This window comes from Streptomyces spongiicola (genome assembly GCF_003122365.1).
Classification (GTDB): Bacteria; Actinomycetota; Actinomycetes; order Streptomycetales; family Streptomycetaceae; genus Streptomyces; species Streptomyces spongiicola.
Genome location: NZ_CP029254.1, coordinates 2,781,923 through 2,895,288 on the forward strand (window position 1 = coordinate 2,781,923; position 113,366 = coordinate 2,895,288).

The window sequence follows — 113,366 nt, forward strand, 5'->3', positions numbered from 1 at the left end:
GCCGACCGAGAGCTGACCGAAAGCTGACCGAGAGCTGATCGCAGGTATCGTTCACACTGCGCCGACGCAATCCGAGGCGACGCGCTGGCAAGGGCCTGTAACATGAAGGCGCACTGATCGACCAACTCTGCCTGAAGCAGAGCTGGCGCGACCGTATGGCGGCCGAGTGATCCCCCGCAGAGGGGCCCGGTATCTACCGCAGTTCCGCGCAAGAGGACAGCTCTCGGCGAACCCGGCACCCCGGGAAGGCGCTACCAGGCGGCAGAAAGGCAAGGGCCGTGGAGTCCACGGTCGCTCCTGGCACGTCTACCGGCACGCCCCCGAGCACTCCCCCGGCGCCGTCCTCGCCCTCGTCATCGTCCCCTTCCTCGTCCCCTTCCCCGGCAACGGCAACGGCTCCTTCCAAGCGTAGGCCCGCATCCTCCGGCCCATCGACCGGCGGCCGGCGCCCCGGCTACGGGCAGCTGCTCCGTACCCCCGGCGCGTGGACCTTCCTGCTCCCCGGGTTCGCCGCCCGGCAGCCGTTCGCCATGCTGACGATCGGCATCGTCCTCCTCGTACAGCACACCACCGGTTCGTACGGAGACGCCGGAGCCGTCGCCGCCGTCACCGGCGTCTCCATGGCGCTCTTCGCCCCGCAGAGCGGCCGTCTGGCCGACCGCTTCGGACAACGGGCCGTGCTGGTTCCCGGTGTCCTGGTGCACACCGCGGCCGTCGGAGCGCTGACCGCGCTGGCGCTCGCGGGCGCCCCCCTCTGGGCGCTCTTCGCCGCCGCGGTGCCGACCGGCGCCTCGGTGCCGCAGGTCGGCCCGATGGTGCGGGCCCGCTGGGCGGCACGGCTCGGCGGGTCCCGGCTGATGCCGACGGCCGCGGCGTTCGAGTCCGTCACCGACGAGTTCACCTTCGTGGTCGGACCGGTACTGGCCACCGCCCTGTGCACCGGCGTCCACCCGGCCGCCGGGCTGATCGCCGAGGCCGGGCTGACCCTGGCCGGCGGTCTGCTGTTCGCCGCCCAGCGCCGCACGCAGCCGGCCGTCGGCGGTCCCGGGTCCGGCGGGCGGGCCAGGCGCACTTCGGCACTGTCGATACCCGGCGTCCGGGTCCTCGCGGTCGCCTTCCTCGGGATCGGTTCCGTCTTCGGCGGCATGCAGGTCTCGCTCACCGCGTTCACCCAGGAAATCGGCCAGCCCGGTATGAACGGTCTGCTCTACGGCCTGTTCGCCGCCGGCAACATGCTCGCGGGCATCGCCGTCGGCGCGATCGCGTGGAAGTCCGGACCGCGGCGGCGCATGGTGGTGGGCTACACGGGCCTGGCACTGGCCGCGGCACTGCTGTGGACGGCGCACTCCGCGGTGCTGCTGGGCGGTCTCGGACTCGTCGTCGGGGTGTTCATCGCGCCTGCGCTGATCAGCGGTTTCACACTGGTCGAGCCGCTGGTGCCGGCGTCGGCCCGGACGGAGGCCTTCACCTGGCTGACCGGATCCGTGGCGCTCGGCCAGGCGGCAGCGGTGACCGTCGCCGGCCGACTCGCCGACGCCCACGGTTCGACCGCCGGATTCCTGGTACCGCTGGCCGGCACCGTGCTCGCCCTGGCAACCCTGGTGGCGCTGCGTTCGCGCCTGGCGCCGCGCCCGCACAGCCGTACGGTCGCACGTGGTGTCGGTCACCGAGTGCCCGTGGCAGTGGACTGAGACGAGGGAATACGTCAATATGGACCATCGTTAGCACTCATCGAGTGAGAGTGCCAGGAGGAAGACCAGTGCCGACGTACCAGTACCAGTGCACCGAGTGCGGCGAGGGCCTCGAGGCGGTGCAGAAGTTCACCGACGACGCCCTGACCGAGTGTCCAGGCTGTCACGGACGCCTCAAGAAGGTGTTCTCGGCCGTCGGTATCGTCTTCAAGGGCTCCGGCTTCTACCGCAACGACAGCCGCGGCTCCTCCTCGGGCAGCACGCCGTCGACCTCGTCGGCCAAGTCCTCGGCGTCCGAGTCCGCCTCCTCTTCCTCTTCCTCGTCGTCTGCGTCCTCCGGGTCGTCTGCGTCGTCAGCATCGTCGGACTCGAAGTCCTCCGCGGGCTCCTCCAACCCGTCGTCCGCCACGTCTGGCAGCACGACGGCCGCCTGAGTCCGGAACTCTCGCAGGGTCCCCGCAGCCTCCGGGCGGCGGGGACCCTCCGTATTTCGTACGGCACTCCCGCAGTCCCCGTAGGCCGGGTAGCCCGGTGCGTCTCAGCCCCGGGCTACCCGACCAGCCCCGTATCGCACGGTGGCGGTCGGCAGGCGGGGTGATCCGGGCACGGTGGGCAGCGCATGGGAGGGATACCGGCCGGTGTTCGGGCACGGCTACTGTGGCAGGCATGGCCCACGCAGAGAGCGCGCAGCGCGCGGAGATCGGCGTCATCGGCGGCTCGGGGTTCTACTCCTTCCTGGAGAACGTGACCGAGGCCGAGATCGCCACGCCCTACGGCAGCCCGAGTGATTCCCTTTTCCTCGGTGAGATCGCGGGCCGGAGGGTCGCCTTCCTGCCCCGGCACGGCCGCGGCCACCGCCTGCCGCCGCACCGGATCAACTACCGCGCCAATCTGTGGGCCCTGCGGTCGGTGGGCGTACGCCAGGTGCTCGGGCCGTGTGCAGTCGGCGGCCTGCGGCCGGAGTACGGTCCCGGAACCCTGCTCGTGCCCGACCAGTTGGTGGACCGGACCAAGTCCCGGGCCGACACCTACTTCGACGGCGAACCGCTCACGACCGGCGAGGTGCCGAAGGTCGTCCATGTGTCCCTCGCGGACCCCTACTGCCCGGCGGGGCGGGCAGCCGCGCTGGCTGCCGCGCGCGGACGCGGCTGGGAACCGGTCGACGGCGGGACTCTCGTCGTGGTCGAGGGTCCGCGCTTCGGCACCCGCGCCGAGTCCCGCTGGCACAACGCCATGGGCTGGTCGGTGGTGGGCATGACCGGGCACCCCGAGGCCGCGCTCGCCCGTGAGCTGGAACTCTGCTACACGTCCATGAACCTGGTGACGGACCTCGACGCCGGGGCGGAGAGCGGCGAGGGCGTCTCTCACGAGGAAGTGCTGACCGTCTTCGCCGCGAACGTGGACAGGCTGAGAGACGTGCTGTTCGACGCGGTGGCGGGGCTGCCTGCGGACGGGGAACGCGACTGCCACTGCGGAAACGCGCTCAACGGCTTGAAGACGGGCATCACCCTGCCGTAGCGCGGGGTGGGCCGATGGGGGCCGGGGCCGGGGCCGACGCCGAGCGGCGCTTCTGCGTCGCGCAGGGCCTCGGACCGCAAGGGAGCCCCGGGCCGGGCAGAGGGACCCGGGTGATGGGGAAGCCCCCCGGCCGTACGGAGGGACCCGGGTGATGGGGAAGCCCCCCGGCCGTACGGAGGGACCCGGCCGTCAAGGACTCTCGCATCTCGGGGACAACCCCGCTCTGTGCGGGCCGCGCCTTGGTGCGAGGAGCGTGATCACGGCCGCCCGGTGAAGCCCGGTCCCTCGTGCGAGTGAGGAGTTTTTCCACACCCCGTACGCCGTCCACAGGCCGGAGCAGGACACCGCGAGAACGGGGATCGTGAGGGGCACCGGGCGTAGCCGCCCGCTTCACGCTCCCTCGCACACGACAGGCGGTCACCACCATGGCGCTGCTCTCCCCTCCCTCGTACACCGGGCATGTGGCTTCCGGGCCCTCGGGCTTCCGGAGGCCGCCTCGGTCCTCGGGCGCCGGCGGCCCTTCGGAGGTCCGGGGGCAGGGTCTGCCCCCGGCACCCGTCCCGGAGCCCTGCGGAGTGCCCGCCTTCGCTCCACTGCGGATGACGGACCGACGGCGATGGCCGGGCACTCGGGTCAGAAGAGTGCTGCGGCGCAGACGCCGGGCACTCGCCGCGGGACTGGCCGTCACCGCCGCCGCTCTCGCGGCCTGGTTGCCGCGAGCGCAGCCGCCGGACACGCCTCGCGAGCCGACCGCGCCGCCTAGGCACGCTGCGCCCTCTCAGGGCTCGCCGCTACCGCCCTCAGGGCCCACAGGCTTGTCGGAAGGCGGCTCGGACGTGTCGGAAGGCGCCTCGCAAAGGGACGTCGCCTCGGAAGGAGCATCGGCGGGAAGCCCTTCCGTGGGCAGTGCGTCGGGGCGGCGCGCGACCGTCGTGTCCGCTCCGGTGCGCATCGCGGACGCCGAGACGGTCCGGCTGCTGGAGCCGGGCGACCGTGTGGATGTGATCGCGGCTCCGGTGGCACCCGCAGGCGAGGAGGCCGGTCGAGATACGGGCATCGGCCGCCGGACACGCACAGGGCCCGACGCCCGGATCATCGTGACGGGCGCCCGGGTGACGGAGGTGCCACGGGCCTCGGAGGGGTTCCAGGACGGTGGCGCGCTGATCGTCCTGGCCGTACCGCGCAGCGTCGCCACGGCGCTGGCCGGAGCGGGAGCCACCGCACGCCTGGCGGTGACCCTGTGCTGAGCCCCACCGGCGCGCCGGGGGCGTTGCCGGTCGGCGCAAGGGGCCGGCCTGCCCGGGGCAGCACCGAGCAGCGCCGGTGCGCCGGGGCGTTGCCGGGCCGCGCCGATGCGTCCGGGTGGCTCACGGCACGGGCCCCGCCGTCAGAGGTGGTGCGGGGGCTTCTCGTCGAGGAAGCGCGCGAGGTCCGCTGCGCTGTCACCGCTTGCGGGAGGCCGCTCGCCCCACCCTCGGTCCGTGTCGTCGGCGGACTGCCGGTCCAGCGGATCGTCGAAGACCAGCCCGGGCCTGGGGAGGGGCTGCGGCCGGGGCTCCTCCGCATCGCGAGGTCCGGTGGCGGAGGCGGTGCTCATGCAGCAAGCGTACGCCGGGCCGGCACGCGCGTCGGTGGCACGGTCCGGGCCTGGTCGGCCAGGGGCGGGGGCACAGCGGCCTCGTGATACCCAGAAGCCATGGCACTCAATGACGCATTGACCGATGTGCGCGGCATCCGGGTCGGCCACGCCCGCCTCAGCGGAGAGGGCGCGCTCAGCGGCACCACGGTCGTCCTCGCACCGGAGGGCGGTGCCGTGGCGGCGGTGGACGTCCGCGGCGGTGGTCCGGGCACCCGTGAGACCGATGCCCTCGATCCCCGCAATCTCGTCCAGCGCATCGATGCGGTCGTCCTGACCGGGGGCAGCGCTTTCGGCCTGGACTCGGCATCAGGTGTGATGGCGTGGCTGGAGGAACAGGGCCGCGGGGTGCCGGCGGGCCGGGAGCCGGGGCAGGTCGTGCCGGTCGTTCCCGCGGCATGTGTCTTCGACCTCGGCCGCGGCGGAGACTGGAAGGCCAGGCCGGGTGCGTCGACGGGGCGTGCGGCGGTGGAGGCGGCCGCGCGCACCAAAGCCGGCGCACCGGTCGAGGAGGGTTCGGTGGGCGCGGGCACCGGTGCGGTGGTGGGCCTGATCAAGGGGGGCGTGGGTACCGCCTGCGAGGTGCTGCGGGACGGGACCATGGTCGCCGCGCTGGTCGTGGCGAACGCGGCGGGCTCCGCGCTCGACCCGGACACCGGCGTGCTCTACGGGCGGCACTTCTTCGGCCCGGCGCCGGTTCCGCCGGCGCCCGAAGTGCACACGGCGGCCCTGAACCGGCTGGCCGAGGCGTCCGGCCGCAACGGTGCGCCCCCGCTGAACACGACCCTCGCCGTCGTGGCCACCGATGCCGAACTCACCCGCGCCCAGGCGCAGAAGCTGGCCGGCACCGCCCACGACGGCATCGCACGTGCCGTGCGGCCGGTCCATCTCCTCAACGACGGGGACACCGTCTTCGCGCTCGCCACCGGCACGCGTCCGCTCGACGGCCACCCGCTCGCACTCAACGCGGTCCTCACGGCTGGGGCGGACGTCGTCACCCGCGCGATCGTCCGGGCCGTGCTGGCAGCGGAAAGCGTGCGTGGTCCGGGTGGCGACTTCCCTTCGTACACCGAGTTGTACGGAGACCGGCACGGGAATCGGCACGGAGACCGGCACGGGGGGAGGGGAGGCTCCGGACGCGCCTCCGGGAACGCTGACTGACGCCCGGCGCAACCGAGTTGAGGGGGCGCGAAGGTGTAGCGGAACTTCGCCGTGTGCACCGTTCGTTTTCCCGAACGCGGGACGCGATGTCAGCCCCAGGGGCTACGTTAAGCAGTCATCAAGTGACGTGTGGCGACGGCCTGGAGATCCGGGAGATCCACCTTGAACGATCCGTACGAGACAACCGAGACTCACCTCGAGCGACTCCTGGGTCGGGCTCTCAATTCCTTCGACCTTCCCGACGACGTGATGGAGCGGCTCGACTCGGCGCTGGCCCATGACAGTTCGCTGCACTCCTCGCATCACAGTGCGGCCCTGCACCGTTCGACCTACCGGCACGCGTACCTGCTGGCCGACGGTTCCTCCCTCACCCTGTGGGAGCTGGTGCACAACACCGGCCGCGACGGCGCCCGGCGGCACGAGCTGTACGCGGACGAGGCGGAGGCCCGGCTGACGGCCTCCCGACTGCGTCCGGCACGCGCGGTGCGTCCGGACGGCGGGGACGGCGCGCGGCACGCCGACGGCGCGGGTCGCATGGAGGGCCCGGGCCGCACGGACGGCGAACCGGTCGGCGGATTCGCCGCGGTGTTCGGTGCGGCACCCGAGGACACCTGCTTCGGCAGCCCGGACGGGGTGCCGTACGACGACCTCGACGCCGACCTCGAGTTGCTGGGTCAGCTGCTGGCGCCCCCGTCGGCCTCGCCCTCCCGTTCCTACGTCCCCGAGGAATCCGCGGACCACGCCCGGCGGCTGCTGCGCCGGGCCGAGAACCCTGACCGGCCGGGTGAGACGACCGCCGGACTGCTGCGGTCGGCGTTCGCGCACCACATCGGCCAGGCGTTCGGCCGGCGCTGCCCGGTCGACGCGCGGGACGCAGCCTTCACGCTCTACGAGCACGCTTTCCTGCTCTTCGACGGCACCGAGCTGAGTCTGTGGGAGGTGGAACACACGGCCACCCCCGACGGACGCCATATGTGCGAGGTCTACGAGGACGAGCGCACCGCCCGCGAGGCCATGGAACTCCGCGCCCGGGTGCGCTGACCGACCTCGTCACAAACCGGTCGCGCCGCCCCGGACCGGTCATGACGCTACGGACCGCGCATGACGCTACGGACCGGTCATGACGCTACGGCGGATACGGTCGGCCTCCGGGGCAGGCACTGACGCGGGCTGTCCCGGGCGGACACGGCGCTCGTCGGGCTCGCCGAGTGGTACGCGCCGGCGCGGCGGCGCCAGTACCGCAGGCACCCCGGCCTTCTGGATGGCCAGCAGGACGGACCCGGCCCCGGCCCCGGCCCCGGCGAGGAGTGCGGCGGCCAGGCCGCCGAGGACCGGCCTTGATCGTGATGACGATCGCGCCGCCCACGAAGCCGGGGGACGAGCCCGGGGCGGTCGGCCGTACCGTAGGCGATGTATCCGGCGAGGACGGGAATCGGGAAGCTGAACGCCGGCCCGCCGATCCCGAAGAGGAGCGCGGCCCAGCTGGACTGGTCTCCAGACGAAGGCGTCGGCGACGGACTTCGCACCGCTGGGTCGAGCCCGCCGATGGCGAGCCCGAGGGCGGTGAGGAGTCCAGCGGCAGCGATGAACGGAGTCGTGTAGCCGACACCGGGCATCAACCGCTTGCGGAGCCTCGTCCCACAGCCCTCGACGGGGTCACCCGCTTCCTCGGCGGGAACACCGCGCCGCCGACGGCCGGGGTGAGTGCCGCGGACACCGGCCCGGCCACCCCTCGGCGTGAGCCCGCCGGACCGCCACCGGACCGCCAACGGACCGCCAACGGATCCTCACCGGGCATTCGTCGGACACTCAACGGACGCTCACCGGGCACTCAGCGGGCACGACGAGGCCCCGCTCGACGCCCGCGGTCCTCGCGACTCCCGCAGACCGCGGGTGTCGCGAGGACCGGTAGAGCCCGAGGGGAGAGTCTCCCAGTACCGGGCCTCGGGCAGCAGGTCGCCGAGGCTTCGGGGAGCAGCTCGCCGAGCGGTCGCTCAGTGCGACAGCGCCGGCTGCCGGTCCCCCTCCGCCCCCTCGTCCCCGTCCGTCTCCCGATCAGCCGGAGTGCCGGAGTCCACGCCGGTGCCGCTCTCCACCAGCGCGCTCGCGCCCATGCCGGCGCCCGCACCGGCGCCCGTGCCCGCGTCGCCGGCACCCGCACCCTCGATGTGCCGTCCGGGACGCGTCGGCAGAGCGAACATCATCAGGAGAATCACGGCGAGTACGCCCACGACCCACCACAGCGAGTTCCGGAACGCGTCCGCGAAGACCCCGGCCACCGCGTACCGCGAGGTCGGCTGTGCCTCGTCGACCACGCTGAAGAAGACGACCGAGACCAGCCCGAGTCCCAGGGCGTTGCCCATCTGCGCGGTGGTGTTGATCAGCCCGGACGCCGAACCGGCGTGCTCGCGCGGAACGTCCGACAGCACCGCGTCCGTCAGCGGCGCCACGATCAGCCCCATCCCGAGCCCCATGACGACCAGCGGGGCCGCCATCTGCCAGGGTTCGATGCCCGCGCCGTACCGTCCGACCGTCCAGATGTACAGCAGCAGCCCGGACGCCATGGCCAGCGCCCCCGCCTGCAGCACCTTCCGCCCGAAACGCGGCACAAGCCTCTGCACGGAGATCCCGGCGGCCAGCGAGACCGCTATGGAGAACGGCACTCCGGTCAGTCCTGCCTTGATCGGGCTCCAGCCGAGGCCGATCTGCATGTACAGCGTCCAGACCAGGAAGAAGATGCCCAAGACCACTCCGAAGGTCAGCTGCACGGCGACACCGGCGGCGAAGCTCTTCACCCGGAACAGCGACAGCTCCACCAGCGGGGAACCGTCCTTGCGCGTCTTGTGGCGCTCGTAGGCCACGAAGGCGGCGAACACGAGCGGGCTCGCCGCCATGCACAGATGGCCCCACAGCGGCCAGCCGAGCTCGCGCCCGCGAGTGAGCGGGTAGACCAGCATGAGCAGTCCGGTGGTCACCAGCGCGACGCCGACGAGGTCGAGGCGGAGTGCCCTCTCGGCACGGGACTCGGTGATGTACTTCAGGCCGAGGACGAGCCCCGCGACGCCGACCGGCAGGTTGATGAGGAAGATGGGCCGCCACTCCAGGCCCAGAAGGTTCCACTGGGTCAGCAGGGCGCCGAGCAGCGGACCGGAGACCGCGCCGAGCCCGACGACCGCGCCGAACATCCCGAAGACCTTGCCGCGTTCGTGGGCGGGGAAGGTCACATGGACGATCGCGAGGACCTGCGGCACCATCATCGCGGCCATCGCCCCCTGCAGGAGCCGCGAGGCGACCAGCATCTCTGGATCGGCAGCCAGCCCGCAGAGCGCCGAGGCGACCGTGAAGCCGCTGATTCCGATCAGGAAGAGCCTCTTTCGACCGTAGATGTCGCCGAGTCGGCCACCCGTGATCAGACCGGCGGCGAAGGCCAGGGCGTAGCCGGCGGTGATCCACTGGATCGCACCGAACGACGCACCGAGGTCTCGCTCGATCGACGGGATCGCGATGTTGACGATGGTCACGTCGACCAGGTCCATGAAGGCCGCGGTCATGACGATGGCGAGGGCGGTCCATCGGCGCCGGTCGGGAGGCGTGTCCGGTGGGGCGGTGCGGTCGGAGGCCGTATCCGGTACGGCGGCGTGGGAACTCATGCCGGAGAAAGTAGGACCCGTATAGGACAGAACACGACCTAGAAGTCTGTCAGGCTGATTCCCATGACGGACACACCGGCACGGCTGCTGAATCTGCTGTCCCTCTTGCAGACGCCGCGCGAGTGGCCGGGCAGCGAACTCGCCGAACGGCTCCGGGTGAGCCCCCGCACGATCCGCCGGGACATCGGACGGCTGCGCGATCTCGGCTATCCGGTGCAGGCGACGAAGGGCGCGGTGGGCGGGTACCGGCTCGTCGCAGGCGCCGCGATGCCGCCACTCCTGCTCGACGACGAGGAGGCCGTCGCCATCGCCGTGGGGCTGCGGGCCGGCGCGGGCCACGCCATCGAAGGGGTGGACGAGGCTTCCGTACGGGCCCTGGCCAAGCTCGAGCAGGTGCTGCCCACGCGGCTGCGCCGGCGGGTGTCCACCCTCCAGAACGCGACGATCCCACTCACCCGCGGCGACGGAGCGACCGTCGACCCGCACACCCTCACCGCCCTCGCGGCGACCGTGACCGGGCGGGAGCGGCTGCGCTTCGGCTACCGGTCCGGCGCGGGCGCGGAGTCGAAGCGGCTGGTGGAACCGCAACGGCTGGTCTCGACCGGCCGGCGGTGGTACCTGGTGGCGTACGACCTCGGGCGCGAAGACTGGCGGACGTTCAGGGTCGACCGGGTCAGTGACCCGTTCCCGACCGGCACCCGCTTCACACCGCGCGAGCTTCCGGCAGGGGGCGACGCGGCCGAGTTCCTCCATGCCTCCATGGCGCGCAACCAGCCCGGGCTGACGCTGGACATCACCTTCGCGGCACCGGCGGAACGCGTCTCCGCCCGCCTTCCCGGCTACCTCGGCAGGCCGGAGCCGACGGGGCCGGACAGCTGCCGTCTGCGCAGCCGCTGCCAGGACTCGCTGGAATGGATCGCGCTGCGGCTGGCTCTGGTCGACTGCGAGTTCACCGTCCACGGCCCCCCCGCGCTCGGTGAGCATCTCGGACGGCTGGGCGCACGCCTCACGCGGGCGAGCGGCTGAGCGGCGGCGTCCGGACGGCACGCGCCTGAGTGCCCGGCGGACGCGGCCCACGGACCGGGACCGGAGTTCACGGTTCACGGTTCACGAACCGGCATTCACCGCCGAGGCTTCGTGGGCAAGGCTTCGTGGGCGAGTGGGGCGGCCGAAGCGAGGCAGCGTCTGAAGGCAGGCGAGCGACCGAGGCCGACCGACAGCCCAAGCGATTCGGCGGCCGAAGCAGTCCGGCCGTTGCAGTCAGGCGGTTGCAGTGAGGCGAACGGCAGGCGCGGAGACGCCGTTCACCGCGTACGCGCAAGGAAGACCCCGGCACCGGGGGGGAAGGGTGCCGGGGTCGCTCATCGGGCGGGAGTTGCCCCGCCGTCGTCACGCCGCCGCGTCGAAGCCCGTGTCACGGGCCATCCTCTTCAGCTCCAGCAGCGCATGCTTCTCGATCTGCCGAATGCGCTCACGCGTGAGGCCGTGCTCCTTGCCGACCTCGGTCAGCGTGCGCTCACGGCCGTCCTCGATGCCGTACCGCATCCGGATGATCGACGCCGTGCGCTGGTCGAGCCGGTCGATGAGATCGTCGAGTTCCTCGCTCCGCAGCAGCGTCAGCACGGACTGCTCAGGTGACACAGCGGAGGTGTCTTCCAACAGGTCGCCGAACTGCGTCTCGCCCTCGTCGTCCACGGACATGTTGAGCGAGACCGGGTCGCGGGCCCAGTCCAGCACGTCCGCCACCCGCTCAGGCGTCGAACCCAGCTCCCGCGCCACTTCGGACGGCTCGGGCTCGCGGCCGTGCTCCCGGTTGTACTCGCGCTGTACCCGCCGGATCCGGCCCAGCTCCTCCACCAGGTGGACGGGAAGCCGGATCGTGCGGGACTGGTCGGCTATCGAGCGGGTGATGGCCTGGCGGATCCACCACGTCGCATAGGTGGAGAACTTGAAGCCCTTGGTGTAGTCGAACTTCTCCACCGCGCGCACCAGGCCCGCGTTGCCCTCCTGGATCAGGTCGAGCAGTGGGAGGCCACTGCGCGGATAGCGGCGCGCGACGGCCACCACCAGCCGGAGGTTCGACTTGATGAAGACGTCCTTGGCATGCTCGCCCGCGGCGACGAGTGCCTCGAGTTCCTCGCGGGTGGCACCGGCCGCGTCGCTCTCCGCCTCTCCGTCGAGGATCTGCCGGGCGTAGACACCCGCCTCGATCGTCTGGGAGAGCTCGACCTCCTTGGCGGCATCCAGCAGCGGTGTGCGCGCGATCTCGTCGAGGTACATGCCGACCAGATCGCGGTCTGCGATCTCCCCGCTCGTGGAACGAACGCTGTCTGCTCCACCGGCCCCGGTCCCCTTGGCGGACTTACGACGGGCGACGGCACGGGTTGCCATGCGTGCTCCCTTGCTGAGTAGGTCGCGACACCCTTCCGGGTGCCCTGCATCCGACGGAAACAACGACTGGAATCCGGACAGAATTCCCACGGGTGCATAGATTTTTGTGATCTTGCAGTACCCTGCCCTCGCCAAGGCGCGGACCCGAGTGGTCGGCACCATGACGCACACAGCCCGCGGCGCAGGTCAAAGGCTCCTCCCGCCACCGCGTCCCCACCCGTCAGGACGACACGGGCCCGGCTCCTGGTTGCTCCGTATACCCGGAAGGCCCGGAGCATGCCGTCACACGGCCGCCCCCGCGCTCACCACCCCTCGCGCTCACCACCCCTCGCGCTCACCACCCCCGCACCGCCCCGTGTCCGGGACCCGCCGCGGCACAAGGGACCCGTCTGTCATGAGCCCACCGAAACCCCGGAGCACCCCACCCCGGCAAACCACCGAGGCGCGGGCGGACCACGAGGCGACGGCCGCCCCGAGGCGACGGCCGCCCCGAGGCGCCGACCAGCCCACGGCACCGACGCGGCAACCTGGCGACAGGCGCGCCCGGGCCACCCCAGCCGCTCCGCCCGCCCGGCCCACTCAGGCCGTTCAGCCGAACTGGACCGAACGCTTGGCCAAGCCCATCCAGAACCCGTCGATGACGCTCCGCCCCCGCGAGAGATCACCCTCGGAGGCCCCCAGCGTCACGAACAGCGGCGCGAAGTGCTCCGTTCGCGGATGGGCGAGCCGGCCGGCCGGCGCCTTGCGCTCGAAGTCCAGCAGTGCGTCCACGTCCCCGGTGGCGAGCGCCCGCCGCCCCCAGTCGTCGAACTCCGCCGACCAGCCGGGCACGCCCGCGTGCCGCAGTGCCGCCAGGTTGTGGGTGAAGAACCCGCTGCCGACGATCAGCACGCCCTCGTCGCGCAGCGGCGCCAGTCTGCGCCCGATCCCGAGGAGCCGCCGCGGGTCGAGGGTCGGCATGGAGACCTGGAGCACGGGGACGTCGGCGCCGGGGAACATCTCCACAAGCGGGACGTAGGCGCCGTGGTCGAGACCGCGGTCGGGGACGTCCCGCACGGGCCTGCCGGGGGCGCGCAGCAGCTTGCGTACGGAATCAGCGAGTTCCGGCGCGCCGGGCGCCTCGTACCGCACCTCGTGGTAGCGGCGCGGGAAGCCCCGGAAGTCGTACACGAGCGGCACGGTCCGCGTCGCACCGATCGCGAGAGGCGCCTCCTCCCAGTGGGCCGAGATCACGAGGATCGCCGCGGGCCTGGGCAGTGTCGCCGACCAGGCGGCGAGTTCCCCGGGCCAGACCGGGTCGTCGGCCAGGGGCGGTGCGCCGTGGGAGAGGTAGACGGCGGGCATCCGCCCCGCGGGAGCCGCGGCGTCGGCGGCACCCGCCCTGTCGTCGGCGTTCACGCGCAGACCCCCGTAACGACCCATGCAACTTGAAGGTTCAAGCTCTTGGGTCATCACCGTACGCCAGAGTGGTTCAAACTTCAAGGATTGCCCGTACGATGACCGCATGGCGACGGCACCGAACTCGGGCGAACCCCGCTGGCTCACCGCAGAGGAGCAGCGGGTGTGGCGCTCGTACCTGCATGCCACCACCCTCCTCGAGGACAGCCTCGACCGGCAGATGCAACGCGATGCCGGCATGCCGCACGTCTACTACGGACTACTCGTCCAACTCGCCGAGGCCCCGTGCCGCCGTCTGCGCATGACCGAACTCGCCAAGCACGCCAAGATCACCCGATCCCGGCTGTCCCACGCGATCGCCCGGCTGGAGAAGAACGGCTGGGTGCGCCGCGAGGACTGCCCGAACGACAGACGCGGACAGAACGCCTGCCTGACGGACGAGGGCTTCGAGGTACTGGGGAAGGCGGCAGCCGGACATGTATCGGCAGTACGGCAGGCGCTCTTCGACCGGCTGAGCGCCGAGCAGGTGCGCCAGCTCGGTGAGATCACCCGCATCGTGGCCGAAGGCCTCCAGCCGGACGGCACCGGCGCCGACCTCCCCTGGCTGCGGTGACCGACTCCGGGACCCGCCTGCACGGTGGTCGCGACCCCTGCCCGCATACGGACGCACGCGGCCCCCTCCCCGGTGACCGTCGCGACATGTCCCCGGCCACCGGCGCCCCCTCGGCCTGCCCGGTCGCGGACGGCCCCCGGATGCCTTGACGCCTTCCCGGCCGCGTCCGAGTGCGGGGCTCCCGGCCCCGGAACGCGGCGTACGCGGGTCCCCGCCGGTGCCGCGACGGACACCCTCGGGGACCCGGCCCACCGCCCCTCCCCTGCTCTCCTCTGCTCCCCCTGCTCCTCCTACTCCCTCCGCTTCCCTCTACTCTCCTCCGCTTCCCCCTGCCCTCTTCTGTTCCCCTTTGCTCCCCTGCCCCCTGCTCCTTAGCGCTGCCCCACCACCGCCCGCCGTCACCACCCCCCGGCCACCGTCAGTGCCCCCGGCCGCCGTCAGTGCGGGGCCGCCATCGCTGCCTGTCGCCACCGATGGCGGCTGCCGAGCGTCACCGCCCGCGCCTCCCGCACGGCGTCAGTGCGCGATGACCGGAACCCTCGTCTCCTCCTCGGCGGCCGAACCGGACGACGCCGCGGTCGTGGCCCCCGGGCGCCCGGAGTTGATCAGCGTGAAGGCGATGACCGCCGAGGCCGCCAGGATGCCGACCGCCCACCAGATGGCGCTCGCGTATCCGTGCACCATGCCTTCCAGCCGGAGGATCCGGAGCGCCTCGGGCCCCGTCGCCCCGGCCGCATGGGCAGCGAGGTACGAGGTGGTCGCGGAGGCCGCGACGGTGTTGAGCAGGGCCGTACCGATCGCGCCGCCGACCTGCTGCGAGGTGTTCACCATCGCGGAGGCGACACCGGCGTCACGCGCCTCGACTCCGTACGTCGACAGCGACATCGCCGGCATGAAGGCGGTGCCCATGCCGAGGCCGAGCAGCAACTGCGCGGGGAGGATGAGCCCCACGTAGGAGGAGTCGACCTCCAGTTGCGTGAGCAGCAGCATTCCCGCCGCGGCGACCAGGAAACCGGGACCCATGAGCAGCCTGGGCGGCACCCGGGTCATCAGGCGGGCGCCGATCTGCGTGGAGCCGGTGATCATGCCCGCGATCATCGGCAGGAACGCGAATCCCGTCCGAACGGGCGAGTAGCCCTTCACGATCTGCAGGTAGTAGGTGAGGAAGAGGAACAGGCCGAACATGGCGATGACGGCGAGCCCCAGCGAGAGATACACCCCGCCGCGGTTGCGTTCGGTCAGTACACGCAGCGGCAGCAGCGGCGACGGCACCCGGGCCTCGACCGCGACGAAAGCGGCCAGCAGCGCGACGGAGGCGGCGAACATGCCGAGGGTTGTCAGGTCGGTCCAGCCGTGCGACTCGGCGCGGGTGAATCCGTAGACCAGGGCCACCAGGCCGAGGGTGGACAGGAGGACGCCGGGGACGTCGAGCGGCGAGCGGTTGCGCCCCCCGGCCGGCTCCCGGATGACGAGCCAGGCACCCACGGCGGCGGCGACGGCGAAGGGGATGTTGACGTAGAACGTCCAGCGCCAGTCCAGGTACTCGGTGAGGACGCCGCCGAGGATCAGACCGACCGCGCCGCCACCACCGGCGATCGCACCGTAGACGCCGAAGGCCTTGGCCCGCTCCCTGGCGTCGGTGAACATCACGGCGAGCAGCGACAGGGCCGCCGGGGCGAGCAGCGCACCGAAGGCGCCCTGCAGAGCCCGCGATGCCAGCAGCGTCGCCTCCCCGGCTGCGGCACCGCCGAGCGCGGACGCGGCGGCGAAGCCCACCAGGCCCACGACGAAGGCGCGCTTGCGCCCCCACTGGTCGGCTATGCGGCCGCCGAAGAGCAGCAGCCCGCCGAACGCCAGGGCGTAGGCGGTGATGACCCACTGCCGGTTGCCGTCGGAGATGCCCAGGTCCTGCTGGGCGGAAGGAAGCGCGATGTTCACGATCGTCGCGTCGAGCACGACCATCAGCTGGGCGAGTGCGATGAAGACCAGCGCTTTCCAGCGGCTGGGATCAGCCCCGGCCGGCCCAGCGGGTCGGTCGGGACTGTCGAGGCCGTCGACGGCGTCGAGGCCGTCGAGGCCGTCGGAAAGGCGCTTAGGGGCCGTTCTTGACATGGAGATGGCTACCTAGGTGTGCGAAGGGGATTACGGAGCGAGGTACGAGGATCGCCGATGATCGGGTAGATCCGAGTGGGTAGCGGACGACAGTGGATGACATGAAAGAACGGGACCGCGGTCGTCCGCTCTTGCGCACGGACGGTCGCGGGGCCCCCGCCCGAACACCATCGGAGCGGCGGTACGGCCGGAACCAGACTCCGGCCGGCGGAGCCGGGCCCACCCGCACCCGGGGCCGCGCGGCCGGTCGGTCGCGGACGGGGCCCGAGGGTCCACCCGGCCGGCCGTCAAGCCATGCGGCCGCCAGGCCAATGGTCTACGGGTCTACGGGTCTACGGGTTCACGGGTTCACGGGTTCACGGGTTCACGGGTTCACGGGTTCACGGGTTCACGGGTTCACGGGTTCATCGGCGAGCGACCGTGCGGCCACACAGCATCGGAGTCACACTGCCGCGCGGCCACCGGTCTGCGAGATCAGCGGTCGTTCAGGTCACGGTGAATACCTCAGCTCCTCCAAGGTCACTGCCGAACCCGGCAGTTCGGAGCGCGCCGGCGCTTTGAGGCCGTCGAGGAACAGTTGCAGATGTCGGTGCGTGAACCGGTCGATGTCCAGGCAGGCGACCCCCGGGAGCGGCCGGGTGAGCTGGGAGAGCATCATCATCAGATCTCCCGTCGCGACATCGGCGCGCAGCCGGCCCGCCTCGTGGGCGCGGTCGACGAGCGCCTTGACGGCCCCCTCCAGCCGGTCGCGCTGGGCGACCAGATCGGGATGGTCCTTGTCGAAGTCGCCGCTGAGCAGCGGGCAGAGGGCCGCGACCCGCTCGTCCGCGGCCGCGTGGGTGAAGCGGCTGAGCGCGGCGAAGGGATCCGCCTCTTCCGCGCCCGCCTCCTCCGCGCGCTCGGCGATGCGCCTGAGAACCGACACCACCACCTCGCGGACGAGGGACGTGCGGTCCGGGAAGTTCCGGTACAGCGTCGCATTGCCGACACCGGCACGCCGGGCGACCTCGTCGAACGGCGCTTCGGGGCCCGACTCGACGAACATCTCCCGGGCAGCGGTCACGATGCGCTCGCGGTTGCGCAGGGCATCCGCCCGCGGCCGGGCGGCGCGGCGCGACTCGGTGCCGGTGGCGGGGCTCACGGCTCCACATCCTCTCGATCGGCCGGGGGATCGGGATCCGGCACTGCGGCCGGGTCCGGTGCCCGCCGAGAACCGGGGACGAGTTCCCCGTTTCGCGCGGACATCAATGGCAAACGGGGAATCGATCCCCGGTTATTTCCCCTCCCCCCGAGAACCTCATGTGATCTGACTCACATCAAAGCTCCGGCGTGTCCCACGATCGGCCCTCCCGGCGCGCGCCCCGCCACACCTCCGAACAGGCTGAACGCACCAGCGCAGCCCGGACCCGGCCGGCTGCCGCCGAGCCGAAGGCGGACGACCGCATGCAGCAGACCCGCCGACGGATACGCAGACCGGGCGCCCTCGGCGCCGTCGCCGCCATCATGCTCGCCGCCCTCACCTCTGCGAGTTCGCTGCTCCCCGGCAGTTCGAGCACGACGGCGGGCCCGATCGCCACGGCCGAGGAGTCGGCGCTCGAACCGTGCCGCCTCACCTCCACGACCGGCGTGCAGATGTCCGAGGGCGTCCCGACCCCGTCAGGGTACGTGCGCTCCACGGGCGAGATCCGAGCCCTGAACCTGATGGTCGACTTCCCGGACGCCGAGGGGGCCGGCTCCGCGCTGGACCGGTACGCGGAGTTCTTCCCGCAGACCGAGCAGTGGTTCGCCACCAGTTCGTACGGACGGCTCGTCTACCGGCCCGAGACGCCGTTCCCGGACTGGCTGCGGATGCCCATGGCGTTCACCGCCTACGGAATCGACCGCGGGGCGCCGTACGAGCCGGGCTACCGCCAGCTCGTACAGGACATCGTGACCGCCACCGACGACCAGGTGGACTTCAGCTCGTACGACCTGCTCAACGTGCTGGTCACACCCAATGCCGGGCCGTCCGCCCTGGACACCGTGCTGTCGGTGACCTTCTCGGGGAACCACGAGGCGCCGTACGCGGACGGCGTGCCGCTCGCCAACACCAGCTTCGTCTACAGCCGTCAGGACGACGGCTCCGGTACGTATTCCGAGACGGGCTACCGGGTACTCCCGCACGAGAACGGCCACGTCTTCGGCCTGCCCGACCTCTACACGGCGGAGGGCGGCGGCGCGGTCGGCCACTGGGACATCATGTCCGAGGACTGGGGTGCGAACAACGATCTCCTGGGCTGGCACAAGTGGAAGCTCGGCTGGCTCGACAACGACCAGATCCAGTGCGCCGCCGCGACCGGCAGCAGCGAGTACGAGCTGACCCCGCTGGCCCTCAAGGGCGGCCGCAAACTGGCCGTCGTCCCGCTGGACTCCGAGTCCGGATATGCCGTCGAGGTGCGCACCCGAGCGGGCAACGACGAGGCCGTCTGCAAACCGGGCGTGCTCGTCTACCACGTCAGGACGGACGTGGACACGGGGCAGGGGCCCGTCACCGTCGCCGACAGCGCCAAGAACAGCGGCGGCTGCACCCGCCGGCCCAATGTGCACGCGGAGCTGTCGGACGCCCCGCACCGGCCGGGCGAGGCGTTCACCGACGAGGAGAACAAGATCCGGATCACGGTGCTCTCGGAGAAGGCGAACGGGGCCTACCGGGTACGCATCACCCGCACCTGACCCCGCAACCGGCACCGCCCCGCCAGTCTCAACCCCCCTCCACCCTCACCCCACCCTCATCAGTCCCCATCCAGCCCCTGCCAGCCCCTGCCAGCCCCTGCCAGCCGGGCAGCTCACCGCCCCCGATCCCCGTCCGGGCTGTGGGCGACCCGACAGAGCAGTGCCTCCGGGCGAGCGGAGGCGGATGCACCGGTACGAGGCCTGGCCCAGGCAGGCCGATGAAGCGGGTGCCATAGGTGACCGCGGGTGCGAGGCAAGCCGCACCCCGAAAGGAGAACGGTCCGAACGAACCGGCCACTCGATCCTTCCACCGCGTCCACCGCGTCCACTGCACCGATCCCACTCCCCAGACGAGCCAGCACCTCCCCTGAACAGGCGAAACACGAATCTTGCCGGGCGGCCGCCGGGATCCGCTAGGCTAGACGCCGGATCTCGCGGAGATCCACACCTTTGCCTTCGTAGCTCAGGGGATAGAGCACCGCTCTCCTAAAGCGGGTGTCGCAGGTTCGAATCCTGCCGGGGGCACAGTGCCTGACCAGGCACGGAGCATCGAACACCCCCTTCGGAATGATCTCCGAAGGGGGTGTTTTCATGTGTGCGGGGACAGATCGGGGACACGGCGCATCCGGCGGGGACGCCAGCCCGCTGCCGCTACGCCGCTGCCTCACCCGGCTCGATGGGGCGGATCAGCGGGCGGACGGGCGCCTGCTCGTCGGAACCGGAGTCCGGCTCGACAGCGGTCTCGACGTCGCCGGAGGCCGCGGGCTCGCTCTGCGGGACCGGCTGCGGCCCCTGCGGCTGCTCGTCGTCCGCCGCCCCCTCCTCGCCGTCCTGTTGGTTGGCCTTGCGCGGTACGAGCGCCACGGGCGCGTCGGCGGCCTCGAGTTCGAGCTGCGGGAGGACGCTGGTGTAGGTGTCGGCGGTGAGCTTGTAGGAGGAGTGGCCGAGCAGGACCTGGATGGTCTTCATGTGGACGCCGGCCGCGAGGGACAGCGTCGCCGCGCAGTGCCGAAGATCGTGCAGCCGGATCGGCGGAAGGCCGAGCTTCTGGACGAGCCGGTTGAAGACCTGGGAGAGGTACTCCGGGTGGTACGGGCGGCCGTCCTCCCAGGTGAAGACGCGGCCGGAGTCGACGTACGGGTCGTACTTCTTCGGCTCCTTGCGGTGCTTCTCCTCCCACTCCGCTCGTTCGGTCTGCTGGCGTCGCCGCCAGAACAGCATGAGTTGGTGGGTCTGGCTGTCGAGCCGGATGGTGCGGGCGCCGCTGTCGCTCTTGGGGGTGTCCTCCCAGACGTCGTAGGAGGCCGCGACGAGCTGTTCGCTGATGTGGACGGTGCCGGCGGTCATGTCGGTCTCGCGCCAAGGCAGACCGCAGGACTCGCCTCGGCGGGTGCCCCGGAAGACCATGAGGTGGAACATCGGGTAGAGCCGGTGCTCCGCCACCGTGTCGAGGAATGCTCCGGTCTGCTCGGCCGTCCAGACCATGACCGGCCCGGGCTTCTGGCCAGTCTCCTGCCAGTGGGCGACGCGTTCGTCGGTCCAGACGAGCGGCTTGGGCGGGGTGTACTTGGGCAGGACGAGGTCTTCGGTCCAGTTCTGGCTGATGAGCTTCTCAGTGTTCTTGGCGTAGTCGAGCGCGGCGCTGAGCTCGTTCTTCATCTTGAGCTGGACGCCGGGGCCGGTGATGTACCGCGGCTTCCTGCGGGCCTGGCGCAGCTTCTCCCTGGCCTCGTTCCAGCGCTGGCGCAGCTCGGGCGGACGCGGCCTGGCCGCCTGCTTCCAGGCCCGGTGGGCCGCTTCGCACTCGGCCTTCGCCAGGTCGGCAGCATCCTGGTTGGCGGCGTGCTGCTCGTTGTCGCGCCAGATCTGCTCGAACATCTCCTGGAGGTGCCGCGTGCGCAGGTCGCGCATCTTGAGGTGGCCGAGGTGCGGGACGAAGACCCGGTTGATGTGGTCTTCGTAGGTGCTCCGGGTGGACCTCTTGAGGTCGACTCTCTTGCTGAACCAGCGCAGCAGGAACTGCTCGACGGTCTCGTCCGAGAGGACGTCGACGCCGTCCTGCGCCTGGTCCCAGATCTTCTGCGCCGCCTCCTCGGCCTTCTTCTTGGTGAGGAAGCCGCCCTTGCGAGGCCGGCGCCGCTTGCCCCGGGGCCCCGGCGGCAGCTCCACGTAGTAGTACCAGCTGCCGTGGTCACGCTTCCCGAGATCAGGGCAGGCGGAACCCAGCTCCCTCAACTTCGGCTTGCCGTTGGTGTCGAGGACCGGTTCCCCGTCCTCGTTGGCCATCGGCGCCCTGCAGGTGCAGCGCCTGTAGACCGAGCCCTTGAACACATCCCCTCCTGTACGTCGTGCAACCAGCCACGCAGGCGCAATCATATGTGGAGACAGACACACTGTTGCCCGATGACCTGGGCTGACATGCGCTCCAGATAAGCCGGGTTGAGCCGGATACAACCGCAAGGCTTCGCGGCTGACGATTCAGCGACCGACCGAGCAAGCGCTACTACATGTGTGGCAACAGAGCTGGGCGATCACACCGGATGGCGTCGAGCGCAATCTTGTTCGGTCACCTGGGGAGACCTTAGACTGCGTCGGGACTTCCTGGGAGGCGCGGGGGCGGAACAGGAGAGTCTGACCATGCGAGATCGAAACGATCCGGCCACCTCGAACGCCACGATGGCGGTGCGCTCATGACGCGGGACGAGGTACTGGCCCTGCCCGTCACGGTCGACGTACTGACGGCCGGCAAGGCGTTCGGCTTCAGCAGGAACACCACGTACGAGCTGATCAAGTCCGGAGAGTTCCCCGTGCCCGTGCACCCGTACGGAAGGGGCAAGCGTCGGGTGCTGACGTCGGAGCTGTGGGGCGCGCTGGGCGTGCGTCCGGACTAAGGAAGGCCAAGGCATGCGAAGCCGAGGCCGCTCGACGGCGTCCACCACGCACCCGCACACGATCCGACCGCAGCCTACTCAAAGGCTGCGGTGATTTAAGTGAGATAAGTTCTCTCGATCTGCCCATACATAGCCCTACGGTCTGGACCTGTTCCGTGTAAGGTCCGCAGGGATATCCAAAACCCACAACCCCGGCACCTCACATGTCGGGGTGACAGTGGTGGGTTTGGTCATACCCTGTGTTGGGGGATACAGGGGGATATGGGCTGGAGAGAGAATGAGGGCGTACGGCCACGAAACGGACGGAGTGACCGCTGTCCCCGAGGAGGCCGCCCACTTGGTGGCGGCCGCCAAGCGTCTCCTCGACGATGAGCAGACGCTTGCGAGTACCGCTGACTGGATGACCGAGGTAGCAGGGCCGACCGTGTCTGGGCGCCCTTGGTCGCCGACCACGCTGCGTCGCAGACTCCGGAACCCGGCCATCGCCGGACTGCGGGAAAACGCCGACGGTGAGCTGGTCAAGGGGCCGGCCGAGCCGCTGATCGACCGTGCCACGTTCGACGCGCTTCAGGAGTTGTTCAGGCGCAACGAACGAGGTCAGGGCACCAAGCCTAAGCATGTGCACTACCTTTCGGGAGGCGCGGGGACCTGTGCCTTGTGCACGCGCCCGCTGGTGCCCCGGTCTACAGCGAACGGCGGGCGGGGGTACGTCTGCGAAGCCGAGGGTTGCGGCAAGGTGCGAATCTCCGCGGAGCCGTTGGACGAGTACATCGGTGAGCGCGTGATCGCCCGCCTGTCGCGCCCGGCCAACCTCAAGCGCCTGGCGGCGGTCCGGGACCGGTTGACGGCGGACGCGGAGAAGGCCGCGAGATTCCTGGACGGCCTCCAGGGGCACAAGGAGGAGCTGGCCCGAGCGTACGGGAAGCGGGACCTGACCCTGGCGGAGTTCAAGCAGGCGAAGGCCGCCCTCGATGAGGAGCGCAGGGCAGCCATGGCGTGGGCCCGGCGGGGCAAGGCTCTGGAGGAGCTGCCGGAGCTCACGGCCGAGGGCCTGGAGGCGTGGTGGCAGGACACCGCCGGCCGCGAGCAACGCCGCACGTTGGTTCAGCTGGTGGTGAAGGAAGTACGTGTCGGCCCGGCAACCGTGCGCGGATCGCGGCGGTTCGACGAGGGCAGGTTCGACATCCACTGGCGGTAGTGCGGCGTACTCCAGCCGCTGGAGCATGCAGCACCCGCGAGCGGTCCGGCTTTCATGACGCTCAGTCGAGTTTGCGTTCCTCCGTGGAGGCCCACCACTCGCCGAGTGCGAACTGGTTGCCGGGTTCGATGTCGAGTGCGCGATAGAGCCGCGTCAGGTGGTTCGACACCGTGCGCACACTGACCTGCAGCTCCTTGGCGATCTGGCTGGCCTTCTTGCCCGCGCTCATCCCACGCAGAATCGCCCGAGTCGTGGTGGTCGTGACGGTGTCCTTCGGGGGCCGTCTGCGTCCCCCCATCCAGGGGTCCGCGCGCTGCCACTGGTCTTCGTAGAGCTCGCGCAGGTGCGCGATCAGTGCTGGATGGGTGATCTTGTAGGCGCCGTTGGCGGGCATCGGCCGCCCGATGCTGTTCGCGACGAGGGCGAGGCAGCGGTCCACGATGACGAGCCTCTGGAAGCCGCCGGCCAGGGTGCGCACTTCGGCGCCGTGCGCGGTCACCGCCGCCGCCCAGGCGTTCTCGGGTCCGCGTGAACGCGCACTCTCCGGGTAGATGGTACGAAGCTTCTTGCCTTCACTGAGTAGTTGAAGGTCACGAGGCAGGGAGAGCTTCAGAGCATGTTCAGGTCTTTCCAGAGGATGCGCGGTGAGGACCTCGTCGGTCATCTCATCGAGGGCGGTGGCGATCGCGGCACTGGCCTCTTGGACGGAGGCAAGGAACTCGACGCCTCCCTCGCCCGGCTGGGCTTGCCTGCGCGGTAGCCCGCTGAAGAAGGAGTGGACCTGCTCCATGCGGTCCAGAGCTGACGCGATGACCTGGCGTTGATGCTCGATGTGCGTGCGCTCCGCGCGGTGCAGATCGCTCTCCACGTAGCGCCCGGGCTTTATGGGATCGCGAACGATCAGGCCGAGCTCCAGCAGCTCGTCGAGGCCCGGTTCGCCGTCCGGAATCGCCTCTCCGTACTGGATGCGTTCGTGGACTGTGCGGGCTTCGCGCGAGAGCCGTAGCGGCGCGCGACCTGTGGTGGCAATGTCCGCTTCAGTCATGATTCCGACCTGCGTCCCCCCGCAATGCGTGCATATGCACCCGGCATCCGCTTGCCCTCGCCGGATCAACCGTAGAGCCTACACAGAGTGACGCGGGTGGGCGCGTAACTGCACGGCCACTGACCAGCGTTGGCCTCCGGTCTGTCGCCCTCTGCATCCGCGTCGTCCGCTGTCGATGGACGACGGCGACCGGCTGACAGAAGCCCCGGATCACAGAGGTGGAAAATCCGTTGAGGAAGATACGTTGGACCCGAAGCACGGCGATATTCCTTCTGGTTGTCGCCGGAGTGCTCGGCACTTCCACGGGGGTCGACGCGGGTATCGAGGCGTCGTCGACGAGTATCCAGGCAGACCCGAACTGGGACGTGGCTCCTGCGGGCAGCGGATCCGCTGCTGCGGTCGACGGGGAACACGGCATGGCCGCCCCGGCTGATACGCGCTGGGAATAGACGGATCATCTGCGGCCGGGCTCGCTGGACGGGAGCGGCCCGGCCGCGCAGGTCAGCCCTGATGGCAGGGCGAATGAAGGCACAGGTGGGAGCGCTTGTGTCATGGTTCGGGGGGAGAAGTACGTGAACCGGCGCGTCTCGCCGAAGGCGGTCGGGCGGATCGGTGAGGCTGACAGATGTCGGCCGCTGGGCGACGATCCGTCAAGCGACGGTGGCTGGCTTGAGGAGGAGATCCTTAAGGTCTTGATGGGTGCGGACGTCGAGTTCGGCTCTGAAAATTTCGGATCGACATGTGTGGAGGAAGAGTAGAGCTACCCAATCACCTCTGACCACGAGCCCCGATCGCCCCTCGGTGGACGGTCGGGCTCACGGCCATTCGTCACCGAAGCCTCCGTCAAGCTTGCTCCCGCTGACCCATCCAGGAAATAACACTTGACGATCAAGATCGATTGATCATAGTATTTAGTCATCACCTCACAGGAACCCAACCTGCGAGACCGAGAGTGCGAGGAGTCAGCGACATGAACGTCAGCGAGGCGAACATCGAGGTCATCGCGATCCCGCTCGCGGACATCGAGCCCAACCCTGGATATTCAGCGGAATTGGGGGATCTGACGCCCCGGTAGCAGAAAGGTGCCGCTGACCTGCAAGGATGCGAGTGTCGAGGTCGTATCCGCTGCGAGAGTCAGGGCACCAATCTGGTGAGCGAGCCTACAGGGTGGGACCGGCGGTTGTCCGTGGTCGCCGACGGCAAGGGGCTGATCGGGCATGCCGGAGCGGTGCTGCTGCGCCGGCTGGCCGACCGTACGGGGTTGACGAGTGCGCTGGCGCCTGTGCTGCCCGCCGGGACGGGGGCCGGCTGGCGGGATCGGGCGGTGGTGGTCGTGCAGCTCGCCGTGGCGATCGTGCTGGGGGCGGCGAACCTGTCGGACGCCGAGCAGTTGCAGGCACACCACCAGGGCTTGTTCGGGGCGACGGTGTCCGACTCGACGACCCGGCGGACGCTGGCGGCGATGGACGCCGAGGTCCTCGCGAAGATCGCTCGGGTGCGGGCCCGGGTGCGTCGGCACGTCTGGAGCCTGCTGCACCTGCGGCCGGGCGGGTTTCCGTGGCTGACGATCGCGGGTAAGCACCTGCACCGCTGGGTGGTGATCGACATGGACGCCACGATCATCACGGCGGCCTCGAAGAAGCAGGGCGCCGCGGCGACCTGGAAGAAGTCGTTCGGGTTCCATCCCCTGGCCGCGTGGTGTGCGAACACCGGCGAGTGCCTGGCGATGCTGCTGCGCGCGGGCAACGCCGGCTCGAACACGGTGGCCGACCACATCCGCGTGCTGCGCGAGGCACTCGCCCAGGTCCCCGGAGCCTCGACGGCGAAGATCCTGGTGCGCGCGGACGGCGCCGGGGCCACCCACGGCCTGCACGAACACCTGCGGGATCTGAACACGATGCGGCGCACGGTCCGCTTCACCACCGGCTGGACCATCACCGACGAGGACGAGAAGGCCATCGCCCGCCTGCCCGAGAGAGCCTGGGAGACCTCCATCAAGCAGGACGGCAGCCTCCAGGAAGGCTACTTCGTGGCCGAGTTGAGCGGGCTGAACCGCCGGGAGGGCTGGATCAAGGGGATGCGGCTGATCGTCCGCCGGGTCAAGCCGTCCGGCCGCCACACGAAGGACCTCACCGCCTTCGAGAAGAAGACCGGCTGGAAGTACTCGATCACCGCCACCAACATCTCCAGGATGGCCCGGATCCCCGGCTCCCACCAGATCCAGTGGCTGGATGTCCTGCACCGCCACCACGCGGTGGTCGAGGACCAGGTGAAAGCGAACAAGGCGATGGGCCTGCACAACCTGCCCTCCAAGTCCTGGCAGATCAACCAGGCATGGATGCTGAGCACGAACCTCGCCGCCGACCTCGACGCCTGGCTCCGCCTGCTCACCCTGCACGATCACCCCGACCTGGCCCACGCAGAACCGGACACCATCCGCTTCCGGCTCTACCACCTCCCGGCCCGCCTCGCGAAACACGCCCGCCGCCGATGGCTACGGATCGAGCACACCTGGCCCTGGGCGAACGCGTTCACCACCGCCTGGCGGCGGCTGACCGACCTCCCGGCCGCCACCTGACCCACCAGCAACCACCCCAACGAGAACCGGAGAGGAGAGGACCGCACCACCCCGGGAGACGTGGAACCCCGGCGCACCCCGCAGCGTCACGCGACGGCCCACCCTCGAACGGCAGAGGACATTACGGGCGAACCGCCAAGCCGATCAACGACCAACCCCAGCTGACGGATCGAGGCCAACCCGGACCAGCCCCGCAAGTTCTTCGACGAGACCAAGCTGGAGGAGCTGGCAGCCCAGTTCCGCTCGGTCGGCCAGCTCCAGCCGATCGTGGTCCGCCCGGCCGGCGACACGTTCCAGATCGTGATGGGCGAGCGCCGCTGGCGGGCCATGCACCTGGTGCAGGGCGCCACCACCATCGAGGCCAAGGTCGTCTCGAGCGTCGACGACGAGAACGCGTTCATCATGGGCACCTCCGAGAACGTCGGCCGCGCGGACATGACCCTCATGGAGGAGGCCCAGGCGTACGCGGACCTGGTCGGCTTCGGATACCAGGCAGAGCGCATCGCGGAGATGTTCGGCAAGACCACCGACTACGTGAAGTGGCGGATGGACCTGCTCAACCTCACCACCGACATCGCGGAACTCGTCGCCGAGGGCAAGATCAAGGCCGACTTCGCCTGGTACCTGTCGAAGCTCACGCCGGCGAACCAGAAGGTGGCCGTCACCCGGTACATGAAGGGCGACTTCAGGACGGAGACCGACGCCTCCACCTTCGCGCAGGCCCTGCGGATGAAGGAGAACCAGGAGGGCTTCTTCTCCGAGAAGGAGCTGTCGGACAAGGAGAAGGAGAACAAGGCCAAGGAGCGAAAGCAGGCCAAGTCCAAGGTGGACCAGGTCGAGCGCGCCGGGACACTCCTGGAGGAGCTGGCGAAGCTCACGCCGACGGAGCTAGCCGAGTTGTTCGAGGGCGAGGTGGGCAAGCAGTTGGACACGGTGGAGCGGGTGCGGAAGGCGTCGGCCGAGGCGGTGAAGAAGCTGCGGAAGGCGAAGGCGATGTCTGAGGCGAAGCAGCTGACGGTCCGACCGGAGCTGGAGGTCGAGCCGGAGGCGGAGGACGCCGAGGCCGAGCAGGAGCCGAGCGAGACCGAGATCGCCGAGGTCGCCGCCGAGGAGCCCTCGGAGACGGAGCTTGCGGCCGCGGCCTGAGCTGACGTTCGACCGTGCGCGACAGCCGGGATCCCGAGGAGGGTCCCGGCTGTTTCGCGTCTCTGGGAGGCTCGGGCGACGCGTGGGCGGCATGGGGTGGTGGTGGGGTGCGAGTGGGGCGGACCCCTAACACCCGATTATAAAATAATAATGGCGAGCGAAATCGATTGACTATAGAATAGTATTTGACGATCACCCGCTTCGAATCAGGAGCGAGGAAGGACAGGGAATGTTTTTGATCAGGAACGAGGGCGACACACTGTCGCCCGATCAAGCGGCGGCACTGCTGTGTTCTGGGGTGGTGGCACCCGGCAGCGAATGGGTCGCGCCCGGCCTCGCCACGAAGATCCTGTGCCGGGTGCGCGGGCGGCGACTGCGGGTGGTCCCGGTGCGCGGCACGGACGGCAGCGTCGCAGTGGACGGCGAGGGCTGCCTCGTGTTCGGCTCCGGCAGCGTCTCGCGGGACGCGCTCGGTGTGCGGCTGTGCGACGGCTGCTGCGAGCTGACCGGGTGGGAGAACGTCCACAGCGACGAGGGCCACGAGGAAAAGCCGGACCCGAACTGCCCGCTCCACGGCTGCGCCACGGACCCGGCGTGAGGGAGGAACATGTTCGAGCTGTTCACGCACAGGTACCAGGGCTTCGAGCCGTCGATGGGCGTGCCGGTGCGCATCACCCTGGGCGCGCCAAGGTGGACGTTGCCGTACGCGCTGGAGCACCAGGTGCGGGAGGCCGCGCCGAGCCGCGACTACTTCGGAGCGGCACGGCCGGCGTACGAGATGGCGTACGTATCCCAACTGGACCGGCGTGGGGTGGACTTCTTCGCGTTGCGGTTCCAGGAGATCGCGGTCGCGGCCGGGGATCTGCGGCTGGTGCTGCTGTGCTTCGAGGACCTGGCGAAGCCGTATCAGTGGTGCCATCGACGGATGTTCGCCGCGTGGTGGCAGGAGAAGACCGGGGCAAAGGTAAGGGAACTCGGGCCGCTGGGACCCGGGTACGAGCAAGGGACGTTGCTGTGAGCGATGAACGCACGCCCAACTGGGCCGAGATGAGACGGGAGGACTTCGAGGCAACGCCGCGGCCGAAGCCGGCGTCGCCGGGCCAGATGGAGCTGTTCGAGCCCGGGCCTGGAAGAGCGAAGGCGAAGCCGCGGCTTCCGGAGGAGTGCCCGATCGGGACGATGAGTCTGCTGGACCTGCTCCAGCCGGACCGGTGACAGTCACCGCGCGGGCCTGACCGCAACTCCATGCATGTGGCGGATGCGTGATCGCATCCGCCACATGTGTTGTGACAATACTTCGTCTGATACGGTTCAATTGTTGGCGGGTGATCTTCCCCGATCGGCTTCGCCACGCGTCGGTGGTGCACCTGGCAGCACGCCCCGCCCCCGGTGGGGAGGAGCCCGTTCGAGTCGGGCCCGGCGCTCGAGGACGCGTCCGCACAGGCATGTGGTGCGGAGCTGACCAGCCAAGGAACCACCCCCTCCAGGCGTCCCCCGCGCCTCCTGGTTCCCCGGCGGCCCGGCACGGCAGGACCAGCCCCCTGCCCCTCCGGACCCGCGTCCTTCTCAACCAGATCCGCGCAGGGGAGGCAGCGTTGTTCCACGGCTCGATCCCCGCGGACCTCCGCGCGATCATCCACGAGCACGCCACGACCTGGCGCGGCCAGGCCGAGGACATCTACGCCGGCTGCTCGGGCAACTTCACCATCGAACGCGTCCTGCACGACTCCGGGTTCCGGCTCCACAGCTGCGACGTGCAGCTGTACTCGTCGGCGATCGGCTGGTACTTCGCCGGGCAGGAGCTACCCATCACGATCCGTCCCGAGTCGGCGGACGAACTCGGCTGGCTGGCCCCGTACATGGACGGCCGGGCCGGCACGCTCGCGGTAGTGCTGCTTGGCTCCCGCTTCTTCCAGTGGCTCGGACGCGGGGACCATCCGTACTACGGCCGGATGCTGGCCGCGTACCGGCAACAGTTCCCGCAGCTGCACGCGAAGACGGTCGCGAAGATCGAGACGCTGCCGCTGCGGCTCGCCTCGTACGCGCCGATGGACGTGAACCAGTGGCTCGCCGAACAGGTCCCGGCCGAGGCCCCGGTGGTCGCCTTCCCGCCGTTCTATGCGGGGGACTACGAGGGCCAGTTCGCGGCCCTGGACAAGCACTTGGACTGGCCGGCGCCGGAATACCCGACGCTGGACGACGCCGCGAAACAGACCCTGGTCGAACGCATCACCGACCGGCCGCACTGGGTGCTCGGCCTCCACTTCGACGTCGAGGAGCTGCGTGAGCACCTGCGCGGTCAGGTGCAGACGGCCAACCGCGGGCTGCCGATCAACGTCTACGCGTCGGTCCCACGCTCGCGGATCGTGCGCCCGAACCAGCGGCTGGAGTCGGTACGCGCACCGCGGCTCGTACCGGGCCAGGAGCTCGGTGGGACGCTGAGCCTCGCGCCGCTGTCGATGGGGCAGTTCGCGACGCTGCGGTCGCAGTACATGAACCACAACATCCGCCCGGGCACGCCGACTATGGCGCTCGCTGTCCTTGTCGACGGGGTCGTGGTGGGCGCGTTCGCGTTCTCGACGCCTAAGTACGACCCGCACAACGTGTACCTGCTGTCGGACTTCCCCGTCACGCCGACGTCGTACAGGCGGCTGGCCAAGCTCGTCCTGTACGCGGCGCTGTCGACCGAGGCGCAGTTCCTCGCGCAGCGCGCCATGAACACCCGCCTGACCCGGCTGAACACGACGGCGTTCACGCAGCGGCCGGTGTCGATGAAGTACCGCGGGCTGCTGCGGCTGAACTCGCGCAAGGACTCCACCGATCCCGCCTACCGCTACCAGCTCGACTACGGCTCCGAGCTGGGGCGTTGGTCGCTGGCCGAAGGACTCGCTCAGTGGAGGAGCAAGCACGGACAGAAAGAGGGGGAACCCCGTTGAGCGATCCACTCAAGCCCCGCATGGTCGAGGGCGACCCACGCGAGCTGACGCTGCTGGACATCAACGCACGCTTCATGCGGCACGAACAGTTCCAGCGCCTGGTCGCCAACATCCGGGACGACGGCGCGCTGACCTCGACGCCGCTGGTGTGGAACGACACGGAGACCGGCCGCCGCATCGTCCTGTCGGGCAACCACCGCACCAAGGCGGCGATCGAGGCCGGCCTGGAGCGCATCTGGTGGATGGAGATCGTCGAGCCGCTTCCCCGGCAGCGGCAGATCGCGCTGCAGCTCGCCCACAACGCGATCACCGGCGAGGACGACCCGGCCACCCTCAAGGCCCTGTACGAGGAGCTGGAGGACGTCTCCATGCGCCTGTACTCCGGGCTTGACGACAAGACCCTCGAACTCCTCGACGAGATCACCGTGCCAAGCCTCGCGGAGGCGAACCTGGACTTCGCGACCGTGCAGATCGTCTTCCTGCCGGACGAGAAGGAGACCGCGGAGAAGGCCCTGGAGGCCGCTCGGAAGGCGGCGTCCGCCGACGCCCGCTGGCTGGCCCACATCGCGCAGTACGAGGGCGTGCTGGACACCCTCGACACGACGAAGGGTGCGCACAACATCGGCAACGTCGCCGCCGCGTTCGCGATCACCCTCGCGATCGTGGAGCGGCACCTCGGCGAACTCGCTGAGGGCTGGTACGACCCGGACGAGCAGACCGCCACCCGCAAGGGCACCGCTCCCATCGAGACGGTGCTCGCCACCCGCACCATGCCGGCCGACGCCGCAGCCGTCGTGCAGCGCGCCATCGACCGGATGGAGCGGGACGGCGACATCGAGACGGGGCAGCGGTGGCGGGCCCTGGAGCTGTGGGCCGCCGACTACCTGGCAGGTGCGGCGTGACCCAGCCCGACGTGCGAGTCGGCCAGGTGTGGGCCGACAACGACAAGCGCAGCGAAGGTCGCACCGTACGCGTCGACGAGGTCGACGTCCGCTACACGTACTGCACGGTCCTCACTTCCGCTACGCCCGGCGGCCGGACCGGGCAGCGGACCCGGATCGCGCTGGAGCGGATGCGTCCGACGAGCACCGGCTACCGGCTGCTGGACGGTGCCCCGTGAACGGGGAGCTGTACCGCAAGCTGCTCACCGAACGGTACGGGCCACTCGACCGGCTGGAAGCCGAGCGCTTCCCGGTGGCCGTCGACCGGGCGGAGCCAGTGAGCGGTGCGAGTGAGGAGCAGTGGCGACGCAAGGTCCGTGAGATCGCCGCTCGGTACGGCTGGCGGCTGCAGTACCACACGGCGGACTCCCGACGCTCCGACCCGGGCTGGCCGGACGAGGTCTTCGGGCACCTCGGCCAGCGCCGCACGCTGTTAGTCGAGTTCAAGACCGACACCGGGCGGCTCCGCCCGGCCCAGCGCGAGTGGCTCTCCCACCTGGCCGACAGCGGCTTCGAGGTCGCCGTCTGGCGGCCTCGCGATCTACACACCGTGCTGCGCGTCCTCGGCCCTGAGCGGCAGCGCGCCACCCTCCCGCCGAACTTCCGGAGGCCACCCCATGAACGGCTCACTCGCCGACGAGCTGAACCGGCTCCATGCCGAGATCGACCACCTGACCACGGTCCACCGCACCGCCGCCGGCATGGCCCGGGCCCTGACCGATCATCTCGCGGACGAGCCGTTCCGCCTCGCCGACCAGCTCGCCCGCCTCCTCGACGGCGACCTCGAACCCGACGACGTGATTGAAGGGACCGCATAGTGAACTTGGCCAAGGACTCCTCGTCGTGGGAGCGCACGGTCTCCGTCACCCCGCTGCCCGACTCGGTACGCCGCAAGGCCGCCCTCCAGGTCGCTGCCCGCGCATCCGGTCGGAACGAATGTCGCGACCTCCTGGAACACCTGGGGCTCCGTGATCCGACGCTCCGCAGAATGACGGGATGACCGACATCGTGGAAGCGCAGTGGCAGAGACTTCTCACGACCGCGGGTGAGCCCGAACTGCCCGCGGGAACACCTCCCCTTGAGCCGTTCCTGACGCTGGTGCGTGCGGCGTACGCGGAGCCGCTGCTCAGGCAGCTGTATCCCTGGACGAGCCATTGGCGTCTCGGCTTCAGCCGGTGCACGGCCTTCCCCTTCACCATGGACATTCCCCTGGTCTACGGGTGCAGCGTCGGCGGGTATCGGGTCGAGCAACCGAAGTCTGGCCCGTACGACACGGAGTGGATCGGGGACACGAGCACCGCGCAGGAGGCCGTGGCCATGGTCGTCGAGCGGCTGCCTCCGGGCTGCGGCCCAGCCTTCATTGGCACTACAGAGGACCTCGCCGCGTACGAGAGGACGCAAGACACCAGGTAGGAGCACGACGATCGGATGGCGGAGAGCGCCGAGGCATGGGAGCGGCGGTCGGGTGAATCGTCCGCCGCGTGGGAGGCGTTTGCCTGCTACCGAGACCTCGGCCTGTCCCGCAGCATCGGCAAGGTCGCCGAGCGGTTGGCGAAGTCCCGCACCCTGATCGAGCGCTGGTCGACGGCCCACCGCTGGGTACTGCGCGCCGAGGCATGGGACCGGGAGCAGGACCGGCTCTGGCGCGCCGAGCGGCACCAGGCCGCCCGGGAGGTAGCGCGCCGGCACGCCCGCCTCGCGTCCGCCGCGCAGTCGAAGATTGTCGCCCAGCTCCAGCAGCTCGACCCCGCGCGGCTGAGCCCTTCGGATGTGATCCGCTGGCTGGAGATCACGATCCGTATCGAGCGCCAGGCGTACGGCATGGACCTGGCCGACACCACTGCGAACTCCGCGGGCCCGGAGGCGACGGACGTCTCCGGCCTGACGGACGAGGAGCGCCGCGCTCGCATGGAGCAGCTCCGCCGCGAACTGGAATCTCGCATCGGCACCCTCGGCGGTGAGCAGTCTTGACTCCCGATCCGTTCGGCGCGCTGCCGAACCCGGCCGGCATGTCCGACGCCGAGCTGCACGCCGAGATCACCGCACTGATCGAGGCCGACGCCGCCTCGTCGCGCCGCTGGGCCTGCGACCGCCCCGGCTGCGGCGGCCTGCCCCACGAGGGCTGGCTGCACCACCACGCCCGCGCCGCCCAACGCCTCCCGCAGGGGGCCTGGGCGGCCTGGATGATGCTGACGGGCCGAGGCTGGGGGAAGACGAAATCCGCTGCTGAGGCCGTACGCGAGTGGACGAGCACGCCGGGCACGATGATCGCGGTCGTCGCGAAGAACGCCACGCTCGTGAAGGAGATCTGCTTCGAGTCCCCCAAGTCCGGCCTCCTCGCGGTCATCCCGCCCGAGGACATCCGCCGCTACAGCCCCGGCAACGGCCTGACCACCCTCCGCCTGACCAACGGCTCCGCGATCTACGGCTTCGGCGCCGAGACCCCCGACAACCTCCGCGGCTTCGCCTTCGACAAGGGCTGGCTCGACGAGTACGCCGCCTGGAACCGCCACACCGCCCAGTCGGTGTACGACATGCTGTGGTTCTGCCTGCGTGAGGCCCCGACCCCGCAGGTCGTCATCTCCACCACCCCCAAGCCGCTCCCCCACGTCAAGCGCCTCGTCGAGCGCGGCCGCCACCCCGGCTCCACCGTGGTCCTGACCACCGGCCGCACCGAGGACAACCGCGCCAACCTCTCTCCAGCCGCCCTCGCCGAACTCGACTCCGAGTACGGCGGCACCCGCCTGGGCCGCCAGGAGCTGGACGGCGTCCTCCTGGAGGACGTGGAGGGCGCGCTGTGGAAGCAGTGGATGTTCGAGGTGGAGGGCTTCCGCATCACCCGTACCGCAGTCCCGCCGCTCGACCGCCTGGTCGTCGCCGTCGACCCCGCAGTCACAACCACCGACTCCGCCGACCTGACCGCCTTCACGGTGGCCGGCCGCTCCTACCCGCTGGAGCAGATGTACGGCGACCGCCGCCCCCGCGGATACGTCCTCCACGCCGAACAGGACCGCCACACCCCAACCGCCGCGATGCGCCGTGCCGCCGCCCTTTACCACGAGCACCAGGCCGACTGCGTGGTCATCGAAGCCAACAACGGCGGCGACTACCTCCCCGCCCTCCTCGCCGAGATCGACCCGACCGTCCCCTGCCGCGTCGTCCACGCCACCCGCGGCAAACGCGCCCGCGCCGCCCCGGTCGCGATGCTCTACGAGCAGTCCCGCATCACCCACGCCGGCCCGCCCCGCACGCTCGCCGTGCTGGAGGAGCAGATGACGACGTACGTCGGCGCCTCGGAGGCCGAGGAGAAGTCCCCGGACCTCCTCGACTCCTGCGTCTGGGCGCTCACCGACCTGTTCCTTGCCGGAGACACGGGACGTCCGGCCGCACCATCAGATCACCGGCTCACGGGACGACGGTAAGAGGTTGACGGCGGACGAAAAACACATTGGCCGACCGCCGCCCGGGCTGCGAGCATGCCCCTGTTTCCCCAGCGGAGGACATTTGTTCGTTTTCGTGTGTGCGGGGTGCGGTGCCGAGCTGACCGCCCCGCTGTCCCAGGTCGCCCTGCCGGCACATGCCCATCAGCAGTACGGGAACGGGCTTCAGCTCCCTGTGCTCATGGAGTCGGGCACGTTCGCCGTGGACCCGGAGCCCTGGGGGCCGCCGTGGCGGACGTGGGAGGAGATCGATCCGGACGAGGCGGCGGCCCGCGGCGTCTACGCGCCGGTCCACGCCCTGTCCGACGGCGCGCCCGGCGCGATCGTCATCGCCCCCGGGGATACCCGCGGCACCCTGCTGATCCCGGAGAAGGGAGGCGGCTACTGTTGCGGCCTCGACGGGGCCGACGGCCCCAACATGGCCTGCGAGGCGTGCGGCCTGCCCGTGGCGAGCCGGATCGACGACTGCTCGCTCTGGCAGGCGGTGTGGCTCGCCCCGAACGCCGTGCGCCGCCTCCCCGTCGACGACGCCGACGCCGCACCGCTGTCCTGGGAGGAGTTGATGGTGGAGGGGAAGGGTACGCCCCCATTCGAGCCGATCGCCGCGTGGGGAGCACGGATGAGGGCGGGCTACTGGTCGAACCACTGGTGGTCCTGGAGCCCGCAATGGGAGGCGGCAGCCGGGCGGGCACTCGCCCACCTACTGGCGGCCTCGGAAGGCCAGCGGGTGACCGTCCCGGACGGCCTGATCGCGGAAATGTTCCAGCGCGCCCTCGACGCCCTGTTGCCCGCGGGTGGGCAGGCGCGGCGGGCCGTCCTGGCCGGACCGGGACGGCCCGCCCCTGGCGCGGGCGCCGGCATCCTCCTCGTGCCGGTCCATCCGCAGACGGGCGAGATCTGGACCCCGGCCGACCCGGCCACCTCGGCGTACGCGGTGCCGCTGCCGTTCGGGGTATGGCTGTGGCTGGCCTTCCCCGAACCGTGCCTGCCCGTCCCCGCGTCGGGCAGCATGCCCGACGGCGTCCTCCGAGACGACCCGCCCGCATCACTCCCCCGTCACCTGTTCCGGGCCGATCCGGAAGTGTTCCGGCACACCCTGGTCCGGCTGCCGGCCGTCCGCAGCCCGCACCTGCGCGAGATCCTCGAGAACCTCACGCAGTACATGCACTCCCGGCTCTTCTAGTCGGCCGGCAGGAGGCACCGGCACCCGATCTCCGGCCTGTCCGGTGCCCGTGCTGCCGCAATCAATCAGTGCCGGCCAGTGGCGCCTCCCGAAGTGGGCGGGCATCTGCTGTCCGTCCGTTCTCATGGACATAACCAGAGCGATACGGCGGCGCACGACATCAAGCCCTCGTGGATACACCCTCACGCGAGGTGTGTGGTGAAGACGTCCGCGTCAGAGTTCTGGGGCGAGGATGGTCAGTCGTAGAAGCGCAGCCAGGGCCGTCACCATCGGCACGACGAACCACCATCGTCGCAGCCACTGTGCCTTCACGAACAGCACGGTCAGCAGTGCCACGACGACGGTCACCCCCAGCGCCGTGCCCGCAGCGAAGCCCGAGTGGGAGGCCGTCTCCGTGTCCCAGGGACCCGCCGGCTCGGCCGCGTAGGCAAGGAGGAGCAGGTACGCCGTGACGAAGTGCGCCACCAGGAGCACCACGGCGCACACGGCGGAACCGATCCGGCCGGGGGGCCTCCCCGAAGCATCGCGGCGCCCTGGTGCAGCAGGGCTCGTGACGTCGTTCACCGCAGCGCCTCCTTGGCCTGATCCAGCCTGTTGTCGAAGCCACGACCGTAAGCCTGGGCTGCGTCGGTCTCGTAATAGGGGCCCCCGTTGTAGCGGGCGGCCAGCTCCTGCATCTGCGCGCGTGTCATCTGCTCCGGTGGTACGTCGGCGAAGCTGCTCTCGGCTTTCAACTGGGCAAGGTACTCGGAGGCGATGAAGATGTTCGTGCCGGGATCCTTGATCGCGTTCACCACGGTGCTCCGCTGGAGATCCGTGAGACTGTGCGGATCGTAGCCGAGTACCTCGGCGGCGCGCCGCACCTGGATGGCCATGGGCCCCATGGAGGTCCGGTCAGGATCCTCACTGCCCGGAATGATCTGTCGGCCCTCGTAGGCCAGGTCGTCCAGCAGGCCGGGGTCCCCTTCGACCTCCTGCCAGGCGATGCCTGCGACCATCACCGGCGGAAGCCCTGAATCCTCGGCGGCTGCCCTGATGAGCTCCTTGTTCGCGGAGATGTACGAGCGGCGCCCCTCGTCGTCGTTCGACGGGAGCCAGTAGTTGTTGCCCTGTCCTTCGGGCAGGCTGTCCACGCGCGTCCGGATGCGGTAGAGCGTTTCGGAGACGACCACGTCACGGCCCATGGTGGGGATCGTGTCGACCTTGGGTCCGGAGCCCGGCAGTTGTGTGTTCGGGTCGTCGCTCGCCTCGCGGGCCTCCCTCTGCAGGGGCCCGAGGTTCTTCAGGAACTCGGCCGCGTCGGGCAGAGTCCCCTGGTAGTCGGGTATCGACTTGTACGCCGCCCTGAGGTCGGCAACGCACAGCTCCCGCGCGGCGGACTCGACGCGGAGCGCGTCACCGTAGTGGTCCTTGGTCTGGTTGTAGTAGCGCTCGGCGTCTTCCCGGATCGCGTCGACGTCCACGGTCACTTCGGCGAGCCAGTCCAGCACCCCCGTGCTTGCACGCAGATCCTCCCACTGCCGCAAGGGCTCTGCTGCCCGCGCGGTGGGAGTGATGGCCTGAGCTTCACGGGCCATGAGCTCGGAGAGTCTGCCCTCGGTGTGCTGTCCGTTCTTGTAGTGCACCTTGGCGGTGGTGACCGCGTCGGCGTACCTGGCCAGCGCGGAGCCGGCCTTGCGGAAGGCTTCCGAGAGCGCATCGGCCAGGCTCTTGCTCTCACCGAGCCTCCTGACGTAGAGGTCGCGGGCCTCGCTCACCCAGTCGACCTTTCCGGCCTTGCGGAAGGCGTCGTCCGTCGACTCGATGAGTGTATGGAGGCGCCGGAACTCGGCGGCGTTGCGATCGATGAGCGTCGGGTTCGCGTCCTCGAGGAACTGGACGTCGTCACGGTATGCCACAGCGGATCACCTGTTCTCCGGCGGCACGAAGCGGCCGCAGTCCAGCATGGCGTTCATCTGGCCCTGTACGCCCTTGTCCACGGTCGTGTAGTCGTTGCCGGCGGACTTCAGCTTCGTCGACAGGGATGCGAGCAGCGCGACCATGTCGTTGTACTGGTCCTTGGCAAACCGGGCGAGCGTGTCCACCTGCGCGGCGACCTCCGTGTGCGCGCGGGGCGCGCGGGCCTGGGTCGCGTTCTCGCCGTCCATGCGGCCCTCGTAGAGGAGTCCGGCGATCTCCATGAGCAGGTGTGAACTGCCATCGAGTGACGCCGCATTGACCGAGTACCCGTCGCCCCTGCCAGCCGGACCCCCTGGGTGGTCGCCACCTGTCGGCGCCTGGTTGAGTTGCATCTGCGCAGCAGCTTGCCGTCGGGCGAGCGCAGCCTCCTTGAGGCCGGCCCATTCCTCTTCGAACGACATCGCTCTCGCCCCCGTGAGTCTGACCATGTACTTACATGCGAACATGAGTGCGCACCCGGTCAGGGTGCCACATCGGTTTCTGCGCGTCATGGGCGACATCACGCCTTCGAACTGTGCTGGCTGATACGACGTTTGGCTGGGGAATCCGACCTGACAGGTTGTCGGGCCTCTGCAGGCGGAGCAATGGCGAGCGGCCGTCGTCCTGCGAGGCCAGCAAGACGCTGGACGCGGTACGGGCCGCAGTGCTCCGCCAGCCCCACGCCGAACGCCCGGTCAACTCCTCGACCGGCTGGTGGATTACCGATCGAGGTGAGAAGCCTCGGGGTGCGCGCATTAGGCTCCGCCGACTTCTGACGACCGGCAGGGAGCGGTGTATGCGACGGTTGCGCGACTTGATCATCGATACCTGGGGGGCGTTGTCCTACAAGCCGGCGTTTCGACAGGCCGCAGACTGCCGTCTTGGACACCTGCCCGGCCATGTCGGCGCATCCTGGGTGCCGGAGGCCGATATTCGTCGCCTCACCGCATACACGGTGCTCGCCGCGTACGACACCAACCAGGCCGCCGCCCTGCTCGGCGAGGACGGTACAGACCGGCGCGAGTACGGGGATCCGACGCTGGTTGTCGACCAGACCTTGACGCACCTCATCGGCGAGACGCAGCAGATCGTCGTTGGCGGGGCGGACGACAGCGAGGTGGCACGTGCGGCCGAGTCCCTGCTGCGGGAGTGGGCAGAGCACGAGCATCTGTGGATGCGGATGCAGCACGCCGAGCGCAATGCCGTCCTGCTCGGCGACACCGTGTACCTGTTGGCGTGGTCGCGGGCGAAGGGACGCCCGACCCTGAAGACGATCGACCCGGGCTTCTACTTCCCCGTGCTGCCCGACGACGCCGTCGACGCGGACGAGTACCCGACGCGAGTCCACCTGGCGTGGGAGACACCGGCCGATCCGGCATCGGGCCGGAAGGCCACGCTGCGCCGTGTCACGTACGAGCTCGGGCCGGTCGATGCCGACTCCAACGCGGCCCGCACGTATCCGTGGTCCGCGCGGCCCGCCGACATCACCTGCTACCTGACGGATGCCGAATGGGACCTGGAGCAGGTCGACCGCGCGGGCGCCATCGACGCGCTCTCGTTGCGCCGAGCCCGGTTCCGTACCAACGCGGACGGGGAGCTGCTCGACCGGCTCGACCTGCACATCGACTTCATCCCGATCGTCCATGTACCGAACACCATCAACGGCGCCGAGCACTTCGGCCAGTCGACCTTGCTGAAGGCCACTCAGCTCCTCGACGATCTGGGCGCTGCCGACACGGACAGCCAGCGTGCCTCGGCGACCACCGGTTCACCGATCATCGGCCTCTCCGGCGCCCGGCTGCCGGTCGACCGTGCTTCGGGCCGACCACTGCCGGTACAGGTGGAGCCGGGAATGGTCTGGCCACTCGGCGAGACCGGCCAGCTCACCACGGTGGACACCTCGGCCCAGCTCTCCGAACTCCGCGCCTATGTGGAGGCACTACGCGACCGGCTGTCAGTGGTCACCCGGCTTCCGGCCAGCGTGCTCGGCACCATGGATGCCGCGCAGGCGGCCTCCGGCTACGCGATGCAGCTGAGCTTCGGTCCGCTGGACGCCATGGTCCGCTCCATGCGGCTCGCGCGGGCGGCCAAGTATCCGCTGCTGCTGAAGATGGTGCTCCGCCTCTACCAGGCCGCCGGTGTGCTGCCGCCGGGGCAGCAGCCGCACGCGTCCATCACCTTCGGCTCCTATCTGCCGACCGATCAGGCCAGCGTCCTCGACCTGGTGGTCAAAGGTGTCACGGCCGGTGTCCTCTCCCTTGAGACGGGAGTGCGCATGCTCGTGGACGCCGGCTTCCCCATCGAGGACGCGGCAGAGGAGGTCGCCCGTATCTGGGAGCAGCGCGAGACGGAGCTCGGGACTGGCGGGACCGTCAACGAGATGTAGTCGGCCATGGCCTCGTCCCGATCCACGGCGAGCATCGCAGCACAAGGCACTCACTCACGCCGACGGTGCAGTGAAGGTTAGACTCCGCCCGACGCGGGGGCGTCTGGGCAAGGAGTCTGCCCATGACCGTACGAACACGACCGCCGCTGCCGCTCGCACCGCTCGGCTACCGTCGCGACGGCCGCCCCATCTTCCCGATCCTCGGCGCTTCCCCCGACGACCCTGGGAACTCGCCGACCGGGGAGACGGCACTGGACGGCGCCGACACCACAGCGGTGACCATCCCGCAGGAGGAGCTGTCCCGCCGCTTCGCCCGCGAGAAGGACCAGGGCCGCCGCGCCGGCGTACGTGACCTGCTCAGCCAGCTCGGTTTCGAGTCGGCGAAGGCCCTGACGGAGTACGTGCAGGCCCAGCGCGAGGCTGACCAGCAGCAGAAGGACGCTGAGCAGGCCCGTCTCTCGGAGGCGGAGCGCCGGGAGCAGACCGCCGCGGAACGCGAGCGGCAGGCGCAGGAACGCGAGGCCGTGGCCGTCGCCCGGGAACGAGACGCCGCACGCCGCGCCGTGCTGGTCGGCCTGGGCGCCACCGGCACCGAACTGGAGGACGCCGTCGTCCTGCTCGGCCGCCTCGTCGACCCGGATGCGGACGACACCGCACTGGCCCGGGCCGCCGACGAGCTGAAGGAGCGCCGCCCGGAACTCTTCGGCCAGCCGGCTCCGCAGCCACCCGCGGCCCCGCCCTCGGGCAGCCCCTCCAACATCCCCGGTCGCTCGGGCGGAACTCCGCCCCGCCCGGGCCAGTTTGGCCTGGACATCGCCCGCCGCCGCGGCCACCTCAAGAGCTCCTGACTGCGGCACGCCTTCGGGGACCGCGCCCCGCCCCCATCCCCGCGGACGACGGCACCGCCCGGTGTCCGTACAGACTCGCCGCCGCATGGCCTGCCCGGAGGAACCTGGCGTGGATCTTCAGCTGACCACCTACTCCGAGTCCGCCACCGCCGACCGCCCCTGGCTGGCATCCCGGCATGGACTCGACACCCCACTCACCATCACCCTCGACACCACGCTCTTCACCGAGGGCACCCACTACACCCCACCCGCCCCCGGACAGCCCCGCAACGTCATGAGGTCCGGCGTCCCGCTGGGCCGCCTGACCGCGACCGGCCTGTACGGGCCGTGGGACGCAGCTGCCACCGACGGCCGCGCCGCCTTCACCGGCGTCCTCCTCGCGGACGTCGCCTTCGCCCCGGGCAGCGGACATGCCGGCGCGGCCCTGCTCTGGCACGGCGTGATCGCCGCCGCCCACGTACCCGGCGGACTCGACCCGGCCACCATCACCGCCTCTGCCGCGCAGATCCACTTCGTCTGACGCCCGCGACCTGCTGAGGAGCCCCGCCCACCATGCTCGACACCCTGCTGCGCGACATCGACGCGGCCGACCTCAACGCCTTCGCCCGCACTATGACCACCCCGGCCGACTTCGAGCTGACCCGCGCCGTCATGCCCGAACGACGCCTGAACTCAGTCAAGTTCCGCATCAAGAGCAGCAAGCGGCGCGTGAACGCCGCGAAGTTCCGCGCGTATGACGCCGAGACTGCCGTCGCCCGCCGTCAGGCCGAGAAGATCATCACTGAGGGCATGCTGCCGCCCCTCGGTCAGAAGCTGATCGTCGGCGAGCTGGAGCAGATCCTCCTGGACACGTCCCGCGGCGCCGACGCTTCGGAGTTCGTCGAGCTGCTCTACGACGACATCGAGCGGCACGTCGAGTCCATCCACAACCGCATGGAACTCGCCGCCGGTGACCTCCTCATCGACGGCAAGTTCAGCCTCAACGGCGAGAACGGGCTCACCCTGGAGGCCGACTTCGGCGTCCCCGCCGCCAACATGCCCACTGCCGCAAAGCCCTGGTCCGACCCGACCAGCGACCCCATCGCCGACGAACTGCGCTGGATCGAGTACCTCCGTTCCATCGGCGCCCCGCTCCCGGCCCGCGTCATCACCTCATACAAGGCCCGCGCGACCCTGGCGGCGAACGACGCGTACCGCGCGGCGTACTACGGCAGCGTCAACGGCTCCACCACCCCGACCGCGGTCCTCGCCCCCAACGAGGTCGAGGTCGTCCGCGCCCGCTACAACCTCCCGCCGATCACCGTCTACGACGTGCAGATCTCCGTCGACGACACCTACCAGCGCGTGATCCCGGAAGACCGCTGGATCCTGCTGCCGCCGAACCCGGAGTCCTGGGCGGAGACCCAGTACGGCATCACCGCCGAGTCCCTGGTGCTCACCTCCGGCACCAACCCGGCCATCACCCGCGAGGACGCCCCCGGCATCGTCATCACCGCCGGCCACCAGGACGACCCGGTCCAGGTCTGGACGAAGGGCTCCGCCGTCGCCATGCCCGTCCTCTACGTCCCCGACATCCACATCACCGCGAAGGTCCTGTGATGCCCGCCGCCACCCGCACGCTCACCGCTGCGGTCTTCGTCACCGACCCGAAGACCCACGAGACGCTGCTCCTCCAGCCCGGAGCACAGGTCAGCGAACCGGCGATCGCCGAGCAGATCACCCACCCCGATGCCTGGGCACCGGGGGAACCACCCCGCCGATCCAGCGCGACCAAGGCTGGAGCATCGTGAGCCTGGCCGATGCCGAGTACGCCTACCTCCGATCCGAGCTCGGTGAAGCGGACCGCGCCGACCTCGCTGCCCGCTACCAGCGCCTCGGTTCGCTCCGGGCCGTCGCTGTCGAGGTCCTCCGTGAGCGCAAGGCGGCGCTCGTCTCCGACCCCTTGGCAGTGACGGTGCAAGGCATCGCCACCGTGAACAACGCGGAGAACGTCAGAGCGCTGGAACGGCAGATCACAGCGCTGGAAGACGCCAAGCTGGAGGAGAGCGCGTTCGCCACCCCGGCCCCACTTCTGCGCCGCCGCAGCCGCTGAAGTGCTCGGCCTGGGCACCGGACTGCTTGAAGCCCCTGCCGCTTGCGCCGACGTACCCGTACGGAGCTGATCACACGGTGCGGTCAGCCGAGTTCGCCGGTATCCAGCAGCTCATCCATGGCATCCTGCTCACGTCGGAGGACGATGCAGCCGTCGCCCCGGCTGTACGCAAGGATGCGGCTTCCCGGGGACAGACCTGCCTCGGCAAGGAGCCCGAGGGGCAGGGAGACGGTTCCGTCCTCACCGATGGTGACCTCGGCTGGTTCCCGCAGCGTGCCGCCCACCCTCTCACAGGGCGAGCGCTGCCGGACCAGCGGGCGCCGGTCTGCCCCGCCACGTCGCGGTCGCAGCGAAACCAGGAAGCCCGTCGGGCATGGGCCTAGACTTTCGGAGCAATGACCAAGCAGCTCCCTCAGCCGGACCCTGCGCCCTGGACACCCCCCGAGGGCTCCTGGGCGTCCTCCGCTGCGAACCGCCGAAGCATGCTCGGCAACCGCAATCGCGACACCTCACCTGAACGCGCCTTGCGGTCTCTCGTCCACGCTGCCGGCCTGCGCTACCGCGTCGCAGCCAAGCCTCTGCCATGCATGCGACGCACCGCCGACATGGTGTTCCGCCCGGTACGCGTCGCCGTTTTCGTCGACGGGTGCTTCTGGCACGGGTGCCCCGAGCACTTTGTGCTGCCGAAGACGAATCCTGACTACTGGCGCGACAAGATCGGGCGCAACGTCCAACGCGATCGCGACACAGACGCCCGCCTCGATGAAGCAGGCTGGCTGGTCCTGAGGTTCTGGGAGCACGAATCGGCAGAGGCGTGTTCGCGGGCCGTCTACGAAGCAGTCGCGGCCCGGCGGGCGGCTTTGGCCAGCGGCAGGTCTTGATGACGGCTGATCGCCAGTAGCGCTGCGGCTTGGAGCCAGGGCCCGGCGATCTGCACGGAAGTCCCGGACTCACCGGCCCCAGCGTCCCCTACGCTGTTGCAGGGGATTACAGCGGCGGGCGCTGCTCGATTAGAAGATAGACACTGCTGGTACTGAAGCAGTCACGATGGGCGAGACATGCAGTCACTAGCTGTTTCTCAACCGTCGGGCGTTCGATGACGTCCCGTACGGTGTCCTGGATCAGGTGACGGAGTCCGGGAGTGGGCATGGGAACGGGGCCCTGTTCATAGCGTGTCGGTTGTCTAAGCCAGCCACGCGAGGAACAAAGCCCCGTCATGCAGAACGCTACCGTCGTCCTGTCCGATCGTCCGTTGCCCGACCTGCGGTTCGCCGCGGAGTGTGACTGTCTCGCTCACTTGTACGGCAATGCCGGTGACCGGCCGCTGCGGGCCCGCGTCTACGCGACCGATCTGACGGACGAGGAATGGCAGATCGTCCGGCGGGTGATGCCTGTGCCGGGCTGGCTGTGTGGCCGCGGGGGCAACCCGGAGGGTTTCTGCCACCGCGAAATGATCGATGCGGTGCGGTACTTCGTCGACAACGGCATCGAGTGGAGGGCGATGCCGCCCGACTTCCCGCCCTGGTCGGCCGTCTACGCATTCCAGCATCGCTGGCACACGGACGAGCTCCTGGACGTGCTGCACGAGAGGCTGCGGGAGCAGGTACGCATCGTGGAAGGGCGGGACGATCCCGAGCCGAGTGCGGCGATCGTCGATTCCCAGTCCCTGCGCGGCGCCTCCACCCTGACCGGGGAGCGGCGCGGGTACGACGGGGCGAAGAATGTGTCGGGTTCCAAGCGTCACATCGCCGTGGACTGTCTGGGTCTGCTGCTGGTGGTGATGGTCACCGCCGCGGACCTGCAGGACCGCGACGCGGGTGTGGCCCTCCTGGAACGGGTGCGTTCCCTGTTCACGCGGGTGCGTCTGGTGTGGGCCGACAGCGGCTATGCGGGCGCCCTGGTGGATTGGGCCCTGCACGCCCTCGGCATGAAGGTCGAGGTGTCCCGCCGCGGCGACGACAGAGCCGGCTTCGTGGTGATCCCGAGACGTTGGGTGGTCGAGCGCACGTTCGCCTGGCTGGTGAACTGCCGTCGCCTGGTGCGTGATTACGAGCGCACCGCCGCCGCCCACGAGAGCTACGTGAAGTGGGCCATGGTCACCCTCATGACCCGCCGCCTGGCCGCCGCGGACCACGAGGCGGCCGCCGGACGGGCCCGGCGGGTGTGAGCGCCCGTCATCCTGCCGCGGTGAACTCCCGGCCGTCGGCGCTGGTCAGCCAGTCCCGCTGGACGAGCCGCTTGAGCTGACAGCGCACACCCTCCTGCCGACTGCGACCGGCCCCCTCACCGAACAATGCCTGGGCCACCTCCCGAGCCCGCACCGGTTCCTGCGCTTCCCTCACGAACTCGACGATCTTCGAGTAGAGGCCGGGCAGCCTGCTGGGATCGGAGTCCTCCTGCCGTTGCGGCACATACCGCGACTCACCTCCGGCTCCGGTTCCAGCGCCGGCACCTGCGCCGGCAGGGCTCCCTACCTCCGCGTCGGCCGGCGCCTCCCTGTTGTCGGACGGGCTGCAGGAAACAGCAGCCACACCGGCATCACCGCGCAGTTCCTGTTCGACCTCGTCCCAGATCTCGCTGCCGATACGCCAGCGGGCGATCTCCCTGTTCACCTGGGCCGCTTCCTCCTCCAGAGCGGTGATCCGCTGCCGGAGCTCGACGGCACGGGCTTCGAAGGCGCGCAGTCGGCGCGTCATGACAGCGGCGGGCGTGGGCACAGCAGAACCTCCGGGCTCGGCAACGAAGACACCACCACCCTGCACACCCGCCCACGAAGATCACAAACCGCAAACATGCAGCTCAGACACCTGATCGGTTGAGAAACAGCTAGTCAGGCCCCGTGCGAGATGTGGGGGGCGCCGAGGCATGGCGGTTGAACGTACGAACAGGGATGTCCGGACGCTCATCACGCAGATCGCAGCCGGGGAGATCATGCTCCCCGAGATCCAGCGCGGCTACGTGTGGAAAGCGTCGCAGGTCGCCAGGCTCGTCGAGTCGCTGTACCGCGGATACCCTGCGGGCTCGCTCCTCTTCTGGAAGACCGGTCAGCTCGCAGAGACCCGCGAGGCGGCCATCGGCGCCCCGCAAGCGCTGCCCAGCGTGATGCCGCTCTACCTGCTGGACGGGCAGCAGCGCCTCACCTCGCTCTACCGGGTCCTCACCGATCACCCGGAAGCCCAAGTCGTGTTCAACATCGAGACCGAGGTCTTTCAGAACCAGAGCGCGGCCACCCGGCGCGACAAGAAGTGGATCAAGGTCTACGACGTCGTCGGAGAAGGGGCCGACGTGTTCGCTGTACACGGCGAGCTCAAGGCGGCCGGGCTCGGCCTTCCGGACGCCGAGATAGGCCGCCGCCTCAATGCGCTGCAGAAGATCACACAGCGCGACTTCCACATGGAAGTGCTCCACGACTTCGAGTACGAGGAAGTCGCGCAGATCTTCGTGCGGGTGAACAGCGGTGGACGTGCGCTCAAGACCACGGACCTCGCCCTTGCGACGCTGTCTGCCCGCTCTCCGGGCTTCCTGGGCCAGTTGGAGGCGGAGTCCGCTCGCTGGGCCGAGCGGGGATACGCCCTCGACGTCAATTTCCTCATCAAGGCCCTCACGCTGAGCTTGTCGATCTCCGGCAAGCGGTCGTCTTCTGTTGCCAGGCTGACGGCGGCGAGCAAGGAATCGGTCGAGGCCGGGTGGGACAAGGTTCGCCGCGGGCTCACCCGTGTCGTGCCCCTGCTCCAGGAGAAGCTCCTCATCCCGACCACCGCTCTCATCCCGTCGCTAGCCGCCCTGCACCCCTTGGTGGTCTACTACGGCCGCCGACCAGTGGGAGCGGACGTCGCGCCTGATGTTGAGGACGGGATGCTCTACTGGTTCATGGCCGCCACGGCCCGCAGCCGCTACGGCGGTGTGACGGACACGCTGGTGACACAAGACATCAGGGCGCTCGATGCCGAAGATCCGGTGCGGGCCCTGCTCGCCAATCTCGGCGTCCGTGAAAGCGGCATCACCGTGAGCGCTGACGATCTCACGGGGCGCAACCACCAGAGTCCGTACCTCATGTTCTGCTATCTGGCTGCGGCCCATGCCAGTGCGAGTGACTGGTGGGACGGCAGTCCCGTCTCGGTTGCTGCTGACGGGTCCGGTAAGCCCCAATACAGCCTGGTACATCCCGCATCGACGCTGAGGGGCCATCGCAACAAGTATTCGACTGCGGAGATCAACGAGCTCGCCAACATCGTCTTCGTCTCGCAGGAGACAGCGAAGAACATCATCGGGAACCGTTCGCCGGAGGCATACGTCCGGGATGTGCCTGCGAGCGATCTCGCCGCTCACTCCGTTCCCGAGGCCCAAGAGGTCTTGGGCGCGGCAAGGTACCGCGACTTCCTCGGCGCCCGCAGGGCGCTGCTCGCTGCACGGATCACCACGCTGCTCAACGGCTTCCGCCCGGCCTTCCTCGCCGGAGGCGCCTCCCGGACAGGAGACGCCTCCCCGGACCGCTCCTTGGTTCTCAGCGGGTACTCAACCGCCGGACGGGCCGTGCTGGCCGCCCGGGCGGAAGCCGCGGGGCAGAGCTGGGTGTGCTGGATCAACACCGCCGAATTCGATGCCGCGTTGGATGCCGCTGCTGCTGGCCTCGCCAGCGATGTGTCCATCGGCGGCGACACAGCCCCCATGCGGGTCGATGACGAAGGCGGCGTGACTCTCGCCCTCGGTCCGTTCCTTGTCCGCGGTTCGCTCGACCAATGGCGTTCCGCAGTCAAGGACGCATTCGACGATGCGCAGCCTCTGACGGCGTGCCCTGAACCTACTGACGAGCAATGGCCGGGAGAACCTGAGGAGTTCCTGCTCTCGGAGGCCGCAGTCCGCAGTGCCTGAGTGCCGGGACCGGTCGGCCCGGCCGCCGCGGACTGCACGCGCAGCGCGAACCGCGCTAACCGGGCCAATCAGCGGCGCCACCAAGGAGTTTCGAGGCGCCTTCTGCCAGTACAGGGGTTACGCGAGGTATCCCCGGCACTGGTACGTCGGGCGGCACATCGAACCGGCACGACTCCCAGCGCCCCTGCGCACTCTGGTCTGCGGGAACCCGGGCGGCGATCCAGTCCTTCGGCACCGTCGCAACCGCCTGCAGATGCAGATCGGGGGTCAGCCGGACCGCTACCAGTTCCCAATCCGGGTCGCGCAGCATGGTCTCGTACTCGTTCCGCGAGACGTAGACCGTCAGGCGGCTGCGGCGCAGGGTGGTCTTCACTTCCAGGTGCGCACGGTGCCGGGAAGCGCGGATTGCGATGTCATAGCCGTAGCCGTCGGACCAGGCCGCTACATGCTCCACACGGGCTTCGACTGAGGCGGTCAGCAGATCAACGAGGGCCAGCTCGCCTGCTGCTCCGATGCGCGCGCGCTCGCCCGCGTCCACTTTTCCCCAAACGGCGGCAAGTTGGGCGTATGCCTCGCTCTCGCTGAGGCCGAGGGCCTCAGCCGCGCGCAGTGCGTCGTCGGGCAGTTCGTCCGGCCCGCGGACCAGAAGGTCAGCATCCGGAAGCCATGGCGCACCGCTGTGCGCGATGGCGGCGTCGAAGACCCGGCGGTGCGCGGGGACGCTGCTGTGCGGTTCATCGAGCAGCCCGGTTTCACGGAGCCACGCGTACGCCGCGTCGTACTGGGTCGGGGTGAGGTCGCTGAAGTCGCTGTGCGCGGTGAACAGGGCGCGCACGCGCGGGGCGCCGCTGGCCTGGAGCCTCTCCAGCCAGCGGACCGCCGCGCGCAGGACCGGCTCAGGCTGCCCTGGCACGGAGGTGGCCCATCAGTGCTTGGAGGTCCTTCAGATCCAGACCGCTGCCGACCGGGTCCTCCTCCTCGAGATCGGCCAGCTGCTGCACGGCCGGGTCGGCGAGGATGCGGCCCATGAACTGAAGTTTGTCGCTCAGACGCTGCTCTACGACCTCGTCGATCGTTCCCTCCGAGGACAGCACCGTGATCCGGGTCTCCGTCTCGGGGGCGAGGCCGAGGCGGTGGATGCGGTCAAGGCTTTGGAGAAAGCGTCCGGCGGCGAAGTCCCGGTCGACGTAGACAGCGTCATGGCACTGGTGGTGCAGGCTGATGCCCTCGCCGAGAGTGGCGGGATTGGACAGCAGCACCATGCAGTCGGGGTCTCTGCGGAACCGCTCGATCTGAGCCTCGCGGTCCTCCGTACCGCCGTGGACCATGACCGGCGAGAACTCGCTGAGTATCCGCTCCAGCGTGTTCAGGCTCCGGATGAACGTCGACCAGACGAGCGTCTTGCGGCCGTGGGCGGCGTTCTCCGCGACGATCGCCAGGACCTCCTGGTACTTCGGCGACATCTCGTAGCTCGGTAGGTCTCGCATGAGCTCGAACAGCGGGGTGCCCTCCGGCACCGAGAAAGGAGGCACTTGGTACGCGAGCGGCTCGTGCCGCGTCGTGCCCACGGACAGCAGAGCCGGGCTGGTCGCGGCCATGAGCATGTAGACAATGATCTTCCCGAGAGTCTGGAAGTCGCCCTCGTGGCCAGCAGCGCGGGCAGAAAAGCGCCCGATGAGCGCCTCATAGACCTCTTGGTGCAGAGGCGGCATCGGCACCGGGCGCAGCGTCGTGGTCACCGGCGGCAGCCCGAGTTCGCCCTTGGTGGTGCGGGTGAACAAGGGACGCAGGACCTGGCTCGCCTTCGCCAAGTCGCCGCCGGCAACCGCCTGGACGACCTTCTGGCGTCCGTGCCCAGGCCAGACGAAACCGAAGAGGTTCTCCAAGTCCTTGACGCCGTTCGGAGCCGGGGTACCCGTCAGGATGAGCCGGTGCCGGGCTCGGGGGCCGAGGGCGAGGCAAGCTGCACCGTATGTGCCCTGGGCCCCGAGCTTCATGCGGTGCGCCTCGTCGAGCAGCAGCATGGACGGCCGGGCCGCCAGCCATTGGCCGAGCTCGTTCACAGCGCCGTCGAGCCGCTCGTAGTTAACGATGAGCGAATCCGCGGCGGGGTAGGTGTTCCGCGAGAACACGTCCATGCTCAGCGGCTCATCCAGGCACTCCTGGTTCTCGTACTGCCAGGACTCGTAGCAGGACTTCGGGCCGACGATCAGCAGCCGCTCGACGCCCTTGGCCTGGCGGAGGGCGTGGAAGACCGCCAGGCCGACACGGGTCTTGCCGGCACCGGGAACGGAGAAGTTGGCACCATGCCGCAGCGACAGGAGCTTGGCGATGTCCCTGCGCTGGAACGAAGTCAGATCAGCCGTCCAGGCCGGACCGAGCACGCTGTCGATCTGCGCCGGGTCCATCTCCCCGGCGCCGTCGGTCGCCGGGTCGAGGCGGCGTGCCACGGTCTGAGCGTCCTTGGCCGAATCCGTGGCCAGGGCCGCCAGCTGCGGATCCCACGCCACGCTGCTCGGCTGAGGCCAGGTAGCGAGTACGACCAGGTTCGTCAGGAGTTCGTCGATCTCGATCTCGACCGTTCCAGGCGACCGCTGCACGCTGCTCCCGAACCTCAGAGCGAGCCGCCGGAGGGCTTCCTCGTAGCCGCTGCCGGCCCTGAGCCGGGCCTTCGTCACGCTGTCGCCGAATTCGATCGACAGGCTCGGTCCAGCCGCTCCCGCCGCCATCAGCCCTCCCTGGTCGCGCCGAGCAGCCAGGCCACGCCGTCGCCGGGGGATTCGAACGTGCGACCTGCCTGCTTCGCCAACCGGACGAGGCTGGCGCGGAGGGTGAGCAGGGCGTCGTCGAAGGCGTCTTCGTCCAGGGCGCGCTTGGACTTGGCGTCAGCGAACTCTGCGGCGCACTGGTTCACGTAGTCGGCGGCGTCCGTGAGGCGTTCGGGAACGGCGATCTGCCGCTTCTGCAGCTGCGCGTTCTGCCCGGCCATCTTGACCGCCACGTCGAACGTCTTGCGCGCCGTCTTGATCAGGCGGTCTGCTTCGGCGGCTTCAGCGGTGCCCAGCCTGTCCCCGGCCTGCGAGGCGGCTTTCGCCTGAAGCAGGGCATCGGTGAGCGCTCGGGTGGTCTTGACCGCAGCCGTGGCATCGGGGACGGCGACATCAAGTCCGGGAATCGCTACGGCAGCAGACTCCTGGACCGCCGGGCGGAGCTCTTCGGGCAGGCGCTCGTCGAGGTAGCGGCTGTGGAAGTCGGCCTCGGCGAGGCGGACGGACGTCTTGGGGTAGTTCAGCACGACCATCGCCAGACGTGACTCCTTCAGCTGCTCGGCGGCATCCGGATCAGTCTTGGCCAGGGTCGTGTGGTCGCGGTGCAGCTCGCGGAGCTTCTCCTGGTGGTCTTCGAAGTCCACCAGGCGCAGCCTGACCCCGTCCCCAGAACTGCTGCGCTCGATCGCCTCCTTGATCAGCTGGTGGACCCAGCGGTCCTGGCGGAGCGTGCGGACCTTGATGTTGAAGTCGCGCGCCACATCCTCCTCGCGGCGCCCGTCGGCGAGTTCGTCCTCAACGGCGATAAGCCTGTTGATGTACGAGTACTCGCGCCGCTTGTCGCGTCGGAGCTGGAGGGACAACTCGACGCTGTTGATGTCGCGGCGGGAGGTGTCGGCAGGGAGCACACCGACACGGATGTCCTTGATCCCCAGGTCCCTCATCGCTGCACAGCGCGTGTTGCCGTCGACCAGGATGCCGTGGGGGCTGATGATCCCTGGCTCCTTCTGCCCGAAATCATCCAATTCATCCTGCAATGTAGTGAAATCGGGGTCCGTCTGAGAGGGGTTCGACGGCTTGCAGCGGAGAAGATGGCGGAGGTACTCCTGCGCCGCCTCGCTCCACGGCTCCTCTTCGAGGGTGCGGTTGCGATCCGCGTCCAGAGTGCGCTGCGCGCGGATCCGGTGCGTGTCCGGGTTGAAGTAGAGCATGTCCACCGGCATGGAGATCACGTAGAGGTGCTTCTGCTCGCCGCGCCAGTCCACGGTGACCTTGGCCCCGTCCTCCATCACGGCTTGCTTCAGCCGCTCCTCCACCAGGGAGCGAATCTTTTCTCCCTCGGGCGGGACACCGAACTTGGCGGCCATAACAGGAGCCTCCTAGCAGAACATCGCAACCAGACGTCCATGCATCATGACAGGAGCCGCTGACAGCGGACCGCCCGCTGATCCAGAATCGATTCTCGAAGCCGCGACGAACGGAGCCGAAGTGCCACTGCCCGCCTGGAACGACCCGGAACTCAAGGCCGGCACCATGATCCGCGGAGCCTTGTGGCTCGTCCAGGCGATCGGCGAGGGGAACACCTTCACGAAAGAGCAGCTCCGCGAGGCGTTCCCTGGCGTCTCGCAGGCTGATCGCCGCCTCCGCGACCTCCGCGACTTCGGATGGGTCATCCTCACCAGCACCGAGGACGCAACGCTGCTGTCTGAGGACCAGCGGTTCGTCAAGGCCGGTGTACCGGTGTGGGATCCCGCAGCCCGCCGCGCTGCGGCACCGCAGAAGCCGGTCTCGGCAAAGGAAAAGCAGTCGATCTTCACCCGCGACGACTACATGTGCACGATATGCGGCATTTCTGGCGGCGAGTCCTACCCGGAGGACTCCAACCAGACAGCCGTCCTGTCCGTGACTCGCCGCACCACCGTCCTCCCTGACGGGCGGGAGGACGTCCTCCTAGTCACTGAATGCAAGCGCTGCCGTGCGGGAAATGACGGGAGTCCCGCCCGCGCGGATGAAGTCCTGGAGGACATCAGGGCCCTCGACGCGTCCGAACGCCGCCGACTCGCCCGCTGGATCGAGCGCGGCCGCCGCGGTTCCACGCCCCTGGACCGCGCTTGGAACGCCTACCGGCGGCTGCCGGCAGCCGCGCGGGACGAGGTCCGGTCGGCGCTCGAAGGCTAATCAGCGACGGACCCGGCGGATCGCTCCGTCCCAGCACCGCAACGAACCGGGGCCTGTCCCGGCCGGGGGCGAATGTGTCAGCGGAGCCATTTAGACTTCACTGACTTGTCCGGCTCGCCGTACCGATTGCACCGCACGCCCCAGCGACCTGTGGCTATGGTGCACCGTGGTGCCTATGCGCAGCCGGACCCTTGTCTTGGTTGCACGCGGCCGGGGGTGCCGCGATCGGTTGCGCGCTGGCGTATTCGGCGCCTGGAGGGAGATGGCATGTCGGCATCAGAGCAACTCGAGGTCGTCGAGATCTGCGCTGGCGCGGGCGGACAAACCCTCGGCTTGGAGAGAGCCGGCTTCCGCCACCGCCTCGCAGTAGAGCTGGACCGCAACGCTGCCACGACTCTGCGCCACAATCTGCACGCCGTTCTCGGTTACTCGGAGGCCGAGGCCGAGGAGGCTGTCAAGGTCGGCGATGTCGCTGACCCGGGGGTCTGGGATCCGGCCGACCACCCCAACATCGACTTGCTCGCTGGTGGAGTGCCGTGTCCACCCTTCAGCATCGCCGGCAAGCAACTGGGCGCCAGTGACGAGCGCGACCTCTTCGCCTGGGCCGTCGAGCTATGCGGCAAGATCAAACCGAAGGCCCTGCTCCTCGAGAACGTGCGCGGGCTCAGCGCCAACCGGTTCGCCGCCTATCGGCAGCACGTCCTCGACCGGCTCCGGGAATACGGCTACATCGCCGAGTGGAAGCTGCTGCACGCCAACGAGTTCGGCGTCTCCCAGCTCCGGCCCCGCTTCGTCCTCGTTGCCCTCCGGCCGGAGTATGCGGAGTACTTCGCCTGGCCCGAGCAGCACCCCAAGGAACCGCTTACGGTCGGCGAACTCCTCAAGGACCTCATGGGGAGCCGCGGCTGGGAACCGGAGCAGGTAGACAGCTGGGTCCGGAAGGCAAATGACATCGCGCCGACGATCGTCGGCGGCTCGAAGAAGCACGGCGGAGCGGATCTCGGCCCCACCCGCGCCAAGCGGGCCTGGGCGGAGCTGGGCGTGGATGCCATGGGAGTCGCGGACGATCCGCCCGTAGAGGGATGGCGGCCGCTGGACGGCGCTCCCGGGCCCAAGCTCACTGCGGCTATGGTGGCGCGCATCCAGGGCTGGGACGACATCAAGGCCGAGGGCGGAGTCGAAGCCCTCGCGCGCATGGAGTTCGGGTGGGACTTCCAGGGCCGCAAGACTTCGGTCTACCGGCAGATCGGCAATGCCTTCCCGCCACCTGTCGCCAAGGCTCTGGGAGAGTCCATCAGGAACGCCCTTCAGCAGGTCGGCGAACCGCGGACCCTCCTGGAAGCCACGGATGGCGTGCTGGACCCCGTATACAAACTGCTCCGGGACCAGCCCCGTCCTTTGACGGTGGACCAGATCATCGTCCGGCTGGCTAAGACCGGAACCGTCATGGAGCAGCCGGACGTAGAACGCCATCTGAGCCACCTGAGCCACGACTTCGCTGTGACGACCATGGTACGGTCCAACGGCGCGGTAGCGTACAGCCTCGGTGAATTCAAGGCGTTCATCGGCCAGGACGACCACCAGAGGCACGATCTCTTCACTCTGCACCGGGCCAAGATCAGCTGAAGGGCCGCGAGAGCTTCGGTGTCCGCCACGGCGCCAGGCGGGCGGCTCCCCGTCGCAGAGGCGGCAGAGGGCATGCCGTCTGCTACGGGAGCCGTGCAACCAGCTCATCCTTCTGCGGCTTCGACAGCGCCTTCGAATTGCGGATCGCCTTGACGACGAGGTCGCGGATCCTGGCGCTGTCGAGTTCGAGCGAGTCCAATATGTAGTACTGGTGGCCATTCACCTTGGCCGAGGTGACGTCCAGCCCGAGTTCTCTAAGCTCTCGGATGCGACGCTCCGTGTGGATGTCGTCGGCGTTGACGGTGCGGAGGCGGGCGCTGTCGACAGGTGAGCCGATCTCCTGGTGGAGGACCGCGAAGAGCTCTTCGTTGGCCGTTGTCCCATACGGGACCCTGAGGAACTGATCCGGCACCCGTCCCGAGAAGCGCGAGTGCAACTCGTCCTGGATACGCGCCCGCACCTCATGGAACGCCGCGCGGGAGGCCGCAGGCAACTGCGAACGCAGCAGGAACTGCATGGACTGGGCCAGAGCGCGTTTCGCGAACAGATATGCATCAAGAACCGCCGCAGGAGACTCGTTCGGCTCTTCCAAAGTCGAACTCAGCTCCTTGACCGCGAATTGGGTGTCCGGCTTGAGCCGCTGCCACACCTCGAACGCGCTCTGATCCTCTATCGCCACGCTATGCCTCCTCTGTCCAATGGCAGTCCGACACAGGGCGGCTCACCGCCCGAGGGCACCCTAACCGTCAGCTGCCAGAGCGCCGGTTGTCCTCAGCCTGCTGTGCTGCCAGCCGACGCAGCACAGCCCGGTCCTTCTGCGGAGCAGACTCCAGCAGATCCATAAACCACGGCGCGATCCACGACGAGTCCCGGTGCAGCCATTCGCCCGGTGACATGGCGGTTCCGGGTATCCAGTCCTGCGACGGCGGTTCACTGCTTCTCGCGGCCGCAGCGATGTCGACGGAAGGCTCCGAGTCCCGCGGCGCCCGCCGCCCGAGTTGGGCAGTCACACCGACCAGCCACCACTGGAACATCCGGTGGGACGGCGAAGCCGACTCGGCAGCCGCGCGGAGGGTCGAAGACGCGAGCCCTACCGATTCAAATGCAGTGAGAGCCAGCCCCTCCGGGGGGTCGAAGTGAGGCGCCGTCTCCTCAGTAACCACCAACCGCGGGTCATGCACCCTCGTTTGGAATGCTTCGGACACTCGCTCGATCTCTGCGTATGTGTCCTCGGCAAGCTCGGCGTCTAGGAATTCTTTGACCCCGCCATAGAAGTCCACCGGAGTCTCAATCCTCAGATCCGCCCCAGCTCGCCGCTTCAGCTCATCGAAAAGGCTCGGCCACGGGCGGGAACTGCTCGTGCGGGATTCAGGCTCGTACCAATCCTCCTTGGTGTCATTCGATACGAAGAGAACGCGGCGACCCGCCTGCGGAATTTGACTGGCGTGCTCGATCAACTCTTCCCAGAGAAGGAAGTCTCCAGCTGATTTCAGCGGCGTTTCCTTGTCGGCGTCCGAGAATCCAGGAGGGATCTTGTTCGGGAACCGGAAGGCGGTTGCTTCTTCAAGGCGCCTACGGAGGGTCACGTCGTCCGGCTGCTGACCGATGCCTTCTGCATAGAGTTCGGCGATACGGGCGAGAATAGGATCCTCGGCGTCGGACAAATTGAGCGCCAGCCCGTGATTAGTCTTCAGCATGTCCAGATGGCGCTTGAATTCCTGCCGGTACATATTCAGATGTGCATCGACCGCTGAATCGGCAGCGAATGCTTCAAGCTCGGCTATCTCCTTGTGAGCTTGTCCATACTTGTCCAGCTGGAAGCAGACGAGATTCTTGGCTTCCGCGATAGCTCTGCGTGCCGCCATCAGCTTCTTGTTGACCTCTGAAGCAGCGTCTGCAAGTGCCCGTTTCCGCGACTCAAGCGTGCTGCGGCGGCCTCGGACGAACTCAAGGCCGACCTGGTACGGCATCCACAGCCGCCCCGCGGTCCGCTCGAGCGCCGACAGCACAGCCTCTCGGGACGTCTCCGTGTACTCGTACAGGCTGAGGAGCACGTTCGTGTCCAGCACGATGATCCCGTCCTGGAAGAATGCGCTGCGTTCCGCATCTTCCGCCGATGGCTGCGGCTGGAGCCATGCCGCGAACCGCTTGAGCAGTGCGGGGTCGCTCATCTCCGCCTCCAACTCCCACGACGATTCCCCAGTGATCATCCTGTCACAGGGTGTCGGCAACCAGTTTCCCTTGTCCGGTCGCAGACGCCCGTGGCCCGCCCGCCCGAAGCGTCCTCGTCCAGTCGGCTATCCGGCGTCGAAGTCGGCGAGCAGTGCAGTGACGCGTCCAGGCGCCTTGTCGAGCACGAACTCGTCGACAAAGACCACATTCGCAACCCCGCTGCCGTCCGCTTCGGCTGCGGCGCGCACGTCCTTGATCCGCTGCGGCTGCAGTGACTCGTCAGCCGCCTCAAACGGGCTCTTGGCCGCCACCCACAGGCGCTCATCGAAGAGGACCGCGGGTCCCGTCCCCCCGAGGTCCTCAACGAACTGGGCTCCTCCGGAGGGGAAGTCTGACGCCCAGTTCCGCAGCAGCCCTGCCGCCTGCCTGAGCGGTCGGCCCTGGTAGTCCGCCCCTGCCTCGAGGATGGCGAGGAGGTCGGAGGCCAGCCGCCAGTCGAGCAGGCTGTGGTAAGCCATGTTGGTGTAGTCGCGCAGGCACTCGTAGCACGAGCCACGGCAATCGCGGTTGTGCGTGCCGGAGGAGAACGCGTCCAGCATCTTCTTCGCAGCCGACATGAGCTCGCGGAAGACGTCGGGGTCGGCAAGATGCGTGCAGTAGCCGGCGCCGTTGTCCAGAGTGTCGGACAGGAACGCGAAGGTGCGCGCTTCCCTCGTTGCCGAGCCTGCTCCGTGGATGCCAGCTGCGATCTCGTTGGGCTGGACTTGGAGGAGGGAGCCCGCAGCAGTGCGCAGCAGCGCTGCCAGTGAGTACCACGCGGCCCGTCGGCCGGAGCGGTCGTCCGGGAAGCCGGTGCTCTGCGGCACGGAAGCAAGGTTGAGGCGTAGTCCGGGCTTGAGGAGTTCTCCGCTGCTAGGACCGAGCAGGAACAAGTCGGTGTGCTGTGTGGCGCCGAGGGCGGTGGTCACCATCGCCTCGTCCGCCGCGGCGCCTGCAGTGAGCCACGGGGCCAGTTCCGCGGCTCCCTTCTCCAGATACGCTCCCGCCCAGCGTTCGGTCGGCCGGACCTTGGCGAACTCGAAGAGTCGACCACCGTTGTCGTTGACCGCGTAGCGCCGCCCCTTCCCGGCGTGGACGACCAGGCCCGGCTCCGAGATCCGCAGCCGCGCGGCACTCTCGAGGTCGGTTGCCGTGCGCGGTGCCAGAGAGCGGGCGCGCCAGGCGAAGTTGCCGTCGAAGTCGCGTGGTGTGCCACCGCAGAAGAACCCTGCCGGTTCCCGGAGCTCGATCTCGCGGTACGAGCCATCGGCAGCTCCGCACGCTCGGCAGGGCAGTGGCGTGCTGTCCTCCTCCTGGGCCTGCGGTGCCTGCACGTCGTCGGCCAGATGGCCGCAGGCCCGGCAGATGCCGATGAAGTTGGCAGACCCGAGCGGTTCCTCGACGGCGCGCGGCTGCCTGCCCGTCGGTTCGAAGGCGACCACTCCGGTGGCCGTGTGGACTTGCCCGTCCTTCACCGTCTCCGCGCCGGGTGCGAACTGCGAGATGGCGATGTCGAGCGACCGGTCGACCACGCCGCCGGGCGGCCATGGGTACGAGTCCCTGGGGCGCTTCGTGTACAGGTACCGGACCGACGTGGGGAAGCCGAACATTGGGAGCAGGCCGGCCTCGGCCAGTCTCTGGCTGAGTTCGTGATGGCCCCGATCCTGCTGTGCGATCTGCGTGACGCGCTTCACGAGTTCCTCAGTGACCCAAGCCGCCGCTTCCCCTGCAGGCCACTCGCTGCGAGTCCTCTGCGCGAGCGCTTCTGCAAGGCTCCTGATCTCGCCATCACGCGAGGTGATCCACGCGCCCACCGCATCGCTCACAGCGGGCCAGTCGGCGCAGCGCCCGAACTGGCCGTGGACGTTGCGGGTGGGGTCGAGTTCGCTGTCGTCGCCCGTTTCCTTTCCGACGGCGCCGAAGGCCCTGCGCAGGACCTCGGCCGCCAGCACCCGCTGGTAGATGTCCCTCATGTCCGTGGACAGGTAGGGCCTCGGGGTGGGGTCGTTGGTGATGCGCTGGGGGTCCTGGAAGTAGTGCTCGTCGTGGCTGCGGCCCCGGCAGACGGTAAGCGCGAGGGCAACGGGCGACTCCCGGCGGCCCGCGCGGCCGACCCGCTGCTGGTAGTTGAACCGGGTCGGCGGCATGTTCGCCATGAGAACAGCCGAGAGCGGACCGATATCGACGCCGGCTTCCATCGTCGTGGTGACGGAGAGGACATCGAGAGTGTTCGGAAGCGCGTGCTCCTCGCCGTCGAGGAAGATGCCCTGGAAGCGTGCCTGGCGGGCCTGTGCGTCGAGCCTGTCCGTCTGCCCGGTCAATTCGGCGGCGTTGAGCCGGAAGTTGCCCAGCTGCTCTCGGGCCATCCAGGTGTAGTAGTCGCTCTCGACGCCCTTGAACTCCTCCGGCTGCTCCGGCAGGGGGCGGAAGCACTTCGTGCACACGCCGACTCCGGGGTGGAGGTGTCGGCGACTGCAGTGGCTGCATGTCCAGGACTCGTCGCGACCACGGCGCAATGCGACGTGCTCAGGCTGGATGAGGTACTTGGTGACCGCCGGTTCCCAGATGCGCTCCACGGTCATCTTGAGTTCGTCCGGATCTTGGTTCAGCTGCTTAGCGGCACTAGCCCAGAACTCACGGAGCTTCTTGGGCGGTTCGTCGAGTGGACTGCGCAGTCCTGCGAACCGGCGCATGTGGCCGAGGATGCGCAGGCTGGCGCGGACAAGCGCCTGGTCGGAGGCCCGCTCGGCTACCAGTGGCACCTGGTCTGTCACCAGGGTGAGCCAGCCCAGTCCCAGGGACTCGAAGTCCCGTCCGGCACTGCCGAAGAGGCCGCCGAGCAGTTCGGTGCTGAGGGACTCCCGGATGTCCTTGCGCAGGTGCTGGTGGCGCTCGCTCAGACGGATGCCTGATTCTGGCTGCACCGTGCCTTGGCCGCCATCAGGCCAGCGGTACAGGGATGTCCACGACGGCTGAGAGGCCCCGTTCTGGTAGACCACGCGCTGGAGGGACGGCTTCGGCCCTCCAGGGTTGACCCCCTGCCGCGCGAGGCGTTCCGCGACCTCAGCGGAGTGGCTATCCAGGCTGGGAATGCGGCTGAGGAGGCCATAGAGCTCTTCTTCCTCGGAGGGATCAGGCCGAGCAGCAAGGCTCCGAAGAGGCGGAGGTGCCTGAAGTCTCTCCCACCTGTCGTACGTCTCAGAATCCCGTGCCCGAAGCCGTTCGCTTGCAGCCAGGGCCGCGGCTTCGTCCACGGGCTCACCCGGTGCCTGCCGGTAGAAGCCGGCTACGGCGGCAAGATCGGCTGCCGGATCCCCTTGGCCATCGACCTCCTCCGCGAGCATAAGGCGCAGCAGGTCCTGATAGTGACGGAGCCCGAGACCGGCGGAGAGCTTCGCGGCGTCCTGTCGGCTGTCGGAGAAGACCACGGCCTGGCGGTTCGGGAGGAGCGACAGGAGTCCGGTGGTCAGGACCTGGTTCACCTTCTCGAAACCGGTCCGCATGGACCGCACGGGGGTACGCATACGGCGGCTGTCAATCAGGCTCAGGGACGTCCCGGCAAGCTTTGGGACCTCCCAGTCATCGCCGCACCGGGGGCACTGGGTCGGTGCGGCCGGCAGGTGGTCGGCTCGAAGGCGGGACTTCGCCTTCTTGGAGCGTGGAACGGTGACGTGGAACGACCATCCGGTGTGGTTCCGGTGGTTGCGGAGGATCCCCGTGCGCGGGTCGTACTTGCTGCGCTTGAACTCGAAGCTCGCGCTGAGCACGCCCTTGTCGGAGGAGGAGTTCCAAGCCGGTTTGTTCACGGCCGGTTCGTCTTTCCGCGGCCAGTAGACGATGTAGTTGGCGGCGTTAGGCTCGAGGGACGCGGCATCGGGGAGCGAGTCGAGGTCGGGGAGATCCGCGAGCAGTCCTGCATCGAACCCGGCGCGCTCAGCTTTCTCGAAGGCCGATTTGGGGGCATAGCCGCCGAGGAAGACGTCTCCGCAATTCTGGCAGTAGAGGAGTTCGAGAACGCGGGCAGTGCAGCTGCACCGGGGGGTGGGCCGGGAGTAGAGCTTTCCGACGGTCCGCTCAACCCCCTCCGGGCGAGGGGCGTGCGGGCAGTCGGGGTCTGAGCAGGCCCATACACCGGGGATGTTCCGGAAGAAGAGGTGGCCGCGGAGTCTGGGGGCCTTCGGGTCCGTGGTGCGCCGCAGCGCCGCGAGGACGCCGCGCAACGCGGCCTCCTGCACCGCCGGTTGGACCTGGGGGAAGAGCCGAGCGGCAACCTGGTGGTGGAAGCCCGTAATGAGCCGGTCGCCGTCCCGGAGTGCGTTGACGAACGCATCGGACGCGCCGGTCTCCTCCAGCAGCTTGTCGGCCTCGGCCGTCTCGGGGGCATCCCCGAGGGCTGCGAAGCGGTCGGCGTGCGCTGAGATGTCCCGGCGTGTGCGCGCCGGGAGTTCGAGCCTGCCACCGAGGACCTCGAAGCAGTCGCCGTCGACTCCGAAGAACTCCTGGAGGAAATCCAGGTCCCGGGGGGCCTCCAGCGATGCGGATGCCGCGAGAACGCGGAACTTCTCCGGCTTGTCGGTCAGACCCAGCCGGTGGCGCAGGTTCCGCAAGAGGTACGCGATCTCCGTGCCGGCGGTGCCGCGGTACATGTGGAGCTCGTCGACGACCAGAGTGAAGCGGGCGTCCGGGACCTCCTCCAGCCAGCGCCGCGTCTTGTCGAAGATGCCCGCCTCGCGCGAGCGCATCAGCATGACGTTGAGCATGCTGTAGTTCGTGATCAGGATGTCTGGCGGCGCATGGATCATGTCCCAGCGGCAGCGCATCTCCGCGCCGTCGAGCCTGGGGAGGAAGAACTGGCCCTCCCCGCCGACCTTGTGTGCCTGGAGCGATCGCTTCTCGGTCGCCTCAAACTCCTGGCGCAGCCTTTTCACACCGGCAGCCGAGCCGATGTCGCCAGCTACCGGCGTCGCCCCGGTGTAGCGGCCGAAGTAGAAGCGGTGCCCTGGCCGGGACCGCTCCAGCCACCCGCGTACCGCGTCGCTGTCCAGAGCCTTGCGCAGGCGCATCATCTGATCGTCGACGAGGGCGTTCATGGGGTAGAGGACCATGGCACGAACGGCAGCATGCCGACCGCTCTCCCCCGCCCGCTGCGGCTGGTACGCGCGGCCAGGGGACGTCCACCAGCGGTTCGGCGGTAGTGCGGCCGCCGACCAGGCCGCGGACTCGCGCACCAGGTCGGCCAGGATGGGCAGCATGAACGACTCCGTCTTACCGGAGCCCGTGCCCGCCGTGACGACCACGTTGCGGCCGTCGCGCACGGCTGCGACTAGTGCCTGGTGCTGGTGCTCGAATAGCGACAGAAAACCGTCCAGGAGTCCGAGCTGCACCAGATCGGCAAGTTCCGGGTGAGCGCCAGCCTCGCGCACCGAGTCGGCGATGCCGCAGTCCATTGACACGTACCGGGGGCGGACCTCGATCAGAGGGTTGCGCCAGGCCCCACCGTCAACATCGAAGAGTCGCTGCCGCTCTTGCTCGAGGTACTCGTCGGCGAGCCCGAAAGGCGTGTTGTAGTAGCGGAACAGCGCGTCCTTCAGATGCTCGAACGTCCCCAGGATGTCGGCCTCCCGGCCGGTGCTGCCGTGCTGCACTTCGGCGGTGTCACTCATTGCTCTCCGTAAGATGCTGGCCGAGCGAGTCGGCGATCTTCTCAGCCACGTCCTTGGGGACGTTGTCGTACGCGAGGTTCTCGGCGTGCTCATTGATGCGCGGGGCAAGCCCAGAGCACAGGGCGGCCACACGCCGGTGCAGGTCAGGCAGCGGATAGCCCCAGTCGACGAAGAGGGTGCCAGTCAGCTCGCACCCGGGCTCCTTGTCGGGGAGCCAGCGGAGTACGTCCGCATCCGAGCCCTGCTGCTGCCCCAGCACGGAATAGACCCCCTCTTCGTGGACTGTCTCGTACCATGTACCGTCGCGCAGTACCTGGCACACGCGCTTGCCGTCGCCCTGCTTGATCCGGTACAGGCCGTCCTCTTGGGGCCCCCTCACCCACCCGTAGGCGCGGCGTTCCAGGTCGTACCGCTCGAGCGGCTTCCCGAATTCTGGTGCGGATGCGCGTGTTTCGAGGCTCACCGGCGGGAGCAGTGCGGCGCCCTGGAGTGCGAAGCACGGCGTGTATGCGACGCCAAGGCCGCCTGCCCACTCCTTCAGTTCCGCTTCGCCGTCAAACTGGACGAGCAGCGAGACGGGTAGCGGGATGTCCCGCGCCGGTCGGACGCTCGGCACCCGGAAGACCTCGACGGGGCCTTCCTGCATGGCCAGTTCCAGACGCTCCTCAAAGGCCGCCGTCCTGCTGCCGGTCAGCACGGCGAGTCCTCTCGCCTGCGGCAGGCGGGTGAGCGCGGGCGGCGTCGCGCACCACCGCCTGTTGCGCCAATCGATGTCCAGATAGGCAAGCGAGAGGGCATCACGCAGCCAGCGGCCGGGAGCACCAGGTTCGACGTCCGGGCAGCGGGCTCCCGCCAGCCACCACATACCCCGCTTGACGTCAGGGAGCTCTCCCTCACCCAGCTCGCTCACCCAGCGCAGCAGCAGGTCACCGGGATCGATCACAGCACCTCCCGTGTCCCAGCAATCTCGCCCGCTGCTGCTACGTAGTCGCGCCAGGCAGAGGTGCGGAGTCGATCAGCCGCGCTGAGTACGGCGTAGGCCCAGCCGAAGTCGCTGGCCCCGGGCGCGGGCTTGGGGATATCCGGTTCCGCGGCAAGAGCCCTTACCGACCACCGCGCTGCGGTCCGGTAGACCAACCAGACGTAGCCGTCGGGTACTTCAACCTCCAGGCAGGGGGTGAGGACATCTTCCGGCAGTCGGCGCTGCCGCATCCATGTCGGCACCGACCGCTGCCGCACCTTGAGCACACGACCGCTGGGATCGATCAGCGCGGCCTCGCGCACGGCGCACCGCACCAGCTCGGTGCGCGGCAACGCACCCGGGTCCGGTAGGCACGCACCGCGGATCGCCGGTTCCACCGCGTCCACCTCGGCGAGCCGCTGGACTGCCGTACCGCGGACGCAGCGGTACCCGAGCGATCCTGTGCCGTCCGGGAGCCCTTCATTCAGCCCGTCGTTGAGCGTGAAGAGCTCACTGCTCTGGGCGGTACCGACGCGGTACTCGCGGCCCTCGTCCAGCGGGACGCACCAGAGCGGAAACGGGATGCGGGGGTCGGCGCGCAGTTTCTCCGCATGGCCATTGAGGATGACTTCCACCCGCCCGTCTGGTGACTCCCATGCAGGCAGCCGCAGGTCCGGGGCGCCGCCACGGAGGTAGTGGCCTGCTACGCCCGCGCCGGCCCGATACTCGCGGGCGATACGGAGCCCGCCGGACAGCTCCACTTGCTGCCGCATCTCGGGTTCCAGGACGTGCACGTGCGCCCCGCCGCTGTCCAAGGTCTGCGTAAGACCCACGCTGCTGAATGCACGTACGCCCTTGAACAGCTTCCACCCCACCACGGGGCCGGCCGTCTCCCGGACTGTGCGCGCACCAAGCGCGCCGACCATGGTCCTTACGTCATGGACGGCTGTGTCCGCAGCAAGGATCCAGTGCTCCTCGCCTGGTTCGAAGGGTTCGGTGCTAGCCCACTCGCCGAGGTACGGGTGCATCCGAAGCAGCGCGACGTCCTGGGGCACCCATTCCAAGACGAGTTCTTCGCCCTCGAGGCGCACGCCCTGCTCCAGCTGCTGCGGGGTGGGGTGGAGTGTCTCCAGCCCGTCGTAGACGTCGCCGTACCCCTTGCGGAGCGTGAACGTGCGACCGCCTGACAGGCCAACCTCAGTCTCGGAGACCCCCGGGACAGCCTCAGCAAGCCATTCGAGACGCCTTCCGCGGTCCGCGGCCATGAGCCGGAGTCCAACGGCTCGGCGTCGGTGCGCACGCTCCGGCTCGTGGAGGGTTCCATCCCAGTCGTCGGCAAGTCGCTTGAGAAGACTGGTGATGAGTGTCTCGCCCGTTCCAGCAGTGCTTGCAAGCTCCTCGGTGAGCCGTGGGGACAGGTGCCGGTCTCGCCCTGCTGTCCAGACGCGGAGCCGCCGCAAAAGCTCCCGGCCGGAGACGTTGCGCGGATTGTGCGGCCGCAGACGGGTTGAGGCGAAGAAGCGGGTGAGGATCTGCCGGTCCGAGCTGCGGACAAGCGCCTGGGAGATAGGGAAGCCGATCTTCCAGTTGTAGTCGGTGCTGATCGTGCTGGCGCCGTACTGCCCGCCCGTCTCCGTCAGCCAGTTGTGGAGTTGTTCCCACATGTCGGCGACATCCTCGAAGGCGTGCACCAGCTTCTTCGCACGGCCAGTGTCCGGCTGCTCCCCGAACAGCCGGATCCACCGCCCGTAGAAGTTGTGCTTCAGCATCCCGTCGGAGGAAGCCATCCGGGTGGCAGCAAGCACAGACAGGGCGAGCACGGGGAGACTCGGCGGTGGTTCCGTGCGCCCGCTGCCCGCCCATATCGCGCACCGGACCTTGATGCGGCCGAACAGCACCCTTTCCGGATCATCCCAGTTCAGTTCGTCCGCGACGGTCTGAGCCAGGCTCGTTCCGATGCCGTAGCACTCCGCGAGATCCCGTTCGACCTCACCATCGACGTACAGGACCGCACTCCTGTACTTGTGGTCCTGACCGAAGAACTCTGCAGAGAGCACCTCGTGCCAATCGTTGTACGCGGCTCTCATCGCCCTTCCAGCCCCCGCCCCGCATCCGCTTGCCCCGCGGCAGAGAGAGTAAGCCTGGTGGGAGCTCCCCTTCCCCACCCGCACGCCAGCGATTACGCAGAGTCCCTGTCCGCGAAGCGGGCAAGCGGAAGGAGCCCACTTTGTACGTTTACGGCTCAATCACACTACTACGGCTGCCACTTGCGTAGAAGGCACACGCCCGGATACCGGGGCACTCAGGAACAGCAGATCGTGAGCCGGTGTGTGCCTTGCGGAGCACTTCGCGCAGGGCTGACCGCGCTCCCATGGAGCTCCGCTCTCGCTTGCGCGACCGCCCCTATCGGAGGCCCGCGCCCCGGCCTACTTCGTGGCGATGACGTAGACGCTGCCCCACTGGCGCTTCGGGTTGGCGAGCGTGGCGTCGAAGTTCCACGGCTCCACGGTCCGGAAGCCGGCCTCGGTGAACAGGTGCGTCAGCTTGTCGTGGTCGTACGCCCAGAGGTGCGGCGTGTACGTGGGGTCGTCGTCCTGGTCGCGGAAGACGTAGTTGATCAGGTCGAGGAAGGTGTTGATGTCGTCGAGGCAGTCCCGCTTGGCGTACCAGCGCTCGACCATCTCCTCCGAGAGGATCGGGTTGTCCGGGTAATGGCGGAGGACGAACGCGGCGTCGGGCGCGCCGGTGACGAGCTGGCCGCCCGGTGCGAGGACGCGGTGGGCCTCGCGGGCGTAGTGCTTGGCGGAGCGGGGGTAGTCGATGTGCTCCAGGAAGTGCTCGGAGAACATGAACCGGACACTGTCGTCCCGCAGTGGGATGCCCTCGCGGACGTCCCAGAGGAGGTCGGCGGGCGGTACGGCGTCGATGTTGTAGAAGCCGTCGATGCGGTGGGCGCCGCCCCCGATCTGGACCTTCTCGGGGGCTGTGTCGACGCGCCCGTTCGGCCATGCCCGGCTGCTGGCGCGGTGGTAGCGGCTGATGTCGATCTCCTTGGCGGTGGCGCGCAGCGTGCGGGCGAGCCCGTGGCTGGTCGAGGGGTCCGCGAGGAGGGTGGCGATCTGCTCGGCGAGGAGGTCGAGCGAGGGCGCGGAGACGTGCGCGGTCATATGGGGCTCCCTGTGAGGTCAGCTGGCTGAGGGCTCGGGGACCGACCACTTGTTGTTGCGCATCAGCGTGTACTTGATGTCCACGAGGCGCGGTGCGATGGTCAGGTCCAGTTGCTCGACGGGATGGATTCGGCCGGCGTCGTCCTGCTCGGCCCGCCAGACGCGGTACTCGAGGTCGGGGTAGGCCGGGTTGATGCCGACCTCACCCTTGGGCATCGTGCCGTTGAAGGGCGCGAAGATGTCCATGTGGTTCCAGTAGTTCCACGCCTGGAGCGCCTTGTGCTGGTCGAAGTAGAAGTAGAAGTCGGGGTAGCGCCCGAAGGTCCGCAGCTCGCGATGGATCAGGTGCCCGAGCAGCGGTCCCAGGTGGGCGGCGAGACCGTCGAACTCCCAGCGGGTGTGGTGCCAGGCATCCGGCACCTGGCCGGGCGTGAACAGCCTGGCGGCGACGAGGTAGCTGATCCGGTCGCGGAGGTACGCCCGGGCGTGCGCGGCGTCCACGGTGTCGTCCACCTGCTCCAGGAGTGCCGCGAACGTCGACGGGGACGGCTGGAACTTCGCCAGGTCGAACTTGCCGGCCATGCCCAGAGTCGCGAAGAGCATCTCCTTGTAGAGCCAGTTGTTGAACTCGCCGCGGGCCGCAAGCCGCTGGGTCGGCTCGCTCGTGGAGTGCAGCATCAGGTACTCGGCCAGCGCCTCGAAGTACAGGTAGCCGAGGATCGGCAGGCGAGGGATCGTCTCGTCCAGCAGCTCCAGGAACACCGCTGGCGCGACGTCGGCGCCCTCGTAGACGATCGCCGCCGCGAGGGAGAGGAACGTCGTGGAGTTCTTGATGCGGCTGACGACCGTCTCGCGAAGCTCGTACCTCTCGGCGGTGGACAGCAGGTACTCGAGGTGGGTGTAGATGCTGAGGTGGATCGAGCCGAGGCGCAGGTAGTCCACTCCCGCGAGTCCGCGGTAGGCACGTCGGGGACGGGTGATCTCGAAGATCAGCGGGGTTGGCGTCCGCTCAGGAGCGCCCATCTTGGCCACGAAGGCGGGTGCTTCCTTGTTCAAGACGTACTGGGCGAGGTTGTGCGGGCGGAAGCCGGTGCCACTGGCGATCAGCGGAGCGCAGTAGATGCTGCCGACCAGGCAGCCGCCGGAGGGGTAGAGGAAGCCCTGCTGACTGATCTCCTCAAGCGCGTGAGTGACGTGCAGCAGGTACAGCGGGCCGCTGCCGGTCAGGGCCTCGAACAGGGCGTTGCCGCGCAGCAGGGCGCCGTTCGGGGTGTCCTCCGCGACGCGGGTCTCCCAGTCGGCGGACTGCTGGCCCAGTGGGTCGGTGTGATCGGGGGCGCTGTGGATCAGCGGGGAGTCGAAGAAGGCGTGGGCGTCGGCCCACAGGTGGTAGCCGTCGCGGACGTCCATCAGCTGACTAACCCCCACTGTCCAGCGCCTTGAACACGGCGTCGGCGCTGTCGAGGCCGGCGAGGTGGGCCGCCTCGGAGGCCACGACGAGTTCGAAGGCCGTGGCACGCAGCGCCTCGAAGGCTTCGAGGGCCTCGGCGCGTACGAACGAGCCGTCCGGCCACCACGACAGCTTCGGCAGCCGGTAGCGGTCGAGGGCGTCGGCGGCCTTGAGCAGGTCGGTGATCTGCTCGGCGCGCGTATGGTCGTTCCTGTCATCCGCCGTGAAGCCGGCGTACGGCACGTCGTGCAGGCGTACCGCGGTGGCCGCGGCGCCGATGCGCCGGGGTGTGGCGGCCAGGCGGAAGTGCGCCCACACGGCGTCGGCGTTGTACGTCAGCCACACGGCGGCCCGGTTCCCGTGGCCGCGGTCGTCCTTGTCGTGCAGACGGCGGCAGTCGTGGACCGCCGCTGCCACGATCAGCGTGGCCGTGTCGTCCTCGGAGAGGCCGGTGGCCTCGGCCAGGAGCGCGGCCAGCGTGGCGGTCCGCATGGCGTGACGGACGCCGTGCAGGGAGTCGGCGAGTCGCGGTTCGGCCATCCACAGGATGGGGATGGCCGACCGGTACAGAAGCCGCTGGGAGGCGGCTGGAAACTCGTACACCGGAACCTTCGGGAAGTCCGGCCGGTTCGCCTCGATCCACCGCACGGTGGCGTGATCTGTGAACTGGTGGTGCGGAAGCTGCTTACGTGCAGCCAGCTCGACCAGGCTGTCGGCCGGCGGGGTGGTGCTCATCGGGGCCTACCCCTCCTCGGTGGTCACGGCGGACGACGACGGTCAGGTCTGGGGTTCGACCTCCTCGAACGGCATCGTCGTCTTGCGGGCCTGTTCGGCGGCCTCGAACGCGGCGGTGAAGTCGGCAAGCTCCCGCTCGGTCATCAGCGTGACGTCCAGTTCCTTGGCCACGGCGAAGATGCGGTCGGTGGCCTCCTGCCGGGCGGCGTCACTCGGGTCGTCGTCGAGCAGGACCTCGAACTCGGCGTGGTGCCCCCACGCCTCACTCCACTTGACGGCGATCTCCACGCCACGGAGGCGGTAGTTGTGACGCCGGTTGAACGCCTCGTGCATGTGGGACTCGAAGCCCAGGGCATTGAAGACCCGCACGGCCGCGGGGACGTCCTCGCGGGCGATGGCGATCTCGGTCTCGGGGAAGGCGACGCCCTGACCGATCTTGCTGTGCTTGAGCGTGATCTTCGCCGACCCGGCGGCGGTGTTGTCGGTGACCTTCAGCAGCTTGTCCGGCAGGACGTAGAAGTAGATGTGCTTGTCGTCCCGGCCGAGGTCGCTGCCCTCCTGCTCCAGGCGCCCGACCAGCCGGTCGTGGGCCTCTTCGTCGAATCGGGCACGCATCTCGATCTCTACGGGCAACGGTCTGGTCCCTTCTTCAGGCATGGCTGATCCGGCCGGACCCGCGCAGGCGAGGCTGGCGTGTCCGGTAGGGGGCGATGTGTGGTTGTGGTGGGGGGGGAGGCGGCGGTGCGGCCAGCCGGGCTGTGCGCGCACCGCCGCCTCAGTGGTGCGCGTGGACGTCAGGCGAGCTCGCCGAACCGTTCACGCACGACGCCCTCGTGGAGGTGGTTCGGCAGCTGGACACCGCCCACGGACGTACGGGTGGTGGCCACCTGCTCCATCGTGTCGGCGGGGAAGCCCTCCAGGAGCCGAAGACACTGCTTCACCCACTCGCGGGACTTCTCCCAGTCACCCTCGTCCCGGTAGAGGGAGGCCAGCGCGTAGGCGCTCTCCGCCGCCGCCCATCGGTTGGTCGCCAGTTCCTGCTGGAAGATCGCCTCCAGCTCCAGGGCGGAGGCGGCGCGGGTCTGGTTGGTCATGGTGCCCTCTCTGGTAACGGTGGTGCCAGGTAGTGCTCAACGCGTCGAGGCGCGCGGGGTGACGTCGCCATGCTCAGTAGGTGAAGATCTCCGCGAGCGTGCGGTAGTCGTGCAGCTCGTCCTTGTCGAACCACAGCTCCACCTCCTGCTGGGCCTCCTCCGCGTTGCCGGAGGCGTGCACGAGGTTCGCCACCGCCTTGCCGGAGGCGACGCTGGCACCGCGGCTGTAGTGCGAGAAGTCGCCCCGGATCGTGCCGGCCGGAGCCTCGTTCGGATACGTGCTGCCCACGATCTTGCGTACGGTGGCGATAGCGTCGAAGCCTTCGAGCACCAGCGCGATAACCGGCCCCTGCTGCATGAACCGGGCGGTGAACTCGTACACCTCGGAGCCCAGCCGTTCTTCGAGGTCGAAGTAGTGGCGCCGGGTGAACTCGGCGTCCATCTGCTTCATCTTGACCCCGACGATCTTGAGCGCCGCGTCCTCGAACCGGGTGACGATCTTCCCGGCGAAGCCCCGCACGAGCGCGTCGGGCTTGAGGAGCACAAGCGTGCGCTCCACCTTCTGTTCCTGATCCTGCGCCATGGTTCCCTTTCATTTCTCACGCGGTGATGTGACGGACGTTCAGCGCGTCAGGGACCGAGGTTACCCGCGCCGGAATGGCCGATCGTTACTGGCAGTTGGGCTACGACCGGCGGTGTCTCCCACCTCTTCTCGCGCAGGAATTCGACAGTCGGAACAGAGTTCCCCACCAGCCAGCCGGGTGGGGGATTGCGTGCGGCTTCCGTCCGCGATCCGTCGGCCGCTCGCGTGACTTCGGTGTGCTCGCGGCGGGCGCCGAAGCCAGGGGCGGTCGCTCGGCGATCCGGTGCTGGCGCTCGGAGAATGTCCAGTGCAGTCGCTCCAGGTGGAACACGCAGCGACGGCACGCGCTGATCGGCACGTCGCGGCCACGCGCGCTGATCGAGCCGATGACCGCGACTTCGGTGTCCCGCCGGCCGCAACGGAAGCAGGCGCCACATGCCCACTCGAATCGGCCCCACAACTCGTATGGCTTCATGGGCTGTCTCCGCCGACTTCGGGGCTGGAGCCTCGACCTGTGGTCGGCGGCGGCCATTGGCGCTCCCTGGACGCCGCGGCGATCCACGCTTCCGGCTGTCCACACGTCGGCGCCACCACGGCCACGTCCTCTCCTTCCCTCGCTTCTCGTTCTGGGTGCCGGCCCGTGCCCGACGGGGGGCGAACACGGGCCGGCTGCCGCCCGGGGCTCGTCGTAACGTCCCGCCCCGGGCGGCAGCTCATGAGGTGGAGCCGAGGTGCGCGATCGCGCCAAGATCGCACGGGCATCCGGCCAATCCGCTGATCGGCACCTGAATCCCCGCCTACCATGCTCGGACGGCTGCACATTCACCGCTCGGGCAAGTAAGGGGCGGATCGCGCGGTCTGGGGAAGGCACACCTGAGAGTCAAGCGGTGATCGGCCCTCCGCGCCATGAAGTGACCGTGCAACGAGCGTGCAACTTCGCCACATTGACCATGCACCTTGCCGACCCGATCCGTGAGGGCCGCGATGGAAGTGATCGACGTATGGACCGGCCACCGCGCGTGCATGCTCCAGTCGGCTCTCCGCCTGACCCGAGAGGCGTTCGCTGACCGCCTGGGCATCTCGCTCCGGACGGTCGCCACGTGGCACTCCGACCCTGAGGTGATACCGCGCGCGGAGATGCAACAGCTCCTAGACGCCGTCTTCGAGAGCGCGCCCGCGACCGTCCGCCAGCGGTTCGCCCTGCTGATCGCGGGCTCTGGCGGCAAGGGCGGCGAAGCGCCGGGGACACAGGCACAGGTCCTGCGTGTCGCGATCGCGGTCGTTGTCCGCGAGGACGATGTCCTGCTGGTCTGCCGGCGTGACGACGACGCGTCGGGGATCACGTGGCAGTTCCCCGCCGGCGTCATCAAGCCGGGCGTCAGGCCGGAGATCGCGACGGTACGCGAGACGCTGGACGAGACCGGCGTGCACTGCGCTGTCCGGCGAGGTCTCGGGGAACGGATCCACCCCGTGACCGGCGTGCACTGCGTGTACTTCCTGTGCGAGTACCTGGCAGGGGACGCGACGAACAGCGACGTCGTGGAGAACCTCGACGTGGCCTGGGTACCGAAGAACGCGGTGGGCCGGTTCATCTCCCTCGACACCGTCCACCCACCGATCCTGGCAGCACTGGAGGAAGACGTATGACCGAACAGACGGCAGCGGAGCGACCGGGCATCGCGGCGGCGATCGTGGTCCAGGATGGTGGCGTGCTCATGGTCCGGCGCAGGATCGCGGAAGGACAGCTGTCCTGGCAGTTCCCCGCCGGCGAGATCGAGGCGGGCGAGAGCCCTGAAGAGGCCGCGGTTCGTGAGACCTCCGAAGAGGTCGGCCTGAAGGTGACCTCCCTCAAGGTCCTCGGCCAACGGGTACACCCCAAGACCGGCCGCAGCATGTCGTACGTCGCCTGCGCCGTGGAGTCCGGAACCCCGTACGTCGCGGACGACGACGAGCTCGCCGAGCTCGCCTGGGTCAGGCTGCCGGAGATTCCCGAGTACGTGCCGTACGGACTCTTCGAGCCGGTGCAGGAGTACCTCGACGCCACTCTGAGCCGGTGATGCCGCCGAGTAGCGGACGAGTGCTCGCGCCCTGACGGCGCCGCTCCGACCGCCGGTGCCGCGCACTACGGGTGGACGCCCTGTTCGCGGAGTGATGCCTTCCCTACGTCCCTGGTGCGGCATGGATCCTCCCCGTACTCGACTCGGTGGCTGAACGCGGTGCGCATGGGTGGATGGGCGGAGGTCGGGTCGCGGCTGCCAGGCAGCCGCGACCGGCGGCCGGTCACGAGCGCGACAGGTAGACGGGCTCGACCACTAACCAGCAGAGGACCAGCAGTACCGGTACGACCAGCACGGCGAACTGGAACCAGCCGAAGCCGTAGCGTTGGAACAGCCGGAACGGGTGGCGTAACGCCCAGCGCAGGCGGGGCAGCCGAGGGGACCGGCGGATCGTGTCTCTGGGCACCGTGTTCATCGGCACCTGCACTTCGATCCGAAGAGCACCAAGGCTCCGAAGGCCACGTTCAGGCCGATCGTGAGCAACAGGCCGGTCGTCGTCATCGCGGTCCCCCGATGGTCATGGTCCGTCCGGACCGGGAACCGCCTCCGGTCGTCCGGCGCGGGTCCCAGGGAGCTCCCGGGGTCGAGATGAACGCACCGGTCCTGTCCAGCCAGGCCGCGAGGCGATTCCCGGTCCTCCTGGTGAAACCAGAGCGTCACCATCGACGGCGCCACGATGCCCTTGGCCCGCCCCTCCTCAACCGCGGCGAGCGCCTTCGGCCACTCCGGGCGGTCGGCCCGGCTGGAGAGCACCGCCGCGTGGTCCACGAACGTCCCCACCGGAACCCAGCCGCGCTCGTCCACGTACCGGAGCACGTCGCGCAGCGCCCGGCCGGGCTCCCTTGGCACCCTGGCCGCCAGAGGGAGGCAGGCATAGACCACGACCGGAGTGCCGGCGGGAACGCGATGCGCCGCGGCCTGGACCACACCGCTCACAGTCGCCGCCTCCCGTCGTCGTTCGAAGGCAGCGGTGCGACCGGGATCACGCACCAGGCCACCGTTCCGTCGGCCGTGAAGCCCCATCTGCCTCCGAGTTCGTGCACGAGTTCGTCCACCAGCCACAGACCCCGCCCCTGCTCCGCGTCCATCGAGGCCCGCTGAGGCCGGGGCACCTCGGACGGCGTCCGGTCGTTGACCTCCAGGTGGACGTTCCCTCCGTCGCGTCTCATGCGAAGACCGATGGTGTCGCCGCGCCCGTGGACGACCGCGTTGCCGACCAGCTCCGAGAGCACAAGTTCGACGGAATCGACCCGGGACCTGGCCACATGGCACACGTTCCGCAGCCACGAGGTTCCGATCCGCCGGGCCTGGGGAACGCGCGACTCCTCGCGCGTGAAGGCGACATCAATGGGCGACGGCGCTATGCGTGCCATACCCACGTTGGCGTCGAGGGAGCCCACAGGGCTCGGGGGAACGATCGAGGTGGGAACCGAGGACACCATCGCCCAGCCCTTCCGGATGTCGGAACTCGGGGGCGCGAAGCGCGGCCGCCAGGCGAGTAACCCGGGCGGCCTCGACGTACTGGGTGGGTCGCCGACTCCTACTTCTGGGGTGCCGGCTGCCAGACAGTTCACGGCCAGGCCCTTCGTCTCGAGGTCGTGCGTTCGCGGTCACCGAACGATGACCGTGAGTTGGTGGACTCTTCTACGGCCCTGGCCTGGTCGTTCTGGACTTGGGCGACCCCTGTCGTGGTCTTTTGGGACATCAGCGCGTCCTGTGGAGCCGCATGGTGGGTAGGGGACCGACAATCGCCGCAAGCGGGCTCAGGGCCCGACGGCGTCCAGGCCAAAGGGGGCACGGTGGGCGACAGGCAGCTGACGGTGTTCGGCATGTTGGTGCGGGAGCGCGGTTGGGGCTACGCGCGGTTCAGCCGGGAGTTCAGGCGGCTCTGCGCCGAGCTGCGCTTAGACGACGTGTCCCCGCAGCGAAAGCAGTTCGACCGGTGGCGCCTGGGCCAGATCAAGGGCGTGCCACGCGCTGAGGCGTGCGAGGTTCTCGAGCGGATGTTCCCGGGCTGGACAGCCGAGAGGCTGCTCGCCCTGGCGGACCCCTCGCCGCTTCCCGTGACCGCCGACGCCGCACCGGCACGCACTAAGCGAGAACCCGAGCAGGCGCCCGAAGGGGTGGCCAACGTGCTCTTGGAGGAGGACGAGATGAAGCGGCGAACCTTGATCCGCGGCCTTGTCATCGGAACGAGCCTGGGTGTCACCGAGGCCACACTGGAGGTCATGGCCGCCGCGCGGCAGCGCATGGACCTGACTCTGGAGGCGTCGGCCATCGGGCCCGCGACCCTGGAGCGCTGGGAGACCACCGCCTTCGAGTACGCGCACGCCTACCAGACCGTCCCACCGCAGCGGCTCCTCGCCGACGTCCTCGCCGACTTCACCGAAGTGCAGGGACTGCTGGAGCAGCGACAGCCGATCCGCTACCGCCGTCGCCTATGCCGGGTCGCCGCCCAACTCGCGGCCCTGGCCGGCATCTTCGCCTCAGCGCTCGGCGCGCACCGCGAGGCCCGCGGCTGGTTTCACACAGGACGTCTCGCCGCCTCGGAGGCTGGCGACAACCAGCTCGAAGGCGCGCTCACCGTACGCTCGGCCATCGTCTCCCTCTACTACGGGACTCCAGCCTCCGCCCACGAGCAGGCCGCCCGAGCGCGCCACATCCTGGGCGACACCGTGGGCCCCGCCACCACCCGGGGCCTGCTCGTCGAGGCTCGCGCGCTCGCCCGCCTCGGGCGAGGAGACGAGGCCCTGCCGCTGCTGCGCCAGGCCGAGGACGCGTTCGGCCGACTCACCGTCGAGGACCGCGACGACCCTTCCTTCGGCCACACCGAGCGGCAGTTCCTCTGGCACCTCGGTAACGCGTGGACGCACCTGGGACGCTCGGAGGACGCCTGGCAGGTCCAGCGGCGGGCGCTCGACCTGTATCCGCCCACCGAATACCTCGACCCGACCCTGATCCGCCTGGACCGCGCGGTGTGCCTCGCGCGGGACGGCGAACCGGAGGAGGCGTACCGCACCGCCGCACAGGCCCTGACGTCGCTGCCGGACGAACATCGCACCGGCATGGTCATGAAGTACGCCACCGACTTCAGCCGTACCGCCGGGCATCCCCAGCTCCCCGTCGGCAGGGAGTTCGCCGAGCTGCTGCGGGCCTGAGCGGAGCTACCGACCGGCCACGGGATTGACCAGGGAACCGATGCCGGAGATGTACACCGCCACCTCGTCACCCGGAACGACGGGGCCCACCCCTGCGGGTGTGCCGGTCAGGAGCACGTCCCCCGGCTCCAGGGTGACCGCCGCCGTGATGTACGCCAGCAGGGAGGCGACCGGATGCAGCATCGTGTCCGTCCCGGCCGACTGCCGCTCGGTGCCGTTGACCTCGCAGCGTACGTCGAGCTTCGTCGGGTCGAGGTTGGTGGTGATCCACGGGCCGAGCGGGCAGAAGGTGTCGAACGCCTTTGCCCAGGACGGCTGTCCGTCCTCCCGCTGGATGTCGCGGGCGGTCACGTCGTTGGCGCATGTGTAGCCGAAGACGTACTCCAGTGCCTGCTCGGCGGTGATCCCGCGAGCCGTACGGCCAATGACCACGGCGAGCTCGGCCTCGTAGTGCACCTCGCGTGACTGGGCCGGGTAGCGGATCGCCTCTCCAGGGCCGACCACGGCGGACGGTGGCTTGAAGAAGAGCCGGGGCGCGGTCGGCGTGTCGAGGCTCAACTCGGCGATGTGGTCGGCGTAGTTCCGGCCGACCGCGACGATCTTCCCGGGCGTGACCGGGGCCAGCAGTCGCACGTCATCGAGCGGGAGACGGCGGCCCGTGGGCTCCGCCGCGCTTCTCAGCGGATCGGCAGCCAGCACTTCCAGGACATCATCGCCGTCGGTGGTTATGAGGCGCCCGTGAAGGACCTCACCCTGCCACTCGAACCTTGCCAGCCGCTGCGATTCATCAGTCAGCCTCATGCCTGAACCGTACCTTCGCCCCGGACGGCTCTGGGGGTTCCTTGTCACGCAATGGACGCGATCACGGCACCCCTCCCTCGCCGTCTGGTCAGATCCAGCCATGCGTAGGGTCAGCAGCGTGGATCACCGCATAGAGAAGACCGTGGAGAAGCTACCCAAGGCCAAGAACGTCAACGCCGTGTGGGCGGAGCTGGACCGCCGCATGGCCGACGGAGATGTCTCGTTCCTCGGAGACCTGGGGGTGGAGCTGCTCCGGCGGTCGGTTCCCGGTTCGGCTCGGGTGTGGCAGTACGAGAGCGTCCTGGACCGGGCGATTCGGCTGTTGGCCCTGGCTCCGGGAGGAAGTGGGGTCGAGCAGCTCCTGCGTCTGGTCGCTGGCGAGGACCGGTCGGCGCGGAAGCGGGCGCGCTATGTGGCGTCCCTGATCGCGTCGGCACAGGACGCCGACGCTCTTCGTCCGCTCTTCCGTGGTGCGCGCTCGGGGGCTGGAGCCTCTAACGAACTGCGGGCCTGCACGGTTCACGAGCTGGTGGTGAGAGGGATCGGCCTCACCGATCTGCCGGAAGCGCTGAACTGGGCTTCCGGCCCTGGTATCGGTCGGCATCCGCTTGCCTGGCTGCCGTTGCGGCGCTCCGAGCCGGAGTCCGGTGCCGACCTGCCCAGCTACTCGGTTCAGGGAAGCACGTCCTCGCTCCCCTTCGGCCCCATCAACGAGGTCGTCCGGCCCCTCCCACTGCGTTCTGGGCAGTTCGCGGCGCTCGCGTCGGAAGCGGCCGATCTGAGCTCAGTACCCGCCGCTGTGGCCAACTGGGCGGACGAGTCCAACGGCCGGATCGAGGCCCGCGCATTCGACCTGGAACATCCCCTGGACGAGCCGGACATACCGCAGGCCCTGCTCGGTCTCGGCCTCGACTGCCTCGCCGGCCACAGCCGCCGTACGGACTTCTCGGTGGCCCGGTCCGCCGCGGGGGCCGCATGGAGCGTCCTCTTCGCGGCGGCCTCATCGGGCGGGGCGTACAACCACGGTCTGTACGGCGCTTACGGACGGCTCGCCGCCTGGCGCTCCCTTGGCGGGCTCGCTGGGGCGGGGGTAGACACGACCGCCTCGGAGGTCGAGGAGCGCGCTGCTACATGCGGCTGGTACCGCTTCGGCGCTGCGACTCCCTGGTACCACAATGTCGCCTGGGACATCGGGCTGGCCACCCTGGACCAGGAGCGGACCCGGGTCACGGTTCTGGCCGCTACGGACACCGACTGATGCCGTTGTCCGTCGTTGGCGTGAGCCGGAAGGGCATCCCGGGGCTCGTCGGCTCCCAACCCCGGAGACGTGCTCGCCGGATGCTGTCAGCGACCTCGGCAGGCAGGACGGGGGCCGATTCGGCTCCCACCCAGTTGCCGGTGTGAGCGCGGCTCGTCTCGACCATGAGCACCGCGCCTGGATGCTCGGCGTGCTCGACGGCGTACGTCATGCGTGACCAGGCCATTCCCTGGCAGTACGGGGGACGACCGCGCAAGAACCAGCGGTACGAAGTCCCGTCCACAGAGATGATGCGTGAACGCCTTTTCGGTAGAGCCATGTCCCCCCTCCTCGTCCGCTCGACGCTATCGAGCGAACGCGGTGTCCGCCCATGGGTTTAGGCTCCGCCGGTGACGACGCCGAATCGCTTCCAGATGACCTTCGACGGGCGTTCGTATGCCCTCACTGTGGACGGTAGGGACGTGAGCGAGCACGTCACTGCCGTGGACTTGCACGCTGATGCTCACGATGTGCCACGCGTGGTGCTGCATCTTGGCCCGACCGGGACATGGCCCGCCGAACTTGATCTCCTCGCTCGCGTTGAGGTCGGCGCGCCCCCGGACCCCGGCCCGGCCGCCGCCGCGTTCCTGGAGGCGCTGGACCCGTTGGAGGTGGAGCGCGCGGCCCTGGCACGGATGGACCTGGAGAACGTGCCGGGCGGCGGCACGGCGGCGGTGTTGCGGCAGTTGTCGGAGTGGGCCCGTGGCACTTGATCTGTCGGGAGTGCGGCGGGTTGTGGAGGGACTGCTCGACGATGAGGTCCGGCTGTGGCGGGATTCGGACGGCGCCTCGGGTGACGAACTGGACGAGCAGACCGGAGAGCTGAGGCCGGGCAGCGGGGCAGCGGCTCTGCTGTGGGAAGGGCCTGGGGCGATCGTGCGTCCGGGGCAGCTTTCGTCCATTCCCTCTCTGGATGGGGTGGTCGCCCCGTATCCGGCCCAGACCGCGTACCAGGCGCTGCTGCCCCTTGCCGCGCCGCTGGTGATGGCCGATGACGTGCTGAGCGTTTCCCGTTCCGCGCGTGACGAGCAGCTGGTCGGCCGTCGCTTCCGGGTGGTGGAAGTCGCTGTCGGTACGTACTCGGTGGTGCGCGTGGTGCGCTTGGAGGTGATCAGTTGATGGCGGTGAACCCGCACCCCAACGCCCATCCCAACGCGGCGGCGTTCCGCGACCCGATTGAACTGGCGGCGACGCTGTCGGGGATGGGGCCGGCCGTACGGGCCCGGACGCGGGCGATCACCCGGCACCACGCGATGCTGTTGCGGGTGCGGATCCAGAAGAACGCCTCCGGGAGGCCGGGGCCGAACGTGATCACTGGCCAGTACCGGGCTTCCTGGGACGTGAAGGTGACCGTTGCCGGTGGCCGTGCGAACGCCGTGGTGTTCACGGACGCGCCGCAGTCGCGGCGGCTGGAGTACGGGTTCGTCGGCGTTGACAGGTTGGGGCGCCAGTACCGGCAGCCGCCCTACCCGCACATCGAGCCCGCGTTCCGGCAGACCGAGCCCGGGTTTCTGGAGGCACTGCGCACGGGGGTGCTGCCGCGGTGAGCCCGCCTCGGTTGCCGCTGACGCGGGCGCTTGTCGACGTGCTCGCCGTCGGCACGGGTCGGCCGTGTGGGCTTGGCGTGCTGCCGCGAACGGCGGACGGGCAGGCTGCGGCCTTCCCCTATCTGATCCTCGACAGCCTGCCCGGTGAGTTCTCCGGTCCGTCGTTCGGCGACTGGCAGGCCGACGCGGCATGGACGTACCAGGCGACGAGCGTCGGCGAGCGGGCCGATCAGGTGCAGTGGCTCGGTGACCGGGTGCGAGTGGTGGTCGCGGACCGGCTGAGGAATCTCGACGTTCCCGGGATGCGCGTGATCGACCGGGAGTTGACCTACGACGCCGACGGAGAACCGGTTGACGGTTCGCAGGGCAGTATCGTTACCTACGTGCAGCGGTTCACGATCACTGTGACGCCTGCCTGATCCTCTTCTCACCGCGGAGCCACGCGGACGCCCGGCCGACGAGCCCGGCGCAGCACCCGCTAGGAGTGCCCCGTGGCTCAGCAGCGCTTCATGCGGCGCGGCATCACCAAGATCCTCTGGTTGAAGGACGTCGCCGCCGAGACCAAGATCCCCGTCCGTGAGGAGATCTCCGCTCCGAACGCGACCGACCTGACCGAGGCGATCAGCGATGTCGACGGCTGGTCGCTGACGAACGAGGCGATCGAGACGCCGGACATGGCGTCCACCTTCTCGTCCTCGATCCCGGGGAACGACAAGGCCGACAACTCCTCGATCACCTTCTACGAGGACCAGCTCAGCGACACCATCGAGACCCTGCTGCCCAAGGGCGCGAGTGGCTTCGTCGTCTTCCTGCGCAAGGGCGACGTCCCCGGGTCGAAGTCGATGGACACCTTCCCGGTCCAGGTAGCTTCGCGCGCCGCGCAGTACAACGCGGGCAACGAGGCGGCGAAGTTCCAGGCGATCTTCTCAATCACCTCCCCGCCTGCGCTGGACGCCGCCGTTCCGGCCGCCTCGATGGGTACCGCCTGATGGCCGCCAAGGGCAAGGGCGCGGTGTCGTGGGAGCAGAAGATGGAGCGGCTGCGCCGCCGCTCGCTTCCAGAGCGCGTTCTTCGGATCTGCGACGACGCAGCACGGCGCACAGAGTATGACGAGGCCAAGCGGGCCGCCGACCGGGCCCGGCTGCTGGCCGAGAGCGACGCGGACAACGGCGTGTTCGCCGAGCGGGCCCGCCTCGCCGCCGAGCGCTGCGAATCGGCACGCGAGGCGCTCGACAGGGCGTCGGTCTGCCTCACCTTCCGCGCGCTGCCGCGCCCGGTCCTCGAGGAGCTCATCCACGCGCATCCGCCGACCGACGAACAGGCCGCCGACGGTGCCGCGTTCAACCCCGACACCTTCCCGGCCGCGCTGATCGCCGCCTCCAGCACGGACGGCATGAGCGAGGCCGAGGCCCGCGAGCTCCTTGACTCCTGGTCGGCGCCGGACGCGAACGCCCTGTGGGAGGCGGCCTGGGAGGTGCAGCAGGAGGGCCGGGCCGACAAGGCCGCCGACCTGGGAAAAGGCTGACGGCCGACCCGCGGCTGCGGGCCGAGCTCGAGCTGTGTGAGCGGTACGGCATCCCGCACTCGCGGCTCCTCGGCGGGGACGGCCGTTGGAGCGACCTGGACCGGACCAAGGCTCTGGCCTGGCAGCAGTGGCAGCGCACGCTGTGCCCGGACTGCCGTACACGGGCGGAGGAGTGGGACCCGGCCAAGGGCGGCCACCAGCACGCGTACGTCACCGACACCGTGCGCTGCCCGGGCTGCGAGCTGATCGCCCAGGAGCGCGACCAGGTACCCGAGGGCCGCCCCGGCTACGGCATCAAGATCACACTGCTGCCCCGGCTGGCGTACGAGGCGCTGCACTGCGACGGCGCCGAGGCGGGGTGAGCCAGCCGGATGGCGACGTACAACCTCACCGTACAGCTGACAGCGCAGGCCAACAGCCTGATCTCCGGCCTACGTTCGGCCGCCGACGCCGCCCGCGACCTGGGCCGTCGCACCCGCGACCTCGACCGCCGCCTCGCCGCCCTCGACACGTCCAGCCGACGTACCGCCCGGCAGGTCGACCTCCTCGGCGCGCGTGCCCAGGCCACCGCCTCCCGCCTCGGCACCCTCGGCGCCCGGGGTGGCCAGACGGGCGACCGCCTGCGCCGCGCGGGCAGCGACGCCGGCGCTCTGGAGCGCTCCCTCAAGGGCGCGGGCCGACAGGCGGGCGCGCTCAGCCGCCTCCTCGCCGGAGGGGCGCTCTTCCTCGGCACAGGCCAGCTCGTCGAGGAGGGCAACCGCTACCAGCGGCAGATGAACACCTTCCAAGCGGTGACCGGCGCCACCGCCGGGCAGATGCAGCGCGCCGCCTGGATGGCCAACCAACTCGGCAACGACCTCACCCTGCCGACCACCACTGCGGCCGATGCCGCCGAGGCGATGGTCGAGCTGGCGAAGGCGGGCTTCCGTACCGACCAGGCCATCTCCGCAACCCGCGCCTCGCTCCAGCTCGCCTCCGCCGCCGGGGTCAACGCCGCCGACTCGGCCCGCTACCTCGGCGACATCATGGACCAGTTCGGTCTCGGCGCCGACCAGGCCGCCCGCGCCTCCGACATTCTGGCTGCCACCGCGAACAACGCCTCCGGCGGCATCATCGACATCTACTACGCCATGCGGTATGCCGGTCCGGTCGCCGCCGGCCTCGGCGTGAGCATGGAGGACGCCGCCTCCGCCGTCGGCATGCTCGGCAAGGCCGGCATCCTCGGCCAGACCGCTGGCACCGCGCTGCGCGGCATGATGGCCAACCTCGCCGCGCCCACGAAGGACATGCGCAGGGGTTTGAAGGCCCTCGGCATCGAGGCGTGGGACACGCAGGGCCGGTTCAAGGGACTGCGGTACGTCATCGAGGAGCTGAGCCGCGCCCAGCACGAGATGTCGCAGCAGGACTTCACCGCCGCGGTGAAGAGGGCGATGGGCAAGCCCGCCATGTCCGGCGCCATCGCGCTCGCCCACCAGGGCACCGAGTCCTTCGACGCGCTCAACCTCGCCGTACGCGAGACGGGCGCGGCCGCGCAGATCACCGCCGCCCGCGGCCAGGGCCTGGCGGGCGCGATGACGCTGCTGCGGAAGCAGACGCGGCAGACCGGCCTCGCGCTGTACGACGCGATGGCACCGGGCCTGGAGTACGTGACCCGGCTCATGACGCAGGGCCTGTCATCCGCGACGCCGTACCTCGTCACCGCCATCGAGTACGGGCGCGACCTGGCGACCCTCTACGGCCCCGAGCTCAAGCAGCGGGCCCGCCAGGGCCTCGGTGGCCTGATCGACGAGGCGGAGCAGCTCCTCGGCCCGCTGAAGGAGATCGGTGAGGACGCTCTCGCGTCCGGGCTGAACCTGCTGATCAATGCGGGCCGCGCGCTCGGGGACGTACTGGACAACCTCGCCCGGGGCGCGGAGCCCATCGCGGACGCCCTCGGGTCGCTCGCGGACGACTCCGGGGGCGCGGCGAACGCCCTGGACATCCTCGTCACCGCCGCGAACCTCGCCTTGTCCGCCGTGGCCGGCCTGTCGGCCGTACTGGTGCCGGTGGGGCAGGTCGTCGGAACTCTGGTGCGCGCGTTCGCCGCGCTGCCCGGGCCGGTGCAGAGCGCGATCGCGGCGATGTTCCTGGCCAGGCGGGTCGCGCCCATGCTGGGCACGCTCGCCTCGACCGTGGGCGGGCGGCTCACCAGCTCGTGGCAGAGCTTCAACGGGCAGATGCGGCTCCAGCAGAGCCTCGCCGCCATGAGCGGCGCGAGTATCGGCAGGCTCGGCGCGGCCTTCGGGGTCCTCCAGGCCCGCATCCCGATCGTCGGCCAGATGGGCGCCGCTTTTCGCAGCGCCCAGGGCCCGGCAGCCGGGTTCACCGGCACGCTCACCGGCATGGCCCGCGCGGCCGGTGTCGGGCTGCGGGGTGCGATGTCCGGGCTGGTCGGGTTCATGGGCGGGCCATGGGGCGTGGCGCTGGTCGGCGTCACCCTCGGGCTCGGGCTCCTCGCCTCGCACCAGGAGAAGGCCGCCCGCGCGGCCGCCGAGCACGAGCAGCGGGTGAGCACGCTGACCGACGCGTTGCGTGAGTCCGGCGGCGTCATCGACGACAACGTACGCCGGGCCGCAGCCCAGACGCTGCTGGACACCAAGGTCCGCGAAGGCAAGGACAAGCTCATCGACGTCATGGAACGTGCCGGCGTCTCCATGAGCCGGCTCACCGACGTCTACCTCGGCCAAGGTCAATCGCTGGAAAGCCTCCAAGCGGAGCTGAACGCGACGGCCGAGACGAACGTCAAGTGGCTCGCGACACAGGGCGGCGCCGCCAAGGCGTACACCGACACCGGGCTCAAGGCCGCGCAGGCCGCTGACGCGCTCGCCGAGGTCAAGGGCGAGATGGCGGAGAGCATCAAGAACGCCAAGCGCCTCGCCGACGCCAGCAGCGACACAAAGGGCGGTGTGAGCGCGTACGACCGGCTCAAGACCTCCGTCGGCGCGCTCGCCGACAAGACAGCGGACGCCGACACCCGCACCCGCGCGCTCAAGGACGCCCTCGATCTGCTCTCCGGCGGCAGCATCTCCCTCCAGGCCGCCGAGGCGCGCGTCAACAGCGCCATCCTCAACGTGAACGAGGCCCTGGACGACGGAATCGACAAGGCCGACGGCTTCGGCAAGGCCGACGGCTTCGGCAAGGCCCTGCTGAACAACAACGGCACGCTGAACACCACGACCCGCAACGGCCAGCAGCTCTACCAGTCCCTCACGTCCCTGAGCGACGCCGCCGCCGAAGCCACCGTCTCGGCGTACGCCCTCGCCCAGCAGAACGGCGCGTCGCTGCCCGAGTCGCTGGCCGCCGCCCGCGAGCAGATGGACAAGGCGCGCACGGCCGCGGTCAAGGCCGCCCAGGGATACGGGCTGACGCGTGAGCAGGCGGAAGCGGTCGCGGACAGCCTCGGCCTGCTGCCGTCGAAGGTGTCGCTGCTGTTGGAGACCGAGGGCATGGACTCCACGCTCGCGGATCTCCTGGCCGTGCAGGCCGAGTTCGACCGGCTGCCGAAGGCGACCACGATCCGCGTGGACTCGCTCAGCGAGGACGCCCAGAAGAAGCTGAAGGACCTCGGCTTCACCGTGAAGACCGTCCCCGGCACCCGGGAAATCAAGATCACGGCTCCCACGAAGGGCGCCCGCGGCACCCTGAAGGCGCTCATCGACCAGCTCGGTACGGTCCCCGGCAGCAAGAACGTCAAGGTCAGCGCCGCCACACAGGAGGCTCTCGCATCCCTGCAGGCGATGCGGGACAAGCTGCGCACCACGCCCAACGCGAAGACGGTCACGATCAGCGCGCCCACCGCCGCCGCACGTCAGGAGCTGGAGGACCTCGGCTTCAAGATCCGCACCCTGCCGGACGGCAAGGCCGAAGTCATGGTGCCGACGCAGCCGCCCCTCACCTCGGTCGGCACGATTCAGGGTGCGATCAACAGCATCTACGGACGGAACGTCGGCGTCGGCGTTTTCCTCAAGGCCACCTCGTGGGACCAGGACGCCAACGGCATCCCCGACTCCATCCAGGCCCGCGCCGACGGCGCCGTCGTCGACTACTTCGCGAACGGAGGGGTGCGCCGCGAGAACCACGTCGCGCAGATCGCCCCGGCCGGCTCCTGGCGGGTGTGGGCCGAGCCGGAGACCCAGGGCGAGGCGTACGTACCGCTCGCCGCGAGCAAGCGCCCCCGCAGCAAGGCGATCGTCGAGGAGGTCGTCCGGCGCTTCGGCGGCGACGTCACCTGGTACGCGGCCGGCGGCCTGTCCGGCTGGTCCTACGCCCCCTCCGGCGGCGGGAGCGAGCTCGTGTCGGTGTCGTCGATCCGGTCGGACTCCATGCGCACCGTGAAGCGGAAGGGCAAGGAGGTCGAGGTCTTCGACCTGTCGAGGTTCGAGAAGAACCTCGACAAGGCGGTGCGACGGACCGAGCGGTGGCGCAAGGACCTGCGCACCGTCGCCCGGCGCGCTGGCCAGGACGTGGCCGACGCGCTCGACGCCATGGGCGAGGACGGCATCGAGCTGACCCACAAGATGGCCACCGGCTCGTCGAAGTACCTCAAGGAGATGGCCTCCGACCTCCAGCGGCTGGGCCTGGTCGCGAAGGCGACCCTCGGCGACTTCACCGCCCAGCTCCGCCAGGCCGTGAAGGACCAGAGCGCCTTCGAGCAGAACCTGGCCAAGCTCGCCGCCCTCGGCTACGGCGACCTCGCCGTGCGACTCGCCGAACAAGGCGACGAGGCAGCGGAGAAGCTGGCCGCCGAGGCCGTGAAGAACCCGAAGAGGGCGCGGCAGGCCAACGACGTGGCGAGGGCGGCCGCCAGGACCCTCGCGGCCGAGGGCCTCACCGACCTGCTGACCATCATCAGCGCGATCAGGACGAGCACCACCGGCATCCACAAGGTCGCCGACAGGACCGGCCTGGAGGAGGACCGGATCATCGAGGTCGCCAACCGCGCCCAGTCCCGCATCAGGTCCGCCCTCGGCGCCCGCGCGACCAGGTTCCTCTCCGACCTCGCGAAGGCCAACAAGGGCCTGGCGTACGCGAACGGCGGCATCTGGGAGCCCGGCGTCTACTCCTCGCCCACCGCACTGATCAAGTTCGCGGAGGCGAGCACGGGCGGCGAGGCGTTCATCCCGCTCGCGCCGGCCAAGCGCGCGGCGGCCACGGCCGTACTCACCGACGTCGCCCAGCGCTTCGGGCTCCAGCTCGCCCCGGCCGAACCAACCTCCGTGCCCGTAAGCACAGTCGACGCCCGCCCGCCCGGAACCGTCCAGGTCGTCGTCGTACGCGAGCGGCAGCCGCTGATCGGCACCATGCCGGTCAGCGTCACCTCGGCGCAGGCCACTCCACAGCAGATCGGCGCCGAGGTCATGCGCCGCCTCCGCAACGCCCAGAGAGGAGGCCGACTGTGATGCCCGAACTCGCCGAGTGGCAGATCGAGGTCGCCGGTGTCGTCCTCGGTCCTGGAACCGACATCCCAATCGGAGATGTCGAGGGGCTGGGCGTCCCCGAACTTCGTACACAGGATGTGGACAACCCTGCCGGGGATGGCGCCTTCCCCGGCGTCGACCTGTACGGGCCGCGTACGGTCCGCATCGAGGCCGGCATCCGTACGCCGGGCGACCCGGCTCGCGCCCTCGACCTGCTCGCCCGCCTCCACCGCGCCGCCGACGACCCGGCGGTCCGTACGGGCCCCGGAGCGCAGACGGTAATGCGGCTGCGCTGGCCGGGCCGGACGACGCGCCGCCTGTACGGGCGGCTGCGCCGTGTGGAGGCCGCCAGCGCGTCAAGCACGCTGCACGGCTGGATCCCCCTGGACATCGAGTTCGCCGCGCTCGACCCGCGCTTCCACGCGGACGACGCCTCCGCGCTGACGCTGGCCCTGTCCGCCGATGGCCTGGGTGGGCTCCGCGCGCCGCTGGTCGCCCCACTGACGACCGGCGTGGCGATCCCCGACGAGCGGCGCGGCCGGGTCCACAACGACGGCGACCTGCCGGCCTGGCCGTCTCTGCGGATCACGGGCCCGTGCACCAACCCCCGTATCCGGCATGTGGAGTCCGGCCGGGTGATCGAGCTGTCCGTGGCGCTGAAGAGCGGTGAGCGCATCGACATCGAGACCCGGCCCGGCACCCGGTGGGTGCTGCGCGACGGCACCGGCAACCTCGCCCCCGCCCTCTCGGCGGCCTCCCGCCTCGACACCTTCACCATCCCGCCCGGCAGCAGCGAGCTGTGGTGGACCGCCCGCGACTACACCGGCGCCACGCGCCTGACCGTGACCTGGCGTGCCGCCTACGCCGCCCTGTGAAACAAGAGGATTCCCATGACGCTGATCAACCCGCCCCTGCTCACCCACGGCGGCACCCACGAGGCCAGGGCCTTCCGCATGATGGTCCGCGACCTCGCCCGCGGCTCGCAGGGCGTGACCGAGGGCGACGACCTCAAGGTCTGGCAGCTGACCACGCCCGCCGCCGGCGTGCGCGTCGCGGACGGCTCCGCCGTCGTCCGCGGAGCCGCCTGGGGCCAGGGCTCCTACACCCAGTACAACGTCGGCTACGCCGTCGTGCCTGTCGCGCCGACCGCCGCCAGCCCCCGCTCCGACCTGGTCTGCCTGCGTGTGGAGGACCCGGAGTACGAGGGCACCCGGGACCCGGAGACCGACGAGATCGGCTACTTCCACGTCGTCAGCAACGTGTCGGCCACGACCACGGGCGTGCCGTCCGGGATGACCGCGATCCCGATCGCCCGCCTGGACATCCCGGCCAACACCACGGTCATCACAGACTCGATGATCAAGGACGTGCGCCGGATGGCGAACCCGCGCCGGGAGCGGACGCTGTACACCTCCTTCCCCACCGCGCTGAGCACCCTCGGGTACTCCGACAACAAGTGGCACACCTGGCCGAGCGCGGCCCGCTGGAGCGTCCGCGTACCGTCGTGGGCCACCAACGCCAAGGTCGTCGTGACGGTGGCCGGGCTGCGGGAAAGCGCCTCCAACGTCTTCGCCCAAATGCGAGGGGTCCTCGGCACCGACCTGGGCCAGGGCACCGTCGTCGACGACAACCAGGGCAAAGGGATCCGGCGCACCAACGTGATCGTCGCGGACAACATCAGCGTCTCATCGGCGATGCGCGGCACCACCCAGCCGCTGTACCTGCAGACGTACATGTACAGGTCCGAGACCGGCGACATCCACGTCGACAGCGGCACAAGCCTGATCGCGGACGTGGAGTTCACCGAGGGTGTGGTGTGAGCCGACGTGCCCACGTACCGCTACCGCACCTGGCACGCCCTGACCGGCAAGCCGCTGGCCGCCGATCTCCCGCTCTCCGAGGTCGAGCTCGGCCTGTCCCTCAACGCGGCGGGTGACTTCTCCGGCCGGCTCTCTCCCCGTCTCGCCCACCTGCTGCTGACGCAGCTGGATCCCGGCAACACGCTGCTCACCGTCGAACGGGACGACGCGCTGCTGTGGGGCGGGCTCGTCTGGCGCGCGGAACCCGAAGGCCCCACGTACCCGATCGAGGCCGCGGGCTGGGGCAGTTACCCGCACCGCCGCCACGACGTGCACGGCAACCTGAACGGGCGCGGCCCGTACGTCAACGCCGACCCGTGCCAGGTCATCCGCGACACCTGGGCATACGCCCAGTCCCAGCCCGACGGGAACCTCGGCGTCACCGTGGACCCGGTCACCAGCCGGGCCAAGGCCGGCACCCCGGCCGAGCCGTACCGAACGGACTGGTGGGAGGCGCCGGTCCTCGGCTCCGTCATCGACGACATGACACAGATCGAGGGCGGCCCGGAGTGGACCGAAGCCACCGACTGGTCCACCGACCGGCCCGTGGGTCGGATCCGGCTCGGCTGGCCCCGCCTGGGCACCCGCCGCACCGACATCAGCTTCGCCAGCGGCGTCAACGTGGCCGCCACCGTACCCGTGACGTACGACGCCGACTCCTACGCCCAGGTCGTCATCGCCCTCGGCGCCGGCGAGGGCCGGGGCCGCCGCCGCGCCATCGACGCCATCCGCAACGGACGCCTCCGCCTGGAGCACGTCCTGGAGGTTCCCGCGGAGAAGGGCAACGACCGGCTCGCCGCCCGCGCCCGCACCGAACGCACCGCCCGCCAGATCCTCGGCGAGATCACCGAGATCGAGCTCATCGACCACCCGGCGGCCCCGGTCGGCTCCTGGCAGATCGGCGACGACGTCCGCGTCACCCTCCACGACCAGTGGACCGACTACGACGGCTGGTGCCGCGTCACCGGCTGGACCTTGCGCCCACCGCAGGGCGACGACCCCGAGCGCATCACCATCACCCTCGCCCGCGCCGACCGTTTCACCTACGGGAGCTGACTCACATGGCCAACGACCTGGCACGGCTGGCGGCCCGCATCGCCGACCTCGAGCGCCGCTTCGCCCAACAGACCCGAACCTCCCAACTCGCCTACTCCTCCATCGAGAACGGCGCGCTCGACGTGTACGACGAGAACGGCTCCCTGCGCGCCGTCATCGGCCAGCAGCCGGACGGCACCACCGCGGTCAACATCGTCAACGCCCCACCACCACCCACCCCGAGCCAGCCCACCGTCACCTCCGTTCTCGGGGGCGTATCGGCTGCCTGGGAGGGCGTCTTCAGCGACGCAGCCGCGCCGCCGCTGGACTTCGCCCGTATCGAGGTCCACGCCGCGACACTCGACAACTTCATCCCCACGCCAGCCACCCTGCGCGGCACGTTCGAGTCCCCGCTCGGCAGCACCCTGACCATCCCCACCGACCAGCCGCTGTACGTCCGCCTCCTGGCCCGCAACACCTCCGGCACCGCCTCCGCCCCGTCCGCCCAGAGCGGTCCGGTCGGCCCGGCACCGGTCGTCGCCCGGGAGATTCTCGACGGCATCGTCGACGAAACCGCACTCGCCGACAGCGCCGTTTCCCAGGCCAAGCTGCGGATCGGCGCGGTGGGCCACAACCAGCTCGCCATCGGCACCGGCAACCTCATGCCCGACCCCTCCTTCGAGGGCGCCTTCACCGAACAGCTCGTCGCCGCCTCCTCCGAGTGGCGGCTCACCGAGGGCAACGGCTCCCCCCGCGGCCTGCGGGTCGACGGCACCAGCAGTGAGCCGACATCCCGGAGCCTGCTGATCACCGAGCTGGCCGTCTCCCCAGGGGACCGGTTCTTCCTCGCCTTCGACTACCGCACCTCAGCCGACTGGGCCGGGGACTCCCTCCGCCTCTACCTGCGCTGGCAGGACAAGGCCGGCACGGTGCTCGACTACGGCATGGCGATCGCCACCCCCACCCCGGGCGCCGACTGGGCCACCGTCAGCCAGCAGGTCCAAGCCCCGGCCGGGACCGTGGCCGCCACCGTATGGCTGCAGAACTTCCAGGCCACCGTCGGCACCGCGGACTTCGACAACGCCCAGATCCGTACCGTCATCGGCGCGGGCATGGTGCTGGCCGAGTCCATCGGCGCCCTGGAACTGGCCGCGGAATCCGTGACCGGCGAGAAGATCGTGGCGAACACCATCACGGCCCGGGAGGTCATGGCGCTGTCCCTGACAGGCGACGAGATCGCCACCAACACCCTCACCGCCCGCCACATCGCCGCAGGCTCGCTCACGGCGTCTCGGCTCGCGATCGGCACCAACGGAAACCTGGTCGCCGACCCCTCGTACGAGAGCGGCATCATCGCCGCCGCCATCGAGGGGAAGCCCGAATACGCGGTCGAAGAGGGTGGCAACAACTCGGCGAAGTGCCTGCGCATCACCCCCGGCCCGAACACCTACCGGTGGCTGCAGCACGCCACCTCGCCCGTCCTACCAGGCGAGCGCTACTGGCTCGCCGCCGACTACAAGACCTCCGCCGACTTCGCCGGCGCCAAGGTGATGCTGTACGCCGGCTTCTACGACGAGGCGGGCACCCGAGTGAGCTCCGACGGCATCGCTCTCTCGACTCCCGTCACCGACGGTAGCTGGCAGCGCATATCCAAGATCGTCACCGTCCCCCCGAACATCACCAAGGTCAACGTCCGGGTCGGGATCGACGCCAACGGAAGCGAGACCACCACCGGCATCGCCTACTTCGACAACCTCGAATGCCGCGCCGTGCTCTCCACACCCGGCGGCGGGGCCCGCGCCGAACTATCCCCGCAGGGTCTGCGCCTGTACGACGAGGCCGGCGACGAAGCCGTCTCGTTGACCACCGGCACACCCAACTACCTGACACTCACGAACAACGGCACCGCTGTTGCCACCATCGACCAGGACGGCAACACCGGTGTTGGGGACCTCTCCGTCGCGGGCAGGCTCACGATCGCCGGCGACCCGATCGAGACCTACCTGTCCGGCTTCGCCCGCGGCCTGGTCGCCATCGACTACCAGGTGACCTCCGTCACCGCGGGCACCACGGACTACGGCTTCGTCGAGTTGTCCCTCGACGCCGACACCAGCCGCATGTACCGCGTCGTCCTGGACTGCTACGCCGACCCGTCCGCGTCCGGCGGCGAGCTCGTCCTCGCTCTCAAGGACGGCGGAGCGAACACTCCGTCGATCTCCTCGCCGCAGATCCAGTCCGCGATCTACCCGATGCCCACGGCCGGCTACCGGCGCATCCACCTGGAGACCATCCGCTCGGGCGCGGCCTTCGGCGCCGGACTGCGACGCCTGCTGGTCACCTTCCGCTGCCAGAACGGCCCCAGCGGCCAGACCGTGCGCCTGTTCGGCGGCACCAGCTACCCGGGCCTGATGTACATCGAGGACCTGGGCCCGCACATCCCGGAGACCGGCCAGTACAACACGGGCGGCGGAACGACGACTCCGCCGAAGAAGACCTACGCCAAGACCTACGCGGCTTCCTGGTCCGGCTCGTACGCAAACCGCGGCTCGTACAACTCGTACTACGGCAGCAAGTGCCTGCAGGGCTACTACAGCTCCACCAACGGCATGCAGGCGAGCCTGATCGGCTTCCCTTCCGCACTCGCCACCGACCTGTCCGGCGCCACCATCCAGAAGGCCGAGGTGTACCTCTACTTCGACCACTGGTACTACAACAGCGGCGGCAAGGCGATCATCAAGGCCCACAAGCACACATCCCGCCCGTCGACGTTCAGCTCCGACAGCGAGGCGAAGACGATCAGCTGGGGCAAGAACGTCGGCAAGTGGGTCGACATCACCTCGGTCTTCGACTCCACAAGCTGGCGCGGCATCGCCCTGGACCCGAACAACTCGGACCGGACGTACTACGGACGCGCCCAGGGCGTCGAGCAGACTTACCCGCCCAAGCTCCGGGTCACGTACACGAAGTAGGGGATCGGCTCGGCGTGTCGGCGGCCGTGGACATAATGCGAACTGTGGACCTGAGACCGGAGCTGCTGCCCCCGCCTGTGAGCCAGCAACGGCTCGACGAGTTGAGCCGCGAGATCGACCGGATCGCTGACCTGCTGGCCGACCGTTCTGAGAGTGCGGAACGTGAGTAGTTGTCCGTTTCGCGGTTGAGCTTGGGTGAGGGCTGCTGGTCATCGGGGTGCGGTGTGGTTCAGGTGCCGGGCTGGGTGAACAGGCCGGGTTCCGGTTCGGTGAGGATGCCCCTGGCGACCAGGCGCTTCAGCTTGGAGCGGATGCCCTCGGTGTTCTTCGGGACGATCGGCAGGTCGAGCGCCTGGCACAGGTCGCGGGCCCGCATCGGCTGCCCGGTGGCGGTGAACGCGGCGAGAATCTGCTGGTAGGCGGGGTGGTCCGGCGTCTCGGGGCGGTCCGGCTCTTCGGCGGGTGCGGGGGCGGGCAGAGCCAGGAGCGTCTTGCGGGTGATGCGCAGGTTCTCGCACTCCGCGTCGAACTCGCCGAGCTGCGCGGTGAGTTCCTCGATGCGGACGCGGAGTTGCGCCGCCTGGTCGGCCAGTTCGCGCTCACGTGTCTCCACGTATTCCAGCACCGCTGTGATCTGCGGGTTCTCGCTCATGCGGTCCTCCAGGAGGGGAGGGTGGCATCGGTGAGGCGGCGGGCCATGACGGAGGTCATCGCCCAGAAGACGCGGGAGCGGGAGGAGGCAGGGCGGTGTTCGTAGTCGCGTACGAGTCGGCGGTAGAACATCAGGATCCCGTTCGTCTGCTCCACGATCCACCGCTTGGCCTGCGGAACGAAGCCCTGGTCGGCCGGGTTGCGCTCGACGATCTCGACGTCGATGCCCACGTTCTTGCCGTGGTCGACCACCTTCTTCTTGAAGCCCTGGTCGACCAGGGCCTTCTTCACGGTGTCGCACTGCCCGGCGACACCGTCCAGCAGGGCGATGCCGGCGGTGTTCTCGTGCGCGGAGGCGGGCAGGACGACGCAGTCCACGACGAGGCCCAATACGTCGACGGCCAGGCATCTCTTCCTGCCCGGCACCCTTTTCGCGGCATCCTTGCCGGTCGTCGTGGCGGGGACGCCGACGGCGGCGTGGATGCTCTGCGTGTCCAGGACCACCAGGCTCGGGTCGGCTAATCGCTTCCGCTTCTCCCGCAGCTGCCAGCGCAGCAGGTCGTGAATGTCCTGGTCGGTGCCCTCGTCGCGCCAGAGGTAGAAGTAGTACTTCACCGCTCCGGGCGGGGGCATGTCATGGGGCAGGAACTCCCACTGACAGCCGGTGCGGTTCTGGTACAGGATCGCGTTCACGATCTCCCGCATCGCGTACTTCCCCTGATGGCCGCTGACCGACGGATGCCGGGCCTTCCATGCCGTGATCACGGGTTCGACGAGCTGCCACTGCTCGTCGGTGAGATCGCTCGGGTACGGCTTGCGCATGCTCATGCCATAACCCAAGCGAACCCCGAACGTCTGACCGGCAGCGATGCCCCAACGTCACACCATCGAGCGATGACAAGACCGGCGGAACGCCACATTCCGCACTCTGAGGAAGCCGACGAGGCGATCCGGGGCTTCAATGCAATGACCGGCCACGCTTACGTGGCCTACGACTTCGCTGAGTACTACGGAAGCAGGAGCCTGGACGAGTTTGCCAGGGAGGCGGCCCGGCCAGCTCGCCCCCGGGTCGCGGACATCACGAGGGACGAGCTCGTCGAGATCGTCGGCAGACTCCTTGCGGCAGACCCTGAGAGCGACTACTACCTGCTGCTCCTCAAAGCGAATGCGCCGCATCCCGGGGTCGGCGACCTCGTCTTCCACGCCTCGGACGGCATCCAGGACGCGTCTGCCGAGGAGATCGTCAACGAAGCCCTGAACTACCGACCGATTGCGCTCTGAGTCATGAGGATGAGAACGCTCGGCTTCGTGCCGCCTGGTGTGCTGCGAACGCCCGCAGACAGCGAATCCACTCGCCTGCCTCGAATGATTGCGTAGCTGTAGACTCCGGCGGCTGCGGACGACCCTCCGCCCGCACGTCCGCGACGTGATCACACCCCGAGGGACCGCCAGGTGGCTCCTGGTCGGCACGTACCGCGGAGGCGCGGGGGAGAAAGCGCACCGACGTGGCCCAGCCACTCTCCGCAGACCAGTTCCTCGCCGTCCTGAGGAAGTCCGGCGTCCGCGTCGTCGAGCACGGCAGCTGGCGCACCCACAACCGCAACCATAAGGGCGCCTGGGGCCCAGTCCATGGCGTCATGATCCACCACACCGGTCCGTACTCCACCGAGGCCGGCATGGTGGAGCTCTGCCGCACCGGGTACACCTCGCTCCCCGGTCCCCTGTGCCACGGAGTGATCGACCGCTCCGGCACCGTGCACCTCGTCGGCTACGGCCGTACCAACCACGCCGGGGCCGGCGACGACGACGTCCTGAGGGCTGTCATCGCCGAGAAGCCCCTGCCGCCGGACAACGAGGCCAACACCGACGGCAACGCGCGCTTCTACGGCTTCGAGTGCATCAACACCGGCGGCGGTCAGACGTGGCCGCCGGCCCAGCTCGATGCCCTGCACAAGGTCAGCGCCGCCCTGTGCCGGGCCCACGGCTGGACCGCGCCCTCGGTCATCGCCCACAAGGAGTGGCAGCCCGGCAAGCCGGACCCCGCCGGCATCGCGATGGACGAGTTCCGCGGCGCCGTCGCCGACCTCCTCGACGGCAAGCCGACGAGCCCGAAGCCCGCGGACGACAGGCCGACGTACGCCCCGTTCCCCGGCCCTGCCTACTTCCGCACCGGCCGGTGCTCCGCCCTGATCACGGCGATGGGCAAGCGGCTCGTGGCCGAGGGGTGCAGCAGGTACGCCAAGGGCCCCGGCCCGCGCTGGACCGACGCCGACCGCCGCTCGTACGCCGCGTGGCAGCGCAAGCTCGGCTTCTCCGGCGACGACGCCGACGGCATCCCGGGCCCTACCAGCTGGGCCAAGCTCCGAGTCCCCAAGCCCTGATCCCCACGTCGAGAGGTTCCTCCACCCATGGCCACTTCCAGCCGCACCCCCAAGCTCCTCGCCGACATCGGCGAGCGCGCCGTCCTCACGTATATCGAGGCGTTCCTCGGCCTCCTCCTCGCGTCCGGCACGACCAACGTGGTCACCCTGTCGGCGCTCGAGTCAGCGGCCATCGCCGCGATCCCCGCGGGCCTCGCCGTGCTCAAGGGCGCCGTCGGTTCCCTCCTCGGCCGCCCCCGCACGGCCTCGTGGCTCCCCGCGAGGTCCGACCCCGCCACCCCCACCACCAACAACTGATCACAGGAGCAGCCGCCATGCCCGACGGAGAGATCGCTCTGGAGCTCGCCGAACTCCGCCGCGCCCTCGAAGTCGGGCTGGCGCGCATCGACGGCCAACTCGCCCTCCTGGTCCAGCGCTCCGACCAGATCGACAAGGACGTCGAGGAGCTCGACGCCCGCATCACCGCCCTCGAACGAACCCGCTGGCCGCTCCCCGCCATCAGCACCCTCACCGGCCTCGCCGCCCTGGGCATCGCCATCTGGTCTGCGGCAGGCCGCTGACGGCTCCGGATCACAGAGCAGCGCGGAGAACAAGGAGAACGGATTGACCACGCCCGACCTGATCTGGGCCGCCCTGCTCGCGCTCGGCGCCGCCTACGAGCTACTCGCCCTGGCCGACGCCGAGGACGGCAACACCCTGTCCGAGCGCGTCCGCGCGTGGTTCCGCGTCCACACCCGCCCGGGCCGCGCGATCTTCGCGGCCGCTTGGACCGGCTTCGCCGTCTGGTTTCTCGTCCACATCCTGGGGTGACGCGGCCTGAACGCGGCAGCGCCCCGGGCAGAGTGCGAGTCAGATCCCGGGGCGCTGTTCCACAAAGGAAAGAGATATCCAGCGTAAGGGCCGGGTGGGGCAGGTTCAACCCAGGGCCTCAGCCCCACGTCTTTCACGACCGACTAGTTGTTGCAGTTGTCGACCGCAGCGCGTAGGAACCGTTCCGGTGGCACGGGGGAAGCCACCAGAACAGTTCCTGCGCAGCATCATAGGGTCAGTGCGGCCTCCACATCCCCGAGAGCGCAGACTGAGCCATCCCATGACCGCCCGGCGCGCCTCTACATCCATCCGACGTGCCGCAGAATCGGAACGACGCGGGTCACCGCGTAGAACGCGACGTGAGCTCCGTCAGCCTTCGGTTCGAACAGGGCGCACAGTTCATTGCGATTTCGCCCGTCATCCTTCAGTAGATCCCACTTCGTTGCGATATCGGCTATCCCCTGTTCGCTGGCAGCGCGAAGCAAGTCGTGCCCGCAGGCGGCATCGAGGGCGTCCAGCGACGTGACGTGTCGGAACAGAGGCCATCCGTCGCTCTCCCGGGGTACGACTATCCATGCAGTCATCCAGGTGTGGCCATCAGCAGTGAGATACACGCCGGCCCGGCGCCGTTCGTGCAGCTTGACCAGCGGTCGCGGCATGGTCGGCAGCTGGCTCGGGATCAGCGTGCGCAAATCACGCTCACCGTTGTCCCACCAGGTGTCTCGGATCACGACGTCAGACCTGTTCTTGATCTTGAGGATCCAGTCTTCTGCAGCGCCCGAAGACGGCTCCTTGGACAGCGTCTGACCGTCCACTTCAACGGGCCCCTTCGGGGGCTTGAGAGAAAGACCCCGCCTTAGAACGATCTTCAAGGAAGCGTTCACCCTCCGAACGAAGCGCCAATCACCAGAGAGGACGGGGATGCAACTCGTCGGACTGCAGGCGTGGCGAAACCGCTCGGCTTTCTGAACTCGCCTGATCAGACCGCGAGTTCAACCGCCCGCAGGGCGGCAACGTTAGAGCGCCGTTCCAGAACCTGCAACCCCCCGGAAGGAAGCCTACCGAAGACGGTCCATCAGCGAGTCGACTGGGTCAACTATGCTTGACGCATCAAGTTCGTTATATCTGCGTAGGCACGGAGGCGTCGTGGCGAAGAAGCGGTTCCCCTATCTCCTGGGGCACGCGGAGATCGCGCTCCTGTACGGAGTGGAGCGGCAGACCTCGCAGCTCTGGAAGACGCGCGGCGTGCTGGGAGAGCCGGACACCGTCGTCTCCGGCAACCCGTACTGGCTGCTGCCCACCGTCCTTGGACTGTCCGAGGACGGCAGTCGGGAGGTCGACGCCCAGCGGTTGAAGGAGTACAAGGCAGGCATCGCCGGCGGCTACCAGGTCGACGACCCCGCCGACCTTCCGGAGATCGTCGGCCTCAAGGAGATCCCCTGGATCTTCGGCAAGAAGTACATGGACGTCTACCAGTGGCGCGTGCGAAAGAGCCTCGCCCACGAGGACGCCGTGATCTCTGGATCGCCGCTGTGGCTGCTGGACACCGTCCTCGCGGACGCCCAGCAGCGCGGACGCGCCACGGTCCAGGAGGGGGTCGACCGGATTCGGGCGGGGGAACGCGAGCAGATCAAGCCCCGCGGTCGGAAGCCCTCGGCGGAGCCGAAGGCGGCGCCTCCGCCGCTGCCGGCGGCGCGCACCTTCACACCAGGTGAGCATACAGCGGACGATGTAGCCGCGTTCGCGGCGGAGCTCTTCGCTGGCGGATTCGCACTGACCGTACGACCGCGCCGGTAGAACCGGGTCGTGATTGACAGCCCGCGCGGGGCCTGGCCCGTATGCGCCAGGCCCCACCCGATCACGCGGCAGTGCGGACTTCCTTCCAGCGCTGGGCGATGGTGCTGTCCACCGAGTAGAAAAACTCCGTCTTGTAGTCCGGGCTTGGGCTCAGCCGCTCGACCCAGGTCATGGGCCAGTAGCGGCCGTCGAAGTGCTTGTTGAGGTGGCGGGTCAACGCGGAGAGCGCGCCGCGCAGCTGCAAGCGGTCGATGTCCAAGTTCTCAACCAGGTGCGTGGTGCTCACGTAGTCGCCGGGCTGCTCGGCAAGAACATCGAGCACCCTGCTCACGCTCTGGGTGGACGACAACTGAGTCTCAGCCAGCTGCCGCAGAATCTCCGCGGTCCACTGCTCGCTCAAATCCTCGCTGCCCGCCTTCCCCCCGCCCGTCTCCGCAGCCTCCGCGGACGCCGTGCCGGAGTGCCGAACGATGTACGCCTGCACCTCCGGGACGAGGTGCCGGGGCACCGGCACGTAGATGTACTCGCTGTCCTGATGGTCCAAGGTCCCACTCCCTCAGAAAGCTGCCGAGCTGGCTTGACTAGAAGCCTGACAGGCACCTGAGACCCCGTCTAGCCGATTCGGAAACTCTGTAACTCACGTGAGTCTTTAGGCGGCGACTAGGAATCACGCCGGCACCCCCACCCCGACGGGCCGCGAACTCCCCCTGACACGACCACTTCCACTACCCCGCCTCCTGCGAATGCGCCCCTGAGGCTCAGCCTCTAAGGTGTTCGACATGTGTGCAGACAGATCATGGCCGTACTCAGGGAGTGACACATTTGCACCGACAGCCAGAGCTGCCGCTCGAGATAGCCGACTGCCAGCAGCCCCACACCCGGCTCCAGGACGACAGCCCGACGCTCGACAAGCGGTTCGACGACTTCCACGCCTCGCACCCGTGGATCCTCGAGGCACTTGAGGAGCTCACCGCCGAGTGGATCGAAGGCGGCGGCGAGCGCATCGGCGTCAAGGCCCTGTTCGAGAAGCTTCGCTGGTCGTCGCCGCGCATCGCGAGCAGCGAGCCGTTCCGGCTGAACAACAACTTCACGTCGCGCTACGCGCGCCTTCTATGCGCGCGACACCCGGAATGGGCCAGCGTGTTCCAGCTGCGCAGCCTGCGCACGAGCAATGGCTGCCGATATCTCACACTTGACGGTAACGATCAAGTGAAATAGATTTTGATTAACTTCAATTGATCGCAACATGTGTTGCGACAGTTGCAGGTCTTTGAAGGGGACGATGTGCTTGGAGGGGATGTGGCCGACACTCCGGTCACCTGGCTCGCGATTCGCGAAGACCAGAAGGCGTTCGAGGACCAGCAGTTGCGCGCGCTGCGCGCGGCGTTCCCGGATCTGGTGGAGGCCAGTCCGGCGCAGCTGGGGATCTTCTTCCATTACTGCAAGGCGTCCGGGCTCGACCCGTTCGGCCGGCAGATCTACATGATCAAGCGCAAGTCGCGCGGCGAGATCCGCTGGACCATCCAGACCGGTATCGACGGCTACCGGCTGATCGCCCGCCGGGCCGCCGACCGGGCCGGGCAGTCCATCGCGTACGAGGACTTCGTCTGGTACGACGCCGACGGCGGCGAGCACACGGTGTGGCTGCGCGACGAGCCCCCGGCCGCGTGCAAGGCCGTCATCTGGCGCGGGGACGCCCGCTTCCCCGCCGTCGCGCACTGGCGGGAGTACGCGCCGAAGGTGTGGGACTACGAGGCCCAGGAGTACAAGCTCGGCGGGCTGTGGCCGCAGATGCCGGCCAGCCAGCTGGGCAAGGTCGCGGAGGCGCTCGCCCTGCGCCGGGCCTGCCCCGCGGACCTGTCCGGCCTCCACGTGGACGAGGAGATGCACGCGGCCGACGCGGCGGAGTCCCGCGAGCGAGTCCAGGCCGCCGCCACACGGCTGAGGACCGGAAGCGCTGAACAACCGGAGCAGTCTCAGCGGGCAGGCGAGGAGTCCTCGTCCGGCGATGTGGTCGAGGGTGAGGTCGTCGTGGACGACGACAACGGCGAAGCGGCATCGGACACCGCGTCGACACCGGGGAGCGAGACATCGCGACCGGTCGACCCTCGTGCCGAACTGGACAAGGCACGCGGCGAGGTTCAACAGCTGGCCAGCCGACTCGGCATGGGCTTCGACGCCGTCAACGAGCGGTGCTTCGACGACTTCGGCGTCTCCTACCAGGACGCCAACTCCGAGCAGCTGCGTGTCCTCCTCGACGTGCTGCGGCCGGATGGTGGGGCCGGTGACAACGCCTCCTCGCAGGACGGTCCCGAGGCCGAGGCCCCTGCCACGCGCCGCCGCGCCCCGGCCAAGAAGGCGGCACCGAGAAAGGCCGCCGCGAAGAAGGCGACGGCGCGGAATAGCACCGCCAAGAAGACCACGGCCGGCAGGTCCTCCCGGAGCAAGGCCGCCGCCGACTCGGCTCAGTAGCCCTTCCGCCCGCCATGCCGGGCGAGCAGACCACCCAACAGAGTGCGAGATCATCATGACCACCGACAGCACCACCGAAAGCGTCGGCGTCCCGGTCCCCGACCTGTGGAGGGGCGCGCATCGCGACGACCGCGCCCGGCCCCGGTCGCGGCAGCGCCTCCTCGGCCCCTCCTCGATCGGCCTGTGCAGACGCCGGGCCGCCTACGAGGTCCACGGCACCTGGCCGACGGACCTCGCCGACAACATGCACGCCGCGATCCTGGGCACCTGGCTACACGAGGGCATCCTCCGCGTCCTGCGGGAGCAGTACGGTGCCTGGACCGAGCTGGAGCTGACCGACGGCGTCATCCTCGGCCACGCCGACGCCTACTGGGCGCCGGGGGACGTGTACCGCCAGGCCGAGCGGCCCGACACGCCCACGGCCTCAGGCGACGTGGGCGTCGTGGAGGATGTGAAGACCAAGAGCACCCGGGCCCTCGACGTCGTCGTCCGCCAAGGGCCCAGCCAGGCCGAGTGGTTCCAAGTCCACCTGTACGCGCACCTGCTGCGCACCGGCGGCCTCAAGGATCACCCCAGCCTCCCGACCGGTGAACCCCTGCCGGTCGGCGTCGTACGGCTGCGGTACGTCGGCCGCGAGTACGGACAGGTCGTCGTCCACCAGCGCCCGTACGACGAAGACGTCACGAAGCAGGCCCTGGCGTGGGCCGAGGACGTCCTGGCGAGCACCGAGCCGGAGGCCATGCCGCGCGACCTCGACGGGCCCGGTCTGTCGATCATCTGCGACAACTGCCCCTTCAAGACGGCGTGCTGGAACCTCGACCAGCTCGCCGACGACCTCGCCCCGCAGACGATCCTCGCCGAGGACACCGCGGCCATCACCGAGGCCCTGCGCGCCTACGCCGACGCCGCCGAGGTGGAGAGCGCCGCGAAGAAGCGCAAGGCCAAGGCCCGCAAGATGCTGGACGCCTGCGACCCCGGCACGTACGGCGTCTTCAAGTTGTCCTGGTCCGGCGGCAGCCCGCGACCGCCCGCGCCCGATCCCGAGGCGATGATCCGCGTCCTCGAGGGCCTCGGCATCGACATCCCGCTGCGGCCCGGCGGGCGGACCTCGCGCACCATCGGCGTCTCCCGCCTCCCTGAGGCCGGCTGACGCACCGCGTACCCCGGGGCCACCCGCACTTGAGTACCGGCCGTGGTGGCCCCGGTCTCACCTGCTCATCGGACACACCCTTGGAGGGGGAACCATGTCCACACCCATGCCCCGCGAACGCCTCGCGGGCATCCCGGACGGCCCGGCGCCGACCGCCGACCCCGCAGAACCGCCCCGCCCGCTGAACGCGGACCTCATTCGGCAGCGCCTGACCGACTCGCTCACCTCCGCCTGGCCGCGCATGGCGTACGCGGACCATGTCGCGGAGGTCACCGACTCCGTCATGAGCGTCGTCCTGCCGCTCACCACCCGGCTGGGGAACGAGGTGTCCGGCTGGCAGTCCGAGGCCGCCCAGGCCCTCTCCGACCGTGACCGCGCACGCGCGGCCGCCGTCGCCCTGGAGCAGATCACCGCAGAGGCCGCCCGCCTCCTGCGTGCCGGCGTGCCGGGACAGGCCCTCGCCGTTCTGGAGAGCGACGGCCAGCCCCTCGGCTCGTGCGATGTCTCGTCCTTCGCCGACGACACACCGCGCGCCCGGTCTGCCGGCCACGGGGGCGCTCACCACGACCCGGACGAGGAGTGAGCGTGCCCACCACCTACGTACCCCGGCCACGCTCAGTGGCGTCCACGTACGTCATCAGCGGCACCGACCCCGCTCGCGAGCCCACCCGGCGCGTCTACGTCAGCACCACAGCCACGGGCGCACCCGGCGTGGACTTCCTGGCGGTCGAGCGGGTCGTCAACGGAGACCTTCCGCTCCCCAGCCTCAACGAGGTTGAGCAGGAACTCGCGGCGCGGCTCATGACCCGTGCGGAGCTGACGGCGGACGAGATCGCCGAGCGCCTCCGTGTGAAACCTCGCACCGTCAGCCGCTGGCGTGCGGCCTGGAAGAGGGAAGAGGAAGGCAGTTGAGCATCGAGGCCATGGCCTGGGCCTTCCGGCAGGACATCCCCAAGCCGGGCGCGAAGTTGGTGTTGCTCGCGCTGTGTGACTTCGCCGACGAGGCGTGGTCCTGCTTCCCCGGGCAGGCCACCCTGGCGGCCAAGACGAGTCAGGGGGAGCGAACCGTTCGCCGGCATCTGGAGTGGCTGGAGGAGGAGGGGTTCATCGTCTCGCACGCCCGGTTCTCGGACGGGCGCCGTACCAGCAACCGCTACACGATCCACGCTCCTCGTGCCCAGACGCCACCGCCGTCATCCTCACCGACGCCCGGTTCCGGCTCCCCAGCGCCGAAGACGGCGAGGGGCGGGAAGCAGAGCGGTGGGAAGCAGGGCAGCGGAAAACGGACGAAGCAGGCGGCCAAAACGGCCACTGGCCAATCTGACCAGCGGCCAGATTCGGCGGGGGAACCGGCCAAACTGGCCGGGGAACCGTCAGAGAACCACCAGAGAAACAACCCCCTACCCCCGGCGGACGGTGACGGCCGCCAGGGGGCAGGCGGCTGCGCGGCACACCCGGACTCCCCTGCCGCCAACTGCCGCTCCTGCGGCACCAGCCCGCGCGCCCGGCGCGCTGCCGCCGTCGCCAGAGAGAAGCGCGAGAAGGACCAGCGCGCCCGTGACCGGGACCGCCGTTGGTTCGAGGAGCAGCGGGAGCGTCGCACCCGCGCCGCAGAACTCGAAGCTCAAGGTGTCGTGGACAGGCCGCGTCAGGCCGCACGTGAGGCCATCAGACGCGATCGCCCCAGAGGGTCCAAGCCCCAATAAACAACACTTGACGCAAGGCGATCAAGATTGATAAAATGTTATCATTGTCACCAATCAGCCCCCACCCTCCGAAGGAGTCAGCCAGTGATTCGCCAACTCACCGCCGACGAACGGCGGGCACTCACCGACAGGCTCGCCGCTCACGGCATCACGCCCCGCCAGTTCACGCAGGCCCAAGAGCTGGCGCGCACGATGAGCGAGACCCTGGCCCGCACCTACGGCGAGGTGATCGGGCGCCGAGTAACCCCGGTGGAGTTCATCACCGACGTCCTCGGAGTCGAGGGTGCAGGCCGGCTCGTCGCATGCGCTCTGCGCGAGATCACCGACCGCCCGGACCTGTACCGGGACGCCTGACCGGTCGCACCTCCTTCGCGCACCCATGACATGTGTGGTGACAGACATCTGACGCCGCCCCATCCAGGCTGGCCGTCCTGACCAGAGTGCGAGGAACCCGATGAGCAGCATCCCCCTTTCCGACATCGCCGCGATAGTGGTCGCCGCCCGCGTGCAGGGCCCGCCGACCCTCCGTACCGCCCCTGGCGGCAGACCCGTACGCGTCCTGACACTGCGCGGCACCCGCCCCGGCGAGCTGTACGACTTCACGCTCGACGACGGTCACCGTCGCTGGTGCCTGGAGTCCGTCAGCCACGCGAGCGGCTTCGACATGCACGGCCGCACGCTCGGCAAGCGCCTGTCGGCCCGGCTGAATGCCCTGCACGGCACCGCGGCCGAGCACTTCGGCCAGCCGTCCCCGGCAATCCCGTAACGCCATGCCCATCACGGGCCCCGGGAGCGCCGGGGCCCGGCATCCACGAAGGAGAGAGCGAAGTGGACCAGCCCATCCAGCCCACCCGCGAGCAATTACTGCACACCGAAGCCGCCAAGTACGGCATCGCTCCGGCCGTGATCGACCGCGTGGTCAGCGTCATCGCCGCTGTCCAGCGCCGCGACCGCGCCGAGTTCCGCAAGAACTACGGCGGAGAGATGACGCCGGACCAGTGGCTCGCCGCCTACGGCGTCTCCGGCTTCAGGGAGCTGTGCGCCCACGCGGCCCGCCAGGCCGGCCTGGGCGACGACGACGTCTACGTGATCCTGCGCATCGTCTCCGCGGTGGCCCCCGCGCCCGAGCAGCACGACGATGACCGCCCCATCCAGTTCTGGGCCCGCCCCCTCACCGACCCCGAGGAGGCGACATTCCCCGCGTACCGCGTCAGCTACAAGGCCCCCGGGGCCGACAGCACCCTCGGCTTCGACTGGTCCGGCGCTCTGCTGCGCCGCACTCTGCGCGAAGCCGTCCGGCGCGGCCAGGGTGCCGCGGGCCTCGAGGAGGCGACCGGCGTCGTCGTCTTCACTGACGGGGATCTGCCCGGCGCGTACGTCGCGCGTCCGGCCCCGGGGCACACCCAGCCCGCGTGTGCCCGCTGCCACCAGTGGGAGCGGGAGCACACGCTGCACGAACGCTTCGGCTCCTGCGAGCGGTTCGTCGCCTCGGCGGCCCAGCTCAGCGCGGTCGGCACCCCGTAGCGCCGCACCCCCTCCCGGGGCCGCGCCGGTGCGAGCGGCCGTGGCCCCGGGAGGGTCCTCCCCATTCCCTTCGCACGCAAAGGAGTCCCCGCATGTCCCGAACAGCATGGCGCGTGGGCGGCGCGCAGCGGCAGGGCCGCCGCGAAGTCCAGGCGGACGCGTTCTCCGTCGGCGGCGACCGGGCCACCGGCCGTATCGCCGTGGCTGTCACCGACGGAATCGGCGACACCTCGGCTGCGGCAGACGCCGCCGAGCTCACCGCCGGCGCGGCCGCCACCACCGCGCTCGCGTCCACACCCGAACTCGGCTGCCTCGGTGCCCGCAGCAAGCTCGCCGCCAGCGGCGTCACCGCGGACGCATCCATCGTCACCGCGCTGTTCGACCCGGCCCACAGCCGTATCCGGATCGCCTGGGCCGGGCTGTGCCGCGTCTATGCCCTCACCACCGACGGTGAGCTCCAGCGCGTCACGTACGACCACTCGCTCGGCGAGCGCATCCGCCATCACTCCGCGCAGAGCGGCCCGTTGCCGATGTACGACCGCAAGGTCACGCGCACCGTCGCCCGCCATGAGTTCGTGACCACGTCCCTGCCCGCGCGCGGCACCGCCAGCATCCTGCTGTGCACCGACGGCGTAAGCCAGAACGTCACCGACCAGACCATCATCGCCGCGCTCCTGTGCGACGACCTGTACGACGGCGCCGAACTCCTCGCGGCCGCCGCCGGCATCGACGGGCCGGACAACGCGACCGCCATCGTCCGGCGTCGCAGCGCCTGTTGATCGACCCAACACACATCAAGGAGGCAACTTCCATGGATGACGAGCGACTTCGACCCACTCAGCTTCCGCTCAACGATCTCGCGACCGCCTACGTCCAGGCGGGCCAGACGCTCTTCCTCGCGATCCTCGACGACATCGCCGCCCGAGTACGCCTGGCCCACCCCGAGGCCGCCTACCTGGAGATCGGCATCGACGCCGACGGCGACGTCGAGCTGCACGGCATCTGGAGCGCCCAGGAGTCCGCGATCGGCACCTGCCGCCTCCTGTACGACCCGCATGACGACCCGGAGCAGGAGTGGCGGGACGGGCCGCTGGACCTCGACGAGCTCGTCGACGACCTCGGCCGCGTGCTTACCGGCTCGTTCCTCCACCACTGGGGCGTCGTCGAGCCGCACCCCGTCTACGAGCACCGTGACCGCCGATGGCTCGTCCTCCCGCCGGCGGATCGCGCCGCCACCGTCGCCGCGATCGTCCGCGGTCACGTCCCCGACGCCGAATCACTGATCTGCCGCTTCGCGGAGCGCGGCGAACGCATCGCCGTCGGCTTCGAGCAGGTCACGCTCAGCGGCGGCGGGACGATCAGCGTCCCGTGCCCGCTCTGCTCCCCGGAGACCGAGGACGGCCCGTGGCCGCGCGACGTCTCCCACGAGCTGGCCCGCATCCTCGGCCAGCTCTACGCCCTGCCGCACCTGCGCGGCCGCCACCTCACCCCGTGCGTCGACATCACCGCCGAACACGAGGGACAGCTGTGGCAGCTCGTCTTCCCGTACCGCGACCACAAGAAGGGAGCCGAATCGTCATGACCAGCAGCGAAGCTCCACGGACCATCGACGCCCGGCGCCACCTCGAACGCGCCGTCCGCATGGTGGACCAGGCCCAGGAACGGTACGAGGTCGCGATGCTCGACTTCGTCGCCGCGCGCCTCGTCGAGGCGTACCCGGAGACCACGCACATCACCTTCATCCACGTCACCGCCGACGGCGTGATCGAGCTGGACGGTCTGTGGACGACCCGCGAAGACAGCACGGAGGAGCTGATCCTGGACGTACGCCGGGACAGCGGGATCACCGCGTTCGATCCCGGTGAGATCGGCGACGACCTCACGTACTCCCTCGACCGGCTGAACTCGGTCGCCTGGAGTGCTGTACGCCCCGAGCCCCTGCCCGGCAAACGCTGGGTACTCGACATCCCGCCCGTCGACCGTGCCGCGCGCATCGCCGATCTCGTCCGCGCGCACCACCCCGACGCGGGCCTGCTCACCGTCGATCTCTCGCCCATGCGGCCCCGCGTGGCCGGCGTGACCACGGTCGGCACCACGGGCGTCAGTGCCACGGTCCACGCCGAGCCCGACCGGCCGCTGTGGCCTGAGGAGGCCGGCCGGATCATCCGCGGGCTCATCTGGCAGATCCGCTCCCTGCCGCACCTGCGCGCGCGATACCTGACGCGGGTCGGCGGCCCGTCGGAGGAGACCGCGTACCTGCTGCTCCCGCAGACCGAGACCGGCGAGGAGAAGGGAGTGTCATGCCCCTGACCATCGAGCGCACGCCCGCGCCTGCCGTCCCCGCCGTACACGCCCAGACGATCGCCGCGAACGTGCTGCAGACCTGGCCGATGACCATCGGCCTGACCATCGAGTACGTCGCCCACCACGACCAGGGCCCGCACGGTGCCGTCACCTTCGCGGTCGTACGCGCCCGGGAGACGTGGCCGAGCCCGGCGCTGATCCGCTGCGACGGCTACGGCCACATCGCCCGCGGCTGCGAGCACCCCCGCCCCGACGGGCGCCCCTGCTGGCACCCGTCGGCACCACACCTCTCCCTGCGTGACCAGGGCCTGTGCGCGCGGCACCTGCCACCGCTCGCCGTCCACGACTGGGTCAGGCACCCCGAGCAGCCGCTCTACGGCCGCGTCGCCCGCGTCGAGCCGGACGGCACGGTCGCCGTCGCCTTCGTGGGCGGCGAGCTCACCCTGCACGCCGGCCAGGTGCCCCGCGTACCTCCGCACATCGCCGAGGAGCTCGACCGAGGGCCTCTCCACGCCCCGGTGCACCTGATCGACGACTAGCCACAGACCTCCGGCGTCGTGTGCGAGACGGCAACCGGAGCCAGCCGACAACTCCCATCCACAATCGAAAGAGAGTCGTTCAGCATGAGCGGTCACGCCGTGATCACCGTCAGTTTCACCAGATCCGTGTACGCGCACGAGCTGCGTCCCGGCGACGTGTTCGCCTTCCCGGACGCGCCGAGCACCCCGCTCGCCGTGGCGGGTGTCAAGAAGACCGTCCTCTCCCCCGAGCTCGTCCTGCTCGCCCTGACCCTGCCCGGCCGCACTGAGCCGATGCACCTCCCGGCCCAAACACCGGTCCGGGCCCTCCGCATGGTCCGCCGCGTCTCCCTGACCTGCCTGCTGTGTCGCAGGAGCCAGGACGTCGAGCTCAACCTCCCCCACGACGGCGAACCCCTCTCGTTCGTCTGTGCCGACCACGCCCCCGCCCCGGACCGGGAGGCCGAGTGATGGCGCTCCACTACCTCAGCGCCGTTCAACTCCTGCGCCGCGCCGACGAGGAGAAGGCCCGGGCCCTGTACGCGGACGTCATCGAGGCCCTCGAACAGCACAGCACGGACGTCGGCGTGGACTGGTGCGGCAACGAGCTGAACATCACCGTCCAGCTCACCAACGACGGCGAGCAGTACATCGCGATCGCCGGCCGCTACTCGCTCCCCTGGCACAACGACCGCAGCGAGATCGGCGGCTGGAAGGCCGTGCATATCGACAACACCTTCGGCACGGCCAAGGTCATCTACGACACCACGACCGACGAGGACGAGCCGCCCGGCGACATGTCCCTCGAACCCCTCGCCGAGGAGGTCGGGACGTACGTCGGCGGCTGGCGCGCCGAGCACGGATAGCCCCAGCCCACCCGCACCACATCACGCCAGGGGGCCGAGCCCGCGCAACGGCCGGCCCCCTACCCCACTCATGCCTGAATCACGAGAAAGGGCACCCTCGTGCTCACCTTCACCGTCGGCAGCGGTCCGGCCCTCGAGGTCGCCGAATACGCCGACTTCGACACCGGTCAGGCCGTCTACCGCGTCACCGGCATCGGCACCTTCACCCTCGGCCGGGACCCCGACCACCACCCCGAAGCCGACCAGGACCCGATGGAGGAGATCCTCCACGTCGCGTACGGCAGCGGACCGCTCGGCTTCCAGATGGACGAGGCACCGGTGCTGTTCGGCCTCACCCTGGCCGGCGCCGAGTCCTTCACCCGCGCCGCCCTCGTCTCGGGCGACCTGCGGCTGCGCCCGTACCGCCTCATCCTCAGCGCCCCCGTCCGTGCCCCGAAGGGCACGGCGCGCCGGGCCACCGCCATCGTGTCCGCTCTGGCTCGGCACTGGCTGGCCCAGCCCTGGGCACCGGAACTGCGCCGCGCCCACGAACACCACTGCGCGCCCAGTTCCCTGCACCGGTACGGCGGACTCATCGCACAGCACGAGGAGCGCATGCGACGCCTCCGCGAGGACCACGCCTACTACATCCAGCGCGCCGAACGTGCCACGACGATCCTGCAGGCGGGCCCCGTCCCCGCCCCCGAGGGCGCCCCACCACACCCGTTCACGTCGCCGGACACGACGACCCATTCGGCGGGGCGGTGAGCGCCGTGGCCCAGTTCGACTTGTTCGGCGAGGTGGAGCAGAAGTTCGAGGAGCGCGCCAAGCGGCGCGAGGAGAAAGCCGCCAAGCCGCCCATGCCGCGCTCCACCCCCGCCTCGCGCCGTAAGCACCGCGCCTTCCCGGGCGACCCGCACCGGCACGCCATGGAAGTCGCCGAGAACGTCATCGCCGCCTGGTTCAGCCACTACGGCGGCAACCGCATGGACGTCCCGCTCGGCACCATCGCCGCGCTGTCCTTCTTCCGGGAGCCGCTCGTCAGCGACTGGCTCCTCACCCTCGAACCGTCCCAGCTCCCGCCACTCCTGCGGGAGGTCTGGGGTGTCCAGTGGATGGCCCGCCCCGACCTCATCGAGGTCGCGCGTCCCCTGCACGACTGGGTGGAGGAGGACCCCGACGAGTACCAGCTGCGTGCCGTCCAGGCCGTCATCCACACCGCGATCTACAACGGGCTGTTCGACCTCACCGCGAGCGACGACCCCTATGAGCGGTCGGAGGCCGACGTCCTCAGCCCCCTGCTCACGGGCCTGCGCCACAAGAGCGACAAGAAGTGGCGCGGCGAGTACCACACCCCACCGTCGGTCTCCGACCTCATGGCCGAGATCCTCGTCAACGACACCGACCACGGCCGCACCATCCGCGAACCGGCCCTCGGCAGCGGCGGCATGTTCCGCTCCGTCGTCCAGACCCTGCGCCATCACGGCCTCAACCCGCACGACTACACGTGGCTCGGCAACGACATCGACCGCCTCGCCACCGCCTGCGCCGCCGTCAACGCGATCACCTGGGACCTCGGCCCCAAGACTGCCATCTGGTGCGCCAACACCCTCGCCACCGAGGACGCCGGCCTCACCGAGGCCCTGGCCGAGCGCACCGCGGTCATCAAACACCGCAACGCGGTCGTGGAACAGGCCCTGTTCGAGCGGAAGGCCCGACGGCTGCTCGGTGCCCTCGACCAGCTCTTCGAAGGAGCCGCGGCGTGACCGTTGTCTCTGCCCCTCACCACACCACCAGGAAGGACGATTCATGAGCCCGACGAAACCAACCGCACACAAGACCTCGGACGCACCGAAGAAACAGCGGGTCTTCCCCGCGGACTTCGCCGAGTTCGTCGCCGCGACCGCCGCCGCACTCGGCGACGGCTGGACCGTCGACGCCGACGACGAACCCCACCCGGGCCCGTCCGCGTACCTCGCCCACCCCGACGGCCGCCGCATCGGCATCAAGCACCTCTGGCGAGGCGAGGCCGTCCAGACCTGGGCGCTCGACGTACCGCCCCGCGAGTTCGAGGAGGGTGACCGCGACGCCGAGTCGTACGCCGACAGCCTCAAGCACCTCTCCCCTGGCATCCGCTACAACGTAGGCGTCCACTTCACCAACAACCCGCCCGCCGCGACCGCGGCACGGAACATCCGCACCCGACTGCTGCCGGCATTCGATGGCGAGCGCCCACCGCTGCGCGCCTTCCCCAAGAAGCCTCCCCGCCGTGCTCCAGCCGCCGAGAAGAACCCGGCGGCCGCCAAAGCGCCGACGAGCGGCGACAACCCCGAGCCAGAGCAAGCGACCGCCGCCAAGGCCCCGGCGAAGACCCCACGTCGCACGGCCAAGAAGGCGCAGACGCCCGCGAAGGCCACCGAGCCGAAGAAGCGGACGCCAGCGCCCCGGTCACGCCGCGCCACGACGACGGCCAAGGCAACGAAGGCGCAGGACACCAAGGCGCAGAAGTCGAAGCCGACCGAAGCCGCCACCAGTAACTGATCAGCCCCTGGGTACGGGGCGGTCCGCTCGCCGCCCCGTACCCGCATCCCATTGGAGAATCTGAGAACTGTCATGACACAACTCGACCTCTTCGGAGAGAAGCAGTCCGCCACGGATCGCAGGTCCGCCCGCGAGGCTGAACGCGACGCCCGAGCCGCCCGCCACGGCGCCTATCGCGAATCCCTGAAGATCGACTGCTGTACGGGCAAGCCCATCCCGCTCGACGAGAGCGGCTGCCCGCAGTACCGCTGCGTACGCTGCGGCGCCCTGGCCTTCGCGGGCACGTTCGCCTTCAACCACGACTGCGGGTGGGCCGGCTGCTACGCCGACACCGAACCCACCCGCGGTACCGGCAAGACGACCCACGACGTCGGCCTCTCCACCTACCGGCACGACAACCGGCACCACCCCCATTGCGCCCGCCCTGGGTGCGGCCACGCACGCGGCGTCCACCAGAACGTTCCGCGCACCGCGCCTGAGGACTCCAGCTGCTACGAGTACTGCGGCTGCCGGGGCTACCTCGCTCCTGTCCCCGCCGAGACCCGTGAGGAGGTCGGCAGTGCTCACCACTGAACAGCTCGCCGCCATCGCCGCCCTGCGAGACAAGACCGTCCCGGGCCCCTGGGGCGTCATCAGGATCGACATCGAGGAAGGCGTGACCAGCTTCCTCATCGCCGACAGCAACGACGACCGCGTCGCCTCCGTCGACGTCGCGCACGAGGGAGACCCCGAAGCCCTGGCCGGCGCCGAGGCAGACGCGCACTTCATCGCCGAAGCCCGTGCGGTCGTCGACCTCCTTCTGGACGAGGTGACCCAGCTCCGCGCCAAGCTCGCCCGTACACCGCCTCCTCGGCGCCGCACCTGGGGCGACCGACTTCGCCTCAGGAACCGAGCGGACACCTGATGTCCACGAGGACACCCGGTTCTCACCGCCCACACAGGGCATTGAAGGGGTCGGCAAGAATGGCTGGATTCGAACGGCCCCGAGATCGCCTCAAATTGGGCACAGTGGACACCTGACGCTGTGCCTCGTCCAAGAAGACACGTGACCGCAAGGGCGGCCCAGACTCATGCCCGGGCCGCCCTTCGCTCATGCCCCCTCTGTTTCGTCGCCATCCAGAATCTCGAGCGCCGACGGCACATCATCGGGGCTCGCCCAGCCGGCGACCGGTAGAGGGTCAATGAGGACACGAGGCGCGTCATCGTCGTCTCCCCAACCCGGCGGAGGGTCACCGAGGGCCGAAGGCGCGTCGACGTCCGCCCAAGTCGTGATGGGCGGCTCTGCCTGGCCAGATGCATCAGAGCGGTCAGGGTTCATTTCTCTCTCCTCCAACTGTCGTGGCAGGGCTGGTTCAAACCTTGAGGTACAGAGCGAGTGCCACCCACACGGCGACGGCCAGCGTCATCGCCGGGATGAGCGCGGGATACGACACGGCGGTGATCCCTGCAACCACGGCGCCCAGTGCGGCAATCGCGGTGCGTTCGGCCTTCATGTTCTTCCTCCATCACATCGACACGGCACCCGTCAGCGGGGCCGAGGCCGACGATGAAGGACCGCGGGGTTAGCCGCGCAACCCCCTTCATCAAGGCCGAGGTCCACCGCCCTTCCAGGCGACCGAGGAAGTGAACCCGCGCCGCGAAGGGCAAGCGGTGCTCACGGAACCGAACCAGGTATCCGATCAGGGCGTCGAAGTCGCGCAGGTGAGCCTCCGTCCCCGAACGGCTTCGGCGGGGACGCCACGGGGACAGGGCGGGGACATGAGGGACCGTCGGGGACACAGCGGGGACGTAGTGCGTAGGACGGCGCGGGAGCGATCGGGACCGTTCGGGACGCGACGGGAGCAGAATCCTCGCAGGTCAGATACCGTAAGCGCGGCCAACTGAGCACGCTCGCGGCGTCCGGCCTGGTCAGCGCCACCCACCGCCCGAGCGAGCCAAAAGCGATCTTGGCTTTCTCCTAAAGCGGGTGTCGCAGGTTCGAATCCTGCCGGGGGCACCAGTTCAGAAGGGGCTCACCTACAAATTTTCGTAGGTGAGCCCCTTCTGACATCCACGTCTGACATCAACGCGGGCGATCACTCACGATCAGGACGACCAGGGCGCCGCTTCCTGAGCAGCCGGTCCATGTGACTCATGGCCTCGCGCTGCGTG

The 113,366-nt window shown here is 69.4% G+C and carries 118 protein-coding genes, 2 tRNA genes and 3 pseudogenes (1 of these 123 cut by a window edge); 85 read left to right on the forward strand and 38 right to left on the reverse strand.

The features are described 5' to 3' along the window. Positions 1–166 precede the first annotated feature (166 nt). The 5 genes from DDQ41_RS31870 (at position 167) to DDQ41_RS32900 (ending at position 4,456) form a co-directional block, all read left to right on the forward strand. A complete protein-coding gene (locus DDQ41_RS31870) occupies positions 167–412 on the forward strand; it encodes a hypothetical protein (protein WP_174720238.1) in 246 nt (81 codons plus the stop codon). 118 nt (positions 413–530) lie between these two features. Next, positions 531–1,691: an MFS transporter gene (locus DDQ41_RS12030; protein ID WP_109294495.1), complete on the forward strand. Its 1,161-nt coding sequence runs from the start codon at positions 531–533 to the stop codon at positions 1,689–1,691. 68 nt (positions 1,692–1,759) lie between these two features. Next, positions 1,760–2,125, forward strand: a complete 366-nt coding sequence (locus DDQ41_RS12035; protein WP_109294496.1) for an FmdB family zinc ribbon protein — start codon at positions 1,760–1,762, stop codon at positions 2,123–2,125. A gap of 232 nt (positions 2,126–2,357) precedes the next feature. Continuing rightward, positions 2,358–3,209 (forward strand): S-methyl-5'-thioadenosine phosphorylase, encoded by an 852-nt coding sequence (locus tag DDQ41_RS12040; protein WP_109294497.1) that lies wholly within the window; start codon positions 2,358–2,360, stop codon positions 3,207–3,209. Between the two features lie 899 nt (positions 3,210–4,108). Then, complete coding sequence (locus DDQ41_RS32900) at positions 4,109–4,456, forward strand: hypothetical protein (RefSeq protein ID WP_316681940.1); 348 nt, start codon at positions 4,109–4,111, stop codon at positions 4,454–4,456. Between the two features lie 140 nt (positions 4,457–4,596). Here DDQ41_RS32900 and DDQ41_RS12050 read toward each other — a convergent pair whose 3' ends face one another. Beyond that, positions 4,597–4,806, reverse strand: a complete 210-nt coding sequence (locus DDQ41_RS12050) for a hypothetical protein (RefSeq protein WP_109294498.1) — start codon at positions 4,804–4,806, stop codon at positions 4,597–4,599. A 99-nt stretch (positions 4,807–4,905) separates the two neighbouring features. Between DDQ41_RS12050 and DDQ41_RS12055 the strand changes: the two genes are divergently transcribed. Both DDQ41_RS12055 and DDQ41_RS12060 read left to right on the forward strand, forming a co-directional pair. Beyond that, positions 4,906–6,006, forward strand: a complete 1,101-nt coding sequence (locus DDQ41_RS12055; RefSeq protein WP_109294499.1) for a P1 family peptidase — start codon at positions 4,906–4,908, stop codon at positions 6,004–6,006. A 162-nt stretch (positions 6,007–6,168) separates the two neighbouring features. Next, positions 6,169–7,047 (forward strand): DUF6227 family protein, encoded by an 879-nt coding sequence (locus DDQ41_RS12060; RefSeq protein WP_109294500.1) that lies wholly within the window; start codon positions 6,169–6,171, stop codon positions 7,045–7,047. Between the two features lie 192 nt (positions 7,048–7,239). On the opposite strand, the pseudogene DDQ41_RS32385 reads toward DDQ41_RS12060, so the two are convergent. Then, positions 7,240–7,712: pseudogene (locus tag DDQ41_RS32385) on the reverse strand (fructose-specific PTS transporter subunit EIIC); the annotation flags it as partial. Positions 7,713–8,000: 288 nt separating this feature from the next. Next, positions 8,001–9,656, reverse strand: coding sequence for an MFS transporter (locus DDQ41_RS12070; protein ID WP_109294501.1), 1,656 nt, complete (start codon positions 9,654–9,656; stop codon positions 8,001–8,003). Positions 9,657–9,719: 63 nt separating this feature from the next. Here DDQ41_RS12070 and DDQ41_RS12075 point away from each other — a divergent pair, with 63 nt between their 5' ends. Further along, entirely contained in the window at positions 9,720–10,682 is a 963-nt protein-coding gene (locus tag DDQ41_RS12075) for a helix-turn-helix transcriptional regulator (RefSeq protein ID WP_109294502.1), read from the forward strand. 363 nt (positions 10,683–11,045) lie between these two features. On the opposite strand, the gene DDQ41_RS12080 is transcribed toward DDQ41_RS12075, so the two are convergent. Continuing rightward, positions 11,046–12,047: a sigma-70 family RNA polymerase sigma factor gene (locus DDQ41_RS12080; protein WP_109294503.1), complete on the reverse strand. Its 1,002-nt coding sequence runs from the start codon at positions 12,045–12,047 to the stop codon at positions 11,046–11,048. 588 nt (positions 12,048–12,635) lie between these two features. Continuing rightward, positions 12,636–13,391, reverse strand: a complete 756-nt coding sequence (locus DDQ41_RS12085; RefSeq protein WP_109297691.1) for a dioxygenase family protein — start codon at positions 13,389–13,391, stop codon at positions 12,636–12,638. Positions 13,392–13,551: 160 nt separating this feature from the next. Between DDQ41_RS12085 and DDQ41_RS12090 the strand changes: the two genes are divergently transcribed. Continuing rightward, positions 13,552–14,058, forward strand: coding sequence for a MarR family winged helix-turn-helix transcriptional regulator (locus tag DDQ41_RS12090; protein WP_109294504.1), 507 nt, complete (start codon positions 13,552–13,554; stop codon positions 14,056–14,058). Positions 14,059–14,574: 516 nt separating this feature from the next. On the opposite strand, the gene DDQ41_RS12095 is transcribed toward DDQ41_RS12090, so the two are convergent. Both DDQ41_RS12095 and DDQ41_RS12100 read right to left on the reverse strand, forming a co-directional pair. Then, positions 14,575–16,170: an MFS transporter gene (locus DDQ41_RS12095; protein ID WP_109294505.1), complete on the reverse strand. Its 1,596-nt coding sequence runs from the start codon at positions 16,168–16,170 to the stop codon at positions 14,575–14,577. A 490-nt stretch (positions 16,171–16,660) separates the two neighbouring features. Continuing rightward, the gene (locus DDQ41_RS12100) at positions 16,661–17,311 is read right to left on the reverse strand and encodes a TetR/AcrR family transcriptional regulator (protein ID WP_109294506.1); all 651 of its coding nucleotides are present in this window, start codon (positions 17,309–17,311) and stop codon (positions 16,661–16,663) included. A 302-nt stretch (positions 17,312–17,613) separates the two neighbouring features. Between DDQ41_RS12100 and DDQ41_RS12105 the strand changes: the two genes are divergently transcribed. Next, positions 17,614–18,882 carry a M6 family metalloprotease domain-containing protein gene (locus tag DDQ41_RS12105; protein ID WP_109294507.1) on the forward strand — a complete coding sequence of 423 codons (1,269 nt, stop codon included), beginning with the start codon at positions 17,614–17,616 and terminating at the stop codon, positions 18,880–18,882. Positions 18,883–19,334: 452 nt separating this feature from the next. Then, positions 19,335–19,407 (forward strand) — tRNA-Arg (locus DDQ41_RS12110). A gap of 126 nt (positions 19,408–19,533) precedes the next feature. On the opposite strand, the gene DDQ41_RS12115 is transcribed toward DDQ41_RS12110, so the two are convergent. Continuing rightward, on the reverse strand, positions 19,534–21,213 hold the full coding sequence (locus DDQ41_RS12115; protein ID WP_162602649.1) for a site-specific integrase: 1,680 nt from the start codon (positions 21,211–21,213) through the stop codon (positions 19,534–19,536). Between the two features lie 359 nt (positions 21,214–21,572). Here DDQ41_RS12115 and DDQ41_RS12120 point away from each other — a divergent pair, with 359 nt between their 5' ends. Together DDQ41_RS12120 and DDQ41_RS12125 are read left to right on the forward strand one after the other, a co-directional pair. Beyond that, a complete protein-coding gene (locus DDQ41_RS12120) occupies positions 21,573–21,773 on the forward strand; it encodes a helix-turn-helix transcriptional regulator (protein WP_109294509.1) in 201 nt (66 codons plus the stop codon). Positions 21,774–22,080: 307 nt separating this feature from the next. Then, positions 22,081–22,971 (forward strand): recombinase family protein, encoded by an 891-nt coding sequence (locus DDQ41_RS12125; RefSeq protein ID WP_162602650.1) that lies wholly within the window; start codon positions 22,081–22,083, stop codon positions 22,969–22,971. 61 nt (positions 22,972–23,032) lie between these two features. On the opposite strand, the gene DDQ41_RS12130 is transcribed toward DDQ41_RS12125, so the two are convergent. Continuing rightward, a complete protein-coding gene (locus DDQ41_RS12130) occupies positions 23,033–24,016 on the reverse strand; it encodes a helix-turn-helix transcriptional regulator (RefSeq protein ID WP_109294511.1) in 984 nt (327 codons plus the stop codon). A 230-nt stretch (positions 24,017–24,246) separates the two neighbouring features. Between DDQ41_RS12130 and DDQ41_RS31230 the strand changes: the two genes are divergently transcribed. The 18 genes and pseudogenes from DDQ41_RS31230 (at position 24,247) to DDQ41_RS12205 (ending at position 36,240) form a co-directional block, all read left to right on the forward strand. Further along, positions 24,247–24,465 (forward strand): hypothetical protein, encoded by a 219-nt coding sequence (locus tag DDQ41_RS31230; RefSeq protein ID WP_162602651.1) that lies wholly within the window; start codon positions 24,247–24,249, stop codon positions 24,463–24,465. Positions 24,466–24,968: 503 nt separating this feature from the next. Next, positions 24,969–25,091 (forward strand): hypothetical protein, encoded by a 123-nt coding sequence (locus DDQ41_RS32390; protein ID WP_262508435.1) that lies wholly within the window; start codon positions 24,969–24,971, stop codon positions 25,089–25,091. A 75-nt stretch (positions 25,092–25,166) separates the two neighbouring features. Beyond that, entirely contained in the window at positions 25,167–26,594 is a 1,428-nt protein-coding gene (locus tag DDQ41_RS12140; protein WP_262508436.1) for an IS1380 family transposase, read from the forward strand. A 168-nt stretch (positions 26,595–26,762) separates the two neighbouring features. Beyond that, entirely contained in the window at positions 26,763–27,740 is a 978-nt protein-coding gene (locus DDQ41_RS12145; protein WP_109294513.1) for a ParB/RepB/Spo0J family partition protein, read from the forward strand. A gap of 229 nt (positions 27,741–27,969) precedes the next feature. After that, positions 27,970–28,338 carry a hypothetical protein gene (locus DDQ41_RS12150; RefSeq protein ID WP_162602652.1) on the forward strand — a complete coding sequence of 123 codons (369 nt, stop codon included), beginning with the start codon at positions 27,970–27,972 and terminating at the stop codon, positions 28,336–28,338. A gap of 9 nt (positions 28,339–28,347) precedes the next feature. Beyond that, complete coding sequence (locus DDQ41_RS12155; RefSeq protein ID WP_109294515.1) at positions 28,348–28,758, forward strand: hypothetical protein; 411 nt, start codon at positions 28,348–28,350, stop codon at positions 28,756–28,758. Continuing rightward, positions 28,755–28,955 (forward strand): hypothetical protein, encoded by a 201-nt coding sequence (locus DDQ41_RS12160; protein WP_109294516.1) that lies wholly within the window; start codon positions 28,755–28,757, stop codon positions 28,953–28,955. The genes DDQ41_RS12155 and DDQ41_RS12160 overlap by 4 nt, the downstream gene beginning before the upstream one ends. A 137-nt stretch (positions 28,956–29,092) precedes the next feature. Next, a tRNA-Gly gene (locus DDQ41_RS12165) sits at positions 29,093–29,164 on the forward strand. 171 nt (positions 29,165–29,335) lie between these two features. Continuing rightward, positions 29,336–30,676 (forward strand): putative antirestriction adenine methyltransferase, encoded by a 1,341-nt coding sequence (locus DDQ41_RS12170; RefSeq protein WP_109294517.1) that lies wholly within the window; start codon positions 29,336–29,338, stop codon positions 30,674–30,676. After that, positions 30,673–31,578: a ParB/RepB/Spo0J family partition protein gene (locus DDQ41_RS12175; protein WP_262508437.1), complete on the forward strand. Its 906-nt coding sequence runs from the start codon at positions 30,673–30,675 to the stop codon at positions 31,576–31,578. The genes DDQ41_RS12170 and DDQ41_RS12175 overlap by 4 nt, the downstream gene beginning before the upstream one ends. Then, positions 31,575–31,796, forward strand: a complete 222-nt coding sequence (locus DDQ41_RS31235; protein ID WP_162602653.1) for a DUF6354 family protein — start codon at positions 31,575–31,577, stop codon at positions 31,794–31,796. Before DDQ41_RS12175 ends, DDQ41_RS31235 begins: the two co-directional genes overlap by 4 nt. A gap of 98 nt (positions 31,797–31,894) precedes the next feature. After that, positions 31,895–32,137: pseudogene (locus DDQ41_RS33015) on the forward strand (VRR-NUC domain-containing protein); the annotation flags it as partial. A 97-nt stretch (positions 32,138–32,234) separates the two neighbouring features. Continuing rightward, positions 32,235–32,435 (forward strand): hypothetical protein, encoded by a 201-nt coding sequence (locus tag DDQ41_RS32395; protein ID WP_262508438.1) that lies wholly within the window; start codon positions 32,235–32,237, stop codon positions 32,433–32,435. Then, the gene (locus DDQ41_RS12185; protein WP_109294519.1) at positions 32,435–32,617 is read left to right on the forward strand and encodes a hypothetical protein; all 183 of its coding nucleotides are present in this window, start codon (positions 32,435–32,437) and stop codon (positions 32,615–32,617) included. The genes DDQ41_RS32395 and DDQ41_RS12185 overlap by 1 nt, the downstream gene beginning before the upstream one ends. After that, the gene (locus DDQ41_RS12190; protein ID WP_223179123.1) at positions 32,614–33,030 is read left to right on the forward strand and encodes a DUF6193 family natural product biosynthesis protein; all 417 of its coding nucleotides are present in this window, start codon (positions 32,614–32,616) and stop codon (positions 33,028–33,030) included. Before DDQ41_RS12185 ends, DDQ41_RS12190 begins: the two co-directional genes overlap by 4 nt. 15 nt (positions 33,031–33,045) lie before the next feature. Next, positions 33,046–33,588 carry a hypothetical protein gene (locus DDQ41_RS12195; RefSeq protein WP_109294520.1) on the forward strand — a complete coding sequence of 181 codons (543 nt, stop codon included), beginning with the start codon at positions 33,046–33,048 and terminating at the stop codon, positions 33,586–33,588. After that, positions 33,585–35,039 carry a phage terminase large subunit family protein gene (locus DDQ41_RS12200; protein WP_109294521.1) on the forward strand — a complete coding sequence of 485 codons (1,455 nt, stop codon included), beginning with the start codon at positions 33,585–33,587 and terminating at the stop codon, positions 35,037–35,039. Before DDQ41_RS12195 ends, DDQ41_RS12200 begins: the two co-directional genes overlap by 4 nt. 82 nt (positions 35,040–35,121) lie before the next feature. Next, complete coding sequence (locus tag DDQ41_RS12205; RefSeq protein ID WP_109294522.1) at positions 35,122–36,240, forward strand: hypothetical protein; 1,119 nt, start codon at positions 35,122–35,124, stop codon at positions 36,238–36,240. Positions 36,241–36,453: 213 nt separating this feature from the next. On the opposite strand, the gene DDQ41_RS12210 is transcribed toward DDQ41_RS12205, so the two are convergent. From DDQ41_RS12210 to DDQ41_RS31995, 3 genes are read right to left on the reverse strand one after another with little or no spacing between them, the layout of a single operon-like run. Further along, a complete protein-coding gene (locus DDQ41_RS12210; protein ID WP_162602655.1) occupies positions 36,454–36,804 on the reverse strand; it encodes a hypothetical protein in 351 nt (116 codons plus the stop codon). Continuing rightward, positions 36,801–38,138, reverse strand: coding sequence for a lysozyme family protein (locus tag DDQ41_RS12215; protein WP_109294524.1), 1,338 nt, complete (start codon positions 38,136–38,138; stop codon positions 36,801–36,803). The genes DDQ41_RS12210 and DDQ41_RS12215 overlap by 4 nt, the downstream gene beginning before the upstream one ends. Positions 38,139–38,144: 6 nt before the next feature. Then, on the reverse strand, positions 38,145–38,645 hold the full coding sequence (locus DDQ41_RS31995) for a hypothetical protein (RefSeq protein ID WP_217364431.1): 501 nt from the start codon (positions 38,643–38,645) through the stop codon (positions 38,145–38,147). A gap of 329 nt (positions 38,646–38,974) precedes the next feature. Here DDQ41_RS31995 and DDQ41_RS12225 point away from each other — a divergent pair, with 329 nt between their 5' ends. The 6 genes from DDQ41_RS12225 to DDQ41_RS12250 all read left to right on the forward strand — a co-directional run bounded on the left by DDQ41_RS12225 (position 38,975) and on the right by DDQ41_RS12250 (position 43,504). Beyond that, complete coding sequence (locus tag DDQ41_RS12225) at positions 38,975–40,564, forward strand: phage portal protein (RefSeq protein WP_162602656.1); 1,590 nt, start codon at positions 38,975–38,977, stop codon at positions 40,562–40,564. A gap of 122 nt (positions 40,565–40,686) precedes the next feature. Further along, entirely contained in the window at positions 40,687–41,412 is a 726-nt protein-coding gene (locus tag DDQ41_RS12230; RefSeq protein ID WP_109294527.1) for a hypothetical protein, read from the forward strand. Between the two features lie 109 nt (positions 41,413–41,521). Continuing rightward, complete coding sequence (locus DDQ41_RS12235) at positions 41,522–41,932, forward strand: head decoration protein (protein WP_109294528.1); 411 nt, start codon at positions 41,522–41,524, stop codon at positions 41,930–41,932. Positions 41,933–41,964: 32 nt separating this feature from the next. Beyond that, positions 41,965–43,011, forward strand: a complete 1,047-nt coding sequence (locus DDQ41_RS12240) for a major capsid protein (protein WP_109294529.1) — start codon at positions 41,965–41,967, stop codon at positions 43,009–43,011. Continuing rightward, positions 43,011–43,202 (forward strand): hypothetical protein, encoded by a 192-nt coding sequence (locus tag DDQ41_RS12245; RefSeq protein ID WP_109294530.1) that lies wholly within the window; start codon positions 43,011–43,013, stop codon positions 43,200–43,202. Before DDQ41_RS12240 ends, DDQ41_RS12245 begins: the two co-directional genes overlap by 1 nt. Further along, entirely contained in the window at positions 43,199–43,504 is a 306-nt protein-coding gene (locus DDQ41_RS12250) for a hypothetical protein (protein WP_109294531.1), read from the forward strand. Before DDQ41_RS12245 ends, DDQ41_RS12250 begins: the two co-directional genes overlap by 4 nt. 83 nt (positions 43,505–43,587) lie before the next feature. Here the strand turns inward: DDQ41_RS12250 and DDQ41_RS12255 are convergent, their stop codons facing one another. Next, on the reverse strand, positions 43,588–43,788 hold the full coding sequence (locus DDQ41_RS12255) for an AbrB/MazE/SpoVT family DNA-binding domain-containing protein (RefSeq protein WP_262508439.1): 201 nt from the start codon (positions 43,786–43,788) through the stop codon (positions 43,588–43,590). A 111-nt stretch (positions 43,789–43,899) separates the two neighbouring features. Here DDQ41_RS12255 and DDQ41_RS12260 point away from each other — a divergent pair, with 111 nt between their 5' ends. Both DDQ41_RS12260 and DDQ41_RS12265 read left to right on the forward strand, forming a co-directional pair. Then, positions 43,900–44,385: a very short patch repair endonuclease gene (locus DDQ41_RS12260; RefSeq protein WP_109294532.1), complete on the forward strand. Its 486-nt coding sequence runs from the start codon at positions 43,900–43,902 to the stop codon at positions 44,383–44,385. 335 nt (positions 44,386–44,720) lie between these two features. Then, positions 44,721–45,671, forward strand: a complete 951-nt coding sequence (locus tag DDQ41_RS12265) for an IS5 family transposase (protein WP_109294533.1) — start codon at positions 44,721–44,723, stop codon at positions 45,669–45,671. Between the two features lie 7 nt (positions 45,672–45,678). Here DDQ41_RS12265 and DDQ41_RS12270 read toward each other — a convergent pair whose 3' ends face one another. Next, a complete protein-coding gene (locus DDQ41_RS12270) occupies positions 45,679–46,221 on the reverse strand; it encodes a hypothetical protein (protein ID WP_109294534.1) in 543 nt (180 codons plus the stop codon). Positions 46,222–46,369: 148 nt separating this feature from the next. On the opposite strand from DDQ41_RS12270, the gene DDQ41_RS12275 reads away from it, so the two are divergent. Further along, complete coding sequence (locus tag DDQ41_RS12275) at positions 46,370–48,376, forward strand: GmrSD restriction endonuclease domain-containing protein (RefSeq protein ID WP_109294535.1); 2,007 nt, start codon at positions 46,370–46,372, stop codon at positions 48,374–48,376. A 55-nt stretch (positions 48,377–48,431) separates the two neighbouring features. On the opposite strand, the gene DDQ41_RS12280 is transcribed toward DDQ41_RS12275, so the two are convergent. The 3 genes from DDQ41_RS12280 to DDQ41_RS12290 form a co-directional block, all read right to left on the reverse strand. Further along, a complete protein-coding gene (locus tag DDQ41_RS12280) occupies positions 48,432–49,211 on the reverse strand; it encodes a DUF3883 domain-containing protein (protein ID WP_162602657.1) in 780 nt (259 codons plus the stop codon). 61 nt (positions 49,212–49,272) lie between these two features. Beyond that, complete coding sequence (locus tag DDQ41_RS12285; RefSeq protein ID WP_109294537.1) at positions 49,273–51,105, reverse strand: DEAD/DEAH box helicase; 1,833 nt, start codon at positions 51,103–51,105, stop codon at positions 49,273–49,275. After that, positions 51,105–52,511 (reverse strand): hypothetical protein, encoded by a 1,407-nt coding sequence (locus tag DDQ41_RS12290; RefSeq protein ID WP_109294538.1) that lies wholly within the window; start codon positions 52,509–52,511, stop codon positions 51,105–51,107. Before DDQ41_RS12290 ends, DDQ41_RS12285 begins: the two co-directional genes overlap by 1 nt. Before the next feature lie 121 nt (positions 52,512–52,632). On the opposite strand from DDQ41_RS12290, the gene DDQ41_RS12295 reads away from it, so the two are divergent. Continuing rightward, on the forward strand, positions 52,633–53,322 hold the full coding sequence (locus DDQ41_RS12295; protein WP_262508440.1) for a hypothetical protein: 690 nt from the start codon (positions 52,633–52,635) through the stop codon (positions 53,320–53,322). A gap of 267 nt (positions 53,323–53,589) precedes the next feature. Then, entirely contained in the window at positions 53,590–54,948 is a 1,359-nt protein-coding gene (locus tag DDQ41_RS12300) for a DNA cytosine methyltransferase (RefSeq protein ID WP_109294539.1), read from the forward strand. 82 nt (positions 54,949–55,030) lie between these two features. On the opposite strand, the gene DDQ41_RS12305 is transcribed toward DDQ41_RS12300, so the two are convergent. The 11 genes from DDQ41_RS12305 to DDQ41_RS12355 all read right to left on the reverse strand — a co-directional run bounded on the left by DDQ41_RS12305 (position 55,031) and on the right by DDQ41_RS12355 (position 70,812). Continuing rightward, positions 55,031–55,627, reverse strand: a complete 597-nt coding sequence (locus DDQ41_RS12305; RefSeq protein WP_109294540.1) for a hypothetical protein — start codon at positions 55,625–55,627, stop codon at positions 55,031–55,033. Between the two features lie 67 nt (positions 55,628–55,694). Continuing rightward, the gene (locus tag DDQ41_RS12310) at positions 55,695–57,119 is read right to left on the reverse strand and encodes a PIN-like domain-containing protein (RefSeq protein WP_162602658.1); all 1,425 of its coding nucleotides are present in this window, start codon (positions 57,117–57,119) and stop codon (positions 55,695–55,697) included. 126 nt (positions 57,120–57,245) lie between these two features. Next, positions 57,246–62,822, reverse strand: a complete 5,577-nt coding sequence (locus tag DDQ41_RS12315) for a DEAD/DEAH box helicase (RefSeq protein WP_109294542.1) — start codon at positions 62,820–62,822, stop codon at positions 57,246–57,248. Continuing rightward, positions 62,815–63,765 (reverse strand): hypothetical protein, encoded by a 951-nt coding sequence (locus tag DDQ41_RS12320; protein WP_109294543.1) that lies wholly within the window; start codon positions 63,763–63,765, stop codon positions 62,815–62,817. The genes DDQ41_RS12315 and DDQ41_RS12320 overlap by 8 nt, the downstream gene beginning before the upstream one ends. Continuing rightward, complete coding sequence (locus DDQ41_RS12325) at positions 63,762–65,870, reverse strand: hypothetical protein (RefSeq protein WP_109294544.1); 2,109 nt, start codon at positions 65,868–65,870, stop codon at positions 63,762–63,764. Before DDQ41_RS12325 ends, DDQ41_RS12320 begins: the two co-directional genes overlap by 4 nt. 339 nt (positions 65,871–66,209) lie before the next feature. Next, positions 66,210–66,950, reverse strand: a complete 741-nt coding sequence (locus DDQ41_RS12330) for a class I SAM-dependent methyltransferase (protein WP_109294545.1) — start codon at positions 66,948–66,950, stop codon at positions 66,210–66,212. Between the two features lie 18 nt (positions 66,951–66,968). Next, positions 66,969–68,360, reverse strand: a complete 1,392-nt coding sequence (locus DDQ41_RS12335) for a hypothetical protein (protein ID WP_109294546.1) — start codon at positions 68,358–68,360, stop codon at positions 66,969–66,971. 7 nt (positions 68,361–68,367) lie between these two features. Then, entirely contained in the window at positions 68,368–69,135 is a 768-nt protein-coding gene (locus tag DDQ41_RS12340) for a hypothetical protein (RefSeq protein WP_109294547.1), read from the reverse strand. Between the two features lie 42 nt (positions 69,136–69,177). Continuing rightward, positions 69,178–69,768, reverse strand: coding sequence for a CYTH domain-containing protein (locus tag DDQ41_RS12345; RefSeq protein ID WP_109294548.1), 591 nt, complete (start codon positions 69,766–69,768; stop codon positions 69,178–69,180). 161 nt (positions 69,769–69,929) lie between these two features. Further along, positions 69,930–70,229: a hypothetical protein gene (locus tag DDQ41_RS12350; RefSeq protein WP_109294549.1), complete on the reverse strand. Its 300-nt coding sequence runs from the start codon at positions 70,227–70,229 to the stop codon at positions 69,930–69,932. 73 nt (positions 70,230–70,302) lie between these two features. Continuing rightward, a complete protein-coding gene (locus DDQ41_RS12355; protein WP_109294550.1) occupies positions 70,303–70,812 on the reverse strand; it encodes a nucleoside-diphosphate kinase in 510 nt (169 codons plus the stop codon). A gap of 984 nt (positions 70,813–71,796) precedes the next feature. On the opposite strand from DDQ41_RS12355, the gene DDQ41_RS12360 reads away from it, so the two are divergent. Then, on the forward strand, positions 71,797–72,459 hold the full coding sequence (locus DDQ41_RS12360; RefSeq protein WP_109294551.1) for an NUDIX hydrolase: 663 nt from the start codon (positions 71,797–71,799) through the stop codon (positions 72,457–72,459). Continuing rightward, the gene (locus DDQ41_RS12365) at positions 72,456–72,869 is read left to right on the forward strand and encodes an NUDIX hydrolase (RefSeq protein WP_109294552.1); all 414 of its coding nucleotides are present in this window, start codon (positions 72,456–72,458) and stop codon (positions 72,867–72,869) included. The genes DDQ41_RS12360 and DDQ41_RS12365 overlap by 4 nt, the downstream gene beginning before the upstream one ends. A gap of 223 nt (positions 72,870–73,092) precedes the next feature. Here the strand turns inward: DDQ41_RS12365 and DDQ41_RS12370 are convergent, their stop codons facing one another. Genes DDQ41_RS12370 through DDQ41_RS12380 form a run of 3 tightly spaced genes read right to left on the reverse strand, consistent with a single transcriptional unit; the run spans position 73,093 to position 74,311 of the window. Beyond that, on the reverse strand, positions 73,093–73,275 hold the full coding sequence (locus DDQ41_RS12370; RefSeq protein ID WP_162602659.1) for a hypothetical protein: 183 nt from the start codon (positions 73,273–73,275) through the stop codon (positions 73,093–73,095). A 5-nt stretch (positions 73,276–73,280) separates the two neighbouring features. Continuing rightward, positions 73,281–73,805 (reverse strand): recombinase family protein, encoded by a 525-nt coding sequence (locus DDQ41_RS12375; RefSeq protein ID WP_109294554.1) that lies wholly within the window; start codon positions 73,803–73,805, stop codon positions 73,281–73,283. After that, complete coding sequence (locus DDQ41_RS12380; RefSeq protein WP_109294555.1) at positions 73,802–74,311, reverse strand: ATP-binding protein; 510 nt, start codon at positions 74,309–74,311, stop codon at positions 73,802–73,804. The genes DDQ41_RS12375 and DDQ41_RS12380 overlap by 4 nt, the downstream gene beginning before the upstream one ends. 357 nt (positions 74,312–74,668) lie before the next feature. Here DDQ41_RS12380 and DDQ41_RS12385 point away from each other — a divergent pair, with 357 nt between their 5' ends. After that, positions 74,669–76,027, forward strand: a complete 1,359-nt coding sequence (locus tag DDQ41_RS12385) for a tetratricopeptide repeat protein (RefSeq protein ID WP_109294556.1) — start codon at positions 74,669–74,671, stop codon at positions 76,025–76,027. A 6-nt stretch (positions 76,028–76,033) separates the two neighbouring features. Here DDQ41_RS12385 and DDQ41_RS12390 read toward each other — a convergent pair whose 3' ends face one another. Next, positions 76,034–76,828 (reverse strand): fumarylacetoacetate hydrolase family protein, encoded by a 795-nt coding sequence (locus tag DDQ41_RS12390; protein ID WP_109294557.1) that lies wholly within the window; start codon positions 76,826–76,828, stop codon positions 76,034–76,036. Positions 76,829–76,946: 118 nt separating this feature from the next. Between DDQ41_RS12390 and DDQ41_RS12395 the strand changes: the two genes are divergently transcribed. The 14 genes from DDQ41_RS12395 (at position 76,947) to DDQ41_RS32405 (ending at position 92,686) form a co-directional block, all read left to right on the forward strand. Next, positions 76,947–78,086, forward strand: coding sequence for a DUF6183 family protein (locus tag DDQ41_RS12395; protein ID WP_109297696.1), 1,140 nt, complete (start codon positions 76,947–76,949; stop codon positions 78,084–78,086). A gap of 389 nt (positions 78,087–78,475) precedes the next feature. After that, positions 78,476–78,838, forward strand: a complete 363-nt coding sequence (locus tag DDQ41_RS12405) for a hypothetical protein (RefSeq protein WP_109294559.1) — start codon at positions 78,476–78,478, stop codon at positions 78,836–78,838. After that, entirely contained in the window at positions 78,828–79,244 is a 417-nt protein-coding gene (locus tag DDQ41_RS12410) for a DUF6093 family protein (protein ID WP_162602660.1), read from the forward strand. The genes DDQ41_RS12405 and DDQ41_RS12410 overlap by 11 nt, the downstream gene beginning before the upstream one ends. Further along, positions 79,244–79,672: an HK97 gp10 family phage protein gene (locus DDQ41_RS12415; protein ID WP_109294561.1), complete on the forward strand. Its 429-nt coding sequence runs from the start codon at positions 79,244–79,246 to the stop codon at positions 79,670–79,672. The genes DDQ41_RS12410 and DDQ41_RS12415 overlap by 1 nt, the downstream gene beginning before the upstream one ends. Further along, positions 79,669–80,091, forward strand: coding sequence for a hypothetical protein (locus DDQ41_RS12420; protein ID WP_109294562.1), 423 nt, complete (start codon positions 79,669–79,671; stop codon positions 80,089–80,091). The genes DDQ41_RS12415 and DDQ41_RS12420 overlap by 4 nt, the downstream gene beginning before the upstream one ends. 72 nt (positions 80,092–80,163) lie before the next feature. After that, positions 80,164–80,661, forward strand: coding sequence for a phage tail tube protein (locus tag DDQ41_RS12425; RefSeq protein ID WP_109294563.1), 498 nt, complete (start codon positions 80,164–80,166; stop codon positions 80,659–80,661). Beyond that, positions 80,661–81,197, forward strand: coding sequence for a hypothetical protein (locus tag DDQ41_RS12430; protein WP_109294564.1), 537 nt, complete (start codon positions 80,661–80,663; stop codon positions 81,195–81,197). Before DDQ41_RS12425 ends, DDQ41_RS12430 begins: the two co-directional genes overlap by 1 nt. Further along, positions 81,128–81,559 carry a hypothetical protein gene (locus tag DDQ41_RS12435; RefSeq protein WP_262508441.1) on the forward strand — a complete coding sequence of 144 codons (432 nt, stop codon included), beginning with the start codon at positions 81,128–81,130 and terminating at the stop codon, positions 81,557–81,559. Before DDQ41_RS12430 ends, DDQ41_RS12435 begins: the two co-directional genes overlap by 70 nt. A 9-nt stretch (positions 81,560–81,568) precedes the next feature. Beyond that, entirely contained in the window at positions 81,569–86,635 is a 5,067-nt protein-coding gene (locus tag DDQ41_RS12440) for a phage tail tape measure protein (protein ID WP_109294565.1), read from the forward strand. After that, entirely contained in the window at positions 86,635–87,528 is an 894-nt protein-coding gene (locus DDQ41_RS12445; protein ID WP_109294566.1) for a phage distal tail protein, read from the forward strand. Before DDQ41_RS12440 ends, DDQ41_RS12445 begins: the two co-directional genes overlap by 1 nt. A 15-nt stretch (positions 87,529–87,543) precedes the next feature. Further along, positions 87,544–88,473 carry a hypothetical protein gene (locus tag DDQ41_RS12450; protein ID WP_109294567.1) on the forward strand — a complete coding sequence of 310 codons (930 nt, stop codon included), beginning with the start codon at positions 87,544–87,546 and terminating at the stop codon, positions 88,471–88,473. Between the two features lie 6 nt (positions 88,474–88,479). Beyond that, the gene (locus DDQ41_RS12455; RefSeq protein ID WP_109294568.1) at positions 88,480–89,568 is read left to right on the forward strand and encodes an MBT domain-containing protein; all 1,089 of its coding nucleotides are present in this window, start codon (positions 88,480–88,482) and stop codon (positions 89,566–89,568) included. A 5-nt stretch (positions 89,569–89,573) separates the two neighbouring features. After that, the gene (locus DDQ41_RS12460; RefSeq protein ID WP_109294569.1) at positions 89,574–92,516 is read left to right on the forward strand and encodes a hypothetical protein; all 2,943 of its coding nucleotides are present in this window, start codon (positions 89,574–89,576) and stop codon (positions 92,514–92,516) included. 44 nt (positions 92,517–92,560) lie between these two features. Then, a complete protein-coding gene (locus DDQ41_RS32405) occupies positions 92,561–92,686 on the forward strand; it encodes a hypothetical protein (protein ID WP_262508442.1) in 126 nt (41 codons plus the stop codon). 59 nt (positions 92,687–92,745) lie between these two features. Here DDQ41_RS32405 and DDQ41_RS12465 read toward each other — a convergent pair whose 3' ends face one another. Together DDQ41_RS12465 and DDQ41_RS12470 are read right to left on the reverse strand one after the other, a co-directional pair. Further along, on the reverse strand, positions 92,746–93,168 hold the full coding sequence (locus tag DDQ41_RS12465) for a hypothetical protein (protein WP_109294570.1): 423 nt from the start codon (positions 93,166–93,168) through the stop codon (positions 92,746–92,748). Continuing rightward, positions 93,165–93,995 (reverse strand): IS5 family transposase, encoded by an 831-nt coding sequence (locus DDQ41_RS12470; protein WP_109294486.1) that lies wholly within the window; start codon positions 93,993–93,995, stop codon positions 93,165–93,167. Before DDQ41_RS12470 ends, DDQ41_RS12465 begins: the two co-directional genes overlap by 4 nt. A gap of 66 nt (positions 93,996–94,061) precedes the next feature. Here DDQ41_RS12470 and DDQ41_RS32000 point away from each other — a divergent pair, with 66 nt between their 5' ends. The 5 genes from DDQ41_RS32000 (at position 94,062) to DDQ41_RS12495 (ending at position 96,358) form a co-directional block, all read left to right on the forward strand. Next, positions 94,062–94,448 (forward strand): hypothetical protein, encoded by a 387-nt coding sequence (locus DDQ41_RS32000; protein WP_217364432.1) that lies wholly within the window; start codon positions 94,062–94,064, stop codon positions 94,446–94,448. Between the two features lie 224 nt (positions 94,449–94,672). Continuing rightward, positions 94,673–95,548 carry a peptidoglycan-binding protein gene (locus DDQ41_RS12480; protein ID WP_109294571.1) on the forward strand — a complete coding sequence of 292 codons (876 nt, stop codon included), beginning with the start codon at positions 94,673–94,675 and terminating at the stop codon, positions 95,546–95,548. 27 nt (positions 95,549–95,575) lie between these two features. Next, the gene (locus tag DDQ41_RS12485; RefSeq protein ID WP_109294572.1) at positions 95,576–95,845 is read left to right on the forward strand and encodes a holin; all 270 of its coding nucleotides are present in this window, start codon (positions 95,576–95,578) and stop codon (positions 95,843–95,845) included. Positions 95,846–95,862: 17 nt separating this feature from the next. After that, a complete protein-coding gene (locus DDQ41_RS12490; protein ID WP_109294573.1) occupies positions 95,863–96,108 on the forward strand; it encodes a hypothetical protein in 246 nt (81 codons plus the stop codon). Positions 96,109–96,151: 43 nt separating this feature from the next. Next, positions 96,152–96,358 carry a hypothetical protein gene (locus tag DDQ41_RS12495; RefSeq protein ID WP_109294574.1) on the forward strand — a complete coding sequence of 69 codons (207 nt, stop codon included), beginning with the start codon at positions 96,152–96,154 and terminating at the stop codon, positions 96,356–96,358. Between the two features lie 299 nt (positions 96,359–96,657). Here the strand turns inward: DDQ41_RS12495 and DDQ41_RS12500 are convergent, their stop codons facing one another. Next, entirely contained in the window at positions 96,658–97,173 is a 516-nt protein-coding gene (locus DDQ41_RS12500; protein WP_109294575.1) for a hypothetical protein, read from the reverse strand. A gap of 331 nt (positions 97,174–97,504) precedes the next feature. Between DDQ41_RS12500 and DDQ41_RS12505 the strand changes: the two genes are divergently transcribed. Then, entirely contained in the window at positions 97,505–98,155 is a 651-nt protein-coding gene (locus DDQ41_RS12505; RefSeq protein ID WP_262508443.1) for a hypothetical protein, read from the forward strand. Positions 98,156–98,216: 61 nt separating this feature from the next. On the opposite strand, the gene DDQ41_RS12510 is transcribed toward DDQ41_RS12505, so the two are convergent. Then, entirely contained in the window at positions 98,217–98,699 is a 483-nt protein-coding gene (locus tag DDQ41_RS12510) for a hypothetical protein (protein WP_109294577.1), read from the reverse strand. A 239-nt stretch (positions 98,700–98,938) separates the two neighbouring features. On the opposite strand from DDQ41_RS12510, the gene DDQ41_RS12515 reads away from it, so the two are divergent. From DDQ41_RS12515 to DDQ41_RS12610, 20 genes are all read left to right on the forward strand, one after another. Beyond that, positions 98,939–99,373 (forward strand): hypothetical protein, encoded by a 435-nt coding sequence (locus tag DDQ41_RS12515; RefSeq protein ID WP_162602661.1) that lies wholly within the window; start codon positions 98,939–98,941, stop codon positions 99,371–99,373. 81 nt (positions 99,374–99,454) lie between these two features. After that, positions 99,455–100,627 (forward strand): recombinase RecT, encoded by a 1,173-nt coding sequence (locus DDQ41_RS12520; RefSeq protein WP_162602662.1) that lies wholly within the window; start codon positions 99,455–99,457, stop codon positions 100,625–100,627. Positions 100,628–100,682: 55 nt separating this feature from the next. Next, the gene (locus DDQ41_RS12525; protein ID WP_109294580.1) at positions 100,683–101,777 is read left to right on the forward strand and encodes a PD-(D/E)XK nuclease family protein; all 1,095 of its coding nucleotides are present in this window, start codon (positions 100,683–100,685) and stop codon (positions 101,775–101,777) included. Positions 101,778–101,871: 94 nt separating this feature from the next. Beyond that, complete coding sequence (locus DDQ41_RS12530) at positions 101,872–102,360, forward strand: hypothetical protein (protein ID WP_162602663.1); 489 nt, start codon at positions 101,872–101,874, stop codon at positions 102,358–102,360. Between the two features lie 2 nt (positions 102,361–102,362). Next, positions 102,363–102,689, forward strand: a complete 327-nt coding sequence (locus DDQ41_RS12535) for a helix-turn-helix domain-containing protein (RefSeq protein WP_109294582.1) — start codon at positions 102,363–102,365, stop codon at positions 102,687–102,689. Continuing rightward, positions 102,686–103,483, forward strand: a complete 798-nt coding sequence (locus DDQ41_RS12540; protein WP_109294583.1) for a helix-turn-helix domain-containing protein — start codon at positions 102,686–102,688, stop codon at positions 103,481–103,483. Before DDQ41_RS12535 ends, DDQ41_RS12540 begins: the two co-directional genes overlap by 4 nt. Positions 103,484–103,567: 84 nt before the next feature. After that, entirely contained in the window at positions 103,568–103,837 is a 270-nt protein-coding gene (locus tag DDQ41_RS12545; RefSeq protein WP_109294584.1) for a hypothetical protein, read from the forward strand. 100 nt (positions 103,838–103,937) lie between these two features. Continuing rightward, positions 103,938–104,249 (forward strand): hypothetical protein, encoded by a 312-nt coding sequence (locus DDQ41_RS12550; RefSeq protein WP_109294585.1) that lies wholly within the window; start codon positions 103,938–103,940, stop codon positions 104,247–104,249. Positions 104,250–104,311: 62 nt separating this feature from the next. Next, positions 104,312–105,007, forward strand: a complete 696-nt coding sequence (locus DDQ41_RS12555; RefSeq protein WP_109294586.1) for a hypothetical protein — start codon at positions 104,312–104,314, stop codon at positions 105,005–105,007. Between the two features lie 92 nt (positions 105,008–105,099). Further along, positions 105,100–105,786, forward strand: a complete 687-nt coding sequence (locus tag DDQ41_RS12560; RefSeq protein ID WP_162602664.1) for a SpoIIE family protein phosphatase — start codon at positions 105,100–105,102, stop codon at positions 105,784–105,786. A gap of 32 nt (positions 105,787–105,818) precedes the next feature. Then, complete coding sequence (locus DDQ41_RS12565; RefSeq protein ID WP_109294588.1) at positions 105,819–106,589, forward strand: hypothetical protein; 771 nt, start codon at positions 105,819–105,821, stop codon at positions 106,587–106,589. Beyond that, positions 106,586–107,317 (forward strand): hypothetical protein, encoded by a 732-nt coding sequence (locus DDQ41_RS12570; RefSeq protein ID WP_109294589.1) that lies wholly within the window; start codon positions 106,586–106,588, stop codon positions 107,315–107,317. The genes DDQ41_RS12565 and DDQ41_RS12570 overlap by 4 nt, the downstream gene beginning before the upstream one ends. Continuing rightward, positions 107,308–107,850, forward strand: coding sequence for a hypothetical protein (locus DDQ41_RS12575; protein ID WP_109294590.1), 543 nt, complete (start codon positions 107,308–107,310; stop codon positions 107,848–107,850). Before DDQ41_RS12570 ends, DDQ41_RS12575 begins: the two co-directional genes overlap by 10 nt. Before the next feature lie 84 nt (positions 107,851–107,934). Beyond that, on the forward strand, positions 107,935–108,300 hold the full coding sequence (locus tag DDQ41_RS12580) for a hypothetical protein (RefSeq protein ID WP_162602665.1): 366 nt from the start codon (positions 107,935–107,937) through the stop codon (positions 108,298–108,300). Further along, positions 108,300–108,695: a hypothetical protein gene (locus DDQ41_RS12585; RefSeq protein WP_109294592.1), complete on the forward strand. Its 396-nt coding sequence runs from the start codon at positions 108,300–108,302 to the stop codon at positions 108,693–108,695. Before DDQ41_RS12580 ends, DDQ41_RS12585 begins: the two co-directional genes overlap by 1 nt. Positions 108,696–108,794: 99 nt before the next feature. Beyond that, the gene (locus DDQ41_RS12590; RefSeq protein WP_109294593.1) at positions 108,795–109,442 is read left to right on the forward strand and encodes a hypothetical protein; all 648 of its coding nucleotides are present in this window, start codon (positions 108,795–108,797) and stop codon (positions 109,440–109,442) included. A gap of 5 nt (positions 109,443–109,447) precedes the next feature. Beyond that, complete coding sequence (locus DDQ41_RS12595) at positions 109,448–110,440, forward strand: N-6 DNA methylase (RefSeq protein WP_162602666.1); 993 nt, start codon at positions 109,448–109,450, stop codon at positions 110,438–110,440. Between the two features lie 43 nt (positions 110,441–110,483). Then, on the forward strand, positions 110,484–111,215 hold the full coding sequence (locus tag DDQ41_RS31240; protein WP_162602667.1) for a hypothetical protein: 732 nt from the start codon (positions 110,484–110,486) through the stop codon (positions 111,213–111,215). A 72-nt stretch (positions 111,216–111,287) separates the two neighbouring features. Next, a complete protein-coding gene (locus tag DDQ41_RS12605; RefSeq protein WP_109294595.1) occupies positions 111,288–111,788 on the forward strand; it encodes a hypothetical protein in 501 nt (166 codons plus the stop codon). After that, complete coding sequence (locus tag DDQ41_RS12610) at positions 111,775–112,119, forward strand: hypothetical protein (RefSeq protein ID WP_109294596.1); 345 nt, start codon at positions 111,775–111,777, stop codon at positions 112,117–112,119. The genes DDQ41_RS12605 and DDQ41_RS12610 overlap by 14 nt, the downstream gene beginning before the upstream one ends. Before the next feature lie 448 nt (positions 112,120–112,567). Here the strand turns inward: DDQ41_RS12610 and DDQ41_RS31245 are convergent, their stop codons facing one another. Next, positions 112,568–112,708, reverse strand: coding sequence for a hypothetical protein (locus DDQ41_RS31245; RefSeq protein WP_162602668.1), 141 nt, complete (start codon positions 112,706–112,708; stop codon positions 112,568–112,570). Between the two features lie 582 nt (positions 112,709–113,290). Continuing rightward, positions 113,291–113,366: pseudogene (locus DDQ41_RS12615) on the reverse strand (tyrosine-type recombinase/integrase); its annotated part runs 536 nt beyond the window's last position; the annotation flags it as partial.

Excerpts from the sequence above, each read along its gene's own strand:
- DDQ41_RS12030 (WP_109294495.1), top strand. The coding sequence starts at position 531 with ATGCTGACGATCGGCATCGTCCTCCTCGTACAGCACACCACCGGTTCG.
- DDQ41_RS12040 (WP_109294497.1), top strand. The coding sequence starts at position 2,358 with ATGGCCCACGCAGAGAGCGCGCAGCGCGCGGAGATCGGCGTCATCGGC.
- DDQ41_RS12050 (WP_109294498.1), bottom strand. The coding sequence starts at position 4,806 with ATGAGCACCGCCTCCGCCACCGGACCTCGCGATGCGGAGGAGCCCCGG.
- DDQ41_RS12055 (WP_109294499.1), top strand. The coding sequence starts at position 4,906 with ATGGCACTCAATGACGCATTGACCGATGTGCGCGGCATCCGGGTCGGC.
- DDQ41_RS12070 (WP_109294501.1), bottom strand. The coding sequence starts at position 9,656 with ATGAGTTCCCACGCCGCCGTACCGGATACGGCCTCCGACCGCACCGCC.
- DDQ41_RS12075 (WP_109294502.1), top strand. The coding sequence starts at position 9,720 with ATGACGGACACACCGGCACGGCTGCTGAATCTGCTGTCCCTCTTGCAG.
- DDQ41_RS12080 (WP_109294503.1), bottom strand. The coding sequence starts at position 12,047 with ATGGCAACCCGTGCCGTCGCCCGTCGTAAGTCCGCCAAGGGGACCGGG.
- DDQ41_RS12085 (WP_109297691.1), bottom strand. The coding sequence starts at position 13,391 with ATGCCCGCCGTCTACCTCTCCCACGGCGCACCGCCCCTGGCCGACGAC.
- DDQ41_RS12090 (WP_109294504.1), top strand. The coding sequence starts at position 13,552 with ATGGCGACGGCACCGAACTCGGGCGAACCCCGCTGGCTCACCGCAGAG.
- DDQ41_RS12095 (WP_109294505.1), bottom strand. The coding sequence starts at position 16,170 with ATGTCAAGAACGGCCCCTAAGCGCCTTTCCGACGGCCTCGACGGCCTC.
- DDQ41_RS12105 (WP_109294507.1), top strand. The coding sequence starts at position 17,614 with ATGCAGCAGACCCGCCGACGGATACGCAGACCGGGCGCCCTCGGCGCC.
- DDQ41_RS12120 (WP_109294509.1), top strand. The coding sequence starts at position 21,573 with ATGACGCGGGACGAGGTACTGGCCCTGCCCGTCACGGTCGACGTACTG.
- DDQ41_RS12130 (WP_109294511.1), bottom strand. The coding sequence starts at position 24,016 with ATGACTGAAGCGGACATTGCCACCACAGGTCGCGCGCCGCTACGGCTC.
- DDQ41_RS12150 (WP_162602652.1), top strand. The coding sequence starts at position 27,970 with ATGTTTTTGATCAGGAACGAGGGCGACACACTGTCGCCCGATCAAGCG.
- DDQ41_RS12155 (WP_109294515.1), top strand. The coding sequence starts at position 28,348 with ATGTTCGAGCTGTTCACGCACAGGTACCAGGGCTTCGAGCCGTCGATG.
- DDQ41_RS32395 (WP_262508438.1), top strand. The coding sequence starts at position 32,235 with ATGAACGGCTCACTCGCCGACGAGCTGAACCGGCTCCATGCCGAGATC.
- DDQ41_RS12190 (WP_223179123.1), top strand. The coding sequence starts at position 32,614 with ATGACCGACATCGTGGAAGCGCAGTGGCAGAGACTTCTCACGACCGCG.
- DDQ41_RS12195 (WP_109294520.1), top strand. The coding sequence starts at position 33,046 with ATGGCGGAGAGCGCCGAGGCATGGGAGCGGCGGTCGGGTGAATCGTCC.
- DDQ41_RS31995 (WP_217364431.1), bottom strand. The coding sequence starts at position 38,645 with ATGTTCGCATGTAAGTACATGGTCAGACTCACGGGGGCGAGAGCGATG.
- DDQ41_RS12225 (WP_162602656.1), top strand. The coding sequence starts at position 38,975 with ATGCGACGGTTGCGCGACTTGATCATCGATACCTGGGGGGCGTTGTCC.
- DDQ41_RS12230 (WP_109294527.1), top strand. The coding sequence starts at position 40,687 with ATGACCGTACGAACACGACCGCCGCTGCCGCTCGCACCGCTCGGCTAC.
- DDQ41_RS12240 (WP_109294529.1), top strand. The coding sequence starts at position 41,965 with ATGCTCGACACCCTGCTGCGCGACATCGACGCGGCCGACCTCAACGCC.
- DDQ41_RS12245 (WP_109294530.1), top strand. The coding sequence starts at position 43,011 with ATGCCCGCCGCCACCCGCACGCTCACCGCTGCGGTCTTCGTCACCGAC.
- DDQ41_RS12260 (WP_109294532.1), top strand. The coding sequence starts at position 43,900 with ATGACCAAGCAGCTCCCTCAGCCGGACCCTGCGCCCTGGACACCCCCC.
- DDQ41_RS12265 (WP_109294533.1), top strand. The coding sequence starts at position 44,721 with ATGCAGAACGCTACCGTCGTCCTGTCCGATCGTCCGTTGCCCGACCTG.
- DDQ41_RS12275 (WP_109294535.1), top strand. The coding sequence starts at position 46,370 with ATGGCGGTTGAACGTACGAACAGGGATGTCCGGACGCTCATCACGCAG.
- DDQ41_RS12285 (WP_109294537.1), bottom strand. The coding sequence starts at position 51,105 with ATGGCGGCGGGAGCGGCTGGACCGAGCCTGTCGATCGAATTCGGCGAC.
- DDQ41_RS12290 (WP_109294538.1), bottom strand. The coding sequence starts at position 52,511 with ATGGCCGCCAAGTTCGGTGTCCCGCCCGAGGGAGAAAAGATTCGCTCC.
- DDQ41_RS12300 (WP_109294539.1), top strand. The coding sequence starts at position 53,590 with ATGTCGGCATCAGAGCAACTCGAGGTCGTCGAGATCTGCGCTGGCGCG.
- DDQ41_RS12310 (WP_162602658.1), bottom strand. The coding sequence starts at position 57,119 with ATGAGCGACCCCGCACTGCTCAAGCGGTTCGCGGCATGGCTCCAGCCG.
- DDQ41_RS12315 (WP_109294542.1), bottom strand. The coding sequence starts at position 62,822 with ATGAGTGACACCGCCGAAGTGCAGCACGGCAGCACCGGCCGGGAGGCC.
- DDQ41_RS12325 (WP_109294544.1), bottom strand. The coding sequence starts at position 65,870 with ATGAGAGCCGCGTACAACGATTGGCACGAGGTGCTCTCTGCAGAGTTC.
- DDQ41_RS12330 (WP_109294545.1), bottom strand. The coding sequence starts at position 66,950 with ATGACCGCGCACGTCTCCGCGCCCTCGCTCGACCTCCTCGCCGAGCAG.
- DDQ41_RS12335 (WP_109294546.1), bottom strand. The coding sequence starts at position 68,360 with ATGGACGTCCGCGACGGCTACCACCTGTGGGCCGACGCCCACGCCTTC.
- DDQ41_RS12340 (WP_109294547.1), bottom strand. The coding sequence starts at position 69,135 with ATGAGCACCACCCCGCCGGCCGACAGCCTGGTCGAGCTGGCTGCACGT.
- DDQ41_RS12350 (WP_109294549.1), bottom strand. The coding sequence starts at position 70,229 with ATGACCAACCAGACCCGCGCCGCCTCCGCCCTGGAGCTGGAGGCGATC.
- DDQ41_RS12355 (WP_109294550.1), bottom strand. The coding sequence starts at position 70,812 with ATGGCGCAGGATCAGGAACAGAAGGTGGAGCGCACGCTTGTGCTCCTC.
- DDQ41_RS12360 (WP_109294551.1), top strand. The coding sequence starts at position 71,797 with ATGGAAGTGATCGACGTATGGACCGGCCACCGCGCGTGCATGCTCCAG.
- DDQ41_RS12365 (WP_109294552.1), top strand. The coding sequence starts at position 72,456 with ATGACCGAACAGACGGCAGCGGAGCGACCGGGCATCGCGGCGGCGATC.
- DDQ41_RS12380 (WP_109294555.1), bottom strand. The coding sequence starts at position 74,311 with ATGGTGTCCTCGGTTCCCACCTCGATCGTTCCCCCGAGCCCTGTGGGC.
- DDQ41_RS12390 (WP_109294557.1), bottom strand. The coding sequence starts at position 76,828 with ATGAGGCTGACTGATGAATCGCAGCGGCTGGCAAGGTTCGAGTGGCAG.
- DDQ41_RS12415 (WP_109294561.1), top strand. The coding sequence starts at position 79,244 with ATGGCGGTGAACCCGCACCCCAACGCCCATCCCAACGCGGCGGCGTTC.
- DDQ41_RS12430 (WP_109294564.1), top strand. The coding sequence starts at position 80,661 with ATGGCCGCCAAGGGCAAGGGCGCGGTGTCGTGGGAGCAGAAGATGGAG.
- DDQ41_RS12440 (WP_109294565.1), top strand. The coding sequence starts at position 81,569 with ATGGCGACGTACAACCTCACCGTACAGCTGACAGCGCAGGCCAACAGC.
- DDQ41_RS12445 (WP_109294566.1), top strand. The coding sequence starts at position 86,635 with ATGCCCGAACTCGCCGAGTGGCAGATCGAGGTCGCCGGTGTCGTCCTC.
- DDQ41_RS12450 (WP_109294567.1), top strand. The coding sequence starts at position 87,544 with ATGACGCTGATCAACCCGCCCCTGCTCACCCACGGCGGCACCCACGAG.
- DDQ41_RS12460 (WP_109294569.1), top strand. The coding sequence starts at position 89,574 with ATGGCCAACGACCTGGCACGGCTGGCGGCCCGCATCGCCGACCTCGAG.
- DDQ41_RS12465 (WP_109294570.1), bottom strand. The coding sequence starts at position 93,168 with ATGAGCGAGAACCCGCAGATCACAGCGGTGCTGGAATACGTGGAGACA.
- DDQ41_RS12470 (WP_109294486.1), bottom strand. The coding sequence starts at position 93,995 with ATGAGCATGCGCAAGCCGTACCCGAGCGATCTCACCGACGAGCAGTGG.
- DDQ41_RS32000 (WP_217364432.1), top strand. The coding sequence starts at position 94,062 with ATGACAAGACCGGCGGAACGCCACATTCCGCACTCTGAGGAAGCCGAC.
- DDQ41_RS12485 (WP_109294572.1), top strand. The coding sequence starts at position 95,576 with ATGGCCACTTCCAGCCGCACCCCCAAGCTCCTCGCCGACATCGGCGAG.
- DDQ41_RS12490 (WP_109294573.1), top strand. The coding sequence starts at position 95,863 with ATGCCCGACGGAGAGATCGCTCTGGAGCTCGCCGAACTCCGCCGCGCC.
- DDQ41_RS12525 (WP_109294580.1), top strand. The coding sequence starts at position 100,683 with ATGACCACCGACAGCACCACCGAAAGCGTCGGCGTCCCGGTCCCCGAC.
- DDQ41_RS12530 (WP_162602663.1), top strand. The coding sequence starts at position 101,872 with ATGTCCACACCCATGCCCCGCGAACGCCTCGCGGGCATCCCGGACGGC.
- DDQ41_RS12550 (WP_109294585.1), top strand. The coding sequence starts at position 103,938 with ATGAGCAGCATCCCCCTTTCCGACATCGCCGCGATAGTGGTCGCCGCC.
- DDQ41_RS12560 (WP_162602664.1), top strand. The coding sequence starts at position 105,100 with ATGTCCCGAACAGCATGGCGCGTGGGCGGCGCGCAGCGGCAGGGCCGC.
- DDQ41_RS12565 (WP_109294588.1), top strand. The coding sequence starts at position 105,819 with ATGGATGACGAGCGACTTCGACCCACTCAGCTTCCGCTCAACGATCTC.
- DDQ41_RS12570 (WP_109294589.1), top strand. The coding sequence starts at position 106,586 with ATGACCAGCAGCGAAGCTCCACGGACCATCGACGCCCGGCGCCACCTC.
- DDQ41_RS12575 (WP_109294590.1), top strand. The coding sequence starts at position 107,308 with ATGCCCCTGACCATCGAGCGCACGCCCGCGCCTGCCGTCCCCGCCGTA.
- DDQ41_RS12580 (WP_162602665.1), top strand. The coding sequence starts at position 107,935 with ATGAGCGGTCACGCCGTGATCACCGTCAGTTTCACCAGATCCGTGTAC.
- DDQ41_RS12585 (WP_109294592.1), top strand. The coding sequence starts at position 108,300 with ATGGCGCTCCACTACCTCAGCGCCGTTCAACTCCTGCGCCGCGCCGAC.
- DDQ41_RS31240 (WP_162602667.1), top strand. The coding sequence starts at position 110,484 with ATGAGCCCGACGAAACCAACCGCACACAAGACCTCGGACGCACCGAAG.
- DDQ41_RS12605 (WP_109294595.1), top strand. The coding sequence starts at position 111,288 with ATGACACAACTCGACCTCTTCGGAGAGAAGCAGTCCGCCACGGATCGC.
- DDQ41_RS31245 (WP_162602668.1), bottom strand. The coding sequence starts at position 112,708 with ATGAAGGCCGAACGCACCGCGATTGCCGCACTGGGCGCCGTGGTTGCA.